Here is a 111,854-nt window from a genome sequence, read left to right as displayed (position 1 = left end):
AGTAGACGGTGATGCCGAGGAATCCGCTCAGGTAGAGCTGCCGCCGCTGCCGGGCGTCCGGCCGGGCCGGGCGATGGCGGTTCAGCCGCACCATCGCGGCCAGGAGCACGGCCGCGATGGTGAACCTGATGCCGCCGATGCTGAGCGGCCCGACGTCCTCCAGTACCTGCTTGGTCACCGCGTACGAACTGCTCCAGAACAGTGCGGCCGCCACCACCGCACTCACCGCCCCCACGCCGGGCACTCGCTCGCGCACCTGAAGTCGCCTCTCTCCACCACCACCGAACACGCCGTTGGCCGAACAAATGCCAGTCAACTGGCGAGCAGGTTAGCGAGATCATCGAAGCTGATGCTTAGAATCCGAACTACCTTCGGAATGTGGCAGAGTGAGGCAGGCGTGGACGAACTAGATTCGGCGTTGGTGCGGATGCTCCAGGAGGACGGTCGGCGCACCAATCGCGACATGGCCCAAGCGCTCGGTATCGCGCCGTCCACTTGTCTGGAGCGGATCCGGTCGCTGCGTGAGCGCGGCGTCCTGACGGGGTTCCACGCGGAGGCGGACCTCACGGCGATCGGCCGCGGGCTGCAGGCCGTGATCGCCGTACGGGTCCGCCCGCCGACGCGTGCGGTGATCGAGGCCTTCCAGGCCTTCCTGGAGCGGATGCCCGAGGTGATCTCGATCTTCGTCCTCACCGGAAACGACGACTTCCTCGTGCACGTCGCCGTCCGCGACACCGACCACCTGCACGCGGTGGTCCTGGACAAGCTGACGAAGCGTCCGGAACTGGCCGACGTACGGACATCGGTGGTCTACGGGCACATGCGCAAGAAGGTCATCGGGCCGACGTGACGCCCGCGCGGAGACCGCACGAGCGGGACACCGTACGAGCGGGTCACCACCCCGGTGGCGTGGTCTCCTTCGCCGCCGTGATCAGCAGGTAGTTCGCCTCGACGCCGCCCACAGTCACCCGCAGGCCGCTGCGCGGGAAGGCCCGGACCAGCAGACCGCGCCGCTCCCACTCCTGCGCCACCGACTCCGTGCCCTCGCCCACCGGCGGCCACAGGAAGTTGGTCTCGCTGGGCAGCACCTCCCAGCCGAGCCCGAGGAGCGCCTCGCGGGTCCGCTCCCGCTCCGCGACGATCCGCTCCACCCGCTCGAAGAGTTCCGCCTCCACGCTCAGCGCAGTCAGCGCGGCCTCTTCGGCGAGCCGGCTCACCCCGCACGGCTCAGCACGTCAGCCCAGCGCCTCGGCTCAGCGCGTCAGCTCAGCGCGTCAGCTCAACTCGGCCGGGAGCGGGGCCGCGTGGAGGAGGGTGAGGCCCGAGACGGCTCGGGTGAGGCAGACGTAGAGGCGGCGCAGGCCGGTCCGTTCGTCGGGCTCGCCCGCCACCACGTCCGCCGGCTCGTGCAGTACGACGTAGTCGTACTCCAGACCCTTCGCGAGGGACGCCGGCACCAGCGTCAGCCGCGACTGCGCCGTGGTCTCCTCGCCGGGCGAGAGGTAGGGCAGGCCGGCCGCCAGCAACGCCTCCCCGAGCTCCGCGATCCGCGCATCCGCGGCGATCAGCCCGATCGACCCCTCGTGCACGAGCGAGGCCCGGCAGGCCGCGATCACCGCCGCCGGAAGGGCGGAGGGAGAGTCGACCGGGGAGACGATCAGCGAGCCCGGGGTCTCACGGACCGAGGAGACCGGCGACAGGCCGGGCGAGATCGCCGGCAGCAGCCGTGAGGCGTAGGCGATCACCTCGCGCGGCACGCGGAAGCCCGCCGTCAGTTCCTCCAGCACCGCGCCCGGCTTGCCCAGATGCCCCAGCGCCTCGTCCCAGCTGCGCGTCGCCCACGGGGTCGTGCCCTGTGCGAGGTCACCGAGGATCGTCGCCGAGCCGGTCGTGCAGCGGCGGCCGACCGCCCGGTACTGCATCGGGGACAGGTCCTGCGCCTCGTCGATGACGACGTGGCCGAGCGAGTGCGTGCGCTCCACCAGGTCCGTCGCCTCGTCGATGAGGACCAGGTCCGCCGCCGACCACTTCACCGACTTCACGCTGCGCGCAGGCTTCGCCCACAGCAGCACCTGCTGCTCCTGCTCCGACAGGATGCCGTCCGCGTGCTCCGTGAGGAACTCCGGGTCGGAGAGGAGGCGCAGCACCAGCTTGGCCGGTTCGACCAGCGGCCACACCGCCTTGACCACGGCCTTCACGGCGGGATTGCGCGCCACCGCGTCCTGGACCCGGTCGTCGGGCGCCTCGCCCGCCTGCTCCATGCGTACGAGGACCGCGTGCGAGATCCGCTGCGGGAGGGCGTCGCGGGCGGCTCCGTAGCGGATGTCGCGGTTCTGGAGTTCGGCGACGATCTCGGCGATCTCGTACGCGGGCACCCGCCAGCGGCGCGATCCGCGGACCACCATCAGCGGTTCGACGGGCTCCGACACGTGCGAGTGGACCGCGCGGCGCAGGACCTCCGCCATCCGGGCGTCGCCCTTGACCACGGCGGTTTCGGCGGCGTCCGCGCCGCGTACCTCCAGGTCCGCGCGGGCGACCAGATCGTCGACCGTGGCCTGCTTCACCTCCAGCTCGCCGAGGGCGGGCAGGACCTGCTCGATGTAGTGCAGGAAGGAACGGTTCGGCCCGATGACCAGGGTGCCCGTACGGGCGAGGCGGTCGCGGTGCGCGTAGAGGAGGTACGCGACACGGTGCAGGCCGACGGCCGTCTTGCCGGTGCCGGGACCTCCCTGCACGCAGACGGAGCCCGACAGGCCGGAACGGACGATCTCGTCCTGCTCCGGCTGGATCGTCGCCACGATGTCGCGCATCGGGCCGACGCGCGGGCGCTCGATCTCCTGCTGGAGCAGCTTGCTGACGGCCGCCGCCTCGGCGGGGTCGGAGAGGTGCTCGTCCTCGTACGCGGTCAGCTCGCCGCCCGTGTAACCGAAGCGGCGGCGCAGCCCGATGTCCTGCGGGTCGTTCTTCGAGGCCCGGTAGAAGGGCTGGGAGACGGGCGCGCGCCAGTCGATCACCATCGGGTCGCCGCCCGCGTCGTGGACGTGGCGGCGGCCGATGTAGAACTGCTCGCCCTCCGCGCCCTCGGCGAGCTCCGCGCCGGGCGCGTGCAGGTAGTTGAGGCGGCCGAAGAAGAGGGGGGTGTGGGCGAGGTCGGCGAGGGCCTTGATCCGGTCGTCGATCTGGGCTTGCAGGACGATCGCGTTGACCCAGTTCGCTGTGACGTCGCGGATGTCGAGGTTCTCGACGTCCTCGCGCATCGCGCGGAGCGCGGACCGGGAGGCGGCCAGGTGGGCCCGCTCGCGACCCAGGGGGTCGGTGGCGGCTGCGTCGGCTGTCGCCGATGCGGCGTCGGGGTCTGTGGCGTGGGCGTGCGCGGGCACGGAACTGCCTCCATCTGCTGAGGACCTGCGTGATGCGGGCGGACGGGCCCGCCGGTTTCCGAGCGGCCGGCGGCGCTCCCGGTGACGCGGCGGGAGGCGGCAAGAGCGGAGATTCTAGCCATCGCGAAGGCGCTGCGCGAATGGATAAAGGAATGGATAAAGGGGGGGCGAAAGTCCTTCGGGGTGGTGACCCCGTACGGGGGGTGTTCGGTCCGTGTCCTCCTTCGGACAGAGCCCGTAGGGGGAGGCATGGGCCGAGAGGAGGAGGCCGGAGACCTGGAGGTTCAGCCCTCAGGGCGATGTGACAACCCGGTCGAAAACCGACCATGGATACATGAGCACCGCAACCTACACCCCGGTCCAGGGTCGCCGCCCTCGCGGCGCCACCGCCACTTCCGATTCCCGCCCCCGCCACAGCGTCGGCAGCGTCCTGCGCGCGGCCAAGGTCTTCGCGGCGACCGCCGTGAGCGTGGTCGTCCTCGGTGAATACTCCGAGGACGCGGGCGTCATACGCCACTGAGGCGCGGCGCCGCATGCTCTGTGCTGCCGTACTCGCGCGTCGGCCGGAGGCCTCCGCTCGGGTCCCGGGGCGTTGATCCACTAGGGTCGCGCCGTGAACCGGAGTTCCGAGCCCAGCCGCCCTGCGTCGCCCCGCGCCGGAGTGCTGCTCGCGGGCCCGCTGCTCGTGCTCGGCGTGCTCTGCGTCGCCCTGCGCATCCCGGTGGCCGATGCCCTCGCCCCCGGCCTCTCCGCCGCCGAGTGGAGTCCGCCCGCCGCGTATCCGCCCTTCGCGGCCATCCTCTTCGCCCCGGCCGCCTGGCTGCCGACCGGCGTACTGAAAGCCGTCCTGGTGGGGGGCAGCGCGGGCCTGTTCGCCCTGCTGATCCTGCTGTCGTGCCGGCTGGCGGGACTGCGGGCCCGGCCGGGCGCCGTGCTGGCCGCCACCGTCGCCGGGCTGTGGCTGGAGCCGCTGTTCCAGACCCCGCTGTCCGGCCAGATCGCCCTGGCCCTGGCCTGCCCCGTCCTGTGGGACCTGCACCGGCCGCGCGGCGCGCTCGGCAAGGGCTTCGCGCTGGGCACGGCCGCCGGGATCACCCTGACCCCGGCGCTGCTGATCCCGTACCTCCTGCTGACCGGCCAGGTCAGAGCCGGGCTGACCGCCCTCGGCGCCTTCGCCGGCAGCGGCCTGCTCGGGCTGCTGGTCCTCCCGGGCGCCTCCGCCGAGTTCTGGTCCCGACACCCGGCTGCGGGCGGCCGCTCGCTCCTGCTGGACTGGCCCCACCTGTGGGTCTGGACCGTCCCGCTGCTCACGGCCCTGCTCGCCGCCGCCCTGCGCCGCCGGTCACCCCTCGGGCAGCAGGATGTCCGCGTCGTCGAAGACCCGCAGCACCACGAGCAGCAGCCGCCCGCGCGACACCATGTACTCGGCCACGATCTGTGAGGTGAGCCGGATCTCGCGGTCCTGCTCGCCCGCTCCTATCGGCCGGGACAGCTCCGTGTACGGATCGCGGGCCAGGATTTCGAGCGCCTTGTCGAAGGAGGCGCGGCGCACGGGTTCCAGCCGGTCCCGATCGCGGCCCGCGGACTCCGTGAAGAGGACCTCGTACATCTCCTGGTGCGTCATACGACCAGCGTAGTGCTCGGCCGCCCCGTCCGTCAGTCCCCGGCCAGCAGCTCGTCGGCGTCCATGATCCGGTAGGCGTAGCCCTGTTCGGCCAGGAAGCGCTGGCGGTGCGCGGCGAAGTCCTGGTCGATGGTGTCGCGCGCGACGACCGAGTAGAAGCGCGCCTCGTGGCCGTCCGCCTTCGGGCGCAGGACACGGCCCAGGCGCTGTGCCTCCTCCTGGCGGGAGCCGAAGGTGCCGGACACCTGGATGGCGACCGTGGCCTCGGGCAGGTCGATGGAGAAGTTCGCGACCTTCGAGACGACCAGCACGCTGATCTCGCCCTCGCGGAAGGCGTTGAAGAGCTTCTCGCGCTGCGCGTTGGAGGTCTCGCCCTTGATGACGGGCGCGTCGAGGTGCTCGCCGAGCTCGTCGAGCTGGTCGATGTACTGCCCGATGACCAGCGTCTGCTCGCCCGCGTGCTTGGCGACCAGCGCCTCGGTGACCTTCCGCTTGGTGGCGGTGGTCGCGCAGAAGCGGTACTTCTCCTCCGTCTCGGCGGTCGCGTAGGCGAGGCGCTCCGACTCGGTCAGGTTGACCCGGACCTCGACGCAGTCGGCCGGCGCGATGTAGCCCTGCGCCTCGATCTCCTTCCACGGGGCGTCGAACCGCTTGGGCCCGATCAGCGAGAACACGTCCGACTCGCGGCCGTCCTCGCGCACCAGCGTCGCCGTCAGGCCGAGCCGCCGCCGTGCCTGCAGGTCCGCGGTGAACTTGAAGACCGGAGCCGGCAGCAGGTGCACCTCGTCGTAGAGGATCAGTCCCCAGTCCCGGGAGTCGAAGAGCTCCAGGTGCGGGTAGATGCCCTTCCGCTTCGTCGTCAGGACCTGGTACGTGGCGATCGTGACCGGCCGGATCTCCTTGCGCGTACCGGAGTACTCGCCGATCTCCTCCTCCGTCAGCGAGGTCCGCTTGATCAGTTCGTGCTTCCACTGGCGGGCCGAGACGGTGTTCGTGACCAGGATCAGCGTGGTCGCCTTGGCCTTCGCCATCGCACCGGCGCCGACCAGCGTCTTGCCGGCGCCGCAGGGCAGCACGACCACGCCGGAGCCGCCGTGCCAGAAGCCCTCGACGGCCTGCTGCTGGTAGGGGCGCAGCGCCCAGCCGGTCTCGTCGAGCTCGATCGGGTGCGCTTCGCCGTCCACGTACCCGGCGAGGTCCTCGGCGGGCCAGCCCAGCTTGAGCAGGGTCTGCTTGATCTGCCCGCGCTCGGAGGGGTGCACGGCCACGGTGTCGGCGTCGAGGCGCGCGCCGACCAGCGGGGCGACCCGCTTCGACCGCAGGATCTCCTCCAGCACCGGCCGGTCGGTGCTGGTCAGGACCAGCCCGTGGACGGGGTGCTTGGAGAGGGTGAGCCGGCCGTACCGGGCCATGGTCTCGGCGACGTCGACGAGCAGCGCGTGCGGGACGGGGTAGCGGGAGAACTCCACGAGCGCGTCCACGACCTGCTCGGCGTCGTGCCCGGCGGCCCGCGCGTTCCACAGCCCGAGCGGCGTGATCCGGTACGTGTGGATGTGCTCGGGAGCACGCTCCAGCTCGGCGAAGGGCGCGATGGCGCGCCGCGCGGCCGCGGAGAGCTCGTGGTCGATCTCGAGGAGGAGCGTTTTGTCGCTCTGGACGATGAGGGGCCCGTTCACGCGCGTGTCCCTTTCCTGCGGGGGAGGGCCACCCGGACGCGGGCGGCCAAACCTCCAGTCTGCCGCATCGCTCCGCGGGCTGGGCGGTTCTGAGCTGTACGGAGCCCCGTCGGTCGGTGCGGCGCCGTTGCCGGGGCTCCGCCCCGGACCCCGCGCCTCAAGCTCCCCCAGCTACCGCTGGGTGATCAGCGGCGGATCATGCCAGGCCGCGCAGGAGCAGCTTCAGGCCGCCCTCGAACTCCCGGTCCGGGGTGACCGTGCGGGCGTCGCGGGCGGTGGCCGTCATGTACGGGAACTCCTGCGGGGGGAGCCCGGCGATGGCGGCGGTTCCGGGGCCGGCCAGCGGCCCGAGGTGTTCCAGCTGCATGGCGCCGATCACGTACGCAATGAGGGCGCGCAGGGCGAGCACCCGCTCCTCGGCCTCGATGCCGGCCTCGGTGAGGACTCCGAGCACCGTCTCCGACCAGCGCAGCCCGCCGGCCGAACGGTGGCGGTGCGTCAGGGAGAGCGGGAGCGCGGCCGGGTGGGCGCCCATGGTGTCGCGCAGGCGGCGGGCCAGGACGGTGATCCGGCCCGGCCAGGGGCCCGGGGGCGGCGGGGTGGTGTCGACACCGCTGAGGACGAGTTCGACGACGAGTGCTTCGAGTTCCTCGCGGCCCGGGACGTAGCGGTACAGGGCCATGGGGCTGATGCCGAGCTCGGTGGCGACGGCGCGCATGGAGAGGCCGGGGAGCCCGTCGCGGTCGATGACGGCGAGGGCGGCGGCGGCCAGTTGGTCCGGGGTGTGCGAGCGGGGGCGCGGCATGAGGGTTGACAGCGTACGGCATACGCCTACGCTGGAGAGGCAGGCGTACGGCATACGCCTACGCCTGTCGAGGGAGGGTTTCCCATGCTCGAACCCGGTTCCGTGGTACCCGTACGCCTGCTCACGCCCGTCTCGTCCGCAGGGGCCGTCTCCGTGCCCGACCCGGAGCGGCTCGTCCATCTGCAGTTCCGGCGCTTCGCCGGCTGCCCCGTCTGCCACCTCCACCTGCGGTCCGTCGTCCGGCGCCACCCGGAGATCGAGGCCGCCGGGATCCGCGAGGTCGTGCTCTTCCACTCCTCCGCGGAGGAACTGCGCCCGCACGTCGCCGACTTCCCCTTCGCCGTGATCGCCGACCCGCAGCAGCGGCTGTACCGGGAGTTCGGCGTCGAGTCCTCCCCGCGCTCCCTGCTGGACCCGCGCGCCTGGGGGCCGGTGCTGTGGGGGATCGCCCGCTCGGCCGCCGAGGTGGCGCGGGGCCGGGAGCGGCTTCCCGCACGGCGGCAGCCGAACGGGCGGCTCGGGCTGCCCGCCGACCTGCTGATCGGGCCGGACGGGAGGGTGCTGGCCGCCAAGTACGGGGAGCACGTCTACGACCAGTGGTCCGTCGACGAGCTGCTCCGGCTGGCGGCCGCCCGAAATCCCGTGGGCGCCGGGGGAGCGCCTGCGTAGGGTCGCCGGATGAGCAGCGATCAGCAGAGTGGCGATCAGCAGACGTTCGTCCCCCCGGCCGAGGTGTTCGAGGTGCCCGTCCGGCTCGTCGGGGAGGGATTCCGGCTGGAGCCCCTCGGGCCCGAGCACAACGAGGGCGACCTCGCCGCCTGGAGCGGGAGCATCGCGCACGTGCGGGCGACCCCGGGCTTCGTGGGGAACTGGCCGCCGGAGGAGGGGATGAGCCCCGAGGCGAACCTCGCCGACCTGGTGCGCCACGCACGGGACTTCGCCGAGCGGCGGGGATTCACGTACAGCGTGCTGGAGGGGGAGCGGGACGGGGAGGGCGAGGTCATCGGGTGCCTCTACATCTACCCCGCGAAGGCGGACCCGGAGCGCGTCCACGTCAGTTCCTGGGTGCGCGGGGACCGGGCCGCGTTCGACAAGGCGGTGTACGAGACCGTCGTGCGCTGGCTCGCCGAGGTCTGGCCGTTCGATGCGGAGCGCATCGAGTACGCGGCGAGGTGAGCGAAGCCGAAGGGGCCCGGCCCGCGCGTTGCGTGGGCCGGGCCCCTTCGGGGTGGTGGCACGGCCTAGCCGCGGACGGTGCGCCGGCGGTGGGCGAACCAGGCGGCTGCGCCGCCGAGGCCGATGAGGACGGCGGCCAGGCCGGAGTACAGGGCGGTGTTGGAGTCCGAGCCGGTGTGCGCGAGGGAGCCGGTCGGGGCGGGGGTGTTCCCCGTGGCCGGGGTCGTCGTGGCCGCCGGAGCGGTGGTCGCGGAACCGGTCGGGGCCGGGGTGGTGGGCGCGGGCTTCGTCGGAGCCGGGGTGGTGGGCGCGGGGGAGGTCGGCGGGGTGCTGGTCTTCGGGCCGAGCGCGAACTGCTGGTCGGCGGAGAGGAAGGGGTAGGTGTTGCCCTCGGCCAGGCCGACGGAGGCGGTCACCTTGGCCGGGGTGAGCTTCTTGAGCTGTGCCTTCGGGCCGAGCCCCAGCCGCAGGCGCACGATGTGGTCGCCGGAGGCGGCGCCGAAGCCCTTGGCGATGACCGGCAGGTTGAAGTTGCCGCTCTCGCCCTTCAGGTCCTTCCAGGTGCCGTCGACCTTCACGCTGGCCCGGAGGTCGGCTGCGGCCAGATCGGCCATGGCCACCTCGATCCGGGTGCCGAGCCCGGAGGAGAAGGCGCCGTCACCGGTGACCCGGTAGCGCAGGTCCATCTCCCGGCAGTCGGGGGACCCGCCGTCCGCGCAGGGGGCCGCCTTGCCGAACGAGGTCTCCAGCACACCGGGCTTGCCCGCCGGGCTGGTCTTGAAGGTGAGGGAGCCCATGCCGCCGTCCGCGATCTCGTTCTGGATGGCCGCCGCCCGCAGGGTGAAGTCGCCGTTGACGGTCGGGTAGCTCTTGCCGAGGCCGATGGTGACCTTCCAGACCAGCTTGCCGCCGGCCGGGATCTCGAAGCCCTGCGCGGAGTTCGTGCCCGCCGGGTAGAAGAGGCCCTGCCACCCGGTGTCCTGCTGCCCGATCGAGAAGGAGGTCGCCGGGGCGCTCACCGGTTCGACCTTGTAGATCACGTCGGCCTGCTGGAGCGGGCTGGCGCCGGTGGCGTCGAGGACCATCCACGGGTGGTAGGAGGAGGACTTGTCCGTCGTGTTGGTCACCGTCAGGTCGAAGGTCTCCGTCGCCCCGCCCCGGGTCAGCGGTCCGCTCGGGACCGGCGCGCTCATCGCGGTCTTCAGCGCCTTCGGGTTGCCCTCATCGGCGGAGGCCGACAGCGGCGTCAGGAAGGTGCCGGCGACGGCGGCGGCGACCACGGCGGCCGAGCCGGTGCGCAGGGTGGCGGAGCGGAGGGTGGCGGAGCGGAAGACGGCGGAGCGAGCGGACATGGCGGATTCCCCCCAGGAATCGTCAAGAACACATGGCAGTGGCGGCCGAGAGGCCGAGAGGCAGTGCAGAGGCAGTGCAGAGGCAGTGCAGAGGTGAGGCAGAGGTGAGGCAGAGGTGAGGCAGAGAAAGAGAGGCCGCGCGAGGTGGCCGGCTACTGAAGGCCGGTCCGATGGTGCTTGGTTCTCGCCGGCGGTCCGGTTGCTTCCCCCCGGTCGCTCCTGCGATGAGCTGATCCTCACACAGATCACATCCCCAATCCGTCGCCGGAATGTCACCGCCGCGCAACAGGCAAAAAAGCTCTCGCAGCCTGTTTCCCGCTACGCGCCCAGGTGCTCCAGCGGCCCCGCCGGATAGGGCGTTTCCACCGGCAGCAGGGCCCGCGCCGCCTCCTCCTCGCCCGCGCGGAGCAGGCCGTGGACCTCCCGGGCCAGCGGGGTGGCATCGCGGATGGAGACCGTCCACTCGTCGGCGTAGGCCCGCGATGCCGGTCCGGACAGGCCCAGTTGGAGCGAGCGGTACGGCAGCGGGTTCAGGTGCGGTCCCGCTCCGGGTCCCACTGGACGCGGGCCGGGGAGGTGCGCAGCGCCCGGCTCCAGGCCTCGCGGTCGGCGTGCACGCCGGGGACGTAGTGCGACAGGCAGGCCTCGCGCAGCGCCCGGTCGAAGCCCGCGCGGGTGATCTCGACGGCCAGGACCGTCTCCTGGCCGGCCTTGGCGGCCCAGCCGCAGCGGTACATCATCCACAGGAACGAGGGCTTGACCCAGGTCATCCGTTCCCGCTTCCAGGCGGGCGGGAAGCGGCCCTCGCGGGCGGCCGGCACCCCGATCCGCGGGTCGTACGCCTGGTACACGGTGAGGGTGTCGGCGGTGTGCGAGGCGCGGATCTGATGGCGGGGGGCCTGGGCGGCGGGGCTGGCAGGGCCGGTGGGGCCGGTGGGGGTTGCGTCGGACATGGCTCCAGGGTGCGGGCCAACGCCCCGCCCGGGCCAGGGGATTTCCCTCCGGGCGCCCTTGGCGGCATCCTCCGGCGCCCCCGACTACACCTGGTCCTCCGCCAGTTCCGCGACCCCCGTGATCCGGTGCAGCGCGAAGGTCCGTACCTCGTCCGCCGTGTGGTCGTAGCCGGTGACGAAGCCGCCCTCCACCCGCACCGGGGCGATGACCCGCTGGCTCGCCGCGCCGTCGGCGTTGACGTAGCCGATCCACACCGCGGACCCGGTGAGCGCCGCCGCCTGCACGGTCGCCAGGGTCTCCGCCGCGCTCGTGCGCGGGAGTTCGCCCGGGGCGGCGGAGCCGGCCGCTCCGGACCCGGAAGCGCCCGACGGCTCCTTGCGGACCGCCGTCGCCGCCATGTCGCCCGCGCGGATCGCCCGTACGGCCGCCCCCAGCAGCGTCGAGTCCGGGACCGGCGGCCCGTCCGGGACCGGTACGGGCCGTGCGCGGGCCGGGGTGCGGTGGGCATCGGCGCGGGAGACCAGGACGTCGCCCGTACGGGATTCCGCGGCCGGCGCGTACCCCATGGCCCGCAACCCGTCGAGCAACGCGGTCGGTTCGGCCTGCGCGGCCAGTACGGTCGGGGCGAGGCGGCGCAGCCCGAGGCCGGCGGACCGCTTGTCGGCGAGGATCTCGTTCAGCATGCCGTCGTCGTCGCAGCGCACGTACGAGGAGGCCGCGCCGACCCGGAGGTGTCCGTGCCGCCGGGCCACGTCGTCGATGAGGTACGACAGCGGCTGCGGCACCGGGGTCCGGCTGTGCTCGGTGAGGAAGGACTGCAGGTCGACGGCGGTGTGGCCGGCGTCCAGGGCGCGGCGCACCGACCCGGGCGTGAAGCGGTACACGGTGGCCCCGCCCTTGGACTCGACCTCCGCCAGCACGGCCAGCACCTCGGCGAGCGCCCGCCGCAGCGGCCCCGGGGCCACCGCCGTCAGGTCGGCCTGGAGCAGTACGTGGTCCACGGGCTCGGGAAGCAGCGGCGCGAGCAGCGGCGCCGGGTCGCGGCCCTCCAGCAGGGCCCGGCCGGGCGCGGCGAGGGCGCCCCGGCCGGTGACTCCGAGGACCTCCGCCTCGGTCAGCGTCCAGCGTGCGAGGCGGGAGCGCAGTTCGCTCGTACCGCGCACCGGCCGCTCCCACGCGAGGCGGGCGAGGACCACGGCCGGGTCGGGGGAGCCGCCCTCGGGGAGGTCGGCGAGGAGGCTCAGGATGCGGCGGCGCACGTCGGGGGCGGCGGAACGGTCCAGTTCCGCGCCGAGCGCCGACAGGGTGCGGCCCTTCGCGTCCTGTTCGCCGACGAGGCCCGGGGTCCGGGTGGAGGTCAGCCAGGCCGCCGCCAGCACCGACCAGCGCTCGGCGGGCGGGAGTTCGAGCCACACGTCGAAGGCGGGGGTCGGGGCGTACCGCTCGTCGGCCTCGCCGTCGCTGGCCAGCAGGCCCGCCGCGTAGGACAGTTCGATCCAGAACGCCGCCGACGGCTCGTCGGTGTCCAGGGTGGCCGCCGCCCGCTTCAGGTCGCGTACGGAGAGCCCGCCCGCCCGGAGCACGGGCGGACCGGCGTGCTCCCAGGACTTCACCAGCTCCTCGACCGTCGACAGCGCGGCCAGTGCCTGGCCGGCCGCGTTCGCGTCCACAAGCTGTGGACGGTGCTCGCGGTGTACGGGAACCTCCGGGGGCAGCGGCTCCGTCGCCCGGTGCGCGAGCCCGCCGCGCAGGTACAGCGCCACCTCGCGCGGCAGCAGCACCGTGCGCGCCGTGGCCGGCAGCAGCAGGCCGCGGTCGCGCAGCCAGCGCACCGGAGGCGTCGGATGGGGCGTCACTTCCCCGTAGGGCGGGCCCCAGACGAGCCGGCCCAGCACCTGGTGGGCCTCCGCCGGAGCCTCGTCGAGCAGCGCCGACATCCGCTCCGGGTCGGTGAACAGGGCCGTCAGCGCGGTCACCGCCGACACCGGGTCGTGCGTCGCGGGCAGCCCGACGGCCGCCACGATCTCCTGGATCCGGGTCGGCGACATGCCCGCGGTGGCCTCGGCGACGGTCGGGCCGAGCCCGGTGGGGGAGGGCCGGGTGGGGGAGGGGGCGAGCAGCTCGCGGGCGGTGCGCACCAGGCGCAGCCGCTCGTCGTCACCCCATACGAGGGCCTGCTCGCGCAGGGTCGTCAGGGCCCGGGGGAGTTCGGCGCGGGCCCCGTTGTCGACGCCGGAGGTGGTGCCGGTGTCGCCGCTGAGCAGGGACTCCAGTACCGCGTACGGGCAGGGCTCGGGGCCTACCGCGAGGGCCTCGGCGGTCTGCAGGGCGAACCGGTCCAGGCGGTCCAGCGCGCGTACCACCGAAGCCCGCGTCCCGGCCCGCGTGGCGAGCTGCGTCACGTCCCCGGGGACCGGGCTCAGCAGGTCCGGCCGGGCGCGCAGCAGGGCGCCGAGCCCGTCGTCGTCACGGGCGCGCAGCGCTTCGGCGAGGGAGCGCGGAGCGCTTCCCGCGGTGCTCGGGTCAGGCACGGGCGTCGCCTCCTGGTCGCGTCGGCCGGTCAGTCGGCCGGTCCCCATCCGGTCAACGGTATCCGCTGCGCCCCCGGCCGCTCCACGGGCGCACGCGCTACCTTCGCTGGAGGTGGCACGGGAGGAGCCGGGGCGTGGAGATCGAGAGCGACCATCTGGTCTACGAATATCTGAGCCGGGTCGGGGACTTGGCGCAGCGCAGGCACCTGTCGTCGGGGGACCGGATGCGGCTGGTGGCGGGGCTGCGGGACGAGATCGACCGGCGGCGGGCCAAGTACGAACCGGAGACTCCGGCGGCGGTACGGCGCATCCTGGAGCGGATCGGCACGCCGGAGGAGGTCCTGGACACGTTGTCGGCGTCGGGCGCGGATGGCTCCGCCGCCGTTTCGTCTGCTCCCTCCGCGTCCGCTGCGTCCGCTGCGCCCTCCGCGCCCTCCGCACCTTCGGTACCGGTGCAGCGAGGGGCCGCGCCGCCGCATCTCGCGGGGCTCGACGAACTGGGCGCGGGCGAGAAGCTGGAGCCCGACTGGTGGACGGTCGGGCCGGCGTCGGCGGTGGAGGGCTTCGCGGGCGGCATCGAGATCCCGGAGCTCCTGAAGGGCCCGCGCCCGGGCCCGCGCCCGGAGCGCGAGCCGGACTCGCAGCCGGGGGATCCCGCCGGAGCCCCGGCGGGCGGGCAGCCGACCCTCATGGGGTTCCTGCGCGAACGCCGCCGCCGGGCCAAGGCGGAAGCCGCGGCGGCCGCCGCCGCGCCGGTGGCTGCGGCGGTGGCTGCGCCGAGGCGGAAGCCGTACGCCTTCCTGGTGCTCGCGGCGGTGGCCCTGCTCGCGGGGGCCGTCTCCGGCTACTGGCTGCTGCTCGCCGCGGGCTGGCTGCTCGCGTACGCCTCGCGCGTGCTCGGTGCCGCGGAGCGGAAGTGGGTGGTCTTCGGGCTGCCCGGGGTGGTCTTCGCGGGGGCGGTGGTGTGGCTGTGGGGCCGGCTGGACGGCCGCTGGGGCGATGCTCTGGCGGACGAGGCCCTGAGCGGTACCTTCCAGGGCCTGCTGCCCTGGCTGGCGCGTGCGGCGGCGGTGTCCTCGGCGCTCTACCTTCTCTGGCGCTCGCGCCGCCGCTGAGCCCCTCCGGGGTCGGTCGACTCGTGCGGCGCCGTTGCCGGGGACCGGTCCCCGGACCCCTGCGCCTCAAACGCCGGCGGGGCTGGATTTTGGCTGGCGTCGGCCTGTACGTGGCCGTGGGGCGTTGGCTGCGGGTGGGCCGGTGCCGGGGGCGGGGTGGGGTGTCGGCCTGGACTGCATGATTTAGGCGCCCCCTGCTCGCCTTCGACAGGGCGCGGGGTGTACCTGCGCCACAAATCACGCTTTACGTCCAGGCCAACACCCCACCCCGCCCCCGTCCCCGACCCCCGAAGCTCCGACCCCGGGCGGGCGAACTTCCGACCCCGGGCGGGCGAGCTTCCCACCCCGGCCGGCCCGGGCTTCCGGCCCCTGCCGCGGGAGCCGCGGGAGCGGGGGGAGCCGCAGGGGCGGGGGCTGACATGTCGCTAAATTTCATTGTCTGGTAAGGCGGGGCTCGGTCTGCGTTCCCGTCCGCAGTGCCCGGCTCGGCACAATGGAGGCATGAGCCCCGAGACGCAGCTGACCGTCGGATTCGACCTCGATATGACCCTCATCGACTCCCGGCCGGGCATCAAGGCGGCCTTCGAGGCGCTTTCGGCCGAGACGGGCACGTTCATCGACACCGAGCAGACCACTTCCCGCCTCGGTCCGCCGCTGGAGCAGGAGCTCGCGTACTGGTTCCCGGAGGCGGAGATCCCCGCCATGGCCGACCGCTACCGGGAGATCTATCCCACACATGCCATCGAGCCGAGTCCGGCGATGCCCGGCGCCCGCGAGGCGGTCGAAGCGGTCCGGGCCCTCGGCGGCCGCGCGATCGTCGTCACCGCCAAGCACGAGCCCAACGCCCGCCTGCACCTGGACCACCTGGGCATCAAGCCCGACGCGGTCATCGGCTGGCTGTGGGCGGAGGCCAAGGCGGTCGCCCTGCGCGAGTACGCGGCCCAGGTCTACGTCGGCGACCACGTCGGCGACGTCCGCGGCGCCCGCACGGCCGGCGCGGTGTCGGTGACGGTCCCGACCGGCCCGTGCCCGGAGTCGGAACTGCGGGCGGCGGGCGCGGACGTGGTCCTGACCGACCTCACGGAGCTGCCGGCCTGGCTCGCGGAGTACGAGCGCACCCGTACCGCGTAAAAGCCGGCCCCGGCCGTACCGGCCCTACGCCTGTGAGGCGCGGGCCGCGGTGCGCTGCGCGGCGGCCGAGCGCAGGACGCCCGCCGCGGAGATCGCGAAGCCGACGCCCATGAGCATGCACACGGCCCACGCGTACGACGGGAACGGGTCCATGTCGAGGAAGAGCGGGGCCATCGTGGCGAGCGTGGCCACGGCGCCGACGATGAAGACGATGCCGCCGGCCTTGACGAGCGCGTCGCCGGGGCGGGCGGTGTCGTCGGCGGCGTGGTCGGGCTGAGGAGTAGGGGTCACCCGGCCAGGGTAATTCCCCGGCCGTCCGAGAGCGTCTGGGGCAGCGGGAGAAGGAGCGCGATCGATACCGGCCAGTGCCACTGGCCGGTATGGGTGGAGCGGCTTGACGAGGGGTAGATAGACGGAGAGGCTTCGGGCAATGGCAGGCAAGAGCAAGCGCTGGATAGCCTGACCTGCGGGAACAGTGGTTTGGCTGACTGGTGGAATGGGGTGCTCGCTTTGCCTACCGGCAAGGTCAAATGGTTCAACAGTGAGAAGGGCTTCGGCTTCCTCTCCCGCGACGACGGCGGCGACGTCTTCGTCCACTCGTCGGTGCTCCCCGACGGGCTGGACGCGCTCAAGCCCGGCCAGCGCGTCGAGTTCGGTGTTGTGGCGGGGCAGCGGGGTGACCAGGCACTTTCGGTGATCGTCCTGGATCCGGCACCGTCCGTCGCGGCCGCGCAGCGGCGCAAGCCGGACGAGCTCGCCTCCATCGTGCAGGACCTCACGACCCTGCTGGAGAACGTCACGCAGCAACTGGAGCGAGGCCGCTACCCCGACAAGGCGCACGGCGGGACGATCGCCGGCATGCTGCGCGCGGTGGCCGACCAGCTCGACGTCTGAGACGTGCGCACGACCGTGCCCCGCCGCCCGTGAGGGTGGCGGGGCACCTCTCTGTCCTACGGGAACGCCAGCGCGTCTGCTGCGATGGCCGGAACCAGCCCCTCCGCGGCCGCCCTGGTCAGCAGCCCGCGCACGGCCGCGTAGCCGGCTTCGCCGAGGTCGGCGGTGAACTCGTTGACGTACAGCCCGATGTGCTGGTCGGCGACGGCCGGATCCAGCTCCTGCGCGTGTGCCCGTACGTAGGGCCGGGACGCCTCGGGGTCGGCCCAGGCCATCCGGACCGACGTACGGGCCGACTCGGCGAGCGCGCGCAGCGTGTCCGTGCCCAGGGAGCGCTTGGCGATGATGGCGCCGAGCGGGATCGGCAGGCCGGTCGTGGACTCCCAGTGCTCGCCCATGTCGGCCAGGCAGTGCAGTCCGTAGTCCCGGTAGGTGAACCGGGCCTCGTGGATGACCAGTCCGGCGTCCACGCGGCCGTCGCGCACGGCGGGCATGATCTCGTGGAAGGGGAGGACGACCACCTTGCCGACGCCCCCGGGCAGTACGTCGGCGGCCCACAGCCGGAACAGCAGGTAGGCGGTGGAGCGTTCGCTCGGGACCGCGACCGTCTTGCCGGTCAGGTCCAGGCCCGGCTCCCGGGTCGGACCGCGGTCCTTTACCAGCACGAGCGGTCCGCAACCCCGGCCCAGCGCGCCGCCGCAGGGCAGCAGCGCGTACTCCTCCAGGACCCACGGCAGGACGGCGTAGGACACCTTCAACACGTCGAACTCACAGTCCTCGCCGCGCTCGGCCAGGCCGTTGGTGATGTCGATGTCGGCGAAGGTGACGTCGAGGGCGGGCGCGCCGGGGACCCGGCCGTGGGCCCAGGCGTCGAAGACGAAGGTGTCGTTCGGGCAGGGCGAGTACGCGATCCGCACGGGCTGCTCGGGCGGTACGGCGGCTGCGTCGTTCATGAGGGTCCTCCCCAGGAAGCGAGTACGGGTACCAGCGCCCGGAAGCCGTCGGCCAGCGCGGCCAGCGCCTCGCCGATCCGCCAGGCGTCGCGGTCCCGGGGGCCCACGGCGTTGGAGACGGCACGGACCTCCAGCACGGGCAGCCCGTGGGCGGCGGCGGCCTCGGCGACCCCGAAGCCCTCCATGGCCTCGGCCCCGGCGAGCGGGTGCCGGGCGGCGAGGGCGGTCGTACGGGCGGCGGTGCCGGTGACGGTGGAGACGGTCAGGACGGGCGCGAGCAGCGCCCCGGTCGCCTCGGCGGCGCGCGCGGCGAGCTCTGCGGGAGGCAGGTGCACGCTGCGGCCGAAGCCGAGTTCCACGACGGTGAGGAACCCCTGCGGGGTCTCGGCGCCCAGGTCGGCGGCGACGATCGCGTCGGCGACGACGAGGGAGCCGATCGGGGCGGCGGGCGCGAACCCGCCGCCGATGCCGGCGCAGACGACGAGGCCGTAGCCGTCGGGGTCGGGCGCGAGCGCCAGGGCGGTCGCGGTACCGGCGGCCGCGGCGGCCGGTCCGACCCCGGCGACCAGCACGTCGAAGGCTCCCCGGCGGTGGATGAGGTAACCGCCGGGGAGGGTGCGCGGCTCGGGGCTGCGGTCGTGGACGGGGACGTGGTCCGGGCCGGGGGTGTGGTCCGGATGAGGGACCGGACCGGACAGGCCTCGGACGACGGAGTCGGCCTCCGCCGTCACCGCGGTCACGATGAGCGCGCGCATGGTGGGTACGTGACTACTTGAGCTTGACGTTGAAGGCCCAGACGGCGAGGGGCTTGCCGTCCTCGGAGACCTGGACGATGTTCAGCTTCTTGGAGGCCGGTGCCTCGCCCTGGCCGCCGGTGGCGAACAGGTCGGCGCCGGGGAAGCTGCGGTAGGTGTTGGAGGAGGGCTCGGTGATCGGCTGCCCGTCGAGGACCGCCTGCCACTTCTTGCCGTCCTCGACGACGTCCGGCTCGACACCCAGGCGCAGCGTGTCGCCACGGCCGTAGTCGATGTTCTTGGCGTGCTTCAGGTCGCCGAAGCACTCCTGGACCTTCTCGGCCGTGAGTTCCTTGCCGTCGCTGCAGGCGGCTTCGGTGGACACCGACGAGGTGCCGACCGTCACGGTCGCCAGCGGCGTCGGCTTGTCACAGGCGGAGAGGAGGAGGAGGCCGGCGGAAACGGCTCCGAGGGCCGCGACGCTGCGGCGGGCCCTACCCGAGAAAAGCGGTGCGGTCATGAGCCGAAGGCTATCGGGCCCGTACGCTGCGCTGCTGCACGGGGTCCTCCGGTGCGGCGTGCTGCGCAGGCGGGACCCCCGCATCGGTGCGGCGCCGTTGCGCTAGCGCCCCCGGCTGCGCCGGGCCTTCCGGGGCTCCGCCCCGGACCCCGCGCCTCAAACGCCGGCGAGGCTGGATTCGGCTGCGCCCGGCACTCGCGGCAAACGCCGGCGGGGCTGGATTTGGCTGACGCCGGCCTGCACGCGCAGCCCCGGCTACGCCACCCGCGGTCGCGGGGACGTCGGGTGCTGGTGCCGCGGGGACGTGAGGAAGCCGCGCAGGGCCATCGTCGTGCCCAGGGCCACCACCGTCGCGGCGACCCACATGCCGAGGACCCCGTTCAGGGGGAGGGCGATGCCGATCGCGCCGCCCAGGACCCAGGCCACCTGGAGCAGGGTCTCCGAGCGGGCGAAGGCCGACGTACGGACCGCCTCGGGCACGTCGCGCTGGATCATCGCGTCCAGCGAGAGCTTCGCGAGGGCCTGGCAGAAGCCGGCCGTCGCGCCCAGGACGGCCATGAACACCCCGCTGAAGAAGACCGCCGCGAGGACGGCCACCGCGAGGGTCAGGGACAGCACGGCGGCGATGATCGCCTCGGGCGCGCGGGCCCGGAGCCAGGCCCCGACGGCGGTCCCGCAGGCGTTGCCGACGCCCGCCGAGACGCCGACGATGCCCAGCGACACCGCCGCGCTCTGCCCGGCGAGCGGCTGCTCGCGCAGCAGGAACGCCAGGAAGAAGATCAGGAACCCGGACAGCCCGCGCATCGACGCGTTCGCCAGCAGCCCGCACAGCACCGGGCGGCTGACCGTCCGCAGTCCCGGCCGCTTCGAGTGCGCCTCGTGGGTGGAGAGCCGGGCCCGGCGTTCGCCCTTCGCCTCGTCGACCTTGTGCGGCAGCGTGAACGCCGCGAAGGTGCCCCAGATGAAGATCGCGCACGCCCCGTAGAGCGGCCACGGCGGGCCGATCGTGTGCAGGGCGGCGCCCACGGGCGCGGCGGCGCCGGTGGCCAGCAGGCCGGCCAGGGTCACCCGGGAGTTCGCCTTGACCAGGGAGAACCCCGGTGGGAGGAGTCGGGGGACGACCGCGCTGCGCACCACCCCGTAGGCCTTGGAGGCGACGAGGACCCCGAGGGCGGCCGGGTACAGCTCCAGGCCGCCCGTGGCCACCGCGCCCGACATCATCACGGCCAGCAGGGCCCGGGTGAGCATCGCCCCGGCCATCGCCGCCCGCCGCCCGTGCGGCAGCCGGTCCAGCAGGGGGCCGATGACCGGGGCCAGCAGGGCGAAGGGGGCCATCGTGATGGCGAGGTACAGGGCCACCCGGCCGCGTGCCTCGTCCGTGGGGACGGAGAAGAAGACGGTGGAGGCGAGCGCGACTGTGATCATCACGTCACCGGCACCGTTGATCGCGTGCAGCTCGATCAGTTTGCCGAGGCCCGATTCGCCCGCCCCGTGCGCGTGGGTGGCCCGCCGGATCCCGCGCGCCGTACCGGTGAACGGCAGGTGCAGGGCACGCCCGATGGCCCGGCCGGCCCGCCTGGCCGGTCCCGAGCCGTCATCGGACGACCGTACGGGTGCCACGTGGCCATAGTGCCCCACTCGGCCCCCCGGGACCCTTCCCGGCGCGTCGCGGGGACCCGGCCGCGCCCCGGGTTGGCCGTGGGTGTCCGCGAATCGGACCTTGCATGTGGGACGAAGGCGCCGGAGGAGGTAGCGTGCGTAGCGCGCCACCGGCGGTTGCTCCTGGCTGCGCGCCTCTTCGCGATCCCGCAGAATGGATCGCAGGTAGGTGCGCCCTGGAACCCGATCGGGCGCGGACGTCGACGCGGCCCCCTGGTCCGCTCCGCCCGCGCTACGTAGGGACAGCCGACGGGTCGTTGTGGACGACAAGTACGGACGGCGCACTCGTGAGACGGCGTAGGAGAGAACGAGACCTGTGAGTGCTGCGACGACGCGAAGCCGTACCCCCGACCGCCTGTGCGTCGAGGCGGTAGCCCTCGCCCGGGCGGCGGCCGAAGAGGCCGCCTACCCCGGAGTGGTGGGCGAGCACACCGCCGCCGTTGCGGAAGGTGACAGGGTCGTCACGCACTTCTTCGAGTGCAAGGACCCCGGCTACCGCGGCTGGCGCTGGGCCGTGACGGTGACGCGTGCGTCCCGTGCGAAGAACGTCACCCTCGACGAAACGGTGCTGCTGCCGGGCGACGACGCCCTGCTGGCCCCCGAGTGGGTGCCGTGGAGCGAGCGGCTGCGCCCCGGCGACATGGGCCCCGGGGACCTGCTCCCGACCGACGCCGAGGACCTGCGCCTGGAGCCGGGCTGGTCGGGCGAGGACGCCCCGCCGCCGAACTCGGTGGTGTCCGCCGAGATGGCCGAGCTGGTCGAGGCGGAGGACGCCGACGTCACCGACCGCGCGGTGGTGCCCGTACGCGGCTCCATCACCTCGGTGGCGGAAGAACTGGGCATGCGCAGGGCGCGCGTGCTCTCCCGCTACGGGCTGCACAGCGCGGCCGACCGCTGGGACGAGTCCTTCGGCGCGAAGACCCCGATGGCGCAGGCGGCCCCGGCCTCGTGCGTCTCCTGTGGCTTCCTCGTCGCCATCGGCGGCTCGCTGGGCCAGGCCTTCGGGATCTGCGCGAACGAGTTCAGCCCGGCCGACGGCCGTCTGGTCTCCCTGTCCTACGGCTGCGGCGGCCACTCGGAGGCCGCGGTCATGCCGGCGCCGCCGCGACCGGCGCCGCCCGTCCTGGACTCGATGGCCTCGGACGAGTTCCACCTCCGCCCGTCCCCCGAATCCGGCTCGGTCCCCATCACGGACGCCCTGGCCGCGGACCTCGGCCACTCCTGACCACGAACGGCGGCGGCCGGGCCCGGTCGGGCCCGGCCGCCGCCGTTGTGGTTCTCCGTCTCCGTCTCCGTCTCCGTCTGCGTCTGCGTCTGCGTCAGCCGGTGGTGGTGGCCGCCGGGGCCGGCTCAGGCTCCGGTTCGCCGACGGTGGGCGGCGCGGGCCGAGGCTGCCGCTGCGCCGTAGCCGTCCCGCGCTGCCGGATCCTGCGGACGAACCACGGCGTCCAGTCCTTCAGCTTCATGGCCGGCGACTCGATCAGGTGCCAGGACAGCGCCGCCAGCAGCACCGTGCCGGCCATGGCCAGCAGCAGGAAGACCGGCTTGCCGTACGTGGCGTAGCCCAGCAGGGCGAGCGCCTGCTCCACCGTGAAGCCGTAGATGTAGATCCCGTACGAGTAGTCCCGCCTGCGCCCGATCGTCTGGAACGGCCGCGGCAGCCGGATCGCGAGCCACAGCAGCAGGTAGGCGAACGCGGGGTAGCCGAAGACGAAGACCCCGCCGTAGAGCAGCGTGCCGAGAAGCACCGCGGCGCAGACCAGCGCCAGGGCGTCGTGGACCGGCACCCGGTCGCGGTACAGCTGGAACGTGGCGCCGATCAGGAACACGAAGCACAGGTGGATCAGGAAGTGCACCGACATGGAGCCCAGGAGCGGCACCTGCACCGCGGCCTTCATGTCACCGGGGATGCCGCGCAGGGACGGGGCGGTGACCCAGTCCCGCAGGATGAGGAGGCCGAGCACGGCCGCCGACAGCGGGACGAGCCTGCGGGCCCGCCTGAGCGCACCCGAGGCGGCCAGCACGCCGACCATCAGGTAGCAGAAGATCTCGTACTTGAGCGACCACAGGGCGCCGTTGACGCCGGGGTCGAAGTTGGTTCCGCGGGCCTTGCCCTCGCTCAGCACACCGGAGATGTCCCAGTGGGTGCTGACCGAGGTGTTCCACATGCCCTGGAGGTAACTGACCGGGCCCTGGGGGTGGTTCCAGTACCCGTCCAGCGAGCCGTGGAGGTGGGAGTACAGCAGGGGGAGGACGACCAGCGCGGAGACGAGCAGCGAGCCCCACAGGCCGGGCAGGATGCGCAGGGCGCGGTGCCAGGCGTAGCGGCCGGGGGTGCTGCGGGCGCCACTGCCCGTGATCATGAATCCCGACAGGACGAAGAAGCCGATGACGGCCATCTTGCCGACGTCGGTCTGCGCCCCGCTGTACCTCCACATCGGGTCGAGGGGGCCCCACCCGATCGGCCACACGTGTGAGAGCACCACCGACGAGGCGAGGACCAGGCGCAGTACGCCGAAGCTGTTGGCCCGCGGCGAGTACAGCTCACCGAGGGTTCCGCGCCGGCCGGGCAGGACGGGTGCGCTGCGAGACATGCTCAGACACCGACCGGGCAGACGGCGGCCCACAGCTCGGCGACGGCGTCGCGCAGGCTCCGGGTCGGCTTCCAGTCCAGCGCCCGTTCGGTGGCGGACATGTCGAGCTGGTGCCACTCGGTCTCCGGGCCGCTTCCGTCCGGGGCGGGAACCTCCACGATCCGCGTCGGTACGCGGCTCTCCTCGATCAGGAGCTCGACCACCTCACGGGCGGACGTCGCCCGGCCGAGCCCGAGGTTGAGGACCGGCGGGCAGCTGCGCGGCGGGACGAGGGCGGCGGCGATGGCCTCCGCCGCGTCCCCGAGGTGGAGGAACTCGCGCTGGGCGGTGAGGGGCATCAGCGACAGCTCGGCGCCGCCGGCGGCCCGGCCCGCGGCCAGCTTGCCCGCCATGACGCCGAGGAGGCTGTGTACGGGCTGGCCCGCTCCGACGACGTTGCCCAGGCGCAGTACGAGGGCGTCCAGGCCTTGGTCGCGTACGGCCTCGGTGATCAGCTCGGTGGCACGGAGCTTGAGCCGTCCGTAGACCGTCGAGGGGCGTGCGGGGGAGTCCTCGGTGTAGCTCGTGCCGACCGGGAAGAGGCCGTACTCGTGCACGGATCCGATGTGCACCAGCCGCGGCGGCTTCGCCATGCCCCCCAGCGTCTCCAGCAGGCGCTCGACCATGCCGAGGTTGGCCGGGACCATCTGTTCGTCGGTCAGGCCCCAGTCGCCGCCGGCCGCGTTGACGATGACGTCGACCCGGTGGGCCGTGAGGATCCCGGCGAGCTCGGCCGGCGGGTCGAGGGTGAGGTCGAAGGCGACGAACTCGCCCGGCAGCGTGACGGTCGGCTCCTTGCGGGCGACGGCGAGCAGGCCGTGGCCGCGCTCGTCGAGCGTGGCGCACAGGGCCCGGCCGATGAAGCCGGTGGCTCCGAGGACGGCCACACGGGGCAGGGGCTGGCTGGTGAGCGGCATGGGCGTGGGCTCCGGACGGGTCGGGAGGGGGAGTGGTGGCTGTGGGGGGCGTGCCGTCAGCGGTGATCAGCGCCGGCGACGTGCCGCAGCAGGGTGCGGGCGCCCTTGCTCTGCTTGTTCTTCAGCGCGCCGGGGACCATCGTCAGCGCGTGGATCCGGGAGGACAGGTGAAGCCGGGAGGCCTTGGCGGCCTTCGTCCAGCCCGCGGCGTCCAGGCGGTCGGCGACGTCCATGAAGAAGCGGTTCGCCTCTTCGAAACGGACGCCGGTGAAGGCCTGCCGGGAGGAGATGCTGACGGCGTGCCGGCGGTATTGGAAGCACAGGGTGTCCGACAGGAGCATCTGCTCGCCGGCCTGGAGCACGTCGATGACCAGGGCGAGGTCCTGCGTGACCTCCAGGTTGTCCCGGAAGCCGGCCGTGCGGACGGCCTCGGTGCGCCAGCAGATGGAGGGGAAGAACAGCCAGTTCCCGCGCAGCACGCTCGTGGCGAGCGCCTCGCCGCCCATCAGCACCTCACCCTTGAACGCGGGCTTGTACAGGCGGCGCTTGGACTGGTCGACGAGGCCCTCGGTGGGCTTGCCCGCGCCGTCGATGACCTCGACGCCCGGCTGGATCATGCCGATGCCGGGGTGCTTGGCGATCGCGGACCGGATGGTGGCCACGTACGCGGGCAGCATGATGTCATCGGTGCCCATCAGCACGAAGTGCTCTTCGCGGACCAGCCCCAGGCACGTGCGGTAGTTGCCGGTGACGCCGAGGTTCCGCTCGTTGCGCCGGTAGGAGACGCGCGGGTCGTCGAGCTCCGCGAACCAGCCGGGAACGGACGGCTCCTTGCCGTCGTCGACCACGGTGAGCCGCCAGTCGGGGTCGGTCTGCGCCAGCACGCTCCGCACCGCGGCCTGCATCAGGGCCACATCGCCGTAGTAGGGCAGCATGATGTCGAGAGTGGTCATCGGGGGTGCACCGGGTCCTTCGCAGGGGACGGGACGGGAGGTGTCCGGTGGCCAGTCGCTCAGTGACCGACGGCGGCCGGGCATTCCTCGTAATCGGGCAGGATGCCCGACCCACGCCTCTGTCAGAGGGCCGTAGCGGGACGGCTCAATGAACAGTCCGTGCCGTGCTGGAGCGGCGTCCGGCCCCCGTCAACGCGGGGGATTACCGCACCCGGACGGCCCAGTACAGTGACCGCACTATGCGTATTCTCGTGACCGGTGGCGCCGGTTTCATAGGCTCGCAGTTCGTACGCTCCCTCCTCTCGGCAGACCCTGCCGCCACGATCACGGTCTTCGACAAGCTGACCTATTCGGGCGTCGAGGAGAACCTCGCGCCCGTTGCGGGCCACCCCGGTTACGCCTTCGTCCGCGGTGACATCTGCGACGTCGACGCCGTCGACCAAGTCATGGCCGGCCACGACGCGGTGGTGCACTTCGCAGCCGAGTCCCACGTGGACCGTTCCATCGCCGGCGCGGGCCCCTTCGTGATGACCAACGTCGTGGGCACGCAGGTACTGCTGGACGCCGCCCGGAAGCACGGCGTCGGCCGCTTCGTCCACGTCTCCACCGACGAGGTCTACGGCTCGATCAGCGAGGGCTCCTGGACCGAGGAGTGGCCGCTCGCGCCGAACTCCCCGTACTCCTCGTCCAAGGCGGGCTCCGACCTGCTGGCGCTGGCCTACCACCGCACCCACGGCATGGACGTCGTGGTGACGCGCTGCTCCAACAACTACGGGCCGTACCAGTTCCCCGAGAAGGTCATCCCGCTCTTCACCACCAACCTGATCGACGGCAAGAAGGTCCCGCTCTACGGCACGGGCGGCAACATCCGTGACTGGCTGCACGTCTCGGACCACTGCCGCGGCATCGAGCTGGCCCTGCACAAGGGCCGCGCCGGCCACGTCTACAACATCGGCGGCGGCGTCGAGCTCACCAACAAGGAGCTCACCGGCCTGCTGCTGGACGCCGCCGGTGCCGACTGGGACATGGTCGAGACGGTCGAGGACCGCAAGGGCCACGACCTGCGCTACTCCCTCGACATCACCAAGATCAGCGAGGAGCTCGGCTACGCGCCGCAGGTCGGCTTCGAAGAGGGCCTGGCCTCGACGATCGACTGGTACCGCGAGAACCGCGCCTGGTGGGAGCCGCTCAAGGTCAAGGCCGCCCGGCAGCCGTGAGCGCACCGGACGCGGCGGTGAGCGCTCCGGATGCGGCCGGCAGCGCACCGGATGCGGCGCTGAGCGCTCCGGACGCTCCGGTGAGCCGGAAGCGGTCGCCGCTGGCGAGGATCGCGAGCACCCTGCCACCCGGCACCCTGCTGGTGATCAGCGGCACGGTCGTCCTGGGCGCGGCCTCGTACATCCACCTGATGGCGGCCGGCCACAGCCTCGACACCGACGCCATGGCCGCCCTCTCGGTGCTCTGGACGATCCTCATGTCGGTGGGCATCGGCCTCTTCTTCCCCGTGGAGCAGGAGCTCACCCGGATCGTCGCCGCGCACCGCGTCGCCGGCACGGGCGTCGGGGGCGTCCTGCGCCGGATCGCCGGGCTCACCCTCGGCATGCTCGTCCTGCTGGCGGCCGCTCTGGCCTGGACGGCCCCGCTCCTCGCCGACACGTTCTTCTACGGGCACACCGAGATGGTCGGCGCGCTCGGCCTGGCCTTCGCCGCGATGGCCATCGGCAACATCTGCCGCGGGGTGCTCGCAGGCCTCGGCCGGTTCGGCCCGTTCGGCCGGCAGCTGGGCATCGACGGCGTCCTGCGCATCGGCCTCGCCGTGGGCTTCGCCCTCGCCGGGGTCCGCTCCCCGCTGGCCTTCGCCCTGATCCTCACGGCCGCCCCGCTCGTCGCCGCCCTGGTCACCTCGGTACCCGTCTTCCGCGGGCTCGGCCGGGGGCCGTTCGACCGGTGGCCGGGGCTGCTCGGCGGCCTCGGCCCGCTCGTCGTCTCCACCCTGCTGTCCCAGGTCGTCGTCAACGCCGCCGTGGTCAGCACCAAGCTCCTCGCGCCCGAGGACGGCGCGCTCGTCGCGGGTCTGCTGAACGCGATCGTGCTGGCCCGGGTACCGCTCTTCGTCTTCGGCTCGCTCCAGGCCTCGCTGCTCTCCGGACTGGCCACCGCGGCGGCCGCCGGCGACCGCGCCGGCTTCTCCCGGCTGCTGGGGCGGACCTCCCTGGTCGTCACCGCGCTCGGCCTGGCCGGGGGCGTCCCGGCCACCCTGCTCGGCCCGTGGCTCATCGAGGTGCTCTTCAAGGCCGAGGCGGGCCTCGGCCACGCCGTGTTCTTCTGGATCTCCGCCGGCACGCTGTTCTACATGCTGGCCATGGTGCTGGGCCAGGCCCTCCTGGTCCTGCACGAGCACCGCCTGCAACTGCTCGGCTGGGCCGTGGCCACCCTGGTCCTGGCCGGCGCGACCCTGCTCCCCGGCGAGGTCTCCGTCCGCGTGTGCCTCGCCTACACCCTGGCCTCGCTCGCCGCGGTCATCGGCATGGCCGTGGCCCTGTGGCTGACCTTCCCGCGCCGGCCCCCGGCCACACCGGGAGCCCCACCCGGAGCCGCTGCCGGAGCCCCACCGGGAGCCCCACCGGGAGGACCTCGCCCGGTTGGGTGACCTGGGGTGTGGGCGCCCGCCCGGCAGAATGCCGCCTCGACGAGGGCCGCGCCCGGGGATAGACCCGTACGCTCGGTGCATGGGGGAATCGGACATGGTGGGACTGGACGGCCGGGTCACCGGAACGGTCGGGCCGGGGCTGGTCGGCGAGGTCATCGTGCGGATCCGGGGCGGAGCCGAGCATTTCCTCGCGCACCCGGCGCAGGGGACGGGCCGGCTGGCGGTCGGGACGGTGGTCACGGTGGTCGAGTACCTGCCGCCGCGGACGGTCTACGTGATGGCCGTGTACGGGGACTGACCAGGGGCCCCGCCCTCTCGTATCAAGATGGCGACAAGATTCGGTCACCGTCTTCACGCCGTTCCTACGCGGGCGCACACTCGCCTTCTCGGTGGCGAACGCCGCCGCGTAAGAGGGGGAGTTGCCGATGTCTGTCGGCGTACTGGCAGGGATTGTCGTGGGTGCGATCGTGGCCGTGATCGGCCTGTTCAAGCTCATGTGGCGGGTGGCCGAGCCCAACGAGGCGCTGGTCATCTCCGGCTCCGCGCACAAGACCGAGGGCATCGCGGAGGGCATGGGCTTCCGCATCGTCACCGGGCGGGGAACGATGGTGATGCCCGGCGTACAGGCCGTGCGGAAGCTGTCGCTGGACCTCAACGAGACCCAGCTGAACGTGGACTGCGTGACCCACCAGGGCATTCCGCTACGGGTCAAGGGCGTGGTCATCTTCAAGATCGGCGACGACTTCGTGTCCATCGCCAACGCGGCCCGCCGCTTCCTGGACCAGCAGAAGATGATGCCCGAGCGGGTGCACATCGTCTTCGCCGGCCATCTGCGGTCCATCGTGGGCGGGCTGACGGTCGAGGACATGATCCGCGACCGGGAGAAGCTGACCGGGCAGACCCGGGCGGCGTGCGGTACGGAGATGGAAAAGCTCGGCCTGATCGTCGACTCCCTCCAGATCCACGAGATCGAGGACCCGACGGGCTACATCAAGAACCTGGCGATGCCGCACGCGGCGGCCGTCCAGCGGGACGCGCGGATCGCCCAGGCGGACGCCAACCTGCGGGCCACCGAGGCCGAACAGGCCGCCTTCGCGCGGATGTCGGAGGCCACCCGGGACAGCGAGATCCTCCAGGCCGGCTACCAGGCCGAGCGGGACAAGGCGGCCGCGACGGCCCGCCAGGCGGGCCCGCTGTCGGAGGCGGCGGCGCGCCAGGAGGTCGTCGTCCAGGAGACCCGGGTGGCGGAGCTGGAGGCGCACCGGCGCGAGCAGCAGCTCCAGGCCGACGTGCGCAAGCCGGCGGACGCGGCGGCGTACGAGACCCGGACCCGGGCCGAGGCGGACCGCGACGCGCGCATCTCGGCGGCGCAGGCCAAGGCGAAGGAGACGGAGCTGGCGGCCGCGGCCGAGGCGACCCGGGTGACGACGGCCGCCGCGGCCGACGCGAAGGCCACGGAGGCGCGGGGCCTGGCGGCGGCGACGGCCACCCGCGCGACCGGTGAGGCGGAGGCGGCGGCGACCCAGGCCAAGGGCCTCGCGGAGGCGGCGTCGGCCCAGGCGAACGGGCTGGCGCAGGCGGAGGCCGCCCAGGCGAAGGGCCTCGCGGAGGCGACGGCCATCAAGGCGCGGGCCGCCGCGCTGGCGGAGAACCAGGAGGCGGTGGTCGCGCAGCAGCTCGCCGAGAACTGGCCGGCGATCGTGGAGGCGGGGGCGGGTGCCTTCGGCAACGTCGAGCACATGATCCTCCTGAACGGGGCGGAGGGCATGTCGGAGATGTTCGCGAAGGCCCTGACGATGGGCGGCACGGGCCTCGGCCTGGCCCGCCAGCTCCTGTCGACGATGTCCCAGCCGACCCCTCCCACCACCCCGGTGAACGGCTCCTCCCCGTCGGACTCCCACCAGATCCCGATCCAGGGGGCCTGAGCCGGAGAGGCGCGGCACCGCCGCCGGGGACCGACCAGTCCCCGGACCCCTGCTCCTCAAACGCCGGAGGGGCTGATTTTGGCCGGCGTCAGCCTGGATGTGCAGGTGGGCTGGATTGCCCGCAGGGCAATTTCAGCCGTCCGGCGTTTGAGGACCGGGGTCTGGGGCGGAGCCCCAGGGGGGTCCGGGCAGCGCCCGGGGAACGGTGGAAGGGCGGGTAGGGGACTTCGCCCCGCAGGGCCCACCCACCCGCACCCGGACCCGGACCCGGAGGGTCAGGGCTTGGGGCGGCGGCGCAGGAGCCGCTTCGCGGCCAGGGTCAGGGTCAGGGCCGCCACGAGGACGAGCGCGCCCTTCGTGAAGCTCCCGCCCTCGGGGCCGCCGGGCGCACCCGGGGCAGGAGCGGGCGCGGCGGAGCCGGAGCCGGAGCCGGAGGCCGAAGGCGAGGGCTTCGCGGCGCCCGCCACCGGGACGGCGACGACCCGACTGTTCGCCCCCTCCGCCCCGAACATCAGCGTCGCCCCGTCCGCCGTGTACGTCACGGACTCCGCCTGCCCCTGCCACGGCGCGGCCACCGCCTCCCCGTCCCCGGCCGGCCGGCCGTCCTTCCACGGGTACGTCTTCGCCCACAAGTACCCGCGCAGCGCGAGCCGCCCCCCGTCCGGGGAGAACGCCCCGTCCGTGACCCACGGGACGTCCCCGATCCGCCGGAAGGTGTTCGTGCCGGAGGCGGACAGCGCCTGCGGCCCCTCGTACAGCCCGCCGGCCCGTTCGTCCTTGCTCGCGATGTACACCCGCCCCGTCACCGGGTGCACCATCAGCGCCTCCGCGTTCCGCGGCCCGTCGGCGTACTTCACCGTGAACTGCTCGGCCTTGAGCGTGGCGTCCCGGAGCGTCTTCGGCTCGGCGAACCGGTAGATCCACACGTGGTTCCAGGAGCCGCCCAGGTTGTCCCCGATGTCGCCGACGTACAGCCGCCCGTCCGGGCCCAGCGAGATCCCCTCGATGTCCCGCGGCGTGCCGATGCCGGTCAGGGTGATCCGCGCGACCGTCTTCCCCGTCGCGGAGTCCACGGCGTACACGTACGGGCCGTCGTCGCTGTCGTTGTGCGTCCAGTAGACGCCCGGGTGGATCCGGCTGGCCGCGAGCCCGCTCGACTCTTTGATCCGGGGGTCGCTGATCGTGAACCCGGACGCGGCCGGCCCGGAGGCGGCGGCGGCCACCGGGGGGACCAACGCGAGGGCAACAGCAGCAGCGGCGGTCAGGGGCAGCAGGTGCGGGCGCATCCCCCTACCCTGCCAGCCCGCCCCGCGTGTCCGGCATCACAGGGGCCGCGGCCCGGTGATCCGCGAAGATGTCCGGATGCGTTTCATGTTTGTCGGCGATTCCATGACCGTCGGACGCGCCGGCGACTACACCTGGCGCTACCGGATGTGGCAGCACCTCGAGACCACCTTCGGCGGCCCGTACGAGATCGTCGGCCCCCGCAGCGGGCTCTACGACGCCCTCGCGGACGCGCCGGCCAGCGAGGCCTACGCCGACCCCGGCTTCCCCGCCGAAGCCCGCCGCCACCTCGCCGGCTGGGGCGAGGGCTGGCAGCACATGGCCCCGCTCATCGGGCCCGCCGCCGGCGCCGCCGGGGCCGACGTGCTGCTGGTCTCGCTCGGGCTGATCGACCTGGGCTTCTACACCGCCGCCGAGGGCACCGCGGCCAACGTCCGCCGGTTCATCGCCGAGGCCCGCGCCGCCCGGCCCGGGATACGGATGGTCCTGCTGCCCGTCATACCCAACGTCCGGGCCCGGGACGACGCGCCCTTCGCGCAGCAGGTCGAGCTCTTCAACGAGCTCCTCGCCAAGGCCGTCGCCGACCTGTCGACCCCCGCCTCGCCGATCCTGCTGGCCGCGCGCCCGGAGGCGTACGAGATCGACGGCGACACCTACGACGGCACGCACCCCAACGCCTCCGGCGAGCACCGCCTGGCCGGGGAATTCGCGGCGGTCCTCCACCAGGCCTGGGGCCTGGGCGGCCCGTACCGGCCGCGCCGGGACGAGTAGCACGAACGCGCGATGGTCACCTTCCACAAGGAAGGGACGATGCCCACCGCCACGTACAGCTGTCTGCTACCAGGCGAAGGCTTCCGGGGAGGGTCCCGGACCGGGGAAGATCTCGTCCAGGGCTGTCAGCAGCTCGTCCTCCAGCTCCAGCTCCAGTGCGCGCAGCGCGCTCTCCAACTGCTCGGATGTGCGCGGACCGACGATCGGGCCCGTGACCCCTGGACGCGTCAACAGCCAGGCCAGCGCGGTCTCGCCGGGCTCCAGGCCGTGCTTGTCCAGCAGGTCCTCGTACGCCTGAACCTGGGCCCGCACCGAGGTGTTGGTCAGTGCGTCGGCGGATCGGCCCGAGGCGCGGCGGCTGCCCTCGACCTCCTTCTTGATGACCCCGCCGAGGAGCCCGCCGTGCAGCGGGGACCAGGGGATGACCCCGAGCCCGTACTCCTGGGCGGCCGGGATGACCTCCATCTCGGCTCGCCGCTCGGCGAGGTTGTACAGGCACTGCTCGCTGACCAGGCCGACCGTTCCTCGCCGCGCAGCGGTCTCGTTGGCCTGGGCGATCTTCCAGCCGGGGAAGTTCGAGGATCCGGAGTAGAGGACCTTGCCTTGCTGGATGAGGACCTCGACGGCCTGCCAGATCTCATCGAAGGGCGTGTTTCGATCCACGTGGTGAAACTGGTACACGTCGATGTAGTCGGTGTTCAGGCGCTTGAGGCTGGCATCGACGGCCCGCCGGATGTTCAGCGCTGACAGGCGGTCGTAGTTGGGCCACGGGTCGCCCTCGGCGGCCATACTCCCGTAGACCTTGGTGGCGAGGACCGTCTTCTCGCGACGGCCGCCGCCCTGGCTGAACCAAGTGCCGATGATCTCCTCGGTACGGCCCTTGTTCTCACCCCACCCGTACACATTGGCGGTGTCTACGAAGTTCAGACCCGAGTCGAGCGCGGCATCCAGGATGCCGTGGCTGGTGGGTTCGTCTGTCTGTGGACCGAAGTTCATGGTGCCGAGAACGAGTCGGCTGACCTTGAGTCCGGTGCGTCCGAGCTGCGTGTACTTCATGAGCCCCAAGCCAACTGCTTCGAGTCCACTCCAGGCAAGAGCGCCGCGCGAATGCGCATGATCCGGTGCGGGTCGGTATGGATGGTGCCGGTGAACGCTTTCCGTCGGTATTCGGTGGCGTAAACCAAGTGAACGTGCAGGTTGTGGACACTATGACGTCCGTGCGTGCATCGGGACGAGGATTCCAGCGTGGTGGCATCGCGCGCTGCTAGGTTCTCGGTCGTGAGTCAAGGCGTGTTGGTCAAGCGGCAGTTCGGCCACCGCGCCCGGCTTGTGCCGTCGCCTGCCGAAGAGTTGAAGACCGACAGCCTACTTCCAGGCGTGGAAGAACTGCTGGGACGGCCGCGCGGACGCCCCGAACTTCAAGCCCGAGCCGCACCAGGGCCCGGAGGTCGGTATCGACGTGGGCGTCACTGTGCCGATCGCCCTCTCGGATGGCGAAACGTACGGGCACGGCGAGTGGCTGACCGATCGCGAGAAGGCCAAGCTCCTGTGCCTGGAGCGGCGCGCCGCGCAGTGTAAGCGGCACCAAAAGCCCGGCGAGCAGGCCAGCCGTCGGCTGCACCGCACCTACGACCAAATCGCAGGACTCCGCGCGAAAGCCAAGCGCCGGGTCCTCGACTGGCAGCATCAGACGACCACCGCCATCGCCCGCACCTACGGCACGGTCGTGGTCGAAGCACTCACCATCGCGAACATGGTCAGGTCTGGCCGGGGAACCATCGAAGAGCCGGGGAAGAACGTTGCCCAGAAGTCCGGGCTGAACCGCTCGATCAGCGCGGAGGCGTGGGGCCGGACGGTCGTCGTGCTGGCCTACAAGACGGCCCGGCACGGCGGCACCCTGCACAAGGTCCCCGCCGCTGGCACCAGTCTGCGCTGCTCGGCGTGTGGCTTCATCACGCCCGGGAGCCGGGAGAGCACTTCAACAGTTCCACCACGTGGCTCGGCGGACGCGCTCGCGAACAGTTCCGTACGGGCGCAGGTGCAGGCGTACGAGGACCTGCTGGACAAGCACGGACTGGAGCCCGGCGAGGTCGCCCTGGCCTGGCTGCTGACGCGTCCCGGGGTCACGGGCCCGATCGTCGGGCCGCGTACGCCGGAGCAGCTCGCGTCCGCGCTGCGGGCGGTGGAGCTGGAGCTGTCGCCGGAGGTGCTGGCCGGGCTGGACGAGGTCTTCCCGGGGCCGGGGCCGGCTCCGGAGGCGTTCGCCTGGTAGGCGCCGGGCTACGGGGCCGAGGGGCTACTGGCCCACCGCGGCGGCCACCGCCACCACGAGGAACATCAGTACGAGCACACCGGCCATGACGCGGTTTCTGGTCTTGGGATCCACCCGTCGAGCCTAACGCGACCGGGCCCGCCCTTCGGACGGAGGGGCGGGCTCTCCCAGTTCCCAGGAGCCGACGACCTCGTAGCGGGGCTGCTCGCCGGGGACGCCGGAGTCGGGCAGGTTGCTGCGGACCAGGCTGAGCTCGCCGACCTGCCAGGCGGTGCCCTCGAAGGAGGCCAGGGCCGTGCAGTAGGGGCGGACGTCGTCCCGCTCGTCGCGGAGCCGGCCGAGGGTGAGGTGGGGGGTGTAGCGGTGGTGCTGGTCCATCGGCACCCCGGAGCGCCGTGCGGCGGCGTCGGCGCGCTCGGCGAGCATGCGCAGGGCGTCGAGGTCCCCGGCGGCGCCGGCCCACAGGGAGCGGTGGCCGAAGTGGCCGGAGCCGTGGATCCGGAGCGGGAAGGGCGTGCTCCGCGCCGCGGCGCGGGCGAGGCGTGCGTGGAGCTCGGGGAGCAGTTCCTCCCGCACCTCGCCCATGAAGGCGAGCGTGAAGTGCCAGCCCGCTTCCGCGGTCCAGCGCAGGCGGTCGTCTCGTAGGCCTCGGACGGCTTCGGCCAGTTCCGAGATGGCCGTCTCGGGCGGGATGACGGCTGCGAACAGTCTCATGGCCCGAGCCTAGCGGCGGGTGCCCGGTGCGGCGCCGTTGCCGGGGACCAGCCCCCGGACCCCTGCTCCTCAAACGCCGGAGGGGCTGGATTTGCCCCCGGCGGGGCTGACCTTGCCCGGAGGGCAAGGTCAGCCCCGCCGACGAGGCGCTACGCCGCTGTGACCAGCTGGCGGGGGCGGTCCGAGGGGACGAAGGTCAGGCCGTGGCGGTTCACGCTGAGGCGGAGGTTGCCGATGCGGGACAGGACGAGGCCGATCGTGACCGCTGCGGCCAGGGAGACCGCGCCGCCCGCGGCCATGCCGATCCGCGCGCCGTACGTGTCCGTGACCCATCCGACCAGCGGGGCCCCGATCGGGGTGCCGCCGGTGAAGACCATCATGAACAGGGCCATCACCCGGCCCCGCATCTCGGGGTCGGTGGCCATCTGGACGCTGGAGTTGGCGGTGACGTTGACCGTCAGCCCGAAGACCCCGAGCGGCACCAGCAGCGCCGCGAACAGCCAGAAGCTCGGCGCGAACGCCGTCACCAGCAGGAGGACGGAGAAGAGCACCGCCGCCGCGACCAGCAGCCGCAGGCGCGAGAGACCGCGCCGGGCCGCCAGCAGCGCGCCCGCCAGGGAGCCCGCCGCGATCAGGGTGTTGAAGAGCCCGTACGTGCCCGCGTCCCCGTGGAAGACCTTGCTGACGAAGGCGGACAGCCAGATCGGGAAATTGAAGCCGAAGGTGCCGATGAAGCCGACGAGCACGATCGGCCAGATCAGCTCGGGCCGCCCGGCGACGTACCGCAGGCCTTCGCGGAGCTGGCCCTTCGCGCGCGGCTGGACCTCGATCTGGTGCAGTTCGCGCGTCCGCATCAGCATCAGGGCCGCGATCGGCGCCGCGAAGGACAGGCCGTTGAGCAGGAAGGCCCAGCCGGAGCCGACGGCGGTGATGAGGACACCGGCGATGGCGGGGCCGACCAGTCGCGCGGACTGGAAGTTCGCCGAGTTCAGGCTGACCGCGTTGGCCACCTGGTCCTTGCCGACCATCTCGGAGACGAAGGTCTGCCGGGCCGGGTTGTCCACGACGGTGACCAGGCCGAGGAGGAAGGCGGCGAGGTAGACGTGCCAGACGTTGACGTGCCCGGCGAGGGTGAGGACACCGAGTGCGAGGCCGGTGAGGCCCATGGCCACCTGGGTGCAGAGCAGCAGCGGCCGCTTGGGGAGCCGGTCGGCGAGTACGCCGCCGTAGAGCCCGAACAGCATCATCGGCAGGAACTGCAGCGCGATGGTGATGCCGACGGCGGAGGCGGATCCGGTGAGCGACAGGACCAGCCAGTCCTGGGCGATGCGCTGCATCCAGGTGCCGGTGTTCGAGACGACCTGGCCCGTGGCGAAGAGCCGGTAGTTCCGGATCTTCAGCGAGCTGAACATCGAGTTCTTGTTCTTCTTGTCCTGCGTGTTCTGCGTGTTCGTCGAAGTGCTGTGCGTGTGCGTAGTGGTGGATGTGTGGCCGGGGGCGGAGTCTGCTCCGGGTCCCGTACTCAAAAAGGTTCGCCTCCTGGCGTCGTTCCTATAGGTGCGCGAGCTTGTCCAGGACGGGCGCGGCTTCGCGCAGCTTCGCCCATTCGTCCTCGGTCAGCTCGGCCGCGAGCCCGGCGAGGAAGGCGTTGCGCTTGCGACGGCTCTCTTCGAGCATCGCTTCGGCCTGCTCCGTCTGGCGGACCACCTTCTGGCGGCGGTCGTCGGGGTGCGGTTCCAGCGTGACCAGTTCCTTGGCTTCCAGCAACGCGACGATGCGCGTCATGGACGGCGGCTGCACGTGCTCGCGCCGGGCCAGCTCACCGGGGGTGGCCTGGCCGCAGCGGGCGAGGGTGCCGAGGACCGACATCTCGGTCGGGCTCAGCGATTCGTCGACGCGCTGGTGCTTGAGGCGCCGGCCCAGCCGCATGACGGCGGAGCGGAGGTCGTTGACAGCGGCTGCGTCGTCACCATGGGAAAGGTCATGCATGTTCTTTAGAGTAACTCATTACTCTACCTAAGGAACACCACTTATCTGGTGTCACTCGTACGGGTGAGTCGGCTCCGGAAAGTGACACGCGTCCATGCCCTGTGCCCCGACTCTTTCGACATGGGGACACATGTGCTGAGCATGCGCATAGACGGGGAGCTCCTCGACAGGCTCCGGACTCATGCCGCCAAACGCGGAATGAGCGTCCAGGACTATGTGGTCCGGACGCTCATTCGCGACGATTTCGACGAACGCTTCAAGGCGGCCGTCGACGAGACGGAGAAGTTCTACGGGCTTACGTGAGGCCCAGCGCCGGCATCGCGTAGTAGAAGACGAAGACCGCCGACACGACGTACATGGCCACCGGGACCTCGCGGCCCCGGCCGGTCGCCAGTCGCAGTACGGAGAAGGCCACGAAGCCGATGCCGATGCCGTTGGTGATCGAGTACGTGAACGGCATCATCACCATGGCCAGGAAGGCCGGGGCGGCGATCGTGAAGTCGTTCCAGTCGATGTCCCTGACCGAACCGGCCATGATCAGGAAGCCGACCGCGACGAGAGCGGGCGTGGCCGCCTGTGAGGGGACCATCGTGGCGAGCGGCGTGAGGAACAGCGACACGGTGAAGAGGCCGCCCGTCACGATGTTCGCCAGGCCCGTCCTGGCCCCTTCGCCGACGCCCGCCGTGGACTCCACGAAGCAGGTGGTGGCCGAGGAGGAGGAGGCGCCGCCCGCGGCGACGGCCATGCCGTCCACGAACAGGACCCGGTTGATGCCGGGGAAGGAGCCGTCCGGCTTCGTCAGCTTCGCCTCGTCGCCGACGCCCAGGATGGTGCCCATCGCGTCGAAGAAGCAGGACAGCAGCACGGTGAAGACGAACAGGATGCCCGTCAGCATGCCGACCTTGCCGAAGCCGCCGAACAGGCTGACCTGACCGATGAGGCCGAAGTCGGGCGCGGCCACGGGGTTGCCCGGCCACTGGGGGACCGTCAGGCCCCAGGCGGTGTCCGGGAGCTTGGTGATCAGCTGGATCACCAGGGCGGCGACGGTCGTGGTCACGATGGAGATCAGGATCGCGCCGGGGGTCTTGCGGATGATCAGGGTGAGCGTCAGCAGGACGCCGACCACGAAGATCAGGACGGGCCAGCCGTCCAGGTGGCCGTTGCCGCCGAGCTGGATCGGGACCGTGGTGTGCGCGAGGTCCGGGATGCGGGTGACGAAGCCCGAGTCGACCAGGCCGATCAGCAGGATGAACAGGCCGATGCCGATCGCGATGCCCTTGCGCAGGCCGAGCGGGACGGCGTTCATGACCCGCTCGCGCAGGCCGGTGGCGACCAGCAGCATCACCACGAAGCCCGCCAGGACCACCATGCCCATGGCGTCGGGCCAGCTCATGCGCGGGGCGAGCTGGAGGGCGACGACGGTGTTGACGCCGAGTCCGGCCGCCAGCGCGATCGGGACGTTGCCGACCACGCCCATCAGGAGGGTGGTGAAGGCGGCGGTCAGCACGGTGGCGGTGACCAGCTGGCCGCCGTCGAGCTGGTTCCCGTACATGTCCTTCGCGCTGCCGAGGATGATCGGGTTCAGCACGATGATGTAGGCCATCGCGAAGAAGGTGGCGAACCCTCCGCGGACCTCGCGGCCAATGGTCGAGCCGCGTTCGGAGATCTTGAAATAGCGGTCCACGGGGGCCGTCGTGCTCATGGGGGTCCTGGTCCTCAGTGGTGGTTTCATACGATGAAAACGGGCCAAGCCCAAACCGTTTCAGTATGAACACATGAACGAAGGGGCGTCTATCTCCGCGCGTAGACCCGCCGCCGACCAGCCTAGACTTGGCCCCATGGCGAAATGGACTGCGCAGCACGAGGCCCCCGAGCCCCTCGAGGGTCCGATCGTCGGCACCGTCGCAGGCGGCACGATCATCTGGTTCGCCCTCTTCCTCTTCCAGCTCCCCTTCTACGGGTGGTTCGCGGACCGGGGCATGCTGTGGTGGGTCTGGACCTGCGCCGTCGGCGGGGTCCTCGGCCTGATCGGCCTCTGGTACGTCCGCGGCCGTGACGCGGCGCTGAAGCGGCATGAGGCTGAGCTGGCCGCCGCTGCGCTGAACGGATCCGACCAGTCGGGCCCCTCACCCCAGGCGGGCTAGGCCGTCTGCCCCCTACCAGGGGAGGATTCGGCTCATCCCGAAGTCGGATCTTCGTACTTCTCGGCGGGTGAACCGTTGGAACCCCCTTTACCGTCGAAAGCATGACGGAGCGGGCGCAGATCGAATCAGACGGACCGGAGCCGGCCGGCGGTGGCTCTGCGGCCGCCGGGACAGCCATCGACGCGGGGGCCGAGCTCGATCCCGTCCACCCGGTCCAGCCGCCCGGACCCCGGTTCAAGCAGGGCGGGCTGACCACCGCCGAAGTCGCCGAGCGCGTCGCCCGCGGAGCCGTCAACGACGTCCCCGTCCGCAGCAGCCGCTCCACGGCCGACATCGTCCGCGCCAACGTCTTCACCCGCTTCAACGCCATCATCGGCGTCCTGTGGGTGGTCATGTTCTTCGTCGCCCCGATCCAGGACAGCCTCTTCGGCTTCGTGATCATCGCGAACACCGGCATCGGCATCATCCAGGAAATGCGCGCCAAGAAGACCCTGGACAGCCTCGCCGTCATCGGCGAGGCCAAACCCAGCGTCCGGCGCGACGGCCGTACCGCCGAGATCTCCACCTCCGAGATCGTCCTCGGCGACGTCATCGAGCTAGGCCCCGGCGACAAGGTCGTCGTCGACGGGCTCGTCGGCGAGGCCGACGGCCTGGAGATCGACGAATCCCTCCTCACCGGCGAAGCCGACCCCGTCCTGAAGAAGCCCGGCGACCCCGTCATGTCCGGCTCGTTCGTCGTCGCCGGCGGCGGCGCCTTCACCGCCACCAAGGTCGGCCGCGAGGCCTACGCCGCCCAGCTCGCCGAAGAGGCCTCCCGGTTCACGCTCGTCCACTCCGAGCTGCGCTCCGGCATCTCCACCATCCTCAAGTACGTCACCTGGATGATGATCCCGACCTCCATCGGCCTGATCATCAGCCAGCTGATCGTCAAGGACAACAACCTCAAGGACGCCATCGCCCGCACCGTCGGCGGCATCGTCCCGATGATCCCCGAAGGCCTCGTCCTCCTCACCTCCGTCGCCTTCGCCATCGGCGTCATCCGGCTCGGCCGCAAGCAGTGCCTGGTGCAGGAGCTGCCCGCCATCGAGGGGCTCGCCCGCGTGGACGTGGTCTGCCTCGACAAGACCGGCACCCTCACCGAGGGCGGCATGGACGTCACCGAGTGCCGCCCGCTCGGCGGCGCGGACGCCGCGTACGTCAAGAAGGTGCTCGGCGCGCTCGGCGAGAGCGACCCCCGCCCCAACGCCAGCCTCCAGGCGATCATCGACGCCTACCCCGACAGCGCCGAGTGGCGCTGCACGGAATCGCTGCCCTTCTCCTCCGCCCGCAAGTACAGCGGCGCCAGCTTCAGCGAGGGCGACGGCGAGAACAACACCTGGCTGCTCGGCGCCCCCGACGTGCTGCTCCCGGCCGGCGACCCGGCCCTGGAGGAGATCAACGAGCTCAACGAGCAGGGCCTGCGGGTCCTCCTGCTGGGCCGGGCCGCCCGCGAACTCGACGACCCGGCCGTGGCCACCGGGGTCAAGCCGACCGCCCTGGTCGTCCTGGAGCAGCGGCTGCGTCCCGACGCCGCCGACACCCTGCGCTACTTCGCGGACCAGGACGTCAAGGCCAAGGTCATCTCCGGGGACAACGCCGTCTCGGTCGGTGCGGTCGCCGGGAAGCTGGGCCTGCCCGGCGCCGAGAGCACCGTCGACGCACGGGGGCTCCCCGCCGAGCAGGGCGCCATGGCCGACGTGCTCGACCAGAACGCCGTCTTCGGTCGGGTCACCCCGCAGCAGAAGCGCGACATGGTCGCCGCCCTCCAGTCCCGGGGCCACACCGTCGCGATGACCGGCGACGGGGTCAACGACGTGCTCGCGCTCAAGGACGCCGACATCGGCGTCTCGATGGGCTCCGGATCGGAGGCCACCCGGGCTGTCGCGCAGATCGTCCTGCTCAACAACAGCTTCTCCACCCTGCCCTCGGTGGTGGCCGAGGGCCGCCGGGTCATCGGCAACATCACCCGCGTCGCCACCCTCTTCCTCACGAAGACGGTCTACTCGGTGCTGCTGGCCGTCCTGGTGGTCTGTTCCCAGGTCGAGTACCCGTTCCTGCCGCGCCACCTGACACTGCTGTCCACGCTGACCATCGGCATCCCGGCCTTCTTCCTGGCGCTGGCGCCCAACAAGGAGCGGGCCAAGCCGCACTTCGTGAAACGCGTGATGCGGTACGCGATCCCGGGCGGGGTCATCGCCGCCGTCGCCTGCTTCGTGACGTACGTGATCGCCCGCCACCACTACACCGGCCCCGACGCCCTCAAGGCCGAGACCAGCGCCGCGACGCTCGCGCTGTTCCTGACCTCGATGTGGGTCCTGGCGATCATCGCCCGCCCCTACACGTGGTGGCGGGTCGGCCTGGTCGGGGCGATGGGCGGGGCGTTCCTGATCGTGCTCGTCGTGCCCTGGCTCCAGGACTTCTTCCAGCTCAAGCTGGAGGGTGCGGTGATGCCGTGGACCGCGGTGGGCATCGCCGCCGTCGCGGCCGTCCTCATCGAGTTCACCTTCCGGTGGGTGGACCGGAGGTTCCCGGCGTAGCCCGTGGCTCGGGGTTCACCCATGAGGGGACTGGACGGGCGCTTCGCGGGGTGGTCATACTTGCTATATGGCTACGAAGAAGATCACGATCACCGTGCCTGAGGAGCTCCTGGAGTCCATCCGCTCCCGGGTGGACTCGCGCGGGGTGTCGGCGTACATCACGGAAGCGGCGGCCGGTAGAGACGCCGTGGACAAGCTGGGTGAGCTGTCGGCCGGCCTTCAGGAGGAGCATGGCGCCCTGACCGACGAGGAACTCCGTGCCGCGGATGACTGGCTCGCCGAGATCGACGCCAAACACGACGCACTGAGAGCGGGAGCCGAGGTGATCCACGACTCAGGACAGGCTGCGGCATGACGCCCCGCCCGAAGCCCGCGGCCGTTCATCGCCCGAGGCTGTTCGTCTTCGACTCCGAGGCACTGTCCAAGGCGGTGCGCGGGGACCGGGCCATCGTCGGTCTGGTCAACAAGGCCTGGGAGCGCAAGGCGCCGGTCGTCACCTCCGGGCTCACGACGCTGGAGGCATGGGATCCACGGCCGGGCAGGGCCCCCCGGCTCTGGGACTGGTCCCTGTCCCGCATCGAAGTCGTTCACGCGGATGACCCGGTCGTCGGTATCGCTCGTTCACTCCTCACGGAGGCGGGACTGCACGGCCACAAGTACGCCGTCGACGCCGTCCTCGCTGCCGTCGCCGTCGCGAAGTCGAGGCGAGGCGCGCAGGTGACGGTGTTCACCTCTGACGTGGACGACCTGGGGCGGCTCCTGTCGGGGCACCCTGTCGTGGTCGAGGCGGTTTAACTCCCTGGGTTCCTCTACGCCGCCAGGTCGTGGGCCTGCTTCGCACGGTGTGCGATGCGGGTGCGCAGGCCCAGGATCGCCACCGCGGCGAGCAGTCCGGCGACGAGGGCCCCCCACCACAAGGCCGCCGGCCCGACCCCGGTGTAGAGGGCGACGCCCAGGGTGAGGGCGGAGAAGCGGGCCATGCCCCAGGTCCAGCTGAAGGCGCCCTGGTAGCGGCCGCGGGCGTCGGCCGGGGCCAGGTCGGCCACCAGGGAGGCCGCGATGCCGGCCACGGCCAGCTCGCCGAGCGACCAGACGGCCACCGAGACCACGTACCCGGTGACGGAGTCCGCGAGCCCGGTCAGCGCCACCCCGGCGGCGATCAGGGCACTGCCCGCCGCCTGCACCGGCAGCTGCGGCAGTCCCGACAGCTTGGACGTCACGAACGGCTGCAGGGCCACCACCAGGACGGCGTTGACCGCGGCCAGGGCCCCGTACACGGCCGGCGAGAGCCCGCTGTCGCGGACGGCCAGCGGCAGCGCCACCTCGGTCAGCGAGTACACGAACAGCTGGATCCCGAGCAGCGGGAGCAGCAGGAGCAGCAGCCGGTCGCGCAGGACGACCCCGTAGCCCAGGCCCGTGGACGTGGCCGGAGCGGTGCGGGCCGGTTCGCGCAGCCGGGTCGCGACCACGAGGGCGTAGACGAGCGCCGAACCGGCGTCGACGGCGAAGAGCAGCCAGTACCCGTGCGCGGCGAGGAAGCCGCCGAGGACGCCGGCGACGGCCGTGCCGATGTTGACGCCCCAGTTGAACAGGGCGTACGCCTTTTGCCGCCAGCCGGTGTCCACCGAGTCGGCCAGCAGGGCGAACGCGGCGGGCGGGACGGTGGCTCCGGCGGTGCTGAGCAGCAGCGCGGAGGCGGCCATCGTCCAGAGACCCGGGGCCAGGAACAGGGCGCCCTGGGCGACGGCGGAGCCGATGAGCCCGATCAGCATGGTCGGACGGCGGCCGATCCGGTCGGCGAGCAGCCCGCCGACGGCCGGGCCGAGCAGGTGGCCGGCGCCCAGCGCGCCGAGCACGAGGGAGATGTCGGAGCCGGTGATGCCGCGGTCGGCGAGGAGGAAGACCAGGAACGGGGTGACGAGGTAGCCGAGCCGGTTGATGATCGAACCGGCGAACAGGTTCCAGACGAGGGGCGGGAGACCGCGGAAGGAGGAGGGCATGACAGGAGCCTGCGCCCGGACGGCCGCCGGTCCCATTGATTAAGGTGGGGCCGAATCCAACGCACGGCGACGGGGGTGCGCAGGGCCATGGAATACGAACTGAGCTTCTCCGCGGCCGACCTGGCGCAGACCCGCTTCGCGGTGTCTCCGATGTGGGAGGTCGTCACCAGCTTCCGGCTGCTGAACACCGAGACCGATCCGCCGCTGCACCGCCGCTGGGCCGCGCAGGTGCGGCCCCGGCTGCGGACCGCGGGCCTGGACCGGGGCTGGCTCGCCGCGCTGATCCCGGGCGCCGGCTACCTCGCGGACTTCCTCAACCCCACCCCGGCCGGCCCCTTCCCGGAGCTGGCCGCAGAGCTGGCGGCCATCCGCGGTAGCAGCCCGGAGAACGTGCGCTTCGACCTGGACACGATCGCGGGCAAGTCCCGAGGCGCAGGTGCCCGCCCGGCGGCGCGCCTGAGGCTGCTCCACGAGGACCCCGAAGCCGTACTGGAGAAGGTCACCGACGAGATCCAGACCTACTGGGAACTCGCGCTCGCGCCCTACTGGCCCCGGATCCGCCAGCTCCTCGAAGCCGACGTGTTCCACCGGGCCCGGCAGGTCGCCGAGCACGGCTCCGCCCATGTCCTCAACGAGCTCCACGACACCGTCAGTTGGGACGCCGGAACCCTGCGCATGGTCCGCCGGGCCTGCGCGCTGACCCGCGACCAGACCGGCGCCGGACTGCTGCTGGTGCCCTCCGCCTTCGCCTGGCCCCGGCTCCTGACCCGCTCGGTGGCCCCCGAACCGCTCCAACTGGCCTACCCGGCCCGGGGGATCGGCGCCCTGTGGGAGCCCCGCGCGACCAAGGCCACCGACGCGGTGGCCGCCGTACTGGGCCGCTCGCGCACCCTGCTGCTCGCCGAACTGGACACCCCGGCCTCCACCACCCAACTGGCCCGGCACAGCGGCCTGTCCGCCGCCGCGGTCTCCCAGCACCTCACGGCCCTGCGCGACGCGGGCCTGGTCACCGGCCACCGCGCCGGCCGCTCGGTCCTGTACGCCCGGACGGCCATCGCGGACGCCCTGCTCACGCCGGCGGGGTGACGTGCGGGCCGCCCGGCGGGATCACCGGAAGGTGTCGTACGTCGTGAACGCGGCGAGGGCCAGCATCGCGAACGTGCAGGCGTAGGCGGCGGTGTACCTCACCACCACGGGGAAGAGGGAACCCGGGACCTTCGAGCGGTAGGGGCGCAGGGCGTCGTAGACGACGTGGAGGGTCGGCGTCGTGTGCTTGCGGGTGTGGTGCGTGTACGTGACGCCGTCCGTGGCGGTGAACTCGTACCAGGGGTACGGGGTTCCCTGCGGGTCGATGGCGCGGACGGCCTCGACCGTGATGCCGCGCCGGGCCAGGGCCACCCGCACGGACGTGGTGAAGACCCCGGCGGTGAGGGCGGCCAGGCCGAGGAAGACCGGTATCCCGATGACGGCCACATTCACGGCGACGAACGCTCCGCGGGTGACGCCGGCCCAGATCGTGTAGCCGAGGTAGGCGAGCACGATGGCGGCGGTCCGGCCGTGTGCCCTCCAGGTGAGCCGGATCGGCTCCCCGCCGGGGATGGACTCGGTGGTGACCGATGCGCTGCCGGCCGGGTCCCGCTCCGCGGGCAGGGCGTCGTTGACGGCGGTGGCGAAGGCCGCGGTGGCGGCCGGCTTCCCGCCCGGGAGCTGGTGGACGGCGCCGTCGGTCAGTTCGACCTGGAGGAGCCCCTCGCCCTCGACGCGTGCCTCTCGGACGGCGGCGAGCGGGATGTCGGTGTTCCGTGCGCCCCGGACGATGAGCAGCCGGTCGGTGCCGAGCGAGGCCCTCGCGTCGTCCCCGCGCCAGAGCGGTTCCTCCCCCTCGGATGTCGACCCGGTGGTGACCAGTGCGCTGCCGGCCGGGTCCCGGTCCTCGGGAAGGGCGCGGTTGAGGGCGGCGGCGAAGGCCGCGGTGGCGGTCGGATTGCCGCCGCTCACCCGGTGGGTGGCGCCGTCGGTCAGTACGATCTCGACGAGCAACTCATCCCCCGCGCGGGCCGTTTGCACGGCCGCGAGGGGGATGAGCGTGTACTGCGGGCCCTGATGGATCCGCAGGTGGCCGGCTTTGAGCGTGGCCGACGTACCGCGGCCGCCGCCGCGCCCGATCAGGACATGGGAAGAGGACATGCCCCTATGATCCCCGGCGCGCCCGGATGGTTGTAGGGGCGCGGTGGGGACGGCTCAGTCGAACCAGCGGTCCCGGGCCAACTCCGCCGTCCGTGACGGGTCCTCCAGCAGGGCCGCCACCTCGAAGCGGCGCGGCCACTGGCCCGCCGCCCAGGCCAGGGCCGCGGCGACGCCTTCCACGGTGGAGGCGTGCAGGGTGCCGTCCGGGGTGCGGCGCCAGTCGAGCTCGGTGCCGCCCGCATGGAGTTCCTCGTGCTCCACGTAGCTCTTCGGGGTGGCCGGGCCCAGGAGCTGGTGCACGGACTCGGGGACCTCGTGCTCCTCGCCCTCCGTGGTCACCTCCGCCGGCACCGTCTCCGAGAGCCGCCGGACCTGGAACAGCTCCGCCAGGTCGGCGGCCCGGGACGGGGCCACGGGCAGCAGCGGGAGCCCGGCCGTCAGGGGCAGCAGGTCGGGGGCGTCCGCGATCAGCGCCTCGGCCGCGTCCACCACGACCACCTCGCCGTCCACGACCGCGCGCAGCTCGTCGGGCAGGGTGACCTGTTCGGGGTCCAGCTCGGCCAGCGCCCCGTACAGGCCGTGGAGTTGGCGTCCGCCGACCTCCCGGTCCGGGTCGGCGAGGCGGCCCAGCAGCTCGGCGGCTCCGCCCGGCTCCTCCAGCAGGGCGGGCACGGTGGTGCGTACGCCCAGGGCCCGCAGCACCTGTTCGTCCTCGAAGCCGGTGGCGTCCGCCGGGGTGTAGAGACCCGCCAGCAGCGGGTCGCCGCCCGCCGAGCGCAGGCCGGCCGGGCGGCGGCCGTCCAGGACCGGGTGGTCGCGCAGCCACCACGCGGTGTACGAGCGCACGGAGCGGGTGGTGCCGTCCGGGAGCAGGACCCGCACGGGCTGGGTCAGGGCGTCGCGGTAGGGAGGCTGGGCCAGCATGGCCAGGGCCTGGGGCCAGCAGTCGTCGTCGACCAGGTCGAGGTCCCGTACGGCGACCAGCTCGGTGGCGACCGGCGGCACGGGGGTGTCGGGGAGCTGGTCCAGGAGGTCCTCGCACCACACGTCGACGGCGTCGAGCAGACCGGCGTCGTCGGGCTCGGCGAAGTCCCCGTCGCGGGGCTCCAGTTCGTCGGGGTCCAGGACCACGTCGGTGGCGCGGACCAGCTGGAAGGCGGCGAGGACGCCCACGGCGGTGAGGGTCCGCTCGTCCCAGCGTTCCACCAGCTCGGCGTCCACGTACGGGATCTCGTCCTCGCGGACCACGGAGGCCAGCGGGGAGCCGGGCAGCAGGAGCTCGCCGGCCGGGGTCGGTTCGCCGTCCTCGTCGGGCAGGGCGAGCGCGCCCAGCCACGGTTCGTCGCCGGGGCAGAGCTCGGCGTCCCGGACCAGGCCGAGGACGATGTCGGCCAGTTCCTCGGGGTCGAGGGCGTCCTCGTCCCAGATCTCCCCGGCGTCCAGCGAGGCCGCGACGGCCGCCCGCACCTGCGGGGTGGTCAGGACGGCGCGCGGGCTCGCCGGGAGCGCGCCGAGCTTCTCCAGCAGCGGGTGCACCGCGTCGGGGTGGGCCACCTTCAGGCCGAGCCGGGCCAGGCCCTCCGGGCTGCCCGACCGCGGGGCGTCCGCGCCGGGCAGCAGCAGGTGCCGGGGCCCGATCGCGGTGCGGCCGTCGGCCAGCGGCACGGGGAGGCCGGAGAGCCGGTCGGGGTCGACCCCGGCGAGGCTGTCGTAGAGGCGGTACCACCACTCCGGGGTCCGCTCGATGCCCGCGATCCGCTCGATGGCCTCGCCGAGCGGCAGCCGGCCGACGCCCAGGGTGCGCAGTTCGGGGCGGCGTTCCAGCCCGGCCGGGAGCAGGGTCGGCAGGACCTCCGCCAGGACCCGTACGGTGTCGGCGCCCGCACCCTCCACCACCTCGGCCTCGAAGGGGCGCAGGGCGGCCCGCTCCTCAGGGTCCTCGGCGGGGGCGGCGGGCGCGAGGAAGGCCGTACGGGGCAGGCGCGCGATGACGGCGGCGCGCAGGGCCCCGTCGAGCTCGCCCTTGCCGAGCGGGCCGGGTACGAGGTCCACGAGCGCGGTGCTCACCGGGTCCCAGGAGCCGAGCAGTTCGGCGTACGCGTCGGCCGCGCGCTCCACGAGGAAGTCGGTCAGCGGCCCCGGCGCGGGGTGCCGGCGGGTGGTGTCCAGCGGCAGGGTCGCGATGAGCAGCGCGGGGATGCCGAGGGGTTCGTCGGTCGGGGTCGGCGCGTGCACCACGGCGGCGGTCGCGGGGCGGACCGGGGCGCCTTCGGCGTCGACGGGCACGGACCAGGACACCGCCCAGACGGGCCGCAGCCGTTCCTCGACGGGCCGGTCGGCGAGCAGCGCCTTCTCGATGGGGCCGGAGTGGCGGACGGTGCGCCAGCGCTTGGTGTCCGAGGCGGAGTCGGCGATGACGGTGTACGGGCCTTCGGTGCGGCGGGTCAGCGTCCGCACGCCCCCGGTGGGGGTGTCCACGACGACCTCGGCGAGCCCCGGCAGCGTCAGCAGCAGGGCGTCGTCGACGGCGGCGAGCAGCCGCCCGGCCAGCTCCTCGGCGGCGGCGTCGCGCAGCGGGAGGACCACGACGGTGTCGTAGCCCTCGGGCGCGGTGCCCTCGGCGGGCAGCGGGAGGCGCAGCAGCGGGACGTGGCCGTCGCGGCGGCGAAGTTCCTCGCCCAGCCCGGAGCTTCCGACGGCAGCGCCGCGGGCCAGCTCCCGGGCCTCGGCCAGGGACCAGCGGACCCCGCCGTGCCGGCCGAGGACGGCGGGCTCGTCGGAGACGGCCAGGACGGCGGCGAAGCCGACGCCGAAGCGGCCGACGCTCCCGGAGGAGTCGTCGCGCTTGGCGGAGGCGCGCAGCGTGGACAGGGACTCCACGCCGGTGGCGTCCAGCGGGGAGCCGGTGTTGGAGACGGCGAGCAGCGCGTGCCCGTCGGGCTGGTGGGTGCCCGCGTGCAGGGTGAGCCGCAGCCGGCCGGGGACCCCGGCGCGGGCGGCCGCGTCGGCGGCGTTCTGCGCGAGCTCGACGACGAGCCGGTCGCGGTAGCCGCCGAGCGCGAGGTCCTCCTCGGCGTTGGCGTCCTCGCGGAAGCGGGCCGGGCCGGCGCCCCAGGCGTCGAGCACCCCGCGCCGCAGCCGGGCCGTGCCGAAGGGGTCCACGCCGTCCTGGGCCGCCGTCACTCGCACGCTCACGCTGCTGCCTCCAAGCTGTACTGCGCTGTACTGCGCTGTACGGCATCCGGGAAACGCCGGATGCCGAGGCCCTGAAGGTATCGCGTGCGTCGAGCGGCTCCGCAAACGAACCGGCTTCGGGCAGACTTCAGGAGTCGGTATCGCACTGCTATTTGTGAGGATTGCGCATGATCACGCTCACCAAGGAAGACGGCCCCGCGGACCTGGGTGGCGTAACCCACCTGTCCATCGGGGTCTCGTGGGACCCCACCGTGGGCAGCAGCGGCGGCCTGATGGGCAAGTTCAAGCGGAAGATGGGGACCGACCTGGACCTGATCGCGATCGCGATGCAGGGCGCGGACCCGGTCCGCCTGGCGGGCCTCGACTCCCTGGACCCCATGGGCAACGGCTCGCTGCTGCACAGCGGGGACAACCAGACCGGCCACGGCGACGGCGACGACGAGACGGTGACCGTCGAGTTCGCCCGGATACCGGGCAACGTCACGTCCATCGTCTTCGTCGCCGCCGCGTACAAGAAGGGCAGTTCCTTCCAGAGCGCCCGCAACATCAGCTTCAAGGTCTACGACGGCACGGGCGGCAGCACACAGCAGGTCGCCGACATCTGGCCGAGCCTGCTCGGGAGCGACAACGGCTGCGCCGTGGCCAAGGCGGTCCGGGACGGGTCGGGCTGGAAGCTCCACGTCATCAACGAGACCGGCAAGATCAAGGCGGGCGACGAGCAGGCCCTCATGCGCTTCGCCGTGGCGAAGTAGTCACCCGTTGGGCCGAGGGGCTATTCCTGTCCGACGAGGTGCGCGAACACCACGACGTTGGCGTCCCAGTGGCGGTCCTCGGTGAGGTTGCCGCCGCAGGTGATGACGCGGAGCTCGGCCTTGCCGTGGGTGTCGCCGTAGACCTTGTCGGTCGGGAACCGGTCCTTCTTGAACGTGTCGACCGTGTCCACGGCGAAGACGGCGGTGGAGCCGTCGTCGCGGTGGACCTCGATCTTCTCGTCCTTCTTCAGCTTCTTGAGGTTGTAGAAGACGGCCTCGGGCGCCCGGGGGGTGTCCATGTGGCCGACGATGGCGGCCGCGCCCTTCTCCCCGGGGGTCGGGCCCTCCTTGTACCAGGCCGCGTCCTTGGGCTTCGCGAAGTCGGGCTCCTGCATGGCGCCCTGGGCGTCGAGTCCGACGGAGTCGAGCGGGGCGTCGACCTTGATGTCCGGGATCACGATGCGGTCCGGGACGGAGGCCCCCAGCACCGAGGCGGCCTTGGCGTCGGCCGGGTCGTTCTCGGCCGCGCCGCCGGCGGCGTCACCGCCGGAGGAGCAGGAAGAGATCAGCAGGACCGTGAGCGCCGAGGCGCCCGCCAGGGCGGCCACGCGCAGTGCGCGGCCGCTCCGGCGGGGGGCACGTTCGGGGGTGGACTGCTCAGCCATGGTTCGCGGCGTCCGAGGGGACCCAGCCGAGCGGGGCCTGGCCGGTGTTCACGGAACCCTTGGGGGTCTTGTGGTGGCTCGGGTCGACCGGGGTCGGCTTCGGCTTCGGGTTCGGCTTCGGGTTGACCGGGCCGGTGGCGTCGGTGGAGAACTTGACGGTGTCGAACTTCTTGCCGCCCGCGTAGGCCCCGACGCCGTAGTAGCCGGACTTGACGTCCTTGGCGACGACGGCGGTGCCGGTCCAGACGCCCTTGCCGTTGCTCTTCAGGTTGACCTGGCCGCCGAAGGCGTCGGACGTGACGAACGCGCTCTTCTCGTTCACCGAGGTCTTGATGGTGACCTGGATCTTGTCGCCCGGCTTGCCGTTGTCCTTGGACAGGCTGACGGTGGACTCGGTCGGCTTCGGGGCGTCGGCCTTGACCGTGAGCTGCGCGGTGGCCTGGAGCTTCTTGCCGTCGGGGCCCGTGCCGGTGAGGGAGATGCCGTAGTTGCCGGCGGGGACCTGGGCGACGGTGGCCGTGGCGCCGCGGCCGTCGGTCATCTTGACGTCGTTCAGGGCCTTGGAGGAGAGGGACAGGTTCGTCGAACCGTCCGGGACCTCCATCGAGAGCTGGACGGAGTCGCCGGCCTTGGCCGAGGAGACCGAGACCTTCAGGGCCACCGGGGCGGCGGTCTTGCCGGCGCCGGGGCTGCTCGACGCCGTCGGGGCGGAGTCGGCGGCGAACGCGACGGCGGGGGCGGCCAGGGCCATAGACGAGGCGAGGGCGATCGCCGAGAAGGTAAGTGCCTTGCGCATGGGGTTCCTCCTGAACGGGCCGGGGTTCGTTCCCGGCACACCAGACATGAGGGACATCCTGGGGTGGTTGGTTGCGCCCCTCCGGGGGGCCGGGAGGGGCCCCTGCCGAAGGTCCCGCGGCATAAAACCGCAGGCGGCGACGGGGGCGTGGATCTTCCGTTTGCGGGCTCTTTGCCCCGATTTTTGGGACCAAGGTCCCGGGGTTCGGGGGCGGGTGGCGGGCCTCGGTCTTCAGGGCTCGTTCAGGGCTCGTTCAGGACCGGCTCAGGGCCTCTTCAGCGAGGACGCGGACGACGCGAAGCCCCCGGTGACGAGGTGTCACCGGGGGCTTCGGAGCGTGTCGGACGGGAGGGGACCTCAGCGGACCGGGTCGGACCTGTGGGTCAGAGGGCTTCGATGACGTAGTCCACGCACGCGGTGAGCGCCTGCACGTCCGCCGGGTCGATCGCCGGGAACATCGCGATACGGAGCTGGTTGCGACCGAGCTTGCGGTACGGCTCGGTGTCCACGATGCCGTTGGCGCGCAGCACCTTGGCGACCGCGGCCGCGTCGATGTCGTCCGAGAAGTCGATCGTGCCGATGACGGCCGAGCGCTTCGCGGAGTCCGCGACGAAGGGGCTGGCGTACTTCGACGCCTCGGCCCAGCCGTACAGGTGGGCCGCGCTGGCCGACGTACGGCCGGTCGTGAACTCCAGACCGCCCTGGCTGTTCATCCACTCCAGCTGCTGGTCCAGCAGGAAGAGGGTGGAGAGCGCCGGGGTGTTGTACGTCTGGTTCTTCAGCGAGTTGTCGATCGCCGTCGGCAGCGAGAAGAACTCCGGGATGTGCCGGCCGGAGGCGTGCACGCGGGCCGCGCGCTCCAGGGCCGCCGGGGAGAACGCCGCCAGCCACAGGCCGCCGTCGGAGGCGAAGGACTTCTGCGGGGCGAAGTAGTAGACGTCGGTCTCGGTGATGTCCACCGGCAGACCGCCGGCGCCCGAGGTCGCGTCCACCAGGACGAGTGAACCCTCGTCGGCGCCCGCGACGCGCTTGATCGGCGCCGCGACACCCGTCGAGGTCTCGTTGTGGGTGTACGCGTACACGTCCACGCCCGCCTCGGCCACCGGGTCCGGGTGGGTGCCCGGGTCGGAGGAGATCACCGACGGAGCGTCCAGCCACGGCGCGGACTTCGCGGCGCTGGCGAACTTGGAGGAGAACTCACCGAAGGTGAGGTGCTGCGACTTCCGCTCGATGAGACCGGCGGTCGCGATGTCCCAGAAGGCGGTGGAGCCGCCGTTGCCCAGGATCACCTCGTAGCCCTCGGGGAGGGAGAAGAGGTCCCGGAGGCCCTGGCGAACCGATCCGACCAGGTTCTTGACCGGAGCCTGGCGGTGGGAGGTTCCGAGCAGGGAGGTACCGGTGGCGGCGAGGGCGTCCAGCGCCTCGGTCCGCACCTTGGAGGGGCCCGCGCCGAAGCGTCCGTCGGCGGGCTTGATGTCAGCGGGAATCTGGATCTCGGCCACAAGCGGAGCGTATCCGGTCCGGGTCCACGCCTTGGAGCCGCGTCCACCCGATGAGATGACGCGGGCGGATGCGAGCCGGTGGGATTCGGGCGGGAGGCGGTGGGAGGCTGTCAGCCGTGACGTCACCCGGTGAACTCGAACGGACCCTGCGGAAGAACCTGCGCGGAGAGGTGGACTTCGGCGCCGCCGCCCGGGCCCTGACGACGATGGACGCCTCGAACTACCGCCGCGTCCCGGTCGGCGTGGTCTCCCCCCGCGACGCCGAGGACGTGGCCGCCGCGCTCGCGGTGTGCGCGGGGGCCGGGGTCCCCGTCGTCCCGCGCGGCGGCGGCACCTCCATCGCGGGTCAGGCGACGGGCGTCGGCGTCGTCCTGGACCTCACCCGCCACATGAACGCCCTGGTCTCCCTGGACCCGGCCGCCCGCACCGCAGTGGTCCAGCCCGGCCTGGTCCTCGACCGGCTGCGGGACGCCGCCCGCCCGCACGGGCTGACCTTCGGGCCGGACCCCTCCACGCACTCCCGGTGCACGCTCGGCGGCATGATCGGCAACAACGCCTGCGGGGCCCACTCCGTGGCCTGGGGAACCACCGCCGACAACGTCGCCGAGCTGGCGGTGACGGCGTACGGGGGCTCCTCCTACCGGCTCGGCACGGGCTGGACGGGCGCGCCGGACGGGCTGCGGGAGCTGGTGTCGCAGAACCTGGCCGTCCTGCGCACCGGCATGGCGGGAGGCCCGGCCGACGGCTTCTCGCGGCGGATCTCCGGCTACGGAGGCCTGGACGCGCTGCTCCCCGAGCGGGGCACCGAGGTGGCCCGGGCGTTCTGCGGGAGCGAGGGCACCCTCGGGGTGGTCACCGAGGCCCTGGTACGGCTCGTGGAACTGCCGGCCGCCCCGGCGCTGGCCGTCCTCGGGTACGCCGACGAGAGCGCGGCGGCGCAGGCCGCGGCGGGGCTGCTGCCCTACGAACCGCTGACCGTGGAAGGGATGGCCGCCGACCTGGTCGGCGCGGCCGCGGCCGCCGGGCTCCCGCGGGGCGGGGCGTGGCTGTTCGTGGAGATGCGCGACGAGGGAGCGGCGCGGGCCCTGCTGCGAGCCTCCGACGCCGTGGACAGCCTGCTGCTCACCGACCCGGCGGCGCAGCGGGCCCTGTGGCGGATCCGCGAGGACGCGGCGGGCACGGCCACCCGGATGCCCGACGGGACCATGGCCTGGCCGGGCTGGGAGGACTGCGCGGTACCGCCCGCCCGGCTCGGCGCCTACCTGCGGGAATTCCGGGCCCTGCTGGCGGAGCACGGGCTGCGCGGATCCCCGTACGGCCACTTCGGCGAGGGCTGCGTGCACGTGCGGATCGACTTCGACCTGGTGACGCCGCCGGGCGTGGCCCGCTTCCGGGGCTTCTCCTCGGACCTCGCCGACCTGGTGGTCGCGCACGGGGGCTCCCTGTCCGGGGAGCACGGGGACGGGCAGGCGCGGGCGGAGCTGCTGCCCCGGATGTACGGGCCTTCGGTGATCGGCCTCTTCGAGTCCTACCAGCGGGTCTGGGACCCGGCGGGCGGCATGAACCCCGGGATCCTGGTCCGCCCGGCCCGCCTCGACGAGAACCTCCGCTTCGCGGTGCTGCCGCCCTCGCCGTTCGCGGGGGAGGTGGCGCGGTGCGTCGGCGTCGCGAAATGCCGCTCGACGGACGTCGGCGGGCCGGGGGTGATGTGCCCGTCGTACCGGGCCACGGGGGAGGAACGCCACTCCACGCGGGGGCGGGCCCGGCTGCTGCACGAGATGCTGGCCGGGGAGATCGTCACCGACGGCTGGCGCTCGGCGGAGGTTGCCGAGGCGCTGGATCTCTGCCTCGGCTGCAAGGGCTGCCGCAGCGACTGCCCGGTGGGGGTCGACATGGCCTCCTACAAGGCGGAGTTCCTCCACCGCCACTGGGCGGGCCGACTGCGCCCGCTCTCCCACTACGCCCTGGGCGGGCTGCCGGCTTGGCTCCGCCTGATCGCCGCCCTGCGCCTGGCGCGGCCCCTCAACCTCCTGTCCCGCTTCCTGCGCCTCCCGGGCCTGGAGCGCTCCCGCCCCTTGCCGCGCCTGGCCCGAACCCCCTTCACCCGCGCGTGGCGCGCCGCGGCCCGCTCCGCGGGGCGAAGTCCCCTACCCGCCCTTCCACCGTTCCCCGGGGCTGCGCCCCGGACCCCCTGGGGCTCCGCCCCAGACCCCGCGCCTCAAACGCCGGCGGGGCTGGATGCGGCCGGCGCCGGCGAAAATTCAGCCCCTCCGGCGTTTGAGGAGCGGGGGTCCGGGGGCTGGCCCCCGGGAGCGGCGCCGCACCCGGCGAAGGGTCCGGGCGGAGCCCGGCTGGGGGTCCCCCCGGACGGAGTCTGGGGGATGGGGGAAGGGCGGGTAGGGGACGGCCGCCCGCAGGGCACGCCCGGGACCGTCGTGACGGTGTGGCCGGACACGTTCACGGAGTACCTCGCGCCCGAGGCCGGCCACGCCGCAGTCCGGGTCCTGCGTGCCGCCGGCCTGGAGCCCGTGGTGCAGCCGGGCCGCGTCTGCTGTGGGCTGACCTACATCTCCACCGGCCGCCTGGACGCCGCCCGCAGGGTCCTGCGCCACACCCTGGACGCGCTGGACGCCGCAGGCGCCCCGCAGGGTCCCGTCACCGTCCTCGAACCGAGCTGCGCGGCAGCGCTCCGCACCGATCTGCCCGCCCTCCTCCCGGAGGACCCCCGCGCACCCCGTCTCGCAGCGGCCGTCCGAACCTTCGCCGAGACCCTGGAGGAGTACGCCCCGCACTGGCAGCCGCCCCGCCTCGACCGGCCGGTCGCCGGCCAGACCCACTGCCACCAGCACGCCGTCCTCGGCGACGCCGCCGACCGCCGGCTGCGCGAGCGCGCCGGGCTGACGGGGGAGCTCAGCGGCGGCTGCTGCGGCCTCGCGGGCAACTTCGGCTTCGAGCCCGGACACCACGAGGTCTCCGTGGCCTGCGCCGAGGAACAGCTCCTGCCGTCGCTGCGGGCAGCCGCGCCGGGTACGGAGGTGCTGGCGGACGGGTTCTCCTGCCGGACCCAGATCGCGCAGCTGGCCGGCGGCCGGGCCCGCCACCTGGCGGAGGTCCTGGCTGAGGGCTTGCCGGAGGGACTGCCGGAAGGCCTGCCGGAACCGGACGTACACCGGATGTAAGGCAAAACACGGACGCATGGTCCTTACCCACCCCCTAATCTGGATAAATGCCCGCACCCACCGCCACGCCCACCGAGCCCTCGCGAGCGAAGGCAACCGCCCCCGCCCCGGTCCCCGCCCCCGCGGACGGCTCCTTCCGGGCCCGCTTCGGCCCCGTCGCCCTGGTGGTCACGGCGGGCGTCTCGGTGCAGTTCGGCGCCGCCCTCGCGGTGATGCTCATGCCGCGGGCGGGCGCGGCCGGCGTGGTCACGCTGCGGCTCGCCGCGGCCGCGCTGGTGCTGCTGCTCGTCTGCCGGCCCAAGGTGCGCGGGTACTCCCGCTCCGACTGGTCGACCGTGGTGTGGTTCGGCGTGGCCATGGCCGGCATGAACGGTTTCATCTACCAGGCCATCGACCGCATCCCGCTCGGCCCCGCCGTCACCCTGGAGGTGCTGGGCCCGCTGGTGCTCTCCGTCGTGGTCTCCCGCCGCCTGCTGAACCTGCTGTGGGCCGGGCTGGCGCTGGCCGGAGTCGTCCTGCTGTCCACCCACGGCGGAGGCGGCCTCGGCGGGCTCGACCCGCTGGGCGTGGCCTTCGCCCTCGCGGCGGGCGGCATGTGGGCGGCGTACATCGTGTTCAGCGCGCGGACCGGCCGCCGGTTCCCGCAGGCCGACGGGCTGGCGCTGGCGATGGCCGTGGCCGCCGTACTGTCCCTGCCGCTCGGCGTGATCGAGGCCGGCTCGGCCCTGCTGCGCCCCAGCACCCTGCTCCTGGGCCTCGGCGTGGCGCTGCTGTCCTCGGTCCTGCCCTACACGCTGGAACTGCTCGCCCTGCGCCGGCTCCCGGCGCCGACCTTCGCGATCCTGATGAGCCTGGAGCCCGCGATCGCCGCGACGGCCGGGTTCCTGATCCTGAACCAGGCGCTGTCGGCGCTCGACGCGGTGGCGATCGCGCTGGTCATCGTGGCGAGCATGGGCGCGGTCCGCTCGCAGACCGGCCCGCGGAACGTTTCCGGTGCTCAGGCCGTCGTCAAGGGGTCCAGCGCGGGCAGGAACTGATCGTAGAAGCCGGCCTTGAGCCGTAGCGCCCGCTCCTCGATCTCCCTGAAGCCGTCCGCCCTGTCCGCCGCGTCCTCCCGGTCGCCTCGGGCGAGGAGCTCGGTCACCCGGGCGGCCAGCCGGTCGGAGTGGGTGTCGGAGAGCATGGACACGGTCGCGAGCGAGTGCGTCTTCGCGTCGTGGACCAGGTGCGGGTGTTGAAGTGCTCTCCCGGCTGAAGCCGGGAGATTCCTGCTTACCTTGCGGCAGCGGGCTTGACGCGCTTCGCGCGCCTGACGACTGCCCTCCCGGCAGCCGGGACGAGCGCGAGGCCCACCCGGTACAGGAGCAAGACGTTCCGGGCCGCGTTGTGGTCGGCGTTGCCCGACCAGCCGCAGTCCGGGTTCTTGCACACGAACACGGCCTGGGACTCCCGACTACCTGGGGTGGTGACACCACAGGCCGAGCAGCGTTGGGAAGTACCCGGGGCGGGAACCTTGTGCAGGGTGCCTCCGAGCCGGGCGGTTTTGTACGTCAGCATGGTGACCGTCCGGCCCCACGCCTCCCCGCTGATCGAACGGTTCAGCCCAGACTTCTGGGCGACGTTCTTCCCCGGCTCTTCGATGGTTCCCCTGGCGGACTTGACCATGTTCGTGATGGTGAGCGCTTCGACCACGATCGTGCCGTAGGTGCGGGCGATGGTGGTGGTCGTCTGGTGCTGCCAGTCCAGGGCCCTGCGCTTGGCTTTCGCGCGGAGTACTGCGATCTGGTCGTAGGTGTGGCGCAGCCGGCGGCTGGTCGGCTCGCCGGGCTTGCGCTGCTGCTTGCGCTGCGCAGCGTGCTGCTCCAGGCGCAGGAGCTTGGCCTGCTCCTTACCGGTCAGCCACTCGCCGTGCTCGTACGTCTCACCGTCTGAGAGGGCGATGGGCAGGGTGACGCCCACGTCGATGCCGACGTCCGGCCCTTGGTGGGATGCGGGCGTGGCTTCCAGGGTCTGGATGCGGAAGGCGATGTGCCAGCCGAGGGCGTCCTTGATCATCCGGGCCCCGGTGATCCGGTTCTCCGCGCCTGCGTGCTTGCCCACGGGCAGGTCCTTGGTCCACCGGAATCGGACCCGACCGATCTTGGGAATGTTGGCCATGCCCCAGCGGCGGTGCACGCGGGTGATGTTCAGGTCCCGGCCCTGCGGGATGTCCACGGACATCACCGTGCGGATGCGGCCCTTGAAGTTCGGGGCGTCCGCGCGGCCGTCCCAGCAGTTCTTCCACGCCAGTACATAGGTTTTCAACACCGCTTGCGCGGCCTGCGCGGGCAGGACAGCAAGAAAGACGATGTCCTCGCGGGCCTGGCGTATGGCGGCATCCGCGTTCGCGAGGGTCCGTTTTTCCTTCGGCATCATCTGCCACCAGGCGTGCAGCAGGTTCCACATGGTGCGGGCCGCGTGCGCCTGGCTATCAGTCTTCAACACCTCGGCAGGAGACAGCGCGAGCCGGGCGCGGTGCCCGAACTGTCGCTTGATTAAGGTGTTTTGGCTCACGATTGGGAACCTAGCGGTGGTTTGTGTCGCCGCGCTGGAATGCACATTCCGATGTCAGAAGCAGGCGCCATGTCTTCTGTAACCTGCACGTTCACTTGGTTTTCGGCACCAAGTATCGACGGAATGCGTTCGCCGGCGCCCTGCTGACCCGCACCGAAGGATCACGCGGGAGGTCTGCGTCGAGTTCGAGGCCGAGCTGAAACAGTTCAACGGCGAACAACGCCACCTGCTCGTGCGCTACCGGCCGAAAGTCCAGCCTTCCAAGCTGGTCATCTCCCTCAAGGGCGTCAGCTCCCGCAGGCTCCGACAGGAGTACAACATGATCGGCGTCGGTGTGGCGACCTGCGCTTCGACCACGTCGAGCTTGCTCAGGCGGTCGATCTCCAGCAGGAGGAACACGGTGACCGTGCTCAGGATGAGCAGGGTGACCTTGGGGAGCGCGCCCCCGGGAGCGAGCGCGTCGAGCCACCCGAAGAGGTCCGCGAACAGGACCACGACGCCCGATATGGACATCAGGGCCAGCGCGATCCGTTCCACCCGATAACGAACGCCGACACTCATGTCGCTCCAGCCCCCGTGCCCGGTACCTGGTACCTCGTGCCCGTCGTGGTCGGCGATGAGGCTATACCGACTCCCGTTGTTCCAGGGAGGTTTGATGGGTGGGGTGGGGTGGGGGTGGGGTGGGGCGAGTTCAGGCCAAGCCGATCCCCTGCGCTCCCGTCCCGTCCCGTCCGGTCCCGTCCGGTCCCGTCCGCTCCGGTCAGTTCCGGATGACGTCGCCGGCCGGCCCGGGCGCCACGTCGGCGTGCTGGACGTTCGCCTCGACGTGGGTCGTCCCGGACACCCAGGAGCCGGAGCCGGCGGCGTCCCCGTCCGGGAGGTCCTGGCCCCAGCCGCTGGCCATGGCCACGCCCAGCGCGAGCGCGCTCAGGGCGGCCGTGGCGAGGTACATCCGACGAGTCGTCATGCGGGGAGCATCCCAGCCGCCCGCACCGGAGGGAAGACCTCAGACGAACGCGTCCGTGGCCCGATCTCATCCCTGCCTCACCCCCTGCCTCATCCCTGCTGGTCCGTGCCCGCGCCCGCATCCCCCGTCGTCCCGTAGCGCGCTGCCGTCGCGGCGGCTGCCGCTCCGATGCGCCGTCGCAGGGCGGCCGGGGCGAGTACCTCCGCCTCCGCGCCGAGCGCCAGGAACTGCGCCTCCGCGTGGTCCTGCGACTCGATCGGCAGGACCACCCGTGTCCACCCGGGCAGTCCCGGGTCCGAGGTCCCGGTGGCGGCGAGGGCCCTGGCCTGGGCGCCGGTCAGCCGGGCGGCCGCGCGCGCGGAGACCCGTACCTCCGCCTCCTCCGGGTGCAGCCGCTCGTGGAACTCCGCCTGGCTGCGCCGCCAGTGGGCCGCCAGCTCGAAGCCGTCGGGGAGCGTGCATTCCCCGCCGGTCTCCCGTACGGCCAGGATCTGGTCCACCCTGTAGGTGCGCGGGGGGTCGGGCGTGCCGGGCGTGCGGGGTGCACTTTCCACACTTTCCGCACTCTCCACACTCTCCGCACTCTCCGCTCTCTCGGCGTTCGCCGCGTTCTCCGCACGCTCCGTGCCCGCGACCAGGTACCAGCGCCCCGCCTTCAGGACCAGCCCGTACGGGGCCAGTCGCCGGTCCACCTCGTGGGGTTCCTTCCAGCGCCGGTACCGGACCTCGACGACCCGCCCCCGCCACACCGCGTCGGCGATCCGCCCCAGGTGAGGGGTCTCCTCGTGCTCCGCGTACCAGCCGGGCGCGTCCAGGTGGAACCTCAGCCGCATCCGGTCGGCCTGCGCACGCAGCTCCGCGGGCAGGGCGGCGCGCAGCTTCAGCTGGGCGGTGGACAGGGCGCGGCCGAGGCCGAGTTCCGCGGCCGGTCCCGGCAACGAGGTGAGGAAGAGGGCCTCCGCCTCCCCTGGGGCCAGCCCGGTGAGGCGGGTGCGGTACCCGTCGAGGAGCTGGTAGCCGCCGCTGTGCCCGGCGTCGCCGTACAGCGGGACACCGGCGGCGGCCAGGGCCTCCGCGTCGCGGTAGACCGTACGGACCGACACCTCCAGCTCCTCGGCGAGCTCGGCGGCGGTCATCCGGCCGCGGGTCTGGAGCAGGAGCAGGATCGAGAGCAGCCGGCTGGACTTCACTGGGACTTCACTGACACATGGTGTCAGTGAAGTGCTCCTACGGTTCCCCCATCAGCGCAGGAACAGCAGAGAACAGCAGAGAACAGCAGAGATCAGTTGGTGGGGAGACCGCACATGAACGACTTCGACTTCCTCGTCGGTACCTGGGACGTGTCCAACCGGTGGCTCGCCGACTTCCTGGACGCGGACAGCGGCTGGGAGGCGTTTCCGGCGGTGTCCCGGATCACCCGCCACTTCGACGGCGCCGCGAGCTTCGACGAGATCGAGTTCCCGACGAAGGGATTCGCGGGGCTGACCCTGCGGCTCTACGAGCCCGAGCGCGAGCGGTGGACCCTGAACTGGGTCAGCCGCCGGACCGGAACGCTCTTCCCTCCCGTCACCGGACGGTTCGACCCGGCCACGGGGACGGGCGTCTTCGAGGGCGAGGACACCCACGGGGGCAAGGACGTCCTGGTGCGGTTCGTGTGGTCGCGGACGGAGACGGACTCCCCGCGCTGGGAGCGGTCTTCTCGGCCGACGGGGCCGAGACCTGGGTCCACAACTGGACGATGGACCTCAGCCGCCGGGCGGTCGGCGCCGTCGCGTGATTCCTTCTGCCCGGCTGCGTGTCAGAGGAGCCCTAGAAGGCTGATGAAGATGTTGGGTTCTGGCCCCGCCGCGTCAGCGGCGGGGCCAGACTCGTTGTTGTGGTTCAAGGGGAGTGGGTCGGAGAGCTGGTCGGGCCCGATGTGTGGGCGACGTGCCGGGAGTTGATTCCGGCTGGGAGTGTGTTCGCGTTCCTGGCCGAGCACCGTGGCCGGTTGTTTCCCGCGGAGATGTTCGCGGATATGTATCCGTCGGCGAACGGGCGGCCGTCCATGCCGCCGCAGATCCTGGCCGCCGCGATCACGGTGCAGGCCCTGCATGGCCTGTCGGACTTCGAGACGGTCCAGGAATTACGCTGTGACCTGCGGTGGAAGGCCGCGTGCGGGCTCGGTCTGCACGACATGGCGTTCAATCCGTCGCTTCTGGCGTACTTCCGCCGCCGGCTGGCCCGCTCGGCCCGCCCGAACCGCGTGTTCGAAGCGGTCCGCGAGGTCGTGAAGGCCACCGGGGCACTGAAGGGCAAGCACCGCCGGGCACTGGACTCCACGGTTTTGGACGACGCGGTCGCCACCCAGGACACCGTCACCCAGATCGTCTCTGCGATCCGGGCGGTGATCCGGGCGGTCCCCGGCGCCGCCGAGGTGGCCGCGGTGCAGTGCACGGCCCACGACTACACCGACCCGGGCAAACCCCGCATCGCCTGGAACGACGTCCAGGCCCGCGCCGACCTGGTGGATTGCCTGGTCGCGGACGCACTGCGGCTGCTGGGGCACCTGCCCGAGCAGCAGCTCGGCGAGAAGGCCGCCGGCGCGGTCGGCCTGCTGGCCTTGGTCGCCGGGCAGGACGTCGAGCCCGCCGACGGCTCCGACGGCCGCGACGGACGGTGGCGCATCACGCGAGGGACCGCCCCGGGCCGCATCGTCTCCACCGTCGATCCCGAAGCCCGCCACGTCCACAAGACCCGCAGTCATCAGCAGGACGGATACAAGGCACACCTCGCGGTCGAGCCCGAGACCGGCCTGTTCACCGCCGTCGCACTGCGTCCCGGCTCGGGGGCCGAAAACCACGAGGCAGCCGTCGGCCTGGATCTGCTCGCCGATGAGGAACAGCCGGTTCACGCCTTCGGCGACACCGCCTACTCCACCGGCGACGCCTGCAAGGTTCTGGAGGGGGCCGGTCACCGGCTGTTCCTCAAACCCGCCCCGCTGCGGGCGGCCGTTCCCGGCGGTTTCACCCTCGAGGACTTCGCCATCGACACCACCTCGGCGACCGTGACCTGCCCCCAAGGACACACCGTCCCGCTCTCCGATCCCGGCGGACAGCACCATCAGCGCAGAGCCACTTTCAAGGATCTGTGCACCGGATGCCCCCTGCGCGAGCGGTGCACCAAAGCCAAAGCAGGCCGGATCCTGACCATCCGCCCCCACCACGACCAGCAGGCGGCTGCCCGCCACCAGGCCGCCACCGATCCCGACTGGCAAGCCGCCTACCGCCGCTGGCGACCACCCGTCGAACGCGCCGTCGCCTGGATCGTCCACCGGGGCAACCGCCGACTCCGATACATCGGCACCATTAAGAACGACACCTGGCTCCACACCCGAGCAGCCGCCCTCAACCTCCGCAGACTGATCAACCTCGGACTCACCAACACCAACGGCACCTGGCACCTCGCCCCAGCCGGCACATGAACGCGAGCGGCTGCCCGGCCTCCGGCCGGACAGCCCCTCAACAAGATCTTCATCAGCCTTCTAGAGCCTGTCGTCAAACTCCCGTCGTCGCCCGAAGGGCGGCCGCGCGGCGTCTGGTGCGTGCTCTCGGCGCGCCGGGCGAAAGTACGCGTACTGGACGTACTCGGGCTTTCGCCCGGTGCGGCGAGAGCGCGTGCCAGGCGTCGCGAGGCAGACGGGAGTTTGACGACAGGCCCTAGCGGCCCGAGCGCCGAGCTCAGTCCGCTCGGCCGCTGCGCCACGGGCAGGTGCTCGACCAGTCGGACCGGGCAGCCCAGCGCCGCGGCCCCCGCATCCGCGACGGCGTCGTCGCCGACCATGAGCACGTCCGCGGGCGCCGCCCCGAGGGCTTCGCAGGCGATCCGGAACAGGTGGGGGTCGGGCTTCTGGACCCCGTGTTCGAAGGAGAGCACGTACGCGTCGACGAACCGGTCGACCCCGTGGGCAGCGGCACCTCTCGGGTGAGGGCGGTGTAGGCGGTCCGGTGCTGCGCCGGGCTCAGGTCCCGCTCCCGCCACAGCGGCTCCAGCCGGGCCGGCAGCCGCCGGGGTGACGCGCCGCCGGGAAGGGCGCCCGCCTCTTCCAGCAGGGCGGCGCAGGCGATGAGTTCGGCCTCGGGCAGGTCGATTCCGGCGTCCGCGACGACTGCGCGCAGCCAGTCCTCGGTGGGCTCGACGCGGAAGAGGGTGCCGGAGAAGTCGAACATCACGCCTTTGACGGCGCCCGCGAGCGCGTCCGAGCCCGCGCCGGTGCCCACGTCCGTGCCCGCGTCCGCGTCCGTGCCCGCGTCCTTACCCACGTCACTGTCCTTGCGACCCACATCGCTGTCCTTGCGCTCGGCCATGACGTGGATCCTCGCCGCGGGCCCACGTCCGCGCAAGCCCCGTCCGCCCGCCGGGTGGGCACCCCAAGTCCCCGGCCACCCGCCCCCGTTCGCGTCCGCCAAAAATAATGCAAGCACGCTTGATTGTTTTCGTGGCGGCTGCCACGCTTCCCCTCACGCCGAGAAGGGGAGCGCACCCGTGCCCGATCCGTCCGCTGTCGAGAACGTCTTCGCCGTCTTCGTCGATCTCCGCGAGGAGGGGCGGGAACTGGACTCCCTGGTCGGGGAGTTGTCCGCCCCCGACTGGGCGAAGCCCACGCCCGCGCCCGGATGGAGCGTCGCCCACCAGATCGCCCACCTGCACTGGACCGACCGGGCCGCGCTGCTCGCCCTCACCGACGCCGCCGCCTTCGCGGGGCTCGTCGAGGAGGCCCTGAAGGCCCCCGACTCCTTCGTCGACGCGGGCGCCGAGGAGGGCGCCGCACTGGCCCCCGCCGAGCTGCTCGCCCGTTGGCGGGGCGGCCGGGCCGCACTCGACGAGGCCCTCGCCGCGGCCTCGCCCGACGCCAAGTTCCCCTGGTACGGGCCGCCGATGAAGGCCGCGTCGATGGCGAGCGCCCGCCTGATGGAGACCTGGGCACACGGCCAGGACGTGGCCGACGCCCTCGGGGTGCGCCGCGTACCGACGGACCGGCTGCGGCACGTGGCGCGGATCGGAGTGCGGGCGCGCGACTACGCGTACGCGGTACGGGGACTGCCCGCGCCGGCGGGGGAGTTCCGGGTGGAGCTGACGGCTCCGGGAGCCCCCGGCGCGGTGTGGACGTACGGCCCCGAGGACGCGCCGCAGCGGGTCACCGGCCCGGCGCTCGACTTCTGCCTGCTGGTGACCCAGCGCGCCCACCGCGCCGACCTGGCCCTGACGGCGTCCGGCCCCGACGCCGACCGCTGGCTCGACATCGCCCAGGCCTTCGCCGGCCCGGCGGGCCCGGGCCGCGCGCCGGGGGCCTCCCGGTGACCCGGCGCCCCCTGCTGATCGGCAACGCGTCGGGCTTCTACGGAGACCGCTTCGACGCCCTGCGCGAGATGCTTAACGACGGCCCCCTCGACGTACTGACCGGGGACTACCTGGCCGAGCTGACCATGCTGATCCTGGGCCGCGACCGCCTGAAGAACCCGGAACTCGGCTACGCCAAAACCTTCCTGCGCCAGCTGGAGGAGTGCCTCGGCCTCGCCCACGAGCGGGGCGTACGGATCGTCGTGAACGCGGGCGGCCTGAACCCGGCGGGACTCGCCGGAGCGGTACGCGCGCTGGCCGCGAAGCTGTCCGTCCCCGTCGCGGTCGCGCACGTGGAGGGCGACGACCTGATGCCGTACCCGCTGCTGCCGTCCGGGGAGGGCGCGCTCACCGCGAACGCCTACCTCGGCGGCGCCGGGATCACGGCCTGCCTGCGGGCGGGCGCGGACGTGGTGGTGACCGGCAGGGTCACCGACGCGGCCCTGGTGAGCGGGCCCGCGGCATGGTGGTTCGACTGGGCGCCCGACGACCACGACCGGCTGGCCGGGGCGGTGGTGGCGGGCCACGTACTGGAGTGCGGCACCCAGGCCACGGGCGGCAACTACGCCTTCTTCACCCGGCACGACGTGTCCCGGCCGGGGTTCCCGCTGGCGGAGATCGCCGAGGACGGCTCGTCGGTCATCAGGAAGCACACGGGCACGGGCGGAGTCGTCTCCGTCGGCACGGTCACGGCGCAACTCCTCTACGAAACCCAGGGAGTCCGCTACCTCGGCCCCGACGTGACGGCCCGCCTGGACACGGTCCGGCTGACGCAGGCCGGCCCGGACCGGGTGGCGATCTCGGGCACCCGCGGGGAAGCCCCGCCCGCCACCCTCAAGGTGGGCGTGACCCGCATCGGCGGCTGGCGCAACGAGGTCGTGTTCGTCCTGACGGGCCTGGACGTGGACGCGAAGGCGGCGTTGGTGCGGGAGCAGTTGGCCGCACTGCTCGCGCCGGTGGAGTCGGTCTCCTGGACGCTGTCCCGCACGGACCACGAGGACGCCCCGACCGAGGAGACGGCGAGCGCGCTGCTCCGCCTGGTGGTCCGGGACCCGTCCCCCGACCGGGTGGGCCGCGCCCTGACCTCGGCCGCCATCGAACTGGCCCTGTCCAGCTACCCGGGCTTCCACGTCACGGCCCCGCCGTCCCCGGCCCAGCCGTACGGAGTCTTCGAGTCGACCACCGTCCCCGTCGGCGAGGTCCCCCACACGGGAGTCCTCGCGGACGGCACCCGGCTGCGGATCGGGGTGAACCGTGGCCCTGCGGGGCACGTCCCCTCCCCGCCCTTCCCCCATCCCCCAGACTCCGTCCGGGGGGACCCCCAGCCGGGCTCCGCCCAGACCCGCGCCTCAAGCGCCGGCGCGGCTGAAGGATCGCCTCAAACGCCGGCGGGGCTGGGGTTGCCCGGCGGCGCCGAAAGTCCGGTTCCGTCTGCACATTCAGCCCCTCCGGCGTTTGAGGAGCGGGGGCCCGGGGGCGGAGCCCCCGAAGGGGCCGGGGCGGAGCCCCGCCCCGGGGGTCCGGGGGCGCAGCCCCCGGTTTCGGGAAGGGGCGGGGTGGGGGAAAGCCCCGCAGGGCCCACCGCCCCCGAGCCACAGGCCCCGGCCACCTCCGAGCCACAGGCCCTGGCCACCTCCGAGCCGCAGGCCCTGGCCACCCCCGGGCCGCAGGCCCTGGCCGCCCCCGATCAGGCGGCGCCGACGGCGCCCCCCGCCCCCACCCGCAGGGTGCCGCTCGGCACCATCGTCGGAGCCCGCAGCGGCGACAAGGGCGGGGACGCCAACGTCGGCGTGTGGGCCGAGAGCGACCCTGCCTGGGAGTGGCTCCACCGCACCCTCACCGTCGAAGCCTTCAAGGCGCTGCTCCCCGAAACGACCCCACTGGAAGTGACCCGCGCCGAGCTCCCCAACCTCCGCTCCCTCAACTTCACCGTCACCCGGATCCTCGGCGACGGCGTGGCCTCCGGCCACCGCTTCGACCCCCAGGCCAAGGCCCTCGGCGAGTGGCTCCGCTCCCGCCACGTGGACATCCCCACAGCCCTGCTGGAACCGCCCACGGGGACGCCCGTAGCCCTCCCGCCGCCGCCCGCGGAGATCCCCGTACTCACCACCACCCCGGAGGGGACCCCGTGACCCGCCTCAAGAGCGCCGTCGACCCGCTCGCCCCCGAGCACGCGCAGGCCCGTACCGCCGCCCTGGAACGCCTCGCCGAGCTCGATGCCGTGCACGCCACCGCCCTCGCCGGCGGCGGCGAGAAGTACACCGCCCGGCACAAGACCCGCGGCAAGCTCCTCGCTCGCGAGCGCGTCGAGCTGCTCCTCGACCCCGACACCCCCTTCCTGGAGCTGTCCCCGCTGGCCGCCTGGGGCAGCGACTACCCGGTGGGCGCCTCCATCGTCACCGGAATCGGCACCGTCGAGGGCGTCGAATGCCTGGTCACCGCCAACGACCCCACCGTCCGCGGCGGCGCCTCGAACCCCTGGACGCTCAGGAAGGCCCTGCGGGCCAACGAGATCGCCCGCCAGAACCGGCTCCCCTGCATCAGCCTCGTCGAGTCCGGCGGTGCCGATCTTCCCTCCCAGAAGGAGATCTTCATCCCGGGCGGCGCCATCTTCCGCGACCTCACCCGGCTCTCGGCCGACGGCGTCCCCACCATCGCCGTCGTCTTCGGCAACTCCACCGCCGGAGGCGCGTACATCCCCGGCATGTCCGACCACACCATCATGATCAAGGACCGCTCCAAGGTGTTCCTGGGCGGTCCGCCGCTCGTCAAGATGGCCACCGGCGAGGAGAGCGACGACGAGTCCCTCGGCGGAGCCGACATGCACGCCCGGACCTCGGGCCTCGCCGACTACTACGCCCTCGACGAGCACGACGCCATCCGTCAGGCCCGCCGCGTCGTCGCCCGCCTCAACCACCGCAAGGCCCACCCCGATCCGGCACGCGCCGAAGAACCCCTCCACGACCCGGAGGAACTCCTCGGGATCGTCCCCGCCGACCTCAAAACCCCCTTCGACCCCCGCGAGGTCATCGCCCGCATCGTCGACGCCTCCGACTTCGACGAGTTCAAGCCCCTCTACGGCACCAGCCTGGTCACCGGCTGGGCGAGCCTCCACGGCTACCCGGTCGGGATCCTCGCCAACGCCCAAGGAGTGCTGTTCAGCGCGGAATCGCAGAAGGCGGCCCAGTTCATCCAGCTCGCCAACCAGCGCGACATCCCGCTCCTCTTCCTCCACAACACCACCGGCTACATGGTCGGCAAGGAGTACGAGCAGGGCGGCATCATCAAACACGGCTCGATGATGATCAACGCGGTCTCGAACTCGAAGGTCCCCCACCTCTCCGTCCTCATCGGCGCCAGCTACGGAGCCGGCCACTACGGCATGTGCGGCCGCGCCTACGAGCCCCGCTTCCTCTTCGCCTGGCCCAGCGCCAAGTCCGCGGTCATGGGCCCCGCCCAGCTCGCCGGAGTGCTCTCGATCGTCTCCCGCCAGTCCGCGGCCGCGAAGGGACAGCCCTACGACGAAGAGGCCGACGCCGGCATGCGCGCCTTCGTCGAGGCGCAGATCGAGGCCGAGTCCCTGCCGATGTTCCTGTCCGGACGGCTGTACGACGACGGGGTCATCGACCCCCGCGACACCCGCACCGTCCTCGGCCTGTGCCTGTCGGCCGTCCACAACGCCCCCGTCGAGGGCGCCCGTGGCGGCTTCGGCGTCTTCCGGATGTGAGCCCGCACATGACCCTGAACGCTCTGAACCCCCTGAACTCGTCGACCCCCCTCACCTCCCCCCTCACGGCCCCCCTCACCTCCCTCCTCGTCGCCAACCGCGGCGAGATCGCGGTCCGCGTCTTCCGCACGGCCCGCGCCCTGGGCCTGGCCACCGTCGCCGTCCACTCCGACCCCGACGCCGACGCCCTGCACGTCCGTACGGCCGACGCGGCCGTACGGCTGCCCGGCGCGGCCCCCTCCGACACCTACCTGCGCGGCGACCTGGTCATCGCAGCCGCCCTCGCGGCGGGCGCGGACGCCGTCCACCCCGGCTACGGGTTCCTCTCCGAGAACGCCGACTTCGCCCGCGCCGTCCGCGCCGCCGGACTCACCTGGGTCGGCCCGCCGCCCGAGGCCATGGAGGCCATGGCCTCCAAGACCCGGGCCAAGGAGCTGATGCGCGCCGCCGGGGTCCCGCTGCTCGACCCCGTCGACCCGCACGCGGCCACCACCGCAGACCTCCCGCTGCTCCTCAAGGCCGCGGCGGGCGGCGGCGGCCGCGGGATGCGGGTGGTCCGGGACCTCGACTCCCTCAAGGAATCCCTCGAAGCCGCCTCCGCCGAGGCCCTGTCCGCCTTCGGCGACGGAGAGGTCTTCGCCGAGCCCTACGTGGAGCGCGGCCGCCACGTCGAGGTGCAGATCCTCGCCGACTCCCACGGCACCGTCTGGGCGCTCGGCACCCGCGACTGCTCCCTCCAGCGGCGCCACCAGAAGGTCATCGAGGAAGCCCCGGCGCCCGGCCTGCCCGAGGCCCTGCGCGCCACCCTCCACGAGGCCGCCGTGGCCGCCGCCCGCGCGGTCTCGTACGAGGGCGCGGGCACGGTGGAGTTCCTCGTCACCGCCGACGGCCGCCCGTACTTCCTGGAGATGAACACCCGCCTCCAGGTGGAACACCCCGTCACCGAAGCGGTCTTCGGGATCGACCTCGTCGCGCTGCAACTGCGGATCGCCGAGGGCGCCGCCCTCCCGCTGCACCCGCCCACGCCCGCCGGACACGCCGTCGAGGCCCGGCTCTACGCCGAGGACCCGGCCCGGGACTGGCGTCCGCAGACCGGGACCCTGCACACCCTCGCCGTGCCCGGCGAGGTCCGCGTGGACACCGGTTTCACCGACGGGGACACCGTCTCCATCCACTACGACCCCATGCTCGCCAAGGTCGTCGCCCACGCCCCGACGCGCGCCGAAGCGGTCCGTGCCCTGGCGCACGCCCTCGCCGGAGCCCGGATCCACGGACTGACCACCAACCGCGAGCTCCTCGTAGGCTCCCTGCGACACCCGGAGTTCGCGGCCGCCCGGCTCGACACCGGCTTCTACGAGCGCCACCTGCCCGCCCTCACCGAGGCCGCCCCGGACGACCCGGCGCCCGTGCTCTGCGCGCTCGCCGCCGCCCTCGCCGAGGCCGCGCCCGCCCCGGACGCCCCGCTCGCCACCCGCCTCGGCGGCTGGCGCAACCTCCGTTCCCAGCCGCAGAGCCGCCGCTACACGGCCGACGGAACCGCATACGAAGTCCGCTACCACCCGTCCCGCAGCAGCCACCCGGAACTCCTCGACCACCCCGGCGTGCGCATCCTGTCCGTCACGCGGCACCTGGTGACCCTCGAAGTGGACGGCGTCCGGCGGCTGTTCCACGTGAAACAAAAATCGAACACGACGTACGTGGACTCCGTGCTCGGCTCCCGCGCACTGACCCCCGTCCCCCGCTTCGCGGACCCGCAGGACCGCACCGAACCGGGTTCCCTGCTCGCCCCCATGCCCGGCACCGTCGTCCGCGTCGCCGAGGGCCTCGCCCCCGGCAGCCCCGTCACCGCCGGGCAGCCCCTGCTCTGGCTGGAGGCCATGAAGATGGAGCACCGCATCCTCGCGCCCGCCTCCGGCACGCTCACCGCGCTCCACGCCGTCACCGGCCAACAGGTCGAATTCGGCGCCCTGCTCGCCGTAGTCCAGGAGGAAGCATGAGCTCCACCCCCGGCACCACGACCCTCGGCACCACGACTCTCGGCACCACGACTCTCGAAACTGAAGAGCACCAGGCCCTGCGCGCGGCGGTCGCCGCCCTCGGCCGCAAGTACGGCCGCGAGTACCTCGCCCGCACCGCCCGGGAGGGCGGCCACCCCGACGAGCTGTGGGCGGACGCCGCGAAGCTCGGCTACCTCGGGGTCAACCTCCCCGAGGAGTACGGCGGCGGAGGCGGCGGCATCGCCGAACTCTCCATCGTCCTCGAAGAACTCGGCGCAGCGGGCTGCCCGCTCCTCATGATGGTCGTCTCGCCCGCCATCTGCGGCACGGTCATCGCCCGCTTCGGCACCGAGGCCCAGAAGCAGGCCTGGCTCCCCGGGCTCGCGGACGGCACCCGCACGATGGCCTTCGGCATCACCGAACCCGACGCCGGCTCCAACTCCCACCGCATCACCACCACCGCCCGCCGCGACGGCGACGACTGGGTCCTCACCGGCCGCAAGGTCTTCATCTCCGGCGTGGACATCGCCGACGCCACCCTCATCGTGGGCCGCACGGAAGACGCCCGGACGGGCAGCCTCAAGCCCTGCCTCTTCATCGTCCCCCGCGAAACCCCGGGCTTCGCCTACACCCCGATCGACATGGAACTCCAGGCGGCGGAAAAACAGTTCGAGCTGGTCCTCGAAGACGTGCGCCTCCCCTCCTCCGCCCTGGTCGGCGACGAGGACGCGGGCCTGCTCCAGCTCTTCGCAGGCCTCAACCCCGAGCGCGTCATGACCGCCGCCTTCGCCATCGGCATGGGCCGCTACGCCCTCGCCCGGGCCGTCGACTACGCGAAGACCCGCCAGGTCTGGAAGACCCCCATCGGCGCGCACCAGGCCATCGCGCACCCCCTGGCGGCCGCCCACATAGACCTCGAACTGGCCCGCCTGATGATGCAGAAGGCGGCCCACCTCTACGACGCCGGCGACGACATGGGGGCGGGCGAGGCCGCGAACATGGCGAAGTACGCGGCGGGGGAGGCCTGCGTCCGGGCGGTGGACCAGTCCGTCCACACCCTGGGCGGCAACGGCCTCACCCGCGAATACGGCCTGGCCGCGCTGATCGTCGCCTCCCGGGTGGCCCGGATCGCCCCGGTCAGCCGCGAGATGATCCTCAACTTCATCTCCCACCAGACCCTGGGCCTCCCCAAGTCCTACTGACCGCACCGTGCCGGGGGCCAGCCCCCGGACCCCTGCTCCTCAAACGCCGGAGGGGCTGGTTTTTCCCAGCCCGCAGGCGTTCAGATGCAGGCTGAGGCCGGCTAAATCCAGCCGTCCGGCGTTTGAGGACCGGGGTCTGGGGCGGAGCCCCAGGGGGTCCGGGCACAGCCCGGCACCCCCCTCCAGCCCGTCCGGCGCTTGAGGACCGGGGTCCGGGCAGCGCCCGGGGAACGGGCGAAGGGCGGGGAGGGGACTTCGCCCCGCAGGGCCGAGCTACCGCACCGGCCCACCGGAGCCCGCCGCAGGCGACCCGCATACCCTCCCCGGAGGGGATCCCGACCGAGCCGACCACCCCCTCCGGAGGAGACATGCCCCCACTGGTCCACGCCGCGCGAACGCCCGGCCTCGCCACCCTCACCCTCGACTCCCCGGCCAACCGCAACGCCCTCTCCGCCACCCTGGTCCAAGAACTCCGCGCAGCCCTGGCCGCCGAAGCCGCCGCACCGGCGACCCGTGCCATCGTCCTCACCCACACCGGCACCACCTTCTGCGCCGGCGCCGACCTCAAGTCGCCCTGCGACCCGGCCGACTTCCTGGCCCTGCTCCGGGAGATCGCCGAACTGCCCAAGCCCGTCGTCGCCCGGGTCACCGGCCACGTCCGCGCGGGCGGCCTCGGGCTGCTCGGCGTCTGCGACATCGCCGCCGCCGGGCACGGGTCCACGTACGCCTTCACCGAGACCCACCTCGGCGTGGTTCCGGCCGTGATCTCGGCGCCGCTGCTCCCGCGCCTGGACCCCCGCGCCGCGGCCCGCTACTTCCTGACCGCCGAGGTCTTCGACGCCGCGGAAGCCGCCCGCATCGGCCTGCTCACCCTCGCCGGCGCAGACGCCGCGGACCCCGAGAACCTGGACAAGCTCCTGGCCCCCGTCCTGGAAGGCCTGCTCAAGGCGGGCCCCGAGGCGCTGGCCGCGACGAAACGGCTGGTCACCGCCCCGGTACGGGCTGCCCTGGACCGGGACGGGGCAGCCCTCACGGAGCTGTCGGCCCGGCACTTCGCCTCCGCCGAGGCCCGCGAGGGCATCAGCGCCCGCTTCGAACGACGGGACCCGTCATGGCTGCGGTGACCGCGGAGAGCGGGCCCAAGCAGGCCCGCAGCCGGGTCACCCGCCGCCACCTCCTCGAAGCGGCCGTCTCCTGCCTCGCGGAACAGGGCTGGGCCGGATCCACCGTCGCCGTGGTCGCCGAGCGCGCCGGCGTCTCGCGCGGGGCGGCCCAGCACCACTTCCGCACCCGCGAGGAACTGTTCACCGCGGCCGTCGAGTACATGGCCGAGGTGCGCTCGACCGCACTGCTGGACCTGTTCCCGCGCGGCGGCAGGGCCGCGGCCCGTGCCGACGTGGTCGGGGCGCTCATCGACCTGTACACCGGCCCGATGTTCCGCGCCGCCCTCCAGTTGTGGGTCGCGGCCTCCCACGAGGAGCAGCTGCGGCCCCGCGTGGCCGAGCTGGAGGCCCGCGTCGGCCGCGAGACCCACCGCATGGCCGTGGAACTCCTGGGCGCGGACGAGTCCGTACCGGGCGTACGGGAAACCGTGCAGGGCCTGCTCGACATGGCCCGCGGCCTGGGCCTGGCCAACGTCCTCACCGACGACACCGCCCGCCGGGCGCGGGTCGTCGCCCAGTGGGCCCGCATCCTGGACTCGGAACTGGGCTGAGACCGCCCCCTCCCCCTCTCCGGAAACGCGACGGGCGCCGCACCCCCGAGGGGATGCGGCGCCTGGCACGAGCGGCGGCCCTGTGCGGGGGCAGCCGACGCGGTCGCGCACTCAGACGCACTCAGCGCACTCAGACGGTCTCAGGCGCACTCAGACGGTCTCAGGCGGTCTCCGCCATGTCCGCGTAACCGGCGATCTCGCGCGGGTTGCGCACACCCGGCCCGGTGTAGCGGGCCGAGGGGCGGACCAGGCGGCCCGTGCGCTTCTGCTCCAGGATGTGCGCGGACCAGCCGGCGGTACGGGCACACGTGAACATCGAGGTGAACATGTGCGCCGGGACCTCCGCGAAGTCCAGCATGATCGCGGCCCAGAACTCCACGTTCGTCGCGAGCACCCGGTCGGGACGGCGCGCGTGCAGCTCCTCCAGGGCGGCCTTCTCCAGGGCGGCGGCCACCTCGTAGCGCGGGGCGTCCAGCTCCTTGGCCGTACGCCGCAGCACGCGGGCGCGCGGGTCCTCGGCGCGGTAGACGCGGTGGCCGAAGCCCATCAGCCGCTCGCCCTTGTCCAGGGCCTTCTTCACGTACGCCACGGCGTCGCCGGTGCGCTCGATCTCCTCGATCATGCCGAGGACGCGCGACGGCGCCCCGCCGTGCAGCGGCCCGGACATGGCGCCGACCGCGCCGGACAGCGCGGCCGCGACATCGGCACCCGTCGAGGCGATGACGCGCGCGGTGAAGGTCGAGGCGTTCATCCCGTGCTCGGCGGCCGAGGTCCAGTAGGCGTCGACGGCCTTGACGTGGCGCGGGTCGGGCTCGCCGCGCCAGCGGATCATGAACCGCTCGACCACGGACTCGGCCTTGTCGATCTCGCTCTGCGGGACCATCGGCCGTCCCTGGCCGCGCGCGGACTGGGCGACGTACGACAGCGCCATTACGGCCGCCCGCGCCAGGTCGTCACGCGCGGTCTGCTCGTCGATGTCGAGGAGCGGTTTGAGACCCCACACGGGGGCGAGCATGGCGAGCGCGGACTGCACGTCGACCCGGATGTCACCGGAGTGCACCGGGATCGGGAAGGGCTCGGCGGCCGGCAGGCCGGGGTTGAAGGCACCGTCGACCAGCAGACCCCAGACGTTCCCGAAGGAGACGTGGCCGACGAGGTCTTCGATGTCGACGCCGCGATACCGCAGCGAACCACCCTCCTTGTCGGGTTCGGCGATCTCCGTTTCGAACGCGACGACTCCCTCGAGACCGGGTACGAAGTCGGACATCAGGCGGCTCCTCAAATAGTGCGAACACGCGCGGCTTCCGGCGTGATTCGCGGTCCGGCGCGGTCATCCCCGTTGATGCCCGGCACGGCCGATGGTCATCCGTTCGGGACCGTCGGACCGGCCCCAAGATTTTGTACGTTCCGCTTGGCGCGGGGAAGCGTGACATACGGCACAGTCCCGGACGCGTTGCTGCGGCAGGATGGCCGCGTGACCGATCAGCACCCTGACCCTGCCGACATGCGCAAGCAGTACCGCTCCCAGCTCGTCGCCGAGGAAAGCCTCGCCGAGGAGCCGATGGGCCAGTTCGCGCGCTGGTTCCGCGACGCTGCGGAGGCGAACGTCTTCGAACCCAACGCGATGGTCGTCGCGACCGCAACCCCGGACGGCCGCCCCAGCACGCGCACGGTCCTGTTGAAGCAGTTCGACGAGCGCGGATTCGTCTTCTTCACGAACTACGACTCCCGCAAGGGCCGCGAAGTGGACGCCAACCCATTCGTCTCCCTGCTCTTCCCCTGGCACCCCATCGCCCGCCAGGTCGTCGTCACCGGCACGGCCTCGCGCATCGGCCGGGACGCGACGGCGGCGTACTTCCGCTCCCGCCCCCACGGCTCCCAGCTGGGCGCCTGGGCCAGCGAACAGTCCACGGTGATCGCCTCCCGCGCGGAACTGGACCGCCGCTACGCGGAACTGGAAGCCCGCTACCCCGAGGGCGAACAGGTTCCGGTGCCCCCGCAATGGGGCGGCATCCGCGTGGTCCCCGACGCGGTGGAATTCTGGCAGGGCCACGAAAACCGCCTCCACGACCGCCTCCGCTACGTCCTGGAGGCGGAGAAATGGCGCGTGGAACGCCTCTGCCCGTGACCCCGTAGGGGCCCTCACACGCAGACGACCCGCGAGCTCGGGTTTCCCCCCTGCAGTGGGGGAAGCCGGCCGGACGTACCGGCGAGCTCGCGGGTCGGGTGACTGCTTGGGATTGGCGCCGGCGACTCCGCCGGGCACCGCACTGGGTGCGTGCGACAACGGGCGCTTTAGCCCGCAGCCACCTCACGCGTCCGGTTTCCGTACATTGCGGCAACCACCTCCTTCCGTGTGCCGCCACTGTAGGCACCGCCGCGGAGCGCGCTCAACCGAATTTCGGGGGCGAATCCGTAGCTGTATCCGTCCGCTCTCTGGAGCAGCGACACATTCCGGTGGGAGACATCAAACCGGCAGGTCAGCGTGGTGATTCGATGCTGGCCACTCGTCCGGACCGCGATCCGGCCCACCCAGGTACCGACCCACTTCCCCCGGGGAACCACGGCGCGCACGAGGTCGCCGGTGGCGTAACCGTTCAGAATCTTCGCGCGTGGCCGCCGCAAGCGGGGGAACCCGAACCGGTCCGGGGTGGTTCTGGCGTACGCACCGCGCCCTGTCGAACTCACCACCAAGATCTGCGCGGGCACCCGTACGAGCCGGTCGCCCCGCTCATGGTCAAGGAATCCGACGGAGAGGGCATCGAGAGTGTGGCTCTTCGGCAGCTCCATCACGACGCGGTTCCAGTACGTCCGACCGCCCGACCAGGTGTGCACGGGCATGCCCAGCGTGGCCAGCGCCTCCACGAGCGGGTACCGGGTGGCGTTCATGACCGCGATGTCCCGAAGCGGTCTCCTGAGCTGAGCGAGCACGCCCTCCAAGCGGACGGGCCGGGTGGCGAGGAATTCCTCGACTCGCTGAGTGCCCTTCGCCTGATTGCACGGAATGCAGGCGAGGACGAGGTTCGAAACCCGGTCCGACCCCCCGAATCTGCGGGGACGGACGTGTTCGACGTTGAGCGGTACCGCGGACGCGTCGCAATAGGCGCAAGACCTGTTCCACTTGGCCAGCAGGAACTCACGGATCTCGGACCTGGCGAGTGTGGCCCCCAGGTTCTCCCGTACGCCGGACTGCCCGACTCCGGTGACAGCGGTCGTATCGAAGGCGACTTGTTCCACGTGGATCTCGATGACTGGTGCGTAGCGGCACAACTTCGTCACGAGCGACATCGTGGAGTCGACCCGATGCCGTAGCGACGGAGGGAGCCAGCCGGGTGGCCGGCGGCGGTTGTCGGACCGGGGAGCCCGGTACCGCAGATTCGAGGAGCGGCGCCGGCGGCGGTAGCCCGCGCGCCGCATCATGCCGCGGCGGATCTGCTGTCCCCGATGCCGGAGCTCGATCGTGACGAGCCCCCGGCGGGCTACGGAGGTCCGGCTCTCCGGGTCGACGGGATGGAGTTCGTCGGTCACGGCGATCCCCGTTGCTTTCGACCCGGGGTCGAGGCGCACTTGCACGCCTGTGACGGTGGAACCCTCGCGGGTTCGGTCCCTGAGCCGGATGGTGAAGGGCGCTCGCCGGGCCAGGACCGCTCGCCCGCTCCGGAGCATTTCGCGGGCCCGGGCGGGATGGCAGGGCATCAGGGGTTCGCCCCCCTTCGCCAGAACGAACACCCGGCTTGCCGTGTCGCGGGGAGCGTCACCGCTCCCGTTCACTGCCATGGCCGCTGCGTGAGCAGCGGATCCGGCGTTCCGCCGACGGGCCCAGGTGCGGTTCCCGTCGATCTCCCCTCGCCCATGTTCCACGTCGGCGCCCGGCGCAGTGGCCGGGAGTCCGCGAGCCGTTTCGTCCCTGCTCCCGGGGGTGTCTGCGCTCACGGATTCCAGAGCAGGCTGCTGAGGAAGCACAGCCTGGTGGGTCTGCTCACCTGCGGAGAACGTAGTCATCGAGGCACCTCGTCTGATCCGCGGATCGTGATGACTGGGGCTGGTCACTCGGTGAGGGAGCGAGTGACCTCCCTTCTCGTGATGCGGCCGACGCTATCGACCTCGGACCGAGCGGCGCCGACGGATCGGCAGGGCTCACTCGAACGTGTGGTCGCTCAGGTCGTGTAGTCCCGGGGGCGGACTGTGTTCATTCGATCCCGGAGCTGTCTACTCTGTCCGCCGAGCCTGGGGGGGCCGCATGGAGAGGGCGTTGCCGCGCGAGTACCGGACCCGGGCGGGATCGGGGTCCGGGGCGTATCTGTGGATGGGGATCGTCTGGCTGTGGGGGTGCTACCAGTCGGCCACCGCCGATCGCCTGCCGCTCTGGTGGAGGGTGGCGCTGCCGGTCCTGACGGGCCTGTTCTACGTGGTCCTGGCGTATGCCAGGCCGCGCCGGTTCACCGTTCTCGATGAGCAGGGGATCGCCGTACGGAGGTTCATGCGGGTACGGCGGCTGCGGTGGGCCGAGCTGCACGACGTCCGGGCCGAGGTCTGGCCGGGGCGGGCGCGGACGGTGCCCGGCGCGCCGAGGGTTTCCGCGTACGCCTACCTGCCCGGGGGCAGGCGCGTCTCGCTGCCGTGCGTGGACGACCGGGAAGTCGAGGGGGTCCGTACCGAAGTGGCCCTCATCCGGGGCGTGTGGACCGGGCTGCGCGGTTCCGGGTGGCAGTCGGATCCGGGGGCGGAGGCGCGCATCGCCCGGGCCGCCGCGCGGCGGGAGTGGTGGGCGGGGTCGCGCGGGGCGAGCCTGCTGATCGGTGCCGGCGCGGTCGCCGGGATCGTGTTCCTCGTGGTGCTCCTCGGCTGACCGGTCGACCCCTCCCGCTGGGACATACCGGGATGATTGCGGGAAGTGGGTGTGGGCTGCGTCACGTTCCAGTTCAATGACGTGACGTGCCGCACACGCGAACACCTGTAGGGGGCCCAGGTGACTGCATCCGGACGTGATGAGACCGCCGACGATCTGCTCGCAGCGCTGCTGGACGGGATGGACGCGGCTTTGTGCGCGTTCGACGCCGATGGCGTGATCACCCACTGGAACCGCGAGGCCGAGCGGATCCTGGGGTGGTCGGCGATCGAGGCCGTGGGGCGCAAGGGGTTCGCGGGGTGGGCCGTGCGGGCCGCCGACGCGCAGGACGTGCAGGACAGACTCATGGCCGCCCAGGACGTGCCGGGGCGGCAGGTGCACGAGTTCGCGCTGCTGACCAAGGACGGCGGGCGGGTGCTCGTGCGGACCCAGTCCGCGGGGGTGCCGGGCGCCGACGGGAAACCGGCCGGGGTGTACTGCGCCTTCAGCGAGGTGCACGCGCAGATCGACCTGGAGCGTTCCATCGCCTTGAGCGAGGCGCTGATGGAGGACGCCTCCTGGGGCGTCGTGCTCGTCGACGTGGACCTGCGCCCGGCCGTGGTCAACGCCCACGCCGCCCGCGCCTTCGGGTCCGGCCGCACCATGCTGCTCGGGCGGCCCCTGGGGGAGCTGCTGGCGCAAGGGGTGGAGGAACTGGAGGGGGCCCTGCAGCACGTGCTGGCCGAGGGGGCGCCTCCGGCCCCGGCGGAGCTGTGGGTGTCCGTACGCGGCCCCGAGGGCGTGCGGCGGCGGTGCTGGCGGTGCGGGTTCCTGCGCCTGGCGTCGCCGCTCGCGGAGGAACCCGTACCACTCGGGGTCGCCCTGCTGTTCCAGGACGTCACCGAGGCCCGCCAGGCGCAGCTGGACACGGCGCAGCTGCGGTTCCGGTCCCATCAGCTGTACCGGGCCGGGCGGGCCGCCGCCGAGTGCGAGGACCCGGCCGAGGCGGCGGCCGTACGGCTGGAGTTCGCGCTGGCGGGCTTCGCCGAGCACGCGCTGGTGGACGTACTGGACGGCTCGCTGCCGGAGCGCGTACGGCTGCTGCGCTGGGCGGCGTCCCCGCCCGGCCTGCCGGGGCTGCCCGAGCCCGGGGCGATCCCGGTGCGCTACGAGGCCGGCCACCCGGTGCTGCAGGCGCTGGACCGGGCCGGGTCGGTGCGGACCAGCGCGCCGGGCGGGCGGGCGGACGGGGCGTGGGCGGGCGCCCGGCGCTGGCCCGAGGGGGCGGCGCACGCCCTGTGCACGGTGCTGCGCAGCCGGGGCCGGAGCCTGGGCACGCTGACGTTCCTGCGGGGGCCGTCCCGGGCCGCCTTCGAGCGTGCGGATGCGGAGTACGCGGAGGAGGTGGCGGCCCGTGTCGCGGCGGACCTGGACCTGGACCTGGGCTTGAAGGGCCGGTGACGGGCCGCGTGTAGAGACGGCCTAGTGGCGGAAGAAGATGCGGTCGCCGTACTCCTGCATGACGCGGCCGTTCCACTCGTGGCCGCCGTCCACGTTGCCCGAGCGCAGGAGCGGCGGTTCGACGCCGCGGGCGACGAGCTCGCCGGCCGCGGCGGCCATGACCGCCTGCATGATCGCGCTGGTCACGACGGTGGAGGCGGGGGCGAAGGGGGCTTCGATGCCTTCGTGGGTGAGCTCGGCGTCGCCGACCGCGATCTTGCTGTCGAGGACGATGTCGCAGTGGTCCTTGAGGAAGGTGCCGGAGACGTGGCGGGACTTGGTGTCGGTCGCGTAGGCCACCGAGGTGACGCCGATGACCTTGAGGCCGATCGCGCGGGCGTTCATGGCCATCTCGACCGGCAGCGCGTTGCGCCCGGAGAGGGAGATGATCACGAGGACGTCGCCGTCACTGGCCGGGCTGCTGTCCAGGACTGCCCCGGCGAGGCCGTCGACGCGCTCCAGGGCGCTGCCGAGGGTGGCGGGCATGACGTCGATGCCGGCGGTGCCGGGGACGGCGAGGAAGTTCATCAGGGCGAGCCCGCCGGCCCGGTAGACCACGTCCTGGGCGGGGAGCGAGGAGTGCCCGGCGCCGAAGGCGAAGAGCTTGTGCCCTGCGGCCACGGCGTCCGCGATGACGGTCCCGGCCTCGTTGATGCGGGCGGACTCCTCGTCCCGTACCCGCTCCAGCAGGCCGATGGCGGCGTCGAAGAACTGACCGGCCAGCTTGCTCTCGCTCATACGCCGATGGCCTTCCGGGGTGGGAGTGGGTGAGGTTGTCGTCCGTGTCCGCCGCTCACCGTGCGGTCTGGACCAAGGGCGTGTCAATACGAACTTTCATCCCGGGGGCGAAAGGCCCGGTGGACGGCGTAATGAGAGGTGGCCCGAGGTGCCCGGGGGGCGTTTGAGGGCGGTCCGGTACGGCCCTTGACGTCCTACACGGGACGGTTGTCGGCGCGATGGGTCAGAATTGGGGGCAGGGCCAGCGCACGCAATCCGAGGGGCACGAATGTCCGGACTGATCGACACCACGGAGATGTACCTCCGCACCATCCTCGAACTGGAAGAGGAAGGTGTGGTCCCCATGCGCGCCCGGATCGCCGAGAGGCTGGACCAGAGCGGCCCGACGGTGAGCCAGACGGTGGCGCGGATGGAGCGCGACGGCCTGGTGGCCGTCGCCAGCGACCGACACCTGGAGCTGACCGACGAGGGGCGCAAGCTGGCGACGCGGGTGATGCGCAAGCACCGCCTCGCCGAGTGCCTGCTCGTCGACGTCATCGGCCTGGAGTGGGAGCACGTGCACGCCGAGGCCTGCCGCTGGGAGCACGTGATGAGCGAGGCGGTGGAGCGGCGGGTGCTGGAGCTGCTGCGCCACCCGACCGAATCGCCGTACGGGAACCCGATCCCGGGGCTGGAGGAGCTGGGCGAGAAGGCCGAGGCCGATCCGTTCCTGGAGGAGGGCATGGTCAGCCTTGCCGAGCTTGACCCGGGCGTGGAGGGCAAGACCGTCGTGATCCGCCGGATCGGTGAGCCGATCCAGACGGACGCGCAGCTGATGTACACGCTGCGGCGGGCGGGCGTTCAGCCCGGCTCGGTGGTCAGCGTGACCGAGTCGCCCGGCGGTGTGCTGGTCGGCAGTGGGGGCGAGGCCGCGGAGCTGGAGGCGGATATCGCCTCCCACGTGTTCGTGGCGAAGCGCTGACGGACGGACCGAGGGAGGGGCCGGGGGGATCGACGGGCTGACGCACGATCGTTCGAGCGGGTCGCCAGTGCGAGCGAATCCGACTGGTGTCGGCCTGCGTGGACCGGTGTGGATCTGCATGGATGGTCCCGGCGCCTTGCGGCGCCGGGACCGGTCCTCCCCTGCTTGACCTGGAGCCCCGAGCTCTCAAGGTCATCCCTTCGGACCGTCTTCCCCGAGCGGCCCGCCTCCCTGTTGAAAGGATCTCCATCGGCAGCGGCGGTCAATCCTTGAGCAAGGTCACTCGAAAGAGCGGTGTTGTCGGTGAGAACCCCGTTTTCGAATACGGGTTCGATACTGTGGCCGGGAGCGAAGGGGGTGCATCTGCGGTGGTACGACGCCTCGATGTGACGGGGGCCGACGGCGTACGCCTGGCGGCCTGGGAGTTCGGCGAAGCGGCCCCGGAGCCCCAGCGGTCGCCGTCGGGTGAGCCCGCGGCTCTCTTACTGCACGGCCTGATGGGCCGCGCCTTCCACTGGACGGGCACCGCCCGCTGGCTCGGCGAGACCCGCCGCGTCGTGGCCCTCGACCAGCGCGGCCACGGCCAGAGCGAGCGCCCGCCAGCCGCCGGCCCCGGCAGCTCCGTCGCCTACGGGCGCGAGGCCTTCGTGGCCGACGCCGAAGCGGCCGTCGAACAGCTCGGCCTCGCGCCGGTGACGCTGATCGGCCATTCCATGGGCGCCCTCACCGCCTGGCAGCTCGCGGCCCGCCGCCCCGACCTCGTAGCGGCCCTGGTCATCTGCGACATGCGGGCGTCCGCGCTGGGGGAGGCCTCGCAGCAGGAGTGGGAGGAGTGGTTCCGCCACTGGCCGCTGCCGTTCCCCACCCAGGACGCCGCACGGCGCTGGTTCGGCGAGGACGACCCGCGGGTGGAGCGCCCGGATCCCGGCCGGGGCGAGTTCTTCGCGGAAGTGATGCACGAGGCCGACGACGGCTGGCGCCCGCTGTTCTCGCGCCGGCAGATGCTGACCGCGCGGGAGACGTGGGTGCACGACGCGCACTGGGAGGAGCTCGCCCAAGTCCGCTGCCCAACACTGGTCGTCCGCGGCCTGGACGGCGAGCTGGGCCGGGCCGAGGCCCAGGAAATGGTCCGCGTCCTGCCGGCCGGACAGTACGCGGAGATCCCGGACGCAGGCCACTACCTCCACTACGACCACCCGACGGCTTGGCGGGCGGCGGTGGAGCCGTTCCTGGAGGGCATCAAGGCACCGGCGTGAGGGGGCGGGCCCCCGGGGAGCCCGTATGAGGCTTACGGGGCCCTGCGGAGCCCTGGTGTTCCCTGCGGCAGGGGGCCGCTTCGGCCACGACTCCCTGCGCGCGGGCGAGTCGGCCCTCGCCGAGGCGGACGCGGCCCTGGCACCGCGGTCCCGGCCCGCGCGGAGTCGGTCAGAGCCGTCCCGCTTTGAGGGCGCCGAGAAGCCCGCTCCAGGCGCCGGCGCTGACCCTCAGGACGGCCCCGGCGGCCGGCTCACCGCTCTCGGCGACGAGGATCTGGCCGGCGGGGGAGGTGGCGACGTAGACGCATGAGTCGCCGGACGCGCAGCGGGAGGACCTCTGCCACTGGTACTGGTACACGTGTCCCCTTCACAGGTCCGCAGCGACAGCGTCGATGAACTCCCGCGACTTCTCGGGGCTGAGGGCCACGGCCTCCATCCGCTCGAAGAGTACGCGGTAGTCGGCGAGTTGCTCTGCGGCGTCCAGGTATACGAGCCCGTGGGTCTGGTCGAGATGGACGGTGTCGAGCTGTGGCACGGGCCCGGTTGCGTAGTAGATGGACTGCCCGGATCCGTGGAGGGCTCCCACGCCGAAGGGGATGACCTGGACCGTCACGTGATCCTGCTCGCCCATGGCCAGCAGATGCGCGAGCTGGGCGCGGGCGACCACGCCGCCGCCCACCGGAATGCGCAGTGCGGCCTCGTGGATGAGCGCCTGGTACGTCACCGGCTGCTCGCCGAACAGCACTGCCTGCCGCTTGAGGCGGAAGGAGACCCGGTGCTCGATGTCCGGCGGGGTCAGGGCCTGGACTGCGTGCCGGAAGATCTCGCGAGCGTGATCGGCGGTCTGGAGAAGCCCGGGAATGAGCGTGGTGACCGCGCCTCGCAGGCTGTGTGCGTGATGCTCCAGCTCGGCAAGGTCGAGCAACGGGCCGGGGAGGATGTCCCGGTACTCCTCCCACCATCCCCGCCGGCGCTCACCGGTCATCGCGACGAGCGCTGAGATGTACGACTGGTCCACGCACCCGTAGAGACCTGCCAGCGCACGCACCCGCTCGGGGCTCGCGCCGATGCGGCCGGCCTCCAGGTTGCTGATCTGGGTCTGCCGCATGCCCAGGTGCTTGGCGGCCTCGGTCGCGTTCAGGTCGGCGCCCTCGCGCAGCTTGCGCAGCTCGGCACCGAATCGAAGCTGACGCGCAGTCGCCATGCTCAACTCACCTTCCTCAGACCGCTGTCACCCACAAGAGTGGCAATGTCACTAGTGACACGGAAGTCGTGAAACACATTACGTCGAGCCGCTACTTTGGGATGCAGGCCACCGCCTGGAAGTACCCCGCTCGACGGAGCGACCTGGTCACCGGGCACCGCACGCACAAGGTCCAACTCTCCTCCTTGATCGGAGACTTCCATGGGCGCAACCGTAGCTCCGTCTTGGGCTTACACCCTCCAACTCCCGCACGATCGGCGGGCAGCGGGAATCGCCCGTTCCACACTGCGAGCAGTGCTCCGGAGCCACGACATGCAGGGGCCGGCGGACACGGCCGAGCTCTTGGCGAGCGAGCTGGTCTCCAACGCCTACCGGCACTCGTACGGCCCCTGCGCGCTCCGGCTCAGGGCGATGGCGGCGGACCGCGTCCGGGTCGGCGTCTGGGACACCAATCCCCACATCCCGGCCCCCTTCGGCGGCGAACCCGCACGGCCGGTGCCCGGTGCTGCGCCCGAGTCCGCGCCCGGGTCCGCGCCCGAGCCCGCGCCCGAGTCCGAGGACGGCCGCGGCCTGGTCCTCGTACGCCTCTGCGCGGACCGCTACGGCTCCTACCGCCTCGACGGCGTGCACAGCGGCAAGTTGCTGTGGGTGGAGTGCGGGCCGGGCCTGTGAATTTCCGGCGAACCCGGAATCGGAGGTTCCGGGGCAACCCCCACATCCCGTTCGGACGTGGGTGGTTGACCCATCGATCGAACTTGATTTCCGCACAAGCGTCCTGAAAGCCTTCGTTCGATTCAGCTGTCGCAGCAGCAACAACGGAGGCAATACGCATGTCCCCGCGCACGTCCCGAATCCGAATACGCCGCGCGTGGCTGACGGCCACCGCCGCAGTCACGCTGGCACTGACCGGCCTGTCGGCCCCGCCCCCGGCGCACGCCGAGGAGACTCCTGCGCCACTGCCCGAATCGTGGATCCAGGAGCCGCAGGCAACCGCGAGCGATGCGGAACCCGTTGGCACGATGGCGTGGACCAGCCCCGGCGGCAAGGCCGACCCCTCGGACTTCACCCTGCAGGCCGGCGCGATGAACGGGACGACCGCCGAACGCGTCGCCCGCCTCGACGGCGTACTGCCCAAGTCGGGCGTATCGAAGCTCCTTGCCGATGCCAACCGCACCGTCAACACCACGTCGTGCACCCGCGACCCGTTCGGCACGGCACCTGCTCCGGCCCTCAAGTGGTGCCTGGAGAACGACGACTCGACCTCGCGCGAGTGGATCCCACAGGCCATGACCGGCGTCTCGGACGCCGCGGACAGTGAGCAGTACGGCGCAGGCAACGACACGAACATCCAGCTCTACGCGTCCTACGACAACTGGGACCCGGGCCGGGACAGCAACGACAACGAGGTGGGTGACTGCAACCCCGACGAGTTGAAGGCGAACGACGCCTGCAACCAGAAGGGTGTGCGGATCTCCTTCGTGCAACGCCGCGCAGACGGCACGGTGAAGTACCGGCACGTACTGCTGGGCTGGGCGTACATGAACAATTCCGGCCATGTCTCCTTCGACGGAGTGCACTCCGCCGAGGGCTCGACGGTTCCGGACCCGAACACGCACATGCAGAACGGCCTGCACGCGGGCGGCATGGTCTGGTACGGCCACTACCTCTATGTCGCCGACACCCGCAACGGCATCCGGATCTTCGACATGGAGAAGATCATGGACCTGGATCCCAACGGGGACGGCAAGGCCGGTGACGAGATGGGCGCGGACACCGACGGGGTGAAGACCACGTCCAACGTCGAGGACAAGACCAAGGTCGGCCGCCAGAACAACGTCTGGTACAGCTTCGGCTACCGCTACGTGATGCCGCAGGTGGCGGCCTGGAAGTTCAAGGTCACGCAGTCCAACCCCTCGGGTTCGTTCAAGTGCGTCAGCACGGGCGCCCCGAAGGCGTCCTACCTGTCGCTCGACCGCAGCACGACCCCGGACCGCCTGATCATGGGTGAGTACTGCCGTCCGGAGAGCGGCTACCCGTCGCCCGGCCGGATCGCCTCGTACCCCGTCAAAAGCCTGGAGAACCGTTCCGGCGAGGTGGCGGCCGAAGGCTGGGCCAACTACCTGCCGATGACGAACGGCGGCGCCCAGGGTGCACTGGCGATGGGCGGGAATCTGTACGTCAACCAGAGTGCCGGTCACAACGACCCGGGCAACCTCTGGCGTTACAAGTGGAGCAACGGTGACCTGGTGTCCAACGGCAGCGCGATCAAGACCGCCACGGGTGCCGAAGACCTCTACTACGAACGTGGCGCGCAGCGTCTGTGGTCGGTCTCCGAGCACTACGGTCCGGCGGTGAACGCCGAGGCCCTCGAAGACGGCAAGTCGGCGCCGTGCCTGGGCCTCGTGTGCGAGCGCGTCCTCTACGCCCACAGCAAGGCTCAGCTGGACGCCCCGTAGTCCGGCTCCGACCCACCACAGACATCGGCTCCCGCCGCGCTGATCACGCGTGGCGGGAGCCGATGCCGTTCCGTTCTGTTCCGTTCCGTTCCGTTCCGTGCCGTGCCGGGCGGGACCCGCAGACCCGTACCCGCGTCAGCCCTTGCTGACCGCCAGCAGGATCTCCGGGAGCTTGCGCACCACCGTCGGGGCCGCGAGGCGCAGGCCGGCCCAGGTGGCCAGCGTGCCCCAGGCCGCGCCCAGGGGGAGCAGGATCCAGGCCAGGGACTTCTGGTCCGTGGCGCTGAAGTAGAGGGCCAGGGCGATCAGCGGCGAGCTGACCAGTGCCGAGGCGAACATGCCGCCGAGGAGGGCCGTCCACGCCAGGGCGCCCTGGCCCGGGGCGACGCTCTTGAAGGCACCGTCGGTCGGGATCGAGTACGCGAGGTGGGCGGACGCCAGGGCTCCCGTGCACAGCATCGAGCCGAGCAGGGCCAGGGCCAGGCCCAGGGCGCCGGGGAGGCCGGCCCAGTCGCCGAGCAGGCCCGCCGTGACCGCCGCGACCAGCACCGTGAAGGGCACGGTGACCAGCGCGAGGGCCAGGGCGCGTGCGCGCAGTTCCACGTACGCGTCCCGGGTGCTCGCAATGGTCTGCGCGACCATCCAGAACGCCGAGGTGTCCTGCCCGAACTGGTTGTACATCTGCAGGCCGAGCATGCCCGAGGCGAAGCAGGCCAGGTACACCGAGCCGCCGCCCTGGACGGCGTTGGCGACCGGGATGATCAGGCCGAGCGCCAGGGCCGACACCCACGCCGCCTTGGTCTTCGGGTCGCGCACCATGTAGCGCAGCACGCGCTGGGCGGCCGCGCCCGTACGGTCGTCCGGCAGGAGCGACCAGCCGCCGCCGGCCGCACCGTTCGCCGGCTTCTTCATCTCCTTGGCGGCCGCGATCGTCGAGCCGTCAGGGGTGACCATCAGCTTGGTCAGGCTTCGCTCCCAGAACCAGAGCAGCAGGCCGAGGGCCGCGACCGTGATGAGGAGCTGGGCGGCCGCGATCCCGTACGAGCCCTCGCTCGCGGAGTCCACCATCCCGACGGCCGTCGCGGGCGGGAGCCAGCGCACGACCTCCCCGGCCGGCTCCAGCCTCTCCAGGCCGCCGGTCTGGAACAGCCGCTGGGCGGCGAAGTTCGCCGCCTGTGCGCCGATCGCGATGAGCAGGCCGCTGAGCAGCGCGAGGTCGCGCCCCTTGCGGCTGGTCAGCAGCCGGACGTTGGCCGTGGCCACCGTCCGGGCCAGCGCGACGCAGCCGACCAGCAGCAGCGGTACGGCCAGTACGGCGGCAACCGCGCCCGCCGCGCCCCGGGCGACGGCGATCACCGAGCCGACGGCCAGGCACAGCGTGAACAGCGGCCCGATGCCGACGAGCGAGGCGGCCAGCATGGCCCGTACGAGCGGACGCGGGTGCAGCGGCAGCATGACCAGCCGGGTCGGGTCGAGCGTCTCGTCGCCGGTGGCGAAGAACAGCGGGACGAACGTCCAGCACAGGGCCGTGATCGCCGCCAGCAGGACGACGACCGCGCCGGCGTGCGCGTTGCCGCGCAGGACGGTGAGGCCGAGCGTGGCGAAGAAGGCGATGACGAGCGCGAAGGCGAGGGCGCCGAAGTAGGCGGCCTTGCGCATCGGGGAGCCCTTGAGTCCGTTGCGCAGGAGGGACAGCTTGAGGCGGACGAAGATCGGGGTGATGTTGACGGACGCGGCCGCGGAGGCGGGTCCGCCGGTGGCGGACGCGGATGCGGGCGCAGGAGCACGCGTCGGCGTCGGCGTGGGCATGGGCGTCGGCATGGGTGTGCTCATCGGACGCCCGCCCCGTTGCTCCCGCCGTTGGCCGCGGCCCCGCCGCCGAGCCAGTCCAGGGACTCGCCCGTGGCCCGGCCCTGCGCTCCGACCAGCTCCAGGAACGCGGCCTGCAGCGAGGGCGCGTCGCCCCGTACGTCGGCCAGCGGGCCCGCGGCCCGGATCCGGCCGGAGGCCATGACGGCGACCCAGTCGCACAGCGACTCGACGAGCTCCATGACGTGGGAGGAGAAGACGACCGTGGCTCCGGAGGAGGTGTAACGTTCCAGCACTCCGCGGATGGTCTGTGCGGACACCGGGTCGACGCCCTCGAACGGCTCGTCCAGGAACAGCACTTCGGGGTTGTGGAGCAGCGCGGCCGCCAGGCCGATCTTCTTCCGCATGCCCGTCGAGTAGTCGACGATCAGCTTGTTCTGCGAACCGGCCAGGTCCAGGATGTCCAGCAGCTGGGTGGCCCGGCTGTCCGTTTCCCGCCCCGGGAGCCCCCGCATCCGGCCCATGTAGCCGAGCAGTTCCCGACCGGAGAGCCGCTCGAAGAGCCGCAGCCCCTCCGGCAGCACGCCGATCCGGGACTTCACCTCCACCGGGTCCGCCCACACGTCGTGCCCGGCGACGATGACCCGGCCCATGTCCGGGCGCAGCAGTCCCGTCACCATCGAGAGGGTCGTGGTCTTGCCCGCGCCGTTCGGCCCGACCAGGCCGACGAACTGCCCGGCCGGCAGCTCCAGATCGATCCCGGAGACGGCCACCTGCTCGCCGAACCGCTTCCACAAACCCTCGACCCGCACGGCGGGTGCGGCGGCTGGTGCCGGTCGTGCACCGCCGCCCGTTCCGTCCGCCCCGCCGATCGCAACGCCCTGGTCCGGCATGCGCCTGCCTCTCGTTCTGTTCCCCGTGTCCTGCTTTTCTCACCATAGGAGGAGGGGGAGAGGCCGAGCAGTTACTTATGTCATGAGTTTCCCCGCGGAGATCTCCGCTGGTCAGGACGGGGCGGAGCGGGTGGCGCGGGCGGAGGGGGTGGAGCGGGCGGAGCGGGGATCACGCCGTGCGTCGGGCCCGTTCCGCCGCCGCCTCGCGACCGCACGCGTAGGCCAGGGCGTCGATCAGCTCCTCCACGTCCGGAAGCCACCGGTTCGCGGCCGTCGGCGGCTGCGCCCACTGCACCGAACCACGGCCGCCGATGCGGGTCGGCGGCGCGGCCACGTACTCGCCCTCGCCGCGCGTGGCCAGGTCGAGCTGGGCCGGCTGCCAGCCGATCTTGCGCAGTAGGTCGGGAACCTTCGCCCCGGCGCCGGGCAGGACGAAGAACAGCATCCGCCCCGCCGGGTTGGCGATCACCGGTCCGAGGGTGCGCTGCATGCGCTGGAGCCGGGCCAGCGCCAGGAAACCGGCCGCGTCCGGGACGTCGAGGGCGTCGAAGGTCCGGCCGGTCGGCAGCAGGATGGCGGCCTTCGGGTTCTTCCCCCAGAGCCGCCTGACCTGCACGGCGCTGCCCGAGGCCTGCGAGGCCCAGTCCTTCCCCGCCGCGTGCGCGCCGGGCGCCGGGCACTGGGCGCCCCCGCACGAGCACTGTTCGCGCCCGTCGCCGGACTCCAGCCAGGTGCCGGCGAAGACATCCCAGTGCCGTTCTTCCGTGTACCGCACGGCATGGTCCAGCAGCGGCTCACTGCGCTGCAGGGGGATGGGTGCGGTCTCCGTGACTCCGATGGTCTCTTCCACGTGCAACACAACTCTTGCGGTCACCGGGGGTTACGGGCTTCAACCGGCCGGGCTCGGGAGCATCGATCCTGCATGCGGGGCGCATCGGTGCATCGCGGGGGGCGCGTGGGAGGCCGGGGCGCCGGAGGTGGGTAGCGACAGGACCCAATGGGGAAGATTCCCCGCACATCAGGCGGGAAGTGATCATTCGAACGATCACCCGCGTCTCTGGGGGTTTTCATGGCAGCCAGGCCTCTCGTCGCCCGCCAGCCGAACGAACGGCTGCAGGCGCTCATCCAGGAAGCCGGGTGCTCCAATGCCGGGCTCGCCCGGCGCGTCAACATGTGCGGGGCCGAGCACGGTCTCGACCTCCGCTACGACAAGACCTCCGTGGCCCGCTGGCTGCGGGGCCAGCAGCCGCGCGGCCGGGCCCCCGGGATCATCGCGGAGTCTCTGGGCCGCAAACTCGGCCGGACCGTCACCATCGACGAGATCGGCATGGCCAACGGCAAGAACCTCGCCTCCGGGGTCGGCCTGCAGTTCTCCCCGACCGTCATCGGCGCGATCGAGCAGGTCAGCGAGTTGTGGCGGAGCGACGTGGGCCGGCGCGACTTCCTGTCGGGGTCGAGCGTGGCCTCCTCGGCGCTGGTCGAGCCGAGCCGCGACTGGCTGATCACGGGGGCCGACGCGCAGGTCGCGCGCAGCGGCGGCTCCCGGGTCGGGATGTCGGACGTGGAGGCGGTACGGGCCACCACGCAGGCACTGAAGGACCTCGACCACCGCTTCGGCAGCGGGCACGTGCGCCCGGTGGTCGTGCACTACCTCAACTCGGTGGTCTCCGGCCTGATCGGCGGCTCGTACCGGGAGCCGGTCGGCCGGGCGCTGTTCGCGGCGGTCGCCCGACTGACCGAGCTGGCGGGTTACATGGCGGTGGACACGGGCCAGCCGGGCCTGGCGCAGCGGTACTACATCCAGGCCCTGCGGCTCGCGCAGGCGGCCGGCGACCGGGCGTACGGGGGTTACGTGCTGGCGGCGTCGATGAGTCACCTGGCGGCGGAGCTGGGCAACCCGAGGGAGATCGCGCAGCTGGCGAGAGCGGCACAGGAGGGCACGCGGGGTCAGGTCACCCCCCGGGTGGAGGCGATGTTCTACGCGGCGGAGGCGCGGGGGCACGCGCTGCTCGGTGACGCGCGGTCGACGGCCGTGCTGTCCTCGCGGGCGGTCACCGCGCTGGAGCGGGCGGAGCCGGAGTCGGGTGACGACCCGGAGTGGATCCGGCACTTCGACGGGGCGTACCTCGCGGACGAACTGGCGCACTGCCACCGGGACCTGGGGCAGGCCGACGCGGCGGCGAAGCGGGCGGAGGAGTCCCTGCGGGGCCTCCCGGCGGGGAAGGCGCGGCGGCGGGCGATCGGGCTGCTGTTGCTGGCGGCGGCGCGGGTGCAGCAGCGCGAGGTGGAAGCCGCCTGCCAGACGGCGACGCAGGCGGCGGAGGTCCTGACGGGCATCCGCTCCCACCGTGGGGCGGTCTACCTGGAGGACTTCCGCACCCGCCTGGACCCGTACCGGGAGGAACCGGCGGCCCGGGAGTTCACGGCCCGCCTGGAGCCGGTGGGCTGACCGGGGTCGGTCGCCTCGTGCGGCGCCGTTGCAGGGGACCGGTCCCCGGACCCCTGCGCCTCAAACGCCGGCGGGGCTGGATTTGGTCGACGTCGGCCCGTACGTGGCGGTGTGTGGGCGTGGGCGTGGTCGGGCTGCGGCTGCGGGGGTGGGCCGGTGCCGGGGGCGGGGTGGGGTGTCGGCCTGGACTGCATGATTTAGGCGCCCTCTGCTCTGCTCCGACAGGGCGCGGGGTGTACCTGCGCCACAAATCACGCTTTACGTCCAGGCCAACACCCCACCCCGCCCCCGTCCCCGTCCCGGGCCGCCCCCCCCAGCCCCGCCGACGGGTGGGTCTCTCAGCCGTCCGGCGGGATCCTTTTCGTCGTCCGGCATTGAGGGCCGGGGCCCGGCTTTTCAGTCCTCCGGTCCGGAGTTGAGGGCTGGGGGTCGGGCTTTCCAGCCGTCCGTCCGGCTTCGCGGTGCGGGGCGTTCCAGCCCGCCCGCGCTAATCCAGCCCGCCCGCGCCAATCCAGCCGTCCGGCGTTTGAGGACCGGGGTCTGGGGCGGAGCCCCAGGGGGTCCGGGCGCAGCCCGGGACCCCTTCCCAGCCGGTCCGGTTCCCAGCCCGTCCGGCGTTTGAGGACCGGGTTCGGGCGGAGCCCGGTGGTGTTCCTCAGCCCCGCCGGCGTTTGAGGCGCGGGTCGGGGCTGGCCCGGGGAACGGTGGAAGGGCGGGTCGGGGACTTTGCCCCGCGTAGCGGTAGAGGGTGCTGCGGGGGGTTCGCCCGCGTAGCGGTGAAGGGTGGGTAGGGGGCTTCGCCCCGCGTAGCGGCGCACGCGCAGTCGGGGTCGTGGACGGGGCCGGGGATGATCTTCGGTGGGGGCGGGCCTGCCGGGCGAGGGGGATGACCGGGTAGCGTGAGCCGACGGTTCCGTAGACGCGGACAGGTCGGAGAGGGAGTTCCGGTGACCGAGAGCGGACAGGGCGGCAGCCCGCAGGGAGGCGAGCCGTGGGGCCCGCACGTGCCCGCGCAGCCGCCCGCGCAGCCCGGCCGGGAGCCGGAGTACCTGCACGGTGAGCCCGCCTACGGCTACCCCGCACCGGGCGGCCCCGCCTACGGCTACCCGCAGGGTCACGTGGTCGGCCCCGGCTACGAGGGCCCCGGCGACCCGCACGGCTACGGCTACCCGCCGCTGCCGGAGGCGGCCACCCAGTACATTCCGCCGGTCCCGGCCGCCCCCGCGCACGAGGAGGCGGCGACGCAGTACATCGCGCCGGTCCCCGCGGCGCCGGCGCACGGCGAGGCCGCCACCCAGTACATCGCGCCGGTCCCGGCCGCCCCCTCGTACGACGAGGCCGCGACGCAGTACATCGCGCCGGTTCCGGCCGCCCCCTCGTACGACGAGGCCGCGACGCAGTACATCGCGCCGGTTCCGGCCGCGCCCGCCGATCCCGCCGCCGGGTTCGACGAGATGTTCCGGGGGGACACGCAGCTGCTGCCCCCCATCCAGGAGCCGGTGCTCCCCCAGCAGCCGCGCCGCCCCCAACCGCCGCAGCGCCAGCAGCAGCACCAGCAGTACGCGCAGCAGCCCCAGCACCAGCAGTACGCGCCGCCGCCGCAGCAGTATCAGCAGCAGCCGCCGCACTACCAGGAGCAGGAGCTCGCCCCCGCTCCCCGCAAGGTCTCGCCCGCGATCATCGCCGCCGTCGTCATCGGCCTGGCCGTCGTCGGGCTCGGGGTCGGTGCGCTGCTCGGTGACGGCAAGGCACAGAACAACGACCCGGCCGCCGCGGCGCCCACCCCTACCCCCGGCAGCTCCGCCGCGGAGAGCGGCGAGGCTCCGCTGGATCCCGCGCAGCCGCAGGCGGTCCAGCTCGACAAGCTGCTCGCGGACAGCAACGACAGCCGGGCGTCGGTGATCAAGGCCGTCGAGGACATCAAGGGTTGCAGCAACCTGGACCAGGCGGCCACCGACCTGCGCGACGCGGCCCGGCAGCGCGAGGAGCTGGTGACCCGGCTCCAGGAGCTCAAGGTGGACCAGCTCCCGAACCACATGAAGCTGACCGCGGCCCTCACCAAGGCGTGGAAGTCCTCCGCCGAGGCCGACAACAGCTATGCGGCCTGGGCGGACGACGTGAAGTCCGACGGCGACAAGTGCAAGGACGGCAAGGCCAAGTCGACCGGCAACGCCTCGGACGCCAACAAGGCGAGCGGCGACGCCACCAGGTCGAAGGAGTCCGCGGCGCGGATGTGGAACAGCATCGCCGCCAAGTACGACCTCACCAAGCGTGACAAGACCCAGCTCTAGGACCGGTCCCCGAGGGATGGTCCCTAGTTCGAACGGGGGGCCTGTTCCAGGGTCTTGGTCATGTCCATGGACTGCTCGCCGCCCGGCTGGGCCACCAGGCGGCCCTGCTGGACGACCTGGAAGGTGACCCGGCCGTTGACCATGCGGGGGAAGCCGGCGACGGCGCGCATGTCCTCGTAGCGCCAGCTGAGGTCGGGGGTCAGGCCGCCGGTCTTCACGGGGGTGGACTGGTTGAGCTTGCGCGTGAGGGCGCGCGCGGTGAGGTCCTCGTCCTCCTTGAACCGCTTCACCGTCTCGCTGAACACCGTGTACGCGATCCAGGTGGTCTGGGCGCCGCTGTCGTCGGGGTCCACGGCGTTGTCGCCGAAGGCGTGGTCGGAGATGACGTTCCGCATCTGCGTCCACAGGGGATCGGTGGCGACCGGGTACCAGCTCGTGGCGTACGCGCCCTCGAAGGGGCTCTCCTTGCCGCCGGTGCGGTCGACCAGGGCCTGGCTGACCGAGCCGAGCACCGAGGAGACCTGCGGTTTGCGGTTCTGGGAGTCGGCGGCGCGGCGGAAGGCGTCGAAGAAGGTCTCGGTGCGGGCGCCGAGGACGGCGGCCACGCAGCCCTTGTCCTTCCCGTCCTTCCCGTCCTTCGCCGAGGAGGCGCCGCCCTTCCCGGGGGGCCCTGCGGAGGCCGCCAGTGCCTGGTTGGCCTGGGTGGAGAGGTCCGCGGAGTCTTCGGCGGCCCGGATGTCGCTCGCCTCGGCCATCTGGTTGGCCTTGAGGCCGGCGTTGAGCTGGATGGGCAGGGAATCGCCGGCGAGGGTGTCGGGGCGGACCAGGGCGACCTTGGCGCAGGTGCGCCCCAGCTGGTGGCCGGCTCCGGCCATCAGGACGGGCTGGCCGCCGTTGACGGGGAAGGAGAGCGGGGACCGGAACTCCTCGGAGGAGACCCCGTACCCGCCGATGAAGGGGATGCCCTCGGCTTCCAGCGGGGCCAGGAAGGCGCGTCCGTGCTGGCTGTAGGAGCCGATGACGGCGACGGTCTTCTCGGCGATCGCCTTGCGGGCGCAGTCGGCGGCGCCGGTGGGCGTGTTGCGCTCGTTGCAGGTCAGGACGCGGAGCTTGTGTCCGTTGATGCCGCCCTTGGAGTTGACCCAGCGCTCGTAGGCCTTGGCCATGCCCGGCATGCCGGGCATGTTGGTCGCCTTGGAGTCCTCCGGAGCGAAGGTCATGACCGTGAGGGTGCCGGCGTCCCCGGGGCCCCCCGAGCCCCCGGGGAGCACCCCGCAGCCGGCGACGAGACACGCGCCCATCGCCATGGCCGTGGTCCGGGCCAGAAAGGTTCGGGAGAGTGCTGCTGCGCGTCGCCGGGTGGTCATGTGCATGCACCATGCCGCGCCAGGGGTAACTGAAGTGTGAGGTGCGAGCAACATCGGGTGACGTCGAGGTGAATTACGGGTGTCACCCACACGCTGAGTGAGCGCCGGGCGGGTCCGGGCCCCCGGGTGCGGGCGCCTGAAGATCACGCCGGACGGGAACGTACGATCGAAAGCGTGACATTCGCCCAAGGTTCGAAGAACTCTTCCCGCCGCGGCGGCCGCTCCTCCACCATGGGCGGCATGCCCCTCAACGACATGCCGTGGTGGCGCTGGCGCAGCAACGTGCGCTCGGCGCTGCACATGCTTTCCGACCCCGTGTTCCAAGAGGACACCTGGCTGGCCGGCGCCGAGGGGTACGGGGACGTCACCGACGCCGTGTACCGGCTCGTCGAGGACACCTGGCTCGACAGCTGGTCCGCGGAGAAGTACGTCGGCACGATCTTCCGTGACTCGCAGGAGGCGGCCCTGGTGGACCTCGCCGTGCTGCGCGTGCTGCGGATCATGCACCAGATAGGCGCCGACGCCCCGGTCTCCGGCTACCTGGAGCACCACGCCTGGCCGGAGGCGGTACGGGCCGCGCGCGAGGCCCACGTACGGCTGGCGACGGCGGACGGGGACGACCCGGACGCGCGCCCGTGCTCACTGGACGTCCTGAAGATCCTCACGCGCGCGGTGTGATGTGGAAGGCTGTGGGGTCATGAGCGACGACCCGCAGCCCCAGGCCACGCAGCAGTACGTACTGACCCTCTCATGCCCGGACAAGCAGGGCATCGTGCACGCCGTGTCCAGTTACCTGTTCATGACCGGGTGCAACATCGAGGACAGCCAGCAGTTCGGCGACCGTGACACCGGCCTCTTCTTCATGCGGGTCCACTTCTCGGCCGACGCCCCGGTGACCGTGGAGAAGCTGCGGGCCAGTTTCGCCGCGATCGGCGACTCCTTCCGGATGGACTGGCAGATCCACCGCTCCGACGAGCGCATGCGGATCGTGCTGATGGTCTCGAAGTTCGGGCACTGCCTCAACGACCTGCTCTTCCGCCACCGGATCGGTGCGCTGCCGGTGGAGATCGCGGCGGTGGTGTCGAACCACACCGACTTCGAGGAACTGGTCGGCTCGTACGGGGTCCCGTTCGTGCACATCCCGGTGACGAAGGACACGAAGGCGGCGGCGGAGGCGCAGCTGCTGGAGCTGGTGCGGGCCGAGGAGGTCGACCTCGTGGTCCTCGCGCGGTACATGCAGGTGCTGTCGGACACCCTGTGCAAGGAGCTGAGCGGGCGGATCATCAACATCCACCACTCGTTCCTGCCGAGCTTCAAGGGCGCGAAGCCGTACCACCAGGCGCACGCGCGGGGCGTGAAGCTGATCGGCGCGACCGCGCACTACGTGACGGCGGATCTGGACGAGGGCCCGATCATCGAGCAGGAGGTCGAGCGGGTGGGGCACGAGGTCACCCCGGACCAGCTGGTGGCGATCGGGCGGGACGTGGAGTGCCAGGCGCTGGCGCGGGCCGTGAAGTGGCACAGCGAGCACCGGGTCCTGCTGAACGGGACCCGGACGGTCGTCTTCACGTAGCCGCCGCGCGGCCTGTATCCGGCTGCGCGGCCTGCATCCGGTCGCGCGGTCTACATCCGGCTGAGCGAGGCTGCCGCGAAGAGGACGTCGCGGATGGCCTCGCGGTCGCCGTTCTGGCCGACCGCGGCCTCCTCCGGGGAGATGTGGCCCGCGGCGAGCTGGCAGAATTCGGCGCCGTCCAGGGCGATCCTGGCCACCGTGTGGTCCGGCGAGGGTTTCGCCGCGGGGGAGTCCAGGGCGATGTCCCAGCCGCCGCCTCCCGCGCCCTCGATCTCCAGGTGCAGGGTCCGGCCCGGCGCCCCCGCCGCGACCAGCCCGCGCGCCGGCGCCGCCAGCCCCGCCCGACGGCGGACGGCCAGGGCCGCCGGCAGGAGCCGGGCCGCCAGGTCGATCATCCGGTTCAGGTGGGGCGCGGACGGCGGCTCGTACGGGTAGTCCACCGCCTCCGCGATGTCCACGGCGTGGACCCAGCACTCGAAGGCCCGTTCCAGGAAGGCGTCCCCGAGGGGCAGGGCGAAGGCGCCGTACTCCACGTCCAGTTCCGCCACTCCGCGGCCCGCGAAGGACACCGTGCGGACCAGCGTGTGGCCCTGCTCCCGCCACGGCTCGCGTACCCGACGGGTGGTCGGGTACGGGGAGTCCTCCCAGAACCGCTCCGTGCGCTCGGTCGGGGTGCCCGCGGGCGCGTCCCGGCCCAGGGGGTCGTCCAGGCCCAGCGCGGCCGCCACGAGGCCGTCCACCGCCAGCAGGTGCCCGATGACCCCGGCGACCGTCGTCCGGCGGGTCTGGTGGCGTTCCTCCTCGAACCACTTCAGCCGGACCGGGGTGTGCCACTCCGAGTCCCCGAAGTCCCGTAGCAGCGCGTCCAGCCGGGCCGTCTCGGTGTCGTACGGGCTCGCCCACACCGGGACGGGGATGCGGGCCGGGCGCTTGCCGAGGCAGTCCTCCAGCACGCGCGAGCGCAGCAGCGGCTTGAGGTCGAGGCTGTCCTCCGGGTGCAGCAGCCCCACGGCGTCGCGCAGCCGCAGCGCCTCCTCGGCGCAGGGCGCGCACTCGGTGAGGTGGTCCTCGACGGCCTGGGTCTCCTCCGCGGAGCAGGCCGCCAGGGCCCATGCGCCGAGCAGGGATTTCAGTACGGCGTGGGTGGGCGGGGGCGCGGCCGGGACGGGAGCGGGCTCGGGCTCGGCGGGCGCCGGTACGGCCGGGTACCCGGAGATCTCCGGGTACTCCGTGTACCGCGCGTCGACGATGTCGTCGGTGTCGTCCAGCGCGTCGAGGGCGTCGAGCGCGTCGAGGTCCTTCGGCTCGTCGGGGTCCAGCGGCCCCTCCGAGGACGGCGCGTACCCCGGCCCCGAGAGGTCGAGGTCGTCGGCCGCACCGCGCGGGCCCGGTATGCGCGCCGGGCCGCCGGGGTTGCGGGGCTGCTCGTGCCGCTCGTACTCTTCGCCGTCTTCTTCACCGAAGGGGCTGGGCGGCATCGTCATCGGGTCGTTCCATATCCGGAGGGGCCGTATCCCGGCGGGACCGTGTCGTCGCGCGGGACGGCGTTGGCCGTGGACAGCAGTTGCAGGCCCAGGCGCAGCCGGCGCCGGGCCTCGTCCTCGCTGATCTGCAGGTCGGCGGCGGCCTGCCGGTAGTCGCGGCGCTTGAAGTAGGCGAGTTCGAGCGCGGCCCGCAGGGGTGCGGGCATGGAGGTGACGATGAAGTCGGCGCGGGCGGCCGCGTTGGCGCTGCGCACCTTCTGTTCCAGTTCCTCGCGGGAGCCGTTGCCCAGTTCGGCCTGGCGCAGGCGGGCGACGGCCTGTCCCTGGGTGATGCGGGCGACCCAGGAGCGCATGGAGCCCTGTTTGGGGTCGTAGGCGTCCGGGTTCTCCCAGATGTAGCCGAAGACCTCGCGGGTGACCCGGTCGGCGGCCTTCTCGTCGCCGAGGACCCGGTGGGCGAGGCTGTGCACGAGCGAGGCGAAGCGGTCGTACAGTTCGCCGAGCGCGGCGGCCTCGCCGCGGGCCAGGCGTTGTTGCATGCGGCGGTCCCAGCGCGGTGGTGCGTCCTTCGGCATCGTGCCCCCAGCCGGCTTCCCGGTTTCGCAGCCGTGTGTCGACCACTCGAATGTAGTGGGCATGCAGCGGGCCGCGCCCGTTTTGCCAGAACCTCGTCCCGGAAGTGCGCCCTCCGTGATAGAGGCGTCGCACGGCGCGAACGGGGAGGTGCGGTCCGGACACCGCTGTTGAGAAAGACGTGGGTACAGGTGTACGCGCCCCGTCGCGCTCCTCGTGCGCTGGTTCGATGCGGCCACCTCCTTGCCCGCTTCGCTTAACGCGCAGGCCACGTAGGCCTTACGCTCCTGTCCTGTCTTGAACTGACCCCACTGCACACGTGAAGGCGGAACGCCGAACATGGACAGCGCAGAATACGAGCGCAAGATCGCCGCCCGATTCGCCACCTTCGACCAGGACGGGTCCGGGTATATCGACCGGGAGGACTTCAGTACGGCGGCCAAGGCGGTCCTGGCCGAATTCGCCGTGGCGGCCCGGTCCGACAAGGGGCAGGCCGTGTTCGCGGGCGCGGAGGCCTTCTGGCAGGGCATGGCGGGCATCGCGGACGTGGACGGGGACCAGCGGGTCTCCCGCGAGGAGTTCGTCACGGGCGCGGCGAAGCGGCTGCGGGACAACCCGCACCGGTTCGCGGAGATCGCGCGGCCGTTCCTGCGGGCGGTGATCGCGGTGGCGAGCCCCGCCGGCGAGGCGGCCGGCGGTGCCGCGGGCGGCGCGACCCCGGCGGCGACGGCGCGCGTCCTGCGCGTGCTGGGCACCCCGGAGGAACTGGCGGGCCCCGTCGCGGCCGCCCTGGACGCGGACGGCGACGGCCGCATCACCGAGGACGAGATCCTGGCGGCCTTCGCCGGCTACTGCGGGGTGGCGGCGCCGGACGCGTAGGCCCTGACCGGGCGGGGCGGGAGCGGGATGGCGGGGCCGGAGCGGGGTGGCGGGGCCGGAGCCCCGCAGCCCCGGCGCGCCCCCGCCCGCTACGCGAAGCGCTCGCGGAGTTTGTACTTGAGGACCTTGCGCAGGGCGTCGTTGCGGGGAAGCGCCTCGACCAGTTCCAGCTGTTCCGGGAGCTTGTGGGTGGAGAGGCCCTCCGTGCGGAGGTGCGCGGTCACCTCGGCCAGCGTCAGCGGGGCCGCGCCCGGGGGCTGTTCGACGACCGCGCAGACGCGTTCGCCGCGTTCCGGGTCCGGCAGGCCTATGACGGCGACGTCGGCCACGGCGGGGAGCTGGTGGAGGAGGTCCTCGATCTCCTTCGCCGAGATGTTCTCGCCCTTGCGGATGATGACGTCCTTGCTGCGGCCCGTCAGGACCAGGTAGCCGTCCTTGGTGAGGTGGCCGAGGTCGCCGGTGATCAGGTAGCCGTCGGCGTCGAAGAGGCCTGTGTTCTGCTCGCGGCCCAGGTACCCCTGGCAGACCGCCTCGCCCCGCAGGCGGACCTCCCCGTCGGTGTCCGGCGGGAGGAGCGTCCCCTCCGGGGTCGTGATGCGGATGGACATGCCCTTGGGGGGCCGGCCCTCCGTGGTGGCGAGGTTCTCCGCGGTGTCGTCCGGGGCGCCCATCGTGATCATGGGGACTTCGGTCATGCCGTAGCCGTGGGTGAGTTGGCAGCCCAGCTCGCGGACGACCGCGTGGTAGATCTCCGGGGGCTTGGGGGCGCCGCCGCCCGCGAGGAGGCGCAGGGTGGGGATGAGCTTGGCGGAGGGGTCCTTGCGCTGCTCGGTGAGGAACATCGAGTAGAAGGCCGTGGAGCCGCCGGCGACGGTGACCCCGTGGCGGCGGTACCCGTCCAGGGCGTCGGGCATCGCGAACTTCTCGAACAGGACCGCCGGGAACCCGTAGAGCAGCAGCATCACCGTGTAGTCGGGGCCGGCGATGTGGGCGAACGGGAAGGCCATCGAGCCGACGTCGTCCGGTGACAGGTGCAGGGCGTGGGCCAGGCAGGAGCCGCCCGCGATGAGGGAGCGGTCCGTGTGCAGGACGCCCTTGGGGTCGGAGGTGGTGCCCGAGGTCCAGTAGATCCACCGGACGGCGACGCCCTCTTCGGGGGGCGGGGGGAGCACGGCCGGGTCGCCGGTGGGGAGGGACTCGTAGGCCTCGAAGACGCTGTGCGCGCCGAGGCGGTGGGCCATCGCGGTGTGGTCGAAGCCGCGCCAGACACCGGGGACGGCGAAGAACTCCGCCTTCGACTCGCGCAGGGCGAAGCCGACCTCGCGGTCCCGGTAGAAGGGGATGACGGGCGTCTGGACGGCGCCGATCCGGGCGAGGGCCACCGAGAGCAGCACGGTCTCGATGCGGGTGGGGAGCTGCCAGGCGACCACCGTGCCGGGGCGCACGCCCATGCCGTACAGGCCGGCCGCGACCTGCTCCGAGCGGCCCTGCAGCTCCGCGAAGGTCAGGCGCCGGTCGTCGGCGGGATCCTCGGCGGCCTCGATGAGGACGGGTGCGTCGGGGGTCATGGCGGCCCGGCGGGTGATCAGGTCCCAGAGCGTGCGGGACCGGCTGAGTTCGACTGCGGTGCTGTCCGTCATCCCGGACCGACCTCCCCTGGCCGACATGACCTGACGGATAGTCAGATCAAGCGCAGAGCGTAGGGCGCGGACGCTTGTCGGTCCAGAGGTGGGGAGCTAGCTTGGTTCCAGATTTCTGACGCTCCATCAGATTCGCCGGAGCGGCGGATCGGAGCGACGGAGCCATTCGGCATGCGGCGAGGGGACATCATGGAACTGCCTCGGATCATCAGCGTCGACGACCACGTCATCGAACCGGCCCACCTGTTCGACGTGTGGCTGCCCGCCAAATACCGCGACCGCGGGCCCAAAGCGCTCACCGCCGGCATCGGCGAACTCGCCTACACCGGCGGCAAATACGTGATCACCATGGACCCCGACGGCCCGCCCACCGACTGGTGGATCTACGAGGACCTGAAGTTCCCGTACAAGCGCAACATCGCCGCCGTCGGCTTCGACCGCGACGAGATGACCCTGGAGGGCATCACCCGCGAGGAGATGCGGCGCGGCTGCTGGGACCCCAAGGCGCGCCTCCTCGACATGGACCTCAACCACGTCGAGGCCTCCCTGTGCTTCCCGACCTTCCCGCGCTTCTGCGGGCAGACCTTCGCCGAGGCGAAGGACAAGGAGGTCGCCCTGGCCTGCGTGCGCGCCTACAACGACTGGATGGTCGAGGAGTGGTGCGGGGACAGCGGCGGCCGCCTCATCCCGCTCTGCATCATCCCGCTCTGGGACATCGACCTGGCCGTCGCCGAGATCCGCCGCAACGCCGCGCGCGGGGTGCGGGCCGTGACCTTCTCCGAGATCCCCACCTACCTCGGCCTGCCGTCCATCCACTCCGGCTACTGGGACCCCTTCTTCGCCGTCTGCCAGGAGACCGGCACCGTCGTCAACATGCACATCGGGTCCAGCTCCCAGATGCCCGCCGCCTCCCCCGACGCACCGCCCGCCGTGCAGGCCGCGCTCAGCTTCAACAACGCCATGGCCTCGATGATGGACTTCCTGTTCAGCGGGGTGCTCGTCAAGTTCCCGACGCTGAAACTGGCGTACAGCGAGGGCCAGATGGGCTGGATCCCGTACGCCCTGGAGCGCGCCGACGACGTGTGGCAGGAACACCGCGCCTGGGGCGGGGTCAAGGACCTGATCCCCGAGCCGCCGTCCACGTACTACTACCGGCAGATGTTCTGCTGCTTCTTCCGCGACAAGCACGGAATCGCCTCGCTGGACGTCGTCGGCCGCGACAACGCCACCTTCGAGACGGACTACCCGCACGTGGACTCGACCTTCCCGCACACCAAGGAGGTCGCCCTCGACCACGTCAAGGGTCTCGACGAGGAAACCGTCTACAAGCTGATGCGCGGAAATGCCATCCGTATGCTCGGTCTTGACTTCGACAAGGACCGGCGGACGGGGCGGTAGGCGCAGTGGACCTCACCTACACCGAGGAGGAACGGGAGTTCAGGGCCCGGCTGCGGGCCTGGCTCGCCAAGGAGCTCCCCGGGCTGCCCCCCAAGCCCTCGCCCGACGACTGGCCGGGCCGCCGCGCCTACGACGCGGGCTGGCAGCGCAGGCTGTACGACGCCGGGTACGCCGGACTGCACTGGCCGGTGGACGCGGGCGGCCGCGGGGCCACCCCCACGCAGCACCTGATCTTCCTGGAGGAGACCGAGCGCGCGGGGGCCCCGTACGTCGGCGCGAACTTCGTCGGGCTGCTGCACGCCGGCCCGACCATCGCCGCCGAGGGCACCGCGGAGCAGCGCGCGCGCTGGCTGCCGCCCGTCCTGCGCGGCGACGAGGTGTGGTGCCAGGGCTTCAGCGAGCCGGACGCGGGCTCCGACCTGGCCTCGCTGCGCACCCGCGCCGTCCGCGACGGCGACGAGTACGTGATCACCGGCTCGAAGATATGGACCTCGCACGCGGAGGTGTCCGACTGGTGCGAGCTGCTGGTCAGGACCGATCCCGAAGCCCCCAAGCACCGCGGGATCTCCTGGCTGGCCATGCCGATGGACGCCCCCGGGGTGACGATCCGGCCGCTGCGCACCCTGGCCGGGTCCACGGAGTTCGCGGAGATGTTCCTCGACGAGGTACGGGTCCCGGTCGCCAACCGGGTCGGCGCGGAGAACGACGGCTGGCGGGTCACGATGGTGACCCTGTCCTTCGAGCGCGGCACCGCCTTCGTCGGCGAGGTCGTCGCCTGCCGGCGCACCCTGGGCGAGCTGGCGCGCACCGCGAAGGCGAACGGCCGCTGGGACGACCCGGTGCTGCGGCGCCGGCTGGGCCGGCTGTACGGGGAGTTCGGCGCCCTGTGGCGGCTCACCCAGTGGAACGTCAGCGAGTCGGAGCGCTCCGGCGGGGTTCCCGGCATCGGCGGCAGCGTCTTCAAGCTGGCGTACTCGCACGCGCGCCAGGAGCTGTACGACACGGCCGCCGAGGTGCTGGGCGCGCAGTCCCTGTCCCTGGACGAGGAGTGGACCCTGGACCGGCTCTCCTCGCTCTCGTACACGATCGCGGCGGGCACCTCGCAGATCCAGCAGAACATCGTGGCCGAGCGGATCCTCGGCCTTCCGAAGGGCAGGTGAGCGTCCGTGGACTTCCAGCCGACGCAGGACCAGCGGGACCTGCGGGCGGGCGTACGGGACCTCCTGGCGGGCCGGTACGGGCGCGAGGAGCTGCGCGCCTCGGTCGACCGGGCGGCCGCCACCGGTGGGTCCGTGGACCGTGAGCTGTGGCGGGAGCTCGGCGAGGCCGGGTTCTTCGCGCTGCGGCTCCCGGAGGACGAGGGCGGGGTCGGGCTCGGGATGCCGGAGGCCGTCCTCGTCTTCGAGGAGGCCGGGCGGGCACTGCTGCCGGGACCGCTGGTCGCCACCCACCTGGCCGCCGGACTGGTCGCGGGGGCCGCGGAGGGGGAGGCGGTGGTGACGGCCTTCGACCTGGAGGGCCCGCTGGTGGCCCACCTCGGCGAGGCGGACGCGGTGCTCGGCGCGGACGGGGAGCCGGTCGAGGTGTACGCGGGGGAGCCGGTGCGTTCCGCGGACCCGCTGACCCCGCTGGCGCGGGTGCTGCTGCCGGGGGAGCCGGTGGCGTCCGGCGCGTACCGGGACGCGGGGGCGCTGCTGACGGCGGCGCTGCAGCTCGGCAGCGCACTGCGCACGGTGGAACTGGCGGTGCGGTACGCCAAGGAGCGCGAGCAGTTCGGGCAGCCGATCGGGGCGTTCCAAGCGGTCAAGCACCTGTGCGCGCAGATGCTGGTGCGGGCGGAGGTGGCCCGTACGGCCGTCTACGCGGCGGCGGTGACGGCCGATCCGGCGGAGGTGGCCGGGGCCAAGCTGCTGGCCGACGAGGCCGCCGTGCGCAATGCCCGGGACTGTCTGCAGGTGCACGGCGGGATGGGCTTCACCTGGGAGGCGGACGTACACCTGCACCTGAAGCGGGCGTGGGTGCGGGCGGAGCAGTGGCGGACCGCGGCGCAGGCGGAGGAGGCACTGGCGGCGGAGCTGCTGGCGGCGGTGGAGTAGCCAGGCCGCCGACGCGATTGCTCGCTCGCTGTGACGGAGGGGTGCGGGAGGGACGGCGCGGGACGCATGTCCGATTACGGAGAGTTGATATCGGTTTGTGTCCTTCGCCCGACTCATTGCGCCCCGGAGCCGGGGGGTCGCTCCGGTACGCTCCCGGGAATGCGAGCGGTTGAGCGGCGCGAGCGCCGCACAGTATGCACCACGCCTACTCCTTCACGCTGGAATATGCCCGAAGCGCTTGTTGTGGTGACTGTATGTCAACCATGCTGCTCCGCAAGGGGGTCACACTCGGTGACCCCGTCCTGTCGCGAGGCGAAGTGTCCGCCGGTTCGGATGGTGTGAGCGGTGCAGGTGCTTCAGGTTCAGCTGGAGGTAGGACCGGACCCCGCCGAGGTCGGCCGGGCCCGCCGATGGGCCCGTTCCCGGCTGGCGGGCTGCGGCATAGGGGATGACGAGCCGCTCGCCGAGACGCTGATCCTGCTGATCTCCGAGCTGGTCACCAACGCCGTCGTGCACACCGGCTGTCCGGCCGTGCTGCGCATGCTCTTCGGGGAGCCGGGGGTGCGGGTGGAGGTCGCGGACGCGAGCGACCGGGCGCCGTCCCCGCGACAGGCCGCCGGGGACGATACGGGCGGCCGTGGACTGGAGCTGGTGGACGGGCTGGCGGACCGCTGGGGCTGGCAGCGCGAAGGCTCCGGGAAGCGGATCTGGTGCGAGATCGACCGCGCGGAGAAGAGCGCGGAGGGGGTCGCGGAGAGCGCCCCGGGCGGGCCGGAAATCCAGGGCGCGATCCGGGAACCGCGCGTGTACCTCTAACGAGGTGTTGACGGTTCGTCAACTGGTGATCACTCTTGTGTTGAACGATTCGTCGCGAGGGGACGCCAAGGGTCAGTCCTGCCTTGACGAGTGCGGGTCGTGGGGTGGCGGCCGCCGTGCCGCGCTCGGGGCGTGCATGCGCGCCGCCGCCACCCGCAGAACCACCCGCGGAACCAATCCGTGGACGTCTCCGTCGTGTTCCGTCGTGTTCGTGCCCCCGTCGTGCAATGCGATGGCACCCCCGGGTCGTCTTGAGGGTGAGGGGGTGTTGCCGGGTGGAGCCATCCGAAGAAACGTTTGCGGAGTTCGTCGCGGCCCAGGGACTCCCGTTGCTCCGCACCGCGCGGCTGCTGACGGGCGACTGGCATCTGGGGCAGGACCTGGTGCAGGTGACCCTGGCCAAGGTGTACGACCGCTGGGCCCGCGCGGGCCGCTACGACGCGCCGATCGGCTACGCGCACAAGGTCATGGTCACCACCTACTGCACCTGGCGCCGCAGGCGCTGGCACCACGAGCTTCCCCATGAGGCCCTGCCGGATTCCGCCGGCGGCCCGGGCGGCCCGGGCGGTCTCGGCGCCGACGCGGCCGAGGCGGTCGCCGCCTCGGACCTGCTCGAACGCGCCCTGCTCGGCCTGCCGCGGCGCCAGCGGGCCGTACTGGTGCTGCGCTACTACCAGGATCTGACCGTCGAGCAGACGGCGGAGATCCTGGGCTGCCCGAACGGCACGGTGACCAGCCTGGCCGCGCGGGCGCTGACCCGCTTGCGGGCCCACCCGGACCTCTGGCCGGGCCACGACTACGAGACGAGTGAGGCGGAGGTCCGGTGAACGGGTTCCCCGAAGAAGAGCTGCGCCACGCCCTGCACGCGCTGGCCGACCGGCCGGGGGTGCCGGTCGCGGTGCCGACGCCGCAGGCTGCCGTCCGGGCGGCCGCCCGTATCCGCAGGCGCCGGCGCGCGGCCGGTGCCGGGCTGGTGGCGGCCGTCGCGGTGCTGGCCGTGCTGGCCCCGTCGTGGTCGTCGGGCGACGGGGCCCGGATGCCGGCCCCGCCCGCCGCGTCCGCGGGGCCGCCGAGCGGGCAGGATGAGGCGACGGAGCCGGCCGTTCAGAGCGACCCGGCGCTCGGGGTCCCGTACGCGCACACGCTGTACGTGCACTGCGGGATCCGGTCCACGAAGTTCGGCGGCCGCTGGTGGCGCGCCGAGCCGGAGGTGCCCGAGGAGGCCCTGGACGCGGCTCTCAGGACGAACCCGTACACGGCGGGCACGATGGTGCTCGTCTCGGAGGTCGAGGCGCGCTTCGTCCGCAGTAGCCCGGACCTCGCGGTCACCTTCCGCCCCTTGGCGGTCGAACCGGAGCCCTGCCGCTGAGCGTTGGCGTACGTCCCCGGGTCGGGTGCCCGCGGTGCGCGTGGAACCATGAGGTGTTCATGACGTGTCTCTGTTCGTGGCGCGTCGTCCCACCCCGAAGACCCACCCTCACCACAGGAGGAGCGCATGGCAAACCCGTACGAGGTGACGCCTCCGCCCGCCCCGAGGCGCCGTGGGAGCAGACTCCCCGGCTTCCTCGTCCTCGTGCTGCTCGTCGCAGGCATCTACGGAGCCTCCCAGTGGCTCGGCAAGGACGGCGACACGAGCGACGCCAAGGCCTCCCCCTCCGCGTCGGCGTCCGCCGAGCCGTCCAAGGACCCCGGGAACCCGGAGTCCTCCTCCGACACGTCGAGCACGTGGGCGGTGGGCGACTGCGGCGGCCCCGACCCGGACAACAAGCCGGACGGCTACCGGCCGCAGAAGTGCTCTGCGTCCGGAGCCACCTTCAAGGCGATCGACATCAAGGACGCCAGCATCCTGCCGGGCGCGATCCAGTGCCCGCCCGGTACCGACCTGATGATCCAGGTGAGCATTTCCTACGGCTCCGCGAAGTCCGGCGGCATCCCCACCAACACCGTCTGCGGCCGCAACCTGACCGGCGAGCACCCCGGTGACGCGGGCGCCGGCGGCGGCCAGCTGGTGCAGGGCGACTGCGTGACCGACCAGGCGCAGGAAGTGCCGTGCGCCTCGGGTGGAGCGGGCACGTACAAGGTGCTCGGCCTGGTCAAGACGAAGGCCGAGTGCCCGTCCGGGACCACCGAGCCGATGCGGCTGACCATGGCGGTGGGCCGCCCGTACGACGTGATCTGCGCCAAGGGCTGACGGCGGGCCGCGAGGGGCGGTGGTCCCGGACCACCGCCTTTTCACCGCCCCGGGCGGTGCGCGACGGCCAGCGGGAGGCAGTCGACGGGCCGGACCCGCCACTCGGCGCGGAGTCCGTCGCGCACGGGTCGGTATGTCGACCGGGCGAGCTTCCCCGCAGCCGCCTACCGTCGAGGTATGAGCGGGATTTTTGCGGTCTACGAAATGTCGGGTGACGAGGAACGGTCCGTCCTGCGTCTGCATGCGGCGCCTGCTGCCCCGGGAATGGCCACGGCCCCGGGTCCGAGGACCTTTTGCGGCAAGGACACCTTCGCCATGGAAGCGGCCTCCTGGACGCCGTCCTCAGACCCCGGTTCCCCGTGGTACGCCGCGGAGGACGAGAGCCGGCTCTGCCCCGCCTGCGATGACGCGGTCGGCAGCGGCTGAGCACCACCCCGAACCAACGGCCTGACCCCCCGCCCCGCCGGAGCGGGGGCGGACGGGCGCCTCAGAGGATGGCGACCGGGGCCACCGGGGTGCCCACCGCGCCGACGAAGGGTTCCGGCATGGCCGAGAGGAGGAAGGAGTAGCGGGATTCTTCCGCACAGGCTGTGGACAACTTTTCGAGGTTCCAGTTCTGGCCCTGGTGCATGCCCATCTCGACCAGGTCCAGGGCGTGCACCGGCAGCCACAGGTTCTCTATCTCCGGCGGGAAGATCTCGAAGGTCAGGGTGTCGTTCGCGACGGCCGCCACGTCCCGCGCGTGGAACCACTCGGGCGTACGGACGGACAGGCCGGGCGACGGGTAGCCGTAGCCGTGCTTGTCGCCCGCCAGGTAAACCTGGACCTGGCCGGTGCGGACCAGGACGATGTCGCCCGCGCGGACGGTGACGCCGCCGAACTCCTCCGCCTGCTGCAGGTCCTCCGGGGTGACCGCGTGGCCTCCGGGGAGCCGGTCTTGGCCCTTGGCGCGGGCCACGTCGAGGAGCACTCCGCGCGAGACGATGTGCCCGGCCTTGTCGATGCCGCTGAACTCGGCGCGGCCGTGCGCCGTGATGGTGCCGGCCGGGCGGCCGTTGTAGATCTTCCCCGAGTGCGAGACGTGCGTGAGCGCGTCCCAGTGCGTGCCGGCCTGGAGTCCGAAGGTCACCGCGTCGTCGCTGCACGCCACCGTGCCCGGGCCGAAGAGCTCCTGGTTGATCTGCACCATCGTGTGCAGCGGGTTGATCCGGCCGGGGATCATGCCGGACTGCACCCCGTCCTCCTTGAGGGGGAGGGCCAGGGGGATGCGGCGCCCGGTGCGGATCTCGGCGGCGGCCGCGCGGACGACTTCGTCGGTGATGAGGTTGAGGGTGCCGATCTCGTCGTCGGCGCCCCACCGGCCCCAGTTGTTGACGCGCTTGGCGATGTCGTGGAACTCGGCGGGCATGGCCATGGATCTCATCAGCTCCTCGAAGCGGAAATGAACGGTGGAAGCGAACTGGGGCTTGTGCTGGCGCATCCGACTGCCCATAGAATCTAACGGACCGTCAGAAAACGCGGGAAGGGGCCGGACGTGGGGAACTTCTTGGCAGGCAAAGTCGTCGCCGTCACAGGCGCCGGCCGGGGCATCGGGCGGGCCGTGGCACTCGCCGCGGCCGCCGAGGGTGCCAGGGTCGTCGTCAACGACTACGGCGTGGGGATGGAGGGCAACGAGCCCACCAGCGAGATCGCCGAAGCGGTGGTGAAGGAGATCGTCGCCGCGGGCGGCGAGGCCGTCGCCGTCGCCGACGACATCTCGACCATGGCGGGCGGCCAGCGCATAGTCGACACGGCGCTCGCCCAGTACGGACGCATCGACGGAGTCGTGTGCGTCGCCGGCATCCTGCGCGAACGGATGCTGTTCAACATGTCCGAGGAGGAGTGGGACCCGGTGGTCGCCACCCACCTCAAGGGCACTTTCACCGTCTTCCGCGCCGCCTCCGCCGTCATGCGGCGCCAGGGCACGGGCACGCTGATCGGCTTCACCAGCGGCAACCACCAGGGCTCGGTGGCCCAGGCCAACTACAGCGCCGCCAAGGGCGGGATCATCTCGCTCGTCCGCTCCGCCGCGCTGGGCCTGGCCAAGTACGGGGTCACCTCCAACGCCGTGGCGCCCGTGGCGCGCACCCGGATGTCGGCCAACGTGCCGATGGAGCTCAAGGAGATCGGCGAGCCCGAGGACGTGGCGGCGCTCGTGACCTACCTGCTCTCCGACAAGGCCGTGGCCGTCGGCGGCGAGAAGATCACCGGGCAGGTCTACACGATCGCCGGCCCGAAGATCGCCGTCTGGGCCCAGCCCCGCGAACTGCGCGCCGGCTACGCCGAGGGCTCCTGGACCCCCGAGAAGATCGCCGACTTCCTGCCCGGGACCGTCGGCACCGACCCGATGCCGATGCTCGCCCAGCTCGAAGCCATGGCCAAGGCGGCGGCCGCCAAGGACCGCCCCAACGCGTAGCCCCTGGCCGGGTGTTCGCAGTGGGTGGGTGTGTACGCGTGCCACGGCGCGAGAGACCGGTTGCAGCGGCCGGACAGGACCCGAGGGGGCACTGAGCATGGACTTCGGCTTCGACGAGGAGGACGAGGTGTTGCGCGGCCACGCCCGTGAGTGGCTGGCGGAGCACCTCACGGGGCCGTACGAGGAGGCCGTCGGCCTCGGTGGCCCCGGCAGCGAGCACGAAGGAGTCGAGATCCGGCGTGCGTGGGAGCGCGAGCTGGGGCGGGCCGGCTGGATCGGCCAGGGCTGGGAGACGGGGGAGGGTGACGCAGAAGCAGGCGCGTACGGCAACCGGCGGCTCTCCCTCACCGGGCAGGTGGTGTGGGCCGAGGAGTACGCGGCTGCGCGCGCCCCGGCCCGGGTCGGCCACATCGGCGAGAACCTCCTCGCGCCGACGCTGATCGCCTACGGCTCCGCGGAGCAGCGGGCCCGCTTCCTCCCCGGCATCGCCCGCGGCGAGGAGCTGTGGTGCCAGGGGTACTCCGAACCGGGCGCCGGCTCCGACCTCGCGGGAATCCGTACGACGGCGGTACGGGACGCGGCCGACGGCCTGTACCGGGTCACCGGGCAGAAGATCTGGACCTCGCTCGCCCAGGACGCGGACTGGTGCTTCGTCCTGGCGCGCACCGGGGCCGGGTCCGTGCGCCACCGCGGGCTGTCCTTCCTCCTGGTCCGCATGGACCAGCCGGGCAAGGTCGAGGTCCGGCCGATCCGGCAGATGTCGGGGACCTCCGAGTTCAACGAGGTGTTCTTCGACGGGGCCGTCGCCGCCGAGGTGGTGGGCGGGGAGGACAACGGCTGGTCCGTGGCCATGGGACTGCTCGCGCTGGAGCGCGGGGTCTCCACGCTCGTCCAGCAGATCGGCTTCGCGGCCGAACTGGAGCGGGTGGTCCGGGCGTACGTGGACGCGGGCTCCGGCGACTCCGTCCTGCGCGAACGCCTCGTACGGCAGTGGGCCGAGCTGCGCACGATGCGGTGGAACGCACTGCGGACGCTGGGCGCCGCTGGCGGCGCGGGCGGCGCGGGCTCCGACCCCGGCGCGCCCAGCGTGGCCAAGCTGCTGTGGGGCGGCTGGCACCGGCGGCTCGGGGAGCTGGCGGTGGAGGTGCGGGGCGCGGTGGCCACGGCCGGGCCGGGGCACTGGTCGCAGGGGACCCCGTACGAACTCGGACTCGACGAGGAGCAGCGGCTGTTCCTGTTCACCCGCGCCGACACCATCTACGGCGGCTCGGACGAGATCCAGCGCAACATCATCGCCGAGCGCGTGCTCGGCCTGCCTAAGGAGTCCAGTTGAGAGGCGTCGTATTCGACGGCAAGCAGGCCCAGGTGGTCGACGATCTGGAGATCCGGGACCCGGGGCCGGGGGAGGTGCTGGTCGCGATAGCGGCGGCCGGGCTGTGTCACAGCGATCTGTCGGTGATCGACGGGACGATCCCGTTCCCGCCGCCGGTGGTGCTCGGGCACGAGGGCGCGGGCGTGGTGGAGGCGGTCGGTTCCGGGGTCACGCACGTGGCGCCCGGCGACCACGTCTCGCTGTCCACGCTCGCCAACTGCGGGGCGTGCGCGGACTGCGACCGCGGGCGGCCGACGATGTGCCGCAAGGCGATCGGGATGCCGGGGCAGCCGTTCTCGCGGGGCGGCAAGCCGCTCTTCCAGTTCGCGTCCAACTCGGCCTTCGCGGAGCGGACGATCGTCAAGGCCGTGCAGGCGGTGAAGATCCCCCAGGACATCCCGCTCACCTCGGCCGCGCTGATCGGCTGCGGAGTCCTGACGGGCGTGGGCGCCGTCCTGAACCGGGCCAAGGTGGACCG

At 72.3% G+C, this 111,854-nt stretch carries 102 protein-coding genes and 4 pseudogenes (2 of these 106 cut by a window edge); 58 read left to right on the top strand and 48 right to left on the bottom strand.

Translation table 11 applies throughout. The features are described from left to right. Nucleotides 1-256, bottom strand: partial view of a DMT family transporter gene (locus AC3IYI_RS18695; RefSeq protein ID WP_489411262.1) — the 5' end (the start) only. Its footprint begins 743 nt before the window's first position; 256 of the gene's 999 nt are visible here — the first part of the coding sequence; the start codon lies at nt 254-256; its stop codon lies beyond the left edge, outside the window. A gap of 141 nt (nt 257-397) precedes the next feature. Between AC3IYI_RS18695 and AC3IYI_RS18690 the strand changes: the two genes are divergently transcribed. After that, nucleotides 398-850 (top strand): Lrp/AsnC family transcriptional regulator, encoded by a 453-nt coding sequence (locus AC3IYI_RS18690; protein ID WP_489411261.1) that lies wholly within the window; start codon nt 398-400, stop codon nt 848-850. 43 nt (nt 851-893) lie between these two features. On the opposite strand, the gene AC3IYI_RS18685 is transcribed toward AC3IYI_RS18690, so the two are convergent. Together AC3IYI_RS18685 and AC3IYI_RS18680 are read right to left on the bottom strand one after the other, a co-directional pair. Then, nucleotides 894-1,217: an aminotransferase class I/II-fold pyridoxal phosphate-dependent enzyme gene (locus AC3IYI_RS18685; RefSeq protein ID WP_489411260.1), complete on the bottom strand. Its 324-nt coding sequence runs from the start codon at nt 1,215-1,217 to the stop codon at nt 894-896. A 57-nt stretch (nt 1,218-1,274) separates the two neighbouring features. Continuing rightward, nucleotides 1,275-3,380, bottom strand: coding sequence for a HelD family protein (locus tag AC3IYI_RS18680; protein WP_489411259.1), 2,106 nt, complete (start codon nt 3,378-3,380; stop codon nt 1,275-1,277). A 334-nt stretch (nt 3,381-3,714) separates the two neighbouring features. On the opposite strand from AC3IYI_RS18680, the gene AC3IYI_RS18675 reads away from it, so the two are divergent. Together AC3IYI_RS18675 and AC3IYI_RS18670 are read left to right on the top strand one after the other, a co-directional pair. Further along, nucleotides 3,715-3,900, top strand: coding sequence for a hypothetical protein (locus tag AC3IYI_RS18675; RefSeq protein ID WP_243339576.1), 186 nt, complete (start codon nt 3,715-3,717; stop codon nt 3,898-3,900). Between the two features lie 93 nt (nt 3,901-3,993). Continuing rightward, nucleotides 3,994-4,821, top strand: a complete 828-nt coding sequence (locus tag AC3IYI_RS18670; RefSeq protein WP_489411258.1) for a glycosyltransferase family 87 protein — start codon at nt 3,994-3,996, stop codon at nt 4,819-4,821. Here the strand turns inward: AC3IYI_RS18670 and AC3IYI_RS18665 are convergent. From AC3IYI_RS18665 to AC3IYI_RS18655, 3 genes are all read right to left on the bottom strand, one after another. After that, nucleotides 4,723-5,004: a type II toxin-antitoxin system RelE family toxin gene (locus tag AC3IYI_RS18665; protein ID WP_489411257.1), complete on the bottom strand. Its 282-nt coding sequence runs from the start codon at nt 5,002-5,004 to the stop codon at nt 4,723-4,725. The genes AC3IYI_RS18670 and AC3IYI_RS18665 overlap by 99 nt on opposite strands. 32 nt (nt 5,005-5,036) lie before the next feature. Further along, on the bottom strand, nt 5,037-6,680 hold the full coding sequence (locus tag AC3IYI_RS18660; RefSeq protein WP_489363400.1) for a DNA repair helicase XPB: 1,644 nt from the start codon (nt 6,678-6,680) through the stop codon (nt 5,037-5,039). Between the two features lie 196 nt (nt 6,681-6,876). After that, a complete protein-coding gene (locus AC3IYI_RS18655) occupies nt 6,877-7,485 on the bottom strand; it encodes a TetR/AcrR family transcriptional regulator (RefSeq protein ID WP_489411256.1) in 609 nt (202 codons plus the stop codon). 84 nt (nt 7,486-7,569) lie between these two features. Here AC3IYI_RS18655 and AC3IYI_RS18650 point away from each other — a divergent pair, with 84 nt between their 5' ends. Continuing rightward, nucleotides 7,570-8,154, top strand: a complete 585-nt coding sequence (locus AC3IYI_RS18650; protein ID WP_489411255.1) for a peroxiredoxin-like family protein — start codon at nt 7,570-7,572, stop codon at nt 8,152-8,154. Nucleotides 8,155-8,163: 9 nt separating this feature from the next. After that, nucleotides 8,164-8,661, top strand: coding sequence for a GNAT family N-acetyltransferase (locus AC3IYI_RS18645; protein ID WP_489411254.1), 498 nt, complete (start codon nt 8,164-8,166; stop codon nt 8,659-8,661). A 65-nt stretch (nt 8,662-8,726) separates the two neighbouring features. On the opposite strand, the gene AC3IYI_RS18640 is transcribed toward AC3IYI_RS18645, so the two are convergent. The 3 genes and pseudogenes from AC3IYI_RS18640 to AC3IYI_RS18630 all read right to left on the bottom strand — a co-directional run bounded on the left by AC3IYI_RS18640 (nt 8,727) and on the right by AC3IYI_RS18630 (nt 13,546). Next, nucleotides 8,727-10,013, bottom strand: a complete 1,287-nt coding sequence (locus AC3IYI_RS18640; protein WP_489411253.1) for a hypothetical protein — start codon at nt 10,011-10,013, stop codon at nt 8,727-8,729. Nucleotides 10,014-10,331: 318 nt separating this feature from the next. Then, nucleotides 10,332-10,966: pseudogene (locus tag AC3IYI_RS18635) on the bottom strand (DUF4291 domain-containing protein). Between the two features lie 84 nt (nt 10,967-11,050). Continuing rightward, on the bottom strand, nt 11,051-13,546 hold the full coding sequence (locus AC3IYI_RS18630) for a helicase-associated domain-containing protein (protein WP_489411252.1): 2,496 nt from the start codon (nt 13,544-13,546) through the stop codon (nt 11,051-11,053). Nucleotides 13,547-13,632: 86 nt separating this feature from the next. Between AC3IYI_RS18630 and AC3IYI_RS18625 the strand changes: the two genes are divergently transcribed. Further along, nucleotides 13,633-14,613 carry a hypothetical protein gene (locus AC3IYI_RS18625; RefSeq protein ID WP_489411251.1) on the top strand — a complete coding sequence of 327 codons (981 nt, stop codon included), beginning with the start codon at nt 13,633-13,635 and terminating at the stop codon, nt 14,611-14,613. 501 nt (nt 14,614-15,114) lie between these two features. Continuing rightward, nucleotides 15,115-15,744, top strand: coding sequence for an HAD family hydrolase (locus AC3IYI_RS18620; RefSeq protein WP_489411250.1), 630 nt, complete (start codon nt 15,115-15,117; stop codon nt 15,742-15,744). A gap of 24 nt (nt 15,745-15,768) precedes the next feature. On the opposite strand, the gene AC3IYI_RS18615 is transcribed toward AC3IYI_RS18620, so the two are convergent. After that, a complete protein-coding gene (locus tag AC3IYI_RS18615) occupies nt 15,769-16,035 on the bottom strand; it encodes a hypothetical protein (RefSeq protein WP_489411249.1) in 267 nt (88 codons plus the stop codon). Nucleotides 16,036-16,254: 219 nt separating this feature from the next. On the opposite strand from AC3IYI_RS18615, the gene AC3IYI_RS18610 reads away from it, so the two are divergent. After that, complete coding sequence (locus AC3IYI_RS18610; protein WP_308401526.1) at nt 16,255-16,638, top strand: cold-shock protein; 384 nt, start codon at nt 16,255-16,257, stop codon at nt 16,636-16,638. Between the two features lie 56 nt (nt 16,639-16,694). Here AC3IYI_RS18610 and AC3IYI_RS18605 read toward each other — a convergent pair whose 3' ends face one another. From AC3IYI_RS18605 to AC3IYI_RS18590, 4 genes are all read right to left on the bottom strand, one after another. Beyond that, nucleotides 16,695-17,591 (bottom strand): 1,4-dihydroxy-6-naphtoate synthase, encoded by an 897-nt coding sequence (locus tag AC3IYI_RS18605; RefSeq protein ID WP_489411248.1) that lies wholly within the window; start codon nt 17,589-17,591, stop codon nt 16,695-16,697. Further along, nucleotides 17,588-18,346, bottom strand: a complete 759-nt coding sequence (locus tag AC3IYI_RS18600) for a futalosine hydrolase (RefSeq protein ID WP_489411247.1) — start codon at nt 18,344-18,346, stop codon at nt 17,588-17,590. Before AC3IYI_RS18600 ends, AC3IYI_RS18605 begins: the two co-directional genes overlap by 4 nt. A 13-nt stretch (nt 18,347-18,359) precedes the next feature. Further along, on the bottom strand, nt 18,360-18,845 hold the full coding sequence (locus AC3IYI_RS18595; RefSeq protein ID WP_478690857.1) for a DUF2771 domain-containing protein: 486 nt from the start codon (nt 18,843-18,845) through the stop codon (nt 18,360-18,362). A gap of 255 nt (nt 18,846-19,100) precedes the next feature. Further along, a complete protein-coding gene (locus tag AC3IYI_RS18590; protein WP_489411246.1) occupies nt 19,101-20,483 on the bottom strand; it encodes an MFS transporter in 1,383 nt (460 codons plus the stop codon). 337 nt (nt 20,484-20,820) lie between these two features. Between AC3IYI_RS18590 and AC3IYI_RS18585 the strand changes: the two genes are divergently transcribed. Further along, nucleotides 20,821-21,729 (top strand): DUF3027 domain-containing protein, encoded by a 909-nt coding sequence (locus AC3IYI_RS18585; RefSeq protein WP_489411245.1) that lies wholly within the window; start codon nt 20,821-20,823, stop codon nt 21,727-21,729. Nucleotides 21,730-21,823: 94 nt separating this feature from the next. Here the strand turns inward: AC3IYI_RS18585 and AC3IYI_RS18580 are convergent, their stop codons facing one another. From AC3IYI_RS18580 to AC3IYI_RS18570, 3 genes are read right to left on the bottom strand one after another with little or no spacing between them, the layout of a single operon-like run. After that, the gene (locus AC3IYI_RS18580) at nt 21,824-23,098 is read right to left on the bottom strand and encodes an acyltransferase family protein (protein WP_489411244.1); all 1,275 of its coding nucleotides are present in this window, start codon (nt 23,096-23,098) and stop codon (nt 21,824-21,826) included. A 2-nt stretch (nt 23,099-23,100) separates the two neighbouring features. Further along, entirely contained in the window at nt 23,101-24,054 is a 954-nt protein-coding gene (locus AC3IYI_RS18575; RefSeq protein WP_489411243.1) for an NAD-dependent epimerase/dehydratase family protein, read from the bottom strand. 56 nt (nt 24,055-24,110) lie between these two features. Next, a complete protein-coding gene (locus AC3IYI_RS18570; protein WP_489411242.1) occupies nt 24,111-25,007 on the bottom strand; it encodes a glycosyltransferase family 2 protein in 897 nt (298 codons plus the stop codon). A gap of 239 nt (nt 25,008-25,246) precedes the next feature. On the opposite strand from AC3IYI_RS18570, the gene rfbB reads away from it, so the two are divergent. From rfbB to AC3IYI_RS18550, 4 genes are all read left to right on the top strand, one after another. After that, nucleotides 25,247-26,224, top strand: coding sequence for a dTDP-glucose 4,6-dehydratase (rfbB, locus tag AC3IYI_RS18565; RefSeq protein WP_489411241.1), 978 nt, complete (start codon nt 25,247-25,249; stop codon nt 26,222-26,224). Then, the gene (locus tag AC3IYI_RS18560) at nt 26,221-27,657 is read left to right on the top strand and encodes a lipopolysaccharide biosynthesis protein (RefSeq protein WP_489411240.1); all 1,437 of its coding nucleotides are present in this window, start codon (nt 26,221-26,223) and stop codon (nt 27,655-27,657) included. Before rfbB ends, AC3IYI_RS18560 begins: the two co-directional genes overlap by 4 nt. Nucleotides 27,658-27,736: 79 nt before the next feature. Continuing rightward, nucleotides 27,737-27,955: a hypothetical protein gene (locus AC3IYI_RS18555; RefSeq protein ID WP_489411239.1), complete on the top strand. Its 219-nt coding sequence runs from the start codon at nt 27,737-27,739 to the stop codon at nt 27,953-27,955. Between the two features lie 127 nt (nt 27,956-28,082). Further along, complete coding sequence (locus tag AC3IYI_RS18550; RefSeq protein ID WP_489411238.1) at nt 28,083-29,582, top strand: SPFH domain-containing protein; 1,500 nt, start codon at nt 28,083-28,085, stop codon at nt 29,580-29,582. Nucleotides 29,583-29,857: 275 nt separating this feature from the next. On the opposite strand, the gene AC3IYI_RS18545 is transcribed toward AC3IYI_RS18550, so the two are convergent. Next, nucleotides 29,858-30,868, bottom strand: coding sequence for a WD40 repeat domain-containing protein (locus tag AC3IYI_RS18545; RefSeq protein WP_489411237.1), 1,011 nt, complete (start codon nt 30,866-30,868; stop codon nt 29,858-29,860). A 76-nt stretch (nt 30,869-30,944) separates the two neighbouring features. Between AC3IYI_RS18545 and AC3IYI_RS18540 the strand changes: the two genes are divergently transcribed. After that, nucleotides 30,945-31,637, top strand: coding sequence for a GDSL-type esterase/lipase family protein (locus tag AC3IYI_RS18540; RefSeq protein ID WP_489411236.1), 693 nt, complete (start codon nt 30,945-30,947; stop codon nt 31,635-31,637). A gap of 66 nt (nt 31,638-31,703) precedes the next feature. Here AC3IYI_RS18540 and AC3IYI_RS18535 read toward each other — a convergent pair whose 3' ends face one another. After that, nucleotides 31,704-32,693 carry an aldo/keto reductase gene (locus AC3IYI_RS18535; protein WP_489411235.1) on the bottom strand — a complete coding sequence of 330 codons (990 nt, stop codon included), beginning with the start codon at nt 32,691-32,693 and terminating at the stop codon, nt 31,704-31,706. Nucleotides 32,694-33,096: 403 nt separating this feature from the next. Here AC3IYI_RS18535 and AC3IYI_RS18530 point away from each other — a divergent pair, with 403 nt between their 5' ends. Then, nucleotides 33,097-33,909: an RNA-guided endonuclease InsQ/TnpB family protein gene (locus AC3IYI_RS18530; protein ID WP_489411234.1), complete on the top strand. Its 813-nt coding sequence runs from the start codon at nt 33,097-33,099 to the stop codon at nt 33,907-33,909. 123 nt (nt 33,910-34,032) lie between these two features. Here AC3IYI_RS18530 and thpR read toward each other — a convergent pair whose 3' ends face one another. The 3 genes from thpR to AC3IYI_RS18515 form a co-directional block, all read right to left on the bottom strand. Continuing rightward, nucleotides 34,033-34,623, bottom strand: coding sequence for an RNA 2',3'-cyclic phosphodiesterase (thpR, locus tag AC3IYI_RS18525; RefSeq protein ID WP_489411233.1), 591 nt, complete (start codon nt 34,621-34,623; stop codon nt 34,033-34,035). Between the two features lie 149 nt (nt 34,624-34,772). After that, complete coding sequence (locus tag AC3IYI_RS18520; RefSeq protein ID WP_489411232.1) at nt 34,773-36,149, bottom strand: MFS transporter; 1,377 nt, start codon at nt 36,147-36,149, stop codon at nt 34,773-34,775. Between the two features lie 25 nt (nt 36,150-36,174). Continuing rightward, complete coding sequence (locus tag AC3IYI_RS18515; RefSeq protein WP_489411231.1) at nt 36,175-36,612, bottom strand: MarR family winged helix-turn-helix transcriptional regulator; 438 nt, start codon at nt 36,610-36,612, stop codon at nt 36,175-36,177. A 120-nt stretch (nt 36,613-36,732) separates the two neighbouring features. Here AC3IYI_RS18515 and AC3IYI_RS18510 point away from each other — a divergent pair, with 120 nt between their 5' ends. After that, entirely contained in the window at nt 36,733-36,915 is a 183-nt protein-coding gene (locus tag AC3IYI_RS18510) for a hypothetical protein (protein WP_030156886.1), read from the top strand. On the opposite strand, the gene AC3IYI_RS18505 is transcribed toward AC3IYI_RS18510, so the two are convergent. Further along, the gene (locus tag AC3IYI_RS18505) at nt 36,908-38,314 is read right to left on the bottom strand and encodes an NCS2 family permease (protein WP_489411230.1); all 1,407 of its coding nucleotides are present in this window, start codon (nt 38,312-38,314) and stop codon (nt 36,908-36,910) included. The two genes, AC3IYI_RS18510 and AC3IYI_RS18505, sit on opposite strands and share 8 nt — an antisense overlap. 136 nt (nt 38,315-38,450) lie before the next feature. On the opposite strand from AC3IYI_RS18505, the gene AC3IYI_RS18500 reads away from it, so the two are divergent. The 4 genes from AC3IYI_RS18500 (at nt 38,451) to AC3IYI_RS18485 (ending at nt 42,127) form a co-directional block, all read left to right on the top strand. Beyond that, nucleotides 38,451-38,756 carry a DUF2530 domain-containing protein gene (locus AC3IYI_RS18500; RefSeq protein WP_489411229.1) on the top strand — a complete coding sequence of 102 codons (306 nt, stop codon included), beginning with the start codon at nt 38,451-38,453 and terminating at the stop codon, nt 38,754-38,756. A 101-nt stretch (nt 38,757-38,857) separates the two neighbouring features. Further along, nucleotides 38,858-41,332, top strand: coding sequence for a cation-translocating P-type ATPase (locus AC3IYI_RS18495; protein ID WP_489411228.1), 2,475 nt, complete (start codon nt 38,858-38,860; stop codon nt 41,330-41,332). Nucleotides 41,333-41,399: 67 nt separating this feature from the next. After that, on the top strand, nt 41,400-41,687 hold the full coding sequence (locus AC3IYI_RS18490; RefSeq protein WP_489411227.1) for a hypothetical protein: 288 nt from the start codon (nt 41,400-41,402) through the stop codon (nt 41,685-41,687). Next, on the top strand, nt 41,684-42,127 hold the full coding sequence (locus tag AC3IYI_RS18485) for a hypothetical protein (protein WP_489411226.1): 444 nt from the start codon (nt 41,684-41,686) through the stop codon (nt 42,125-42,127). Before AC3IYI_RS18490 ends, AC3IYI_RS18485 begins: the two co-directional genes overlap by 4 nt. 14 nt (nt 42,128-42,141) lie before the next feature. Here the strand turns inward: AC3IYI_RS18485 and AC3IYI_RS18480 are convergent, their stop codons facing one another. Then, nucleotides 42,142-43,332 carry an MFS transporter gene (locus AC3IYI_RS18480; RefSeq protein ID WP_489411225.1) on the bottom strand — a complete coding sequence of 397 codons (1,191 nt, stop codon included), beginning with the start codon at nt 43,330-43,332 and terminating at the stop codon, nt 42,142-42,144. A gap of 87 nt (nt 43,333-43,419) precedes the next feature. Between AC3IYI_RS18480 and AC3IYI_RS18475 the strand changes: the two genes are divergently transcribed. Next, a complete protein-coding gene (locus AC3IYI_RS18475) occupies nt 43,420-44,418 on the top strand; it encodes an ArsR/SmtB family transcription factor (RefSeq protein ID WP_489411224.1) in 999 nt (332 codons plus the stop codon). A 21-nt stretch (nt 44,419-44,439) separates the two neighbouring features. Here AC3IYI_RS18475 and AC3IYI_RS18470 read toward each other — a convergent pair whose 3' ends face one another. Then, nucleotides 44,440-45,519, bottom strand: a complete 1,080-nt coding sequence (locus tag AC3IYI_RS18470; RefSeq protein ID WP_489411223.1) for a hypothetical protein — start codon at nt 45,517-45,519, stop codon at nt 44,440-44,442. A gap of 54 nt (nt 45,520-45,573) precedes the next feature. Then, entirely contained in the window at nt 45,574-48,714 is a 3,141-nt protein-coding gene (locus AC3IYI_RS18465) for a sacsin N-terminal ATP-binding-like domain-containing protein (protein WP_489411222.1), read from the bottom strand. 167 nt (nt 48,715-48,881) lie between these two features. Between AC3IYI_RS18465 and AC3IYI_RS18460 the strand changes: the two genes are divergently transcribed. Then, a complete protein-coding gene (locus AC3IYI_RS18460; RefSeq protein ID WP_489411221.1) occupies nt 48,882-49,466 on the top strand; it encodes a TerD family protein in 585 nt (194 codons plus the stop codon). A 20-nt stretch (nt 49,467-49,486) separates the two neighbouring features. Here the strand turns inward: AC3IYI_RS18460 and AC3IYI_RS18455 are convergent, their stop codons facing one another. The 3 genes from AC3IYI_RS18455 to serC form a co-directional block, all read right to left on the bottom strand. Beyond that, entirely contained in the window at nt 49,487-50,131 is a 645-nt protein-coding gene (locus AC3IYI_RS18455) for a class F sortase (RefSeq protein WP_489411220.1), read from the bottom strand. After that, a complete protein-coding gene (locus AC3IYI_RS18450) occupies nt 50,124-50,927 on the bottom strand; it encodes a hypothetical protein (RefSeq protein ID WP_489411219.1) in 804 nt (267 codons plus the stop codon). Before AC3IYI_RS18450 ends, AC3IYI_RS18455 begins: the two co-directional genes overlap by 8 nt. Nucleotides 50,928-51,310: 383 nt before the next feature. After that, a complete protein-coding gene (gene serC, locus AC3IYI_RS18445) occupies nt 51,311-52,429 on the bottom strand; it encodes a phosphoserine transaminase (protein ID WP_489411218.1) in 1,119 nt (372 codons plus the stop codon). A gap of 68 nt (nt 52,430-52,497) precedes the next feature. On the opposite strand from serC, the gene AC3IYI_RS18440 reads away from it, so the two are divergent. Together AC3IYI_RS18440 and AC3IYI_RS18435 are read left to right on the top strand one after the other, a co-directional pair. After that, on the top strand, nt 52,498-55,608 hold the full coding sequence (locus tag AC3IYI_RS18440) for an FAD-binding and (Fe-S)-binding domain-containing protein (protein WP_489411217.1): 3,111 nt from the start codon (nt 52,498-52,500) through the stop codon (nt 55,606-55,608). 47 nt (nt 55,609-55,655) lie between these two features. Continuing rightward, nucleotides 55,656-56,645 carry an EamA family transporter gene (locus AC3IYI_RS18435; protein ID WP_489411216.1) on the top strand — a complete coding sequence of 330 codons (990 nt, stop codon included), beginning with the start codon at nt 55,656-55,658 and terminating at the stop codon, nt 56,643-56,645. Here the strand turns inward: AC3IYI_RS18435 and AC3IYI_RS18430 are convergent. Together AC3IYI_RS18430 and AC3IYI_RS18425 are read right to left on the bottom strand one after the other, a co-directional pair. Beyond that, a complete protein-coding gene (locus AC3IYI_RS18430) occupies nt 56,606-56,797 on the bottom strand; it encodes a hypothetical protein (RefSeq protein ID WP_489411215.1) in 192 nt (63 codons plus the stop codon). The genes AC3IYI_RS18435 and AC3IYI_RS18430 overlap by 40 nt on opposite strands. 83 nt (nt 56,798-56,880) lie before the next feature. Then, nucleotides 56,881-58,092, bottom strand: a complete 1,212-nt coding sequence (locus tag AC3IYI_RS18425) for an RNA-guided endonuclease InsQ/TnpB family protein (RefSeq protein ID WP_489411214.1) — start codon at nt 58,090-58,092, stop codon at nt 56,881-56,883. A 92-nt stretch (nt 58,093-58,184) separates the two neighbouring features. Between AC3IYI_RS18425 and tnpA the strand changes: the two are divergent. Further along, nucleotides 58,185-58,480 (top strand): annotated as a pseudogene (gene tnpA, locus AC3IYI_RS18420) (IS200/IS605 family transposase); the annotation flags it as partial. Here the strand turns inward: tnpA and AC3IYI_RS18415 are convergent. The 3 genes from AC3IYI_RS18415 to AC3IYI_RS18405 form a co-directional block, all read right to left on the bottom strand. Then, a complete protein-coding gene (locus tag AC3IYI_RS18415; RefSeq protein WP_489411923.1) occupies nt 58,399-58,722 on the bottom strand; it encodes a hypothetical protein in 324 nt (107 codons plus the stop codon). The pseudogene tnpA and the gene AC3IYI_RS18415 sit on opposite strands and share 82 nt — an antisense overlap. 199 nt (nt 58,723-58,921) lie before the next feature. Beyond that, nucleotides 58,922-59,128 carry a hypothetical protein gene (locus AC3IYI_RS18410; protein ID WP_489411213.1) on the bottom strand — a complete coding sequence of 69 codons (207 nt, stop codon included), beginning with the start codon at nt 59,126-59,128 and terminating at the stop codon, nt 58,922-58,924. 89 nt (nt 59,129-59,217) lie between these two features. Next, a complete protein-coding gene (locus AC3IYI_RS18405; RefSeq protein ID WP_489411212.1) occupies nt 59,218-60,318 on the bottom strand; it encodes a helix-turn-helix transcriptional regulator in 1,101 nt (366 codons plus the stop codon). Nucleotides 60,319-60,782: 464 nt separating this feature from the next. Between AC3IYI_RS18405 and AC3IYI_RS18400 the strand changes: the two genes are divergently transcribed. Both AC3IYI_RS18400 and AC3IYI_RS18395 read left to right on the top strand, forming a co-directional pair. Next, complete coding sequence (locus AC3IYI_RS18400) at nt 60,783-60,905, top strand: hypothetical protein (RefSeq protein WP_489411211.1); 123 nt, start codon at nt 60,783-60,785, stop codon at nt 60,903-60,905. Nucleotides 60,906-61,031: 126 nt separating this feature from the next. Further along, nucleotides 61,032-62,591 carry an IS1182 family transposase gene (locus tag AC3IYI_RS18395; RefSeq protein ID WP_489411551.1) on the top strand — a complete coding sequence of 520 codons (1,560 nt, stop codon included), beginning with the start codon at nt 61,032-61,034 and terminating at the stop codon, nt 62,589-62,591. A gap of 233 nt (nt 62,592-62,824) precedes the next feature. Here AC3IYI_RS18395 and AC3IYI_RS18390 read toward each other — a convergent pair. Continuing rightward, nucleotides 62,825-63,336, bottom strand: a pseudogene (locus AC3IYI_RS18390) (HAD family hydrolase); the annotation flags it as partial. Nucleotides 63,337-63,652: 316 nt separating this feature from the next. Between AC3IYI_RS18390 and AC3IYI_RS18385 the strand changes: the two are divergent. From AC3IYI_RS18385 to AC3IYI_RS18350, 8 genes and pseudogenes are all read left to right on the top strand, one after another. Beyond that, nucleotides 63,653-64,468 carry a TIGR03084 family metal-binding protein gene (locus AC3IYI_RS18385; RefSeq protein ID WP_489411210.1) on the top strand — a complete coding sequence of 272 codons (816 nt, stop codon included), beginning with the start codon at nt 63,653-63,655 and terminating at the stop codon, nt 64,466-64,468. Nucleotides 64,469-64,536: 68 nt separating this feature from the next. Next, nucleotides 64,537-65,883: pseudogene (locus tag AC3IYI_RS18380) on the top strand (acyclic terpene utilization AtuA family protein); the annotation flags it as partial. A gap of 180 nt (nt 65,884-66,063) precedes the next feature. Beyond that, a complete protein-coding gene (locus AC3IYI_RS18375; RefSeq protein WP_489411578.1) occupies nt 66,064-66,639 on the top strand; it encodes an AtuA-related protein in 576 nt (191 codons plus the stop codon). Further along, complete coding sequence (locus tag AC3IYI_RS18370) at nt 66,636-68,234, top strand: acyl-CoA carboxylase subunit beta (RefSeq protein ID WP_489411209.1); 1,599 nt, start codon at nt 66,636-66,638, stop codon at nt 68,232-68,234. The genes AC3IYI_RS18375 and AC3IYI_RS18370 overlap by 4 nt, the downstream gene beginning before the upstream one ends. Nucleotides 68,235-68,242: 8 nt before the next feature. Beyond that, on the top strand, nt 68,243-70,231 hold the full coding sequence (locus AC3IYI_RS18365; RefSeq protein WP_489411208.1) for an acetyl/propionyl/methylcrotonyl-CoA carboxylase subunit alpha: 1,989 nt from the start codon (nt 68,243-68,245) through the stop codon (nt 70,229-70,231). After that, nucleotides 70,228-71,433, top strand: coding sequence for an acyl-CoA dehydrogenase family protein (locus tag AC3IYI_RS18360; RefSeq protein WP_489411207.1), 1,206 nt, complete (start codon nt 70,228-70,230; stop codon nt 71,431-71,433). The genes AC3IYI_RS18365 and AC3IYI_RS18360 overlap by 4 nt, the downstream gene beginning before the upstream one ends. A 368-nt stretch (nt 71,434-71,801) precedes the next feature. Next, nucleotides 71,802-72,557 (top strand): enoyl-CoA hydratase family protein, encoded by a 756-nt coding sequence (locus AC3IYI_RS18355; protein WP_489411206.1) that lies wholly within the window; start codon nt 71,802-71,804, stop codon nt 72,555-72,557. Next, complete coding sequence (locus tag AC3IYI_RS18350) at nt 72,545-73,147, top strand: TetR/AcrR family transcriptional regulator (protein ID WP_489411205.1); 603 nt, start codon at nt 72,545-72,547, stop codon at nt 73,145-73,147. The genes AC3IYI_RS18355 and AC3IYI_RS18350 overlap by 13 nt, the downstream gene beginning before the upstream one ends. A 160-nt stretch (nt 73,148-73,307) precedes the next feature. Here AC3IYI_RS18350 and AC3IYI_RS18345 read toward each other — a convergent pair whose 3' ends face one another. Further along, nucleotides 73,308-74,414 (bottom strand): citrate synthase 2, encoded by a 1,107-nt coding sequence (locus AC3IYI_RS18345; protein ID WP_243339376.1) that lies wholly within the window; start codon nt 74,412-74,414, stop codon nt 73,308-73,310. Between the two features lie 237 nt (nt 74,415-74,651). Between AC3IYI_RS18345 and pdxH the strand changes: the two genes are divergently transcribed. After that, nucleotides 74,652-75,275 carry a pyridoxamine 5'-phosphate oxidase gene (gene pdxH / locus AC3IYI_RS18340; protein WP_489411577.1) on the top strand — a complete coding sequence of 208 codons (624 nt, stop codon included), beginning with the start codon at nt 74,652-74,654 and terminating at the stop codon, nt 75,273-75,275. 167 nt (nt 75,276-75,442) lie between these two features. Here the strand turns inward: pdxH and iscB are convergent, their stop codons facing one another. Further along, the gene (iscB, locus tag AC3IYI_RS18335; RefSeq protein ID WP_489411576.1) at nt 75,443-76,843 is read right to left on the bottom strand and encodes an RNA-guided endonuclease IscB; all 1,401 of its coding nucleotides are present in this window, start codon (nt 76,841-76,843) and stop codon (nt 75,443-75,445) included. Between the two features lie 544 nt (nt 76,844-77,387). Here iscB and AC3IYI_RS18330 point away from each other — a divergent pair. Both AC3IYI_RS18330 and AC3IYI_RS18325 read left to right on the top strand, forming a co-directional pair. Beyond that, complete coding sequence (locus AC3IYI_RS18330) at nt 77,388-77,996, top strand: PH domain-containing protein (RefSeq protein ID WP_489411204.1); 609 nt, start codon at nt 77,388-77,390, stop codon at nt 77,994-77,996. A 120-nt stretch (nt 77,997-78,116) separates the two neighbouring features. Further along, the gene (locus AC3IYI_RS18325) at nt 78,117-79,436 is read left to right on the top strand and encodes a PAS domain-containing protein (RefSeq protein ID WP_489411203.1); all 1,320 of its coding nucleotides are present in this window, start codon (nt 78,117-78,119) and stop codon (nt 79,434-79,436) included. A gap of 21 nt (nt 79,437-79,457) precedes the next feature. Here the strand turns inward: AC3IYI_RS18325 and AC3IYI_RS18320 are convergent, their stop codons facing one another. Next, entirely contained in the window at nt 79,458-80,213 is a 756-nt protein-coding gene (locus AC3IYI_RS18320) for an SIS domain-containing protein (protein WP_489411202.1), read from the bottom strand. 268 nt (nt 80,214-80,481) lie between these two features. On the opposite strand from AC3IYI_RS18320, the gene AC3IYI_RS18315 reads away from it, so the two are divergent. Both AC3IYI_RS18315 and AC3IYI_RS18310 read left to right on the top strand, forming a co-directional pair. Then, nucleotides 80,482-81,174 (top strand): iron-dependent transcriptional repressor DtxR, encoded by a 693-nt coding sequence (locus AC3IYI_RS18315; RefSeq protein WP_489411201.1) that lies wholly within the window; start codon nt 80,482-80,484, stop codon nt 81,172-81,174. Between the two features lie 368 nt (nt 81,175-81,542). Continuing rightward, complete coding sequence (locus AC3IYI_RS18310) at nt 81,543-82,430, top strand: alpha/beta fold hydrolase (RefSeq protein WP_489411200.1); 888 nt, start codon at nt 81,543-81,545, stop codon at nt 82,428-82,430. A gap of 169 nt (nt 82,431-82,599) precedes the next feature. Here AC3IYI_RS18310 and AC3IYI_RS18305 read toward each other — a convergent pair whose 3' ends face one another. Further along, a complete protein-coding gene (locus tag AC3IYI_RS18305) occupies nt 82,600-82,788 on the bottom strand; it encodes a DUF397 domain-containing protein (RefSeq protein WP_489411199.1) in 189 nt (62 codons plus the stop codon). A 9-nt stretch (nt 82,789-82,797) separates the two neighbouring features. After that, on the bottom strand, nt 82,798-83,634 hold the full coding sequence (locus AC3IYI_RS18300) for a helix-turn-helix domain-containing protein (protein WP_489411198.1): 837 nt from the start codon (nt 83,632-83,634) through the stop codon (nt 82,798-82,800). A gap of 294 nt (nt 83,635-83,928) precedes the next feature. On the opposite strand from AC3IYI_RS18300, the gene AC3IYI_RS18295 reads away from it, so the two are divergent. Together AC3IYI_RS18295 and AC3IYI_RS18290 are read left to right on the top strand one after the other, a co-directional pair. Next, on the top strand, nt 83,929-84,306 hold the full coding sequence (locus tag AC3IYI_RS18295) for an ATP-binding protein (protein ID WP_489411197.1): 378 nt from the start codon (nt 83,929-83,931) through the stop codon (nt 84,304-84,306). Between the two features lie 158 nt (nt 84,307-84,464). Beyond that, on the top strand, nt 84,465-86,090 hold the full coding sequence (locus AC3IYI_RS18290) for a hypothetical protein (protein WP_489411196.1): 1,626 nt from the start codon (nt 84,465-84,467) through the stop codon (nt 86,088-86,090). Between the two features lie 135 nt (nt 86,091-86,225). Here the strand turns inward: AC3IYI_RS18290 and AC3IYI_RS18285 are convergent, their stop codons facing one another. From AC3IYI_RS18285 to AC3IYI_RS18275, 3 genes are all read right to left on the bottom strand, one after another. Further along, nucleotides 86,226-87,911: a transporter gene (locus tag AC3IYI_RS18285; RefSeq protein WP_489411195.1), complete on the bottom strand. Its 1,686-nt coding sequence runs from the start codon at nt 87,909-87,911 to the stop codon at nt 86,226-86,228. An 8-nt stretch (nt 87,912-87,919) separates the two neighbouring features. Continuing rightward, nucleotides 87,920-88,792, bottom strand: a complete 873-nt coding sequence (locus AC3IYI_RS18280; RefSeq protein WP_489411194.1) for an ABC transporter ATP-binding protein — start codon at nt 88,790-88,792, stop codon at nt 87,920-87,922. Nucleotides 88,793-88,961: 169 nt separating this feature from the next. Continuing rightward, nucleotides 88,962-89,642 carry a bifunctional DNA primase/polymerase gene (locus AC3IYI_RS18275; protein ID WP_489411193.1) on the bottom strand — a complete coding sequence of 227 codons (681 nt, stop codon included), beginning with the start codon at nt 89,640-89,642 and terminating at the stop codon, nt 88,962-88,964. A gap of 219 nt (nt 89,643-89,861) precedes the next feature. On the opposite strand from AC3IYI_RS18275, the gene AC3IYI_RS18270 reads away from it, so the two are divergent. Beyond that, nucleotides 89,862-91,241: an NsdA family TPR-like regulatory protein gene (locus tag AC3IYI_RS18270; protein ID WP_489411192.1), complete on the top strand. Its 1,380-nt coding sequence runs from the start codon at nt 89,862-89,864 to the stop codon at nt 91,239-91,241. 947 nt (nt 91,242-92,188) lie between these two features. Continuing rightward, nucleotides 92,189-93,532 carry a hypothetical protein gene (locus AC3IYI_RS18265; protein ID WP_489411191.1) on the top strand — a complete coding sequence of 448 codons (1,344 nt, stop codon included), beginning with the start codon at nt 92,189-92,191 and terminating at the stop codon, nt 93,530-93,532. A 23-nt stretch (nt 93,533-93,555) separates the two neighbouring features. Here AC3IYI_RS18265 and AC3IYI_RS18260 read toward each other — a convergent pair whose 3' ends face one another. Then, nucleotides 93,556-94,899: an ABC transporter substrate-binding protein gene (locus AC3IYI_RS18260; RefSeq protein WP_489411190.1), complete on the bottom strand. Its 1,344-nt coding sequence runs from the start codon at nt 94,897-94,899 to the stop codon at nt 93,556-93,558. Nucleotides 94,900-95,130: 231 nt separating this feature from the next. Between AC3IYI_RS18260 and AC3IYI_RS18255 the strand changes: the two genes are divergently transcribed. Continuing rightward, nucleotides 95,131-95,577 carry an SCO4402 family protein gene (locus AC3IYI_RS18255; protein WP_489411575.1) on the top strand — a complete coding sequence of 149 codons (447 nt, stop codon included), beginning with the start codon at nt 95,131-95,133 and terminating at the stop codon, nt 95,575-95,577. A gap of 19 nt (nt 95,578-95,596) precedes the next feature. Beyond that, nucleotides 95,597-96,472 carry a formyltetrahydrofolate deformylase gene (purU, locus tag AC3IYI_RS18250; protein ID WP_489411189.1) on the top strand — a complete coding sequence of 292 codons (876 nt, stop codon included), beginning with the start codon at nt 95,597-95,599 and terminating at the stop codon, nt 96,470-96,472. A 50-nt stretch (nt 96,473-96,522) separates the two neighbouring features. Here the strand turns inward: purU and AC3IYI_RS18245 are convergent, their stop codons facing one another. After that, the gene (locus AC3IYI_RS18245; RefSeq protein ID WP_489411188.1) at nt 96,523-97,956 is read right to left on the bottom strand and encodes a maleylpyruvate isomerase N-terminal domain-containing protein; all 1,434 of its coding nucleotides are present in this window, start codon (nt 97,954-97,956) and stop codon (nt 96,523-96,525) included. Beyond that, complete coding sequence (locus AC3IYI_RS18240) at nt 97,953-98,531, bottom strand: sigma-70 family RNA polymerase sigma factor (RefSeq protein ID WP_489411187.1); 579 nt, start codon at nt 98,529-98,531, stop codon at nt 97,953-97,955. Before AC3IYI_RS18240 ends, AC3IYI_RS18245 begins: the two co-directional genes overlap by 4 nt. 337 nt (nt 98,532-98,868) lie before the next feature. On the opposite strand from AC3IYI_RS18240, the gene AC3IYI_RS18235 reads away from it, so the two are divergent. Further along, nucleotides 98,869-99,408 (top strand): EF-hand domain-containing protein, encoded by a 540-nt coding sequence (locus AC3IYI_RS18235; protein ID WP_489411186.1) that lies wholly within the window; start codon nt 98,869-98,871, stop codon nt 99,406-99,408. 89 nt (nt 99,409-99,497) lie between these two features. Here the strand turns inward: AC3IYI_RS18235 and AC3IYI_RS18230 are convergent, their stop codons facing one another. Beyond that, nucleotides 99,498-101,048: an AMP-binding protein gene (locus AC3IYI_RS18230; RefSeq protein WP_489411185.1), complete on the bottom strand. Its 1,551-nt coding sequence runs from the start codon at nt 101,046-101,048 to the stop codon at nt 99,498-99,500. Between the two features lie 189 nt (nt 101,049-101,237). Here AC3IYI_RS18230 and AC3IYI_RS18225 point away from each other — a divergent pair, with 189 nt between their 5' ends. The 8 genes from AC3IYI_RS18225 (at nt 101,238) to AC3IYI_RS18190 (ending at nt 107,975) form a co-directional block, all read left to right on the top strand. Continuing rightward, a complete protein-coding gene (locus AC3IYI_RS18225) occupies nt 101,238-102,446 on the top strand; it encodes an amidohydrolase family protein (RefSeq protein ID WP_250742735.1) in 1,209 nt (402 codons plus the stop codon). A gap of 5 nt (nt 102,447-102,451) precedes the next feature. After that, nucleotides 102,452-103,606 (top strand): acyl-CoA dehydrogenase, encoded by a 1,155-nt coding sequence (locus AC3IYI_RS18220; RefSeq protein WP_489411184.1) that lies wholly within the window; start codon nt 102,452-102,454, stop codon nt 103,604-103,606. A 6-nt stretch (nt 103,607-103,612) separates the two neighbouring features. Next, nucleotides 103,613-104,542, top strand: a complete 930-nt coding sequence (locus tag AC3IYI_RS18215) for an acyl-CoA dehydrogenase family protein (protein WP_489411183.1) — start codon at nt 103,613-103,615, stop codon at nt 104,540-104,542. A gap of 345 nt (nt 104,543-104,887) precedes the next feature. Then, nucleotides 104,888-105,358, top strand: coding sequence for an ATP-binding protein (locus tag AC3IYI_RS18210; protein WP_489411182.1), 471 nt, complete (start codon nt 104,888-104,890; stop codon nt 105,356-105,358). A gap of 275 nt (nt 105,359-105,633) precedes the next feature. Next, nucleotides 105,634-106,185 carry a SigE family RNA polymerase sigma factor gene (locus tag AC3IYI_RS18205; protein ID WP_489411181.1) on the top strand — a complete coding sequence of 184 codons (552 nt, stop codon included), beginning with the start codon at nt 105,634-105,636 and terminating at the stop codon, nt 106,183-106,185. Then, entirely contained in the window at nt 106,182-106,727 is a 546-nt protein-coding gene (locus AC3IYI_RS18200) for a hypothetical protein (protein WP_489411180.1), read from the top strand. The genes AC3IYI_RS18205 and AC3IYI_RS18200 overlap by 4 nt, the downstream gene beginning before the upstream one ends. A gap of 126 nt (nt 106,728-106,853) precedes the next feature. Next, the gene (locus AC3IYI_RS18195) at nt 106,854-107,549 is read left to right on the top strand and encodes a hypothetical protein (RefSeq protein ID WP_489411179.1); all 696 of its coding nucleotides are present in this window, start codon (nt 106,854-106,856) and stop codon (nt 107,547-107,549) included. A 177-nt stretch (nt 107,550-107,726) separates the two neighbouring features. Beyond that, nucleotides 107,727-107,975, top strand: a complete 249-nt coding sequence (locus AC3IYI_RS18190) for a hypothetical protein (protein ID WP_489411178.1) — start codon at nt 107,727-107,729, stop codon at nt 107,973-107,975. A 61-nt stretch (nt 107,976-108,036) separates the two neighbouring features. On the opposite strand, the gene AC3IYI_RS18185 is transcribed toward AC3IYI_RS18190, so the two are convergent. Then, on the bottom strand, nt 108,037-108,963 hold the full coding sequence (locus AC3IYI_RS18185) for a cyclase family protein (protein WP_489411574.1): 927 nt from the start codon (nt 108,961-108,963) through the stop codon (nt 108,037-108,039). 120 nt (nt 108,964-109,083) lie between these two features. Here AC3IYI_RS18185 and AC3IYI_RS18180 point away from each other — a divergent pair, with 120 nt between their 5' ends. From AC3IYI_RS18180 to AC3IYI_RS18170, 3 genes are all read left to right on the top strand, one after another. Beyond that, complete coding sequence (locus AC3IYI_RS18180) at nt 109,084-110,004, top strand: SDR family NAD(P)-dependent oxidoreductase (RefSeq protein WP_243339341.1); 921 nt, start codon at nt 109,084-109,086, stop codon at nt 110,002-110,004. Nucleotides 110,005-110,101: 97 nt separating this feature from the next. Continuing rightward, nucleotides 110,102-111,337, top strand: coding sequence for an acyl-CoA dehydrogenase family protein (locus AC3IYI_RS18175; RefSeq protein WP_489411177.1), 1,236 nt, complete (start codon nt 110,102-110,104; stop codon nt 111,335-111,337). Then, nucleotides 111,334-111,854 carry the beginning of a Zn-dependent alcohol dehydrogenase gene (locus tag AC3IYI_RS18170; protein WP_489411176.1) on the top strand. 547 nt of this gene lie beyond the right edge of the window, so 521 of the gene's 1,068 nt are visible here — the first part of the coding sequence; the start codon lies at nt 111,334-111,336; its stop codon lies beyond the right edge, outside the window. The genes AC3IYI_RS18175 and AC3IYI_RS18170 overlap by 4 nt, the downstream gene beginning before the upstream one ends.

This window comes from Streptomyces sp. GL_148, from assembly GCF_057834205.1.
This window is presented reverse-complemented; position numbering and strand designations above follow the sequence as displayed.

Excerpts from the sequence above, each read along its gene's own strand:
- AC3IYI_RS18470 (WP_489411223.1), bottom strand. The coding sequence starts at position 45,519 with ATGTCCTCTTCCCATGTCCTGATCGGGCGCGGCGGCGGCCGCGGTACG.
- AC3IYI_RS18190 (WP_489411178.1), top strand. The coding sequence starts at position 107,727 with ATGAGCGGGATTTTTGCGGTCTACGAAATGTCGGGTGACGAGGAACGG.
- iscB (WP_489411576.1), bottom strand. The coding sequence starts at position 76,843 with ATGCCCTGCCATCCCGCCCGGGCCCGCGAAATGCTCCGGAGCGGGCGA.
- AC3IYI_RS18240 (WP_489411187.1), bottom strand. The coding sequence starts at position 98,531 with ATGCCGAAGGACGCACCACCGCGCTGGGACCGCCGCATGCAACAACGC.
- pdxH (WP_489411577.1), top strand. The coding sequence starts at position 74,652 with ATGCGCAAGCAGTACCGCTCCCAGCTCGTCGCCGAGGAAAGCCTCGCC.
- AC3IYI_RS18640 (WP_489411253.1), bottom strand. The coding sequence starts at position 10,013 with ATGTCCGCTCGCTCCGCCGTCTTCCGCTCCGCCACCCTCCGCTCCGCC.
- AC3IYI_RS18620 (WP_489411250.1), top strand. The coding sequence starts at position 15,115 with ATGAGCCCCGAGACGCAGCTGACCGTCGGATTCGACCTCGATATGACC.
- AC3IYI_RS18260 (WP_489411190.1), bottom strand. The coding sequence starts at position 94,899 with ATGACCACCCGGCGACGCGCAGCAGCACTCTCCCGAACCTTTCTGGCC.
- AC3IYI_RS18555 (WP_489411239.1), top strand. The coding sequence starts at position 27,737 with ATGGGGGAATCGGACATGGTGGGACTGGACGGCCGGGTCACCGGAACG.
- AC3IYI_RS18645 (WP_489411254.1), top strand. The coding sequence starts at position 8,164 with ATGAGCAGCGATCAGCAGAGTGGCGATCAGCAGACGTTCGTCCCCCCG.
- AC3IYI_RS18315 (WP_489411201.1), top strand. The coding sequence starts at position 80,482 with ATGTCCGGACTGATCGACACCACGGAGATGTACCTCCGCACCATCCTC.
- AC3IYI_RS18290 (WP_489411196.1), top strand. The coding sequence starts at position 84,465 with ATGTCCCCGCGCACGTCCCGAATCCGAATACGCCGCGCGTGGCTGACG.
- AC3IYI_RS18175 (WP_489411177.1), top strand. The coding sequence starts at position 110,102 with ATGGACTTCGGCTTCGACGAGGAGGACGAGGTGTTGCGCGGCCACGCC.
- AC3IYI_RS18365 (WP_489411208.1), top strand. The coding sequence starts at position 68,243 with ATGACCCTGAACGCTCTGAACCCCCTGAACTCGTCGACCCCCCTCACC.
- AC3IYI_RS18475 (WP_489411224.1), top strand. The coding sequence starts at position 43,420 with ATGGAATACGAACTGAGCTTCTCCGCGGCCGACCTGGCGCAGACCCGC.
- AC3IYI_RS18540 (WP_489411236.1), top strand. The coding sequence starts at position 30,945 with ATGCGTTTCATGTTTGTCGGCGATTCCATGACCGTCGGACGCGCCGGC.
- AC3IYI_RS18545 (WP_489411237.1), bottom strand. The coding sequence starts at position 30,868 with ATGCGCCCGCACCTGCTGCCCCTGACCGCCGCTGCTGCTGTTGCCCTC.
- AC3IYI_RS18515 (WP_489411231.1), bottom strand. The coding sequence starts at position 36,612 with ATGCATGACCTTTCCCATGGTGACGACGCAGCCGCTGTCAACGACCTC.
- AC3IYI_RS18350 (WP_489411205.1), top strand. The coding sequence starts at position 72,545 with ATGGCTGCGGTGACCGCGGAGAGCGGGCCCAAGCAGGCCCGCAGCCGG.
- AC3IYI_RS18235 (WP_489411186.1), top strand. The coding sequence starts at position 98,869 with ATGGACAGCGCAGAATACGAGCGCAAGATCGCCGCCCGATTCGCCACC.
- AC3IYI_RS18650 (WP_489411255.1), top strand. The coding sequence starts at position 7,570 with ATGCTCGAACCCGGTTCCGTGGTACCCGTACGCCTGCTCACGCCCGTC.
- AC3IYI_RS18435 (WP_489411216.1), top strand. The coding sequence starts at position 55,656 with ATGCCCGCACCCACCGCCACGCCCACCGAGCCCTCGCGAGCGAAGGCA.
- AC3IYI_RS18280 (WP_489411194.1), bottom strand. The coding sequence starts at position 88,792 with ATGCCGGACCAGGGCGTTGCGATCGGCGGGGCGGACGGAACGGGCGGC.
- AC3IYI_RS18630 (WP_489411252.1), bottom strand. The coding sequence starts at position 13,546 with ATGGGGACCGGCCGACTGACCGGCCGACGCGACCAGGAGGCGACGCCC.
- AC3IYI_RS18600 (WP_489411247.1), bottom strand. The coding sequence starts at position 18,346 with ATGCGCGCGCTCATCGTGACCGCGGTGACGGCGGAGGCCGACTCCGTC.
- AC3IYI_RS18415 (WP_489411923.1), bottom strand. The coding sequence starts at position 58,722 with ATGAGTGTCGGCGTTCGTTATCGGGTGGAACGGATCGCGCTGGCCCTG.
- AC3IYI_RS18450 (WP_489411219.1), bottom strand. The coding sequence starts at position 50,927 with ATGCGCAAGGCACTTACCTTCTCGGCGATCGCCCTCGCCTCGTCTATG.
- AC3IYI_RS18535 (WP_489411235.1), bottom strand. The coding sequence starts at position 32,693 with ATGAAGTACACGCAGCTCGGACGCACCGGACTCAAGGTCAGCCGACTC.
- AC3IYI_RS18570 (WP_489411242.1), bottom strand. The coding sequence starts at position 25,007 with ATGACCACTCTCGACATCATGCTGCCCTACTACGGCGATGTGGCCCTG.
- AC3IYI_RS18320 (WP_489411202.1), bottom strand. The coding sequence starts at position 80,213 with ATGAGCGAGAGCAAGCTGGCCGGTCAGTTCTTCGACGCCGCCATCGGC.
- AC3IYI_RS18355 (WP_489411206.1), top strand. The coding sequence starts at position 71,802 with ATGCCCCCACTGGTCCACGCCGCGCGAACGCCCGGCCTCGCCACCCTC.
- AC3IYI_RS18460 (WP_489411221.1), top strand. The coding sequence starts at position 48,882 with ATGATCACGCTCACCAAGGAAGACGGCCCCGCGGACCTGGGTGGCGTA.
- AC3IYI_RS18285 (WP_489411195.1), bottom strand. The coding sequence starts at position 87,911 with ATGCCGACGCCCATGCCCACGCCGACGCCGACGCGTGCTCCTGCGCCC.
- AC3IYI_RS18505 (WP_489411230.1), bottom strand. The coding sequence starts at position 38,314 with ATGAGCACGACGGCCCCCGTGGACCGCTATTTCAAGATCTCCGAACGC.
- AC3IYI_RS18480 (WP_489411225.1), bottom strand. The coding sequence starts at position 43,332 with ATGCCCTCCTCCTTCCGCGGTCTCCCGCCCCTCGTCTGGAACCTGTTC.
- rfbB (WP_489411241.1), top strand. The coding sequence starts at position 25,247 with ATGCGTATTCTCGTGACCGGTGGCGCCGGTTTCATAGGCTCGCAGTTC.
- AC3IYI_RS18230 (WP_489411185.1), bottom strand. The coding sequence starts at position 101,048 with ATGACGGACAGCACCGCAGTCGAACTCAGCCGGTCCCGCACGCTCTGG.
- AC3IYI_RS18580 (WP_489411244.1), bottom strand. The coding sequence starts at position 23,098 with ATGTCTCGCAGCGCACCCGTCCTGCCCGGCCGGCGCGGAACCCTCGGT.
- AC3IYI_RS18440 (WP_489411217.1), top strand. The coding sequence starts at position 52,498 with ATGCGAGCCGGTGGGATTCGGGCGGGAGGCGGTGGGAGGCTGTCAGCC.
- AC3IYI_RS18500 (WP_489411229.1), top strand. The coding sequence starts at position 38,451 with ATGGCGAAATGGACTGCGCAGCACGAGGCCCCCGAGCCCCTCGAGGGT.
- thpR (WP_489411233.1), bottom strand. The coding sequence starts at position 34,623 with ATGAGACTGTTCGCAGCCGTCATCCCGCCCGAGACGGCCATCTCGGAA.
- AC3IYI_RS18595 (WP_478690857.1), bottom strand. The coding sequence starts at position 18,845 with ATGACCGCACCGCTTTTCTCGGGTAGGGCCCGCCGCAGCGTCGCGGCC.
- AC3IYI_RS18675 (WP_243339576.1), top strand. The coding sequence starts at position 3,715 with ATGAGCACCGCAACCTACACCCCGGTCCAGGGTCGCCGCCCTCGCGGC.
- AC3IYI_RS18550 (WP_489411238.1), top strand. The coding sequence starts at position 28,083 with ATGTCTGTCGGCGTACTGGCAGGGATTGTCGTGGGTGCGATCGTGGCC.
- AC3IYI_RS18345 (WP_243339376.1), bottom strand. The coding sequence starts at position 74,414 with ATGTCCGACTTCGTACCCGGTCTCGAGGGAGTCGTCGCGTTCGAAACG.
- AC3IYI_RS18655 (WP_489411256.1), bottom strand. The coding sequence starts at position 7,485 with ATGCCGCGCCCCCGCTCGCACACCCCGGACCAACTGGCCGCCGCCGCC.
- AC3IYI_RS18575 (WP_489411243.1), bottom strand. The coding sequence starts at position 24,054 with ATGCCGCTCACCAGCCAGCCCCTGCCCCGTGTGGCCGTCCTCGGAGCC.
- AC3IYI_RS18605 (WP_489411248.1), bottom strand. The coding sequence starts at position 17,591 with ATGAACGACGCAGCCGCCGTACCGCCCGAGCAGCCCGTGCGGATCGCG.
- AC3IYI_RS18510 (WP_030156886.1), top strand. The coding sequence starts at position 36,733 with ATGGGGACACATGTGCTGAGCATGCGCATAGACGGGGAGCTCCTCGAC.
- AC3IYI_RS18270 (WP_489411192.1), top strand. The coding sequence starts at position 89,862 with ATGGCAGCCAGGCCTCTCGTCGCCCGCCAGCCGAACGAACGGCTGCAG.
- AC3IYI_RS18455 (WP_489411220.1), bottom strand. The coding sequence starts at position 50,131 with ATGGCTGAGCAGTCCACCCCCGAACGTGCCCCCCGCCGGAGCGGCCGC.
- AC3IYI_RS18360 (WP_489411207.1), top strand. The coding sequence starts at position 70,228 with ATGAGCTCCACCCCCGGCACCACGACCCTCGGCACCACGACTCTCGGC.
- AC3IYI_RS18245 (WP_489411188.1), bottom strand. The coding sequence starts at position 97,956 with ATGACGATGCCGCCCAGCCCCTTCGGTGAAGAAGACGGCGAAGAGTAC.
- AC3IYI_RS18195 (WP_489411179.1), top strand. The coding sequence starts at position 106,854 with ATGGCAAACCCGTACGAGGTGACGCCTCCGCCCGCCCCGAGGCGCCGT.
- AC3IYI_RS18410 (WP_489411213.1), bottom strand. The coding sequence starts at position 59,128 with ATGACGACTCGTCGGATGTACCTCGCCACGGCCGCCCTGAGCGCGCTC.
- AC3IYI_RS18485 (WP_489411226.1), top strand. The coding sequence starts at position 41,684 with ATGACGCCCCGCCCGAAGCCCGCGGCCGTTCATCGCCCGAGGCTGTTC.
- AC3IYI_RS18185 (WP_489411574.1), bottom strand. The coding sequence starts at position 108,963 with ATGGCCATGCCCGCCGAGTTCCACGACATCGCCAAGCGCGTCAACAAC.
- AC3IYI_RS18255 (WP_489411575.1), top strand. The coding sequence starts at position 95,131 with ATGGGCGGCATGCCCCTCAACGACATGCCGTGGTGGCGCTGGCGCAGC.
- AC3IYI_RS18300 (WP_489411198.1), bottom strand. The coding sequence starts at position 83,634 with ATGGCGACTGCGCGTCAGCTTCGATTCGGTGCCGAGCTGCGCAAGCTG.
- AC3IYI_RS18495 (WP_489411228.1), top strand. The coding sequence starts at position 38,858 with ATGACGGAGCGGGCGCAGATCGAATCAGACGGACCGGAGCCGGCCGGC.
- AC3IYI_RS18665 (WP_489411257.1), bottom strand. The coding sequence starts at position 5,004 with ATGACGCACCAGGAGATGTACGAGGTCCTCTTCACGGAGTCCGCGGGC.
- AC3IYI_RS18490 (WP_489411227.1), top strand. The coding sequence starts at position 41,400 with ATGGCTACGAAGAAGATCACGATCACCGTGCCTGAGGAGCTCCTGGAG.
- AC3IYI_RS18225 (WP_250742735.1), top strand. The coding sequence starts at position 101,238 with ATGGAACTGCCTCGGATCATCAGCGTCGACGACCACGTCATCGAACCG.
- AC3IYI_RS18330 (WP_489411204.1), top strand. The coding sequence starts at position 77,388 with ATGGAGAGGGCGTTGCCGCGCGAGTACCGGACCCGGGCGGGATCGGGG.
- purU (WP_489411189.1), top strand. The coding sequence starts at position 95,597 with ATGAGCGACGACCCGCAGCCCCAGGCCACGCAGCAGTACGTACTGACC.